The sequence below is a fragment of the Caballeronia grimmiae genome, from assembly GCF_000698555.1.
In the GTDB taxonomy this organism is placed as follows: Bacteria; Pseudomonadota; Gammaproteobacteria; order Burkholderiales; family Burkholderiaceae; genus Caballeronia; species Caballeronia grimmiae.
This window is the reverse complement of the sequence record NZ_JFHE01000008.1, coordinates 57,672-173,014: the sequence shown is the minus strand read 5'-3', so window position 1 is coordinate 173,014 and position 115,343 is coordinate 57,672. Positions and strand designations below refer to the sequence as shown.

Below are 115,343 nucleotides of genomic sequence, written 5' to 3'. Positions count from 1 at the left end.
GTCCTGCCGCAGATGCTCGCCAAGGGCAAGGGAAGCATCGTCTGCACGTCGTCGATATCGGCGGTGTACGCGACGCCCGGCGAAGTGCTCTACGACGCGACCAAGGGCGCATGTCATATGTTCGCGCGCGCGATCGCGGTCGAATACCGTGACAAGGGCATCCGATGCAATGCGGTCGCACCGGGCTTCATCAGGACCCCGCACGGCATGCGGGAGCTGCGCGACCTTCAGGCGATGGGTGTCGATGCTACTGAGGAGGCCATCGCGCTTCAGCAAGGCCGCTTGTGCGAGCCGGCCGAAGTCGCATCGGCGGCGCTGTTCCTCGCATCAGACGAATCGAGCTTCGTCAATGGCACGCACCTGTTCGTCGATAACTGCTTTTCCGCGACCTGAGCGGCCGCTTCGCGAATTGTTTTTCGGCGTAACGGCTAGGTAGAATCGGTCATCGACCGTCACCCACGACGACTATGACCGCCCCTTTACAGCCGAGCACTTGCGAAGTCAGCGGCACGTCTTTCGAGGCGCAGGGCGTGTCGTTCAGCGTGTACACGAGCGTCGATGAACAGGCGAGCGCGTTCGACGGCTGGGACGCGCGTTACACGCAGATTTCGAGCGGCCCGTTCAGCGGGTCGCTGTCGATGGTCTCGCTAGGCGGCATCCGCCTGCTCGTCGAACGGCTCGACAAGGTGATCTTTCAGCAAGGCGCGATTGCATCCGACCGGATCGTGATCGGCGTTCCGCTGGAACTCGAAGGTCACGCGCGGCTGTGCGGCGAACGCAGCGAGCGCGACAGTCTGCATGTCTTTTCCAGTCTGCCGCGTTTCGAGTTCTATTCGCCGGACCGGCATATGCTCGTGAACATTGAAATATCGTTTGAGCGCATGTCGTCATCGCAGACCAGCGAGCTCGCTCAATCGCTTCGGGCGCAACGTCTTGCTCCGCTGCTGCCGATGACATCGGCCAAAGCCGAGAACCTGCGCATGCTGTTGCGTCATGCGTTATCGGCGTCGGTATCGCACGCAGCGGACGATGATGCCGCCGGCAAGGAGCGCATCGTCGAACGGGCGGTGATGTACGCGGTATCGGAAGTGCTCCTCGCACCCTCGGACGCGCCGCCCCGAGCGCGCGAGGCGTCGGCGCGGCACTGGAGCGTCGTGACCGCCGTTAACGAACGGCTGCAGGAGCCGTCCACGTGCCCGCTGTCGGTAGCCGAACTTTGTGTCGAACTGGACATCAGCCGCCGGACGCTGCAATACGCGTTTCATCAGGCGCTCGATCTGAATCCCGTGGCTTACCTGCGCGCAGTTCGGCTCAATCATGTGCGTCGCGAGTTGCAGTCGGGGCAGCGCGTCACCGGCGCGGCCACGAAGTGGGGCTTCCTGCACTTTGGCAGCTTCGCGAACGACTATCGCCGCATGTTCGGCGAATTGCCGTCCGCGACTGCGAGGCGCGTTGCGTCGAAACACACCTTTGGGTCCGTTTGAGTGCCTGACATGGTGTACAGCAAGGCAAGATCGAGCGTGCGCAAGCGTATAGCGGCTGTCGAGCGCACGCCGCCGTTACAAGCTGCGGGCCGGAACAAAGTGAATCGGCCATGGCCGACGCTCAGACGTTGCTTTTTGTAAGGCAGGTTCCGTGGCCCGTTCAGCCGTTCGATGCTCCGCCTCATCGAACGCGCGACCTAACGTCATTGAACGGCTTTTCCAGCCTTCATGCGACGGGGGCGCCGCTGTTGCTCTAGCGGCGGCTTGTCTCGTTCTGTCGGCCACTCGTCGTTACTACGGCAGGCCGCGTGTCTGGCTCGCTAGTCTCAGTCACTCATTGGACCAAGCTCAACGCTTCAACTAGCTCCATGAGCGGCACCGGTTTCACAAAATGAAGTTCGAATCCAGCGTCGGCAGAGCGCTTTCGGTCTTCTGCCTGGCCATAACCCGTCAGTGCAAAAAGCCGAGGGGGTGTAACCTCGTGCTGCCGCTGCAGTGCCTTGGCCAACTCGTAGCCGTCCATGCCCGGCAATCCGATGTCGAGCACTGCAAACTGCGGCTGAAAATCCGCAGCGACCGCCAGTGCTGTCTCCGGGCTACTCGCCGTTGCGACATGGAATCCGACTTCAGTGAGAAACGCTTCCATCGACAGAAGACCGTCCTCGTTGTCGTCAACCAAGAGGACCCGAATGCCGTTGCCCTGTGGAAGCGATTGCGCTGGCACCGTTGCATCGGCCGCCGCCAACGCGTGCGACGCGAGTGGCAGCGTGACAACGAAGGTAGAACCCTTTCCGGGCCCGTCGCTGCTCGCGGCGACCGTGCCGCCATGCAGTTCGACAAGATTCTTCACCAGCGCAAGGCCGATCCCTAGTCCGCCTTTAGACCGGTCGATGGTGGTTCGCCCCTGTTCAAAAATCTTGAAAAGGCGGGGCATCAAGTCATCATCGATGCCCGCGCCATTATCTGACACGGAAACGATGATCTCCGTCGCACGGGCTACCGCGTCAACGCCAATGTGCCCGCCGGCATCCGTGTACTTGGCCGCGTTATTGAGTAGATTGGCGAACACCTGCGTGAGCCGTGTCAGATCGGCCGAGATCATCGCCCCGTCGTCGACCACGCTTAGAGACAAGGTTTGGCCTCGTTGCTCAACCAATGGACTCGCGGCCTCGATGGCCCGCGTCAACACTGATCCAATCCGCAGGGGTTCGACATGTAGCTCTATCGAGCCGCGCGTAATGCGGCTAACATCGAGCAAATCCTCGACAAGGCGCGACAGGTGCGAAACCTGCCGTTCAATGATGTCGTGATACTTGTCTGCTGTCCCCCCACGATGCTTGCGGATAAGCCCCAGCGCTGTCGTAATGGGGGCCAGTGGATTGCGAAGCTCATGTCCGAGCATAGCCAAGAATTCGTCTTTTGCCCTGCTCGCCGTCTCCCGCTCGTGTGCGGCTCGAGCGGCCTGTAGCCCGGCCGCTGCTAACGAGGTCGCCGCGCGTAGAAATGCTATGTCGGTCACCGAGGGGAACGACGGGTCTGCAGACCCGAACCACACGCTGCCTTGACCAGCGGTGTAGCCCATGCTCATCCGTACCATTCGCTGCTCGCCGCTTGGGGTCGCGTTGAGCACCGGGCGCGGGCCGATCGGCATGCGCCGCCACGCTTCGACCGCAGGCTCCCACGCCTGACGTGCATCCGCAGTCGCTTCCGCTCCCCGCAAGCGCAAGATATCGAATGCTGCAGCGTCGGGCAGCAACGGCACGTGCGCATAGCATATGTCGAGACGGACAATTCGCTCGACGGCTTGCGTCATGAGCTCGATTATCGTCCGGCCGTCGCGTCCGGCCCATAATGCCGGCAGGGCCAGCAGGCCCATAAGATCTCGCAGGCTGCGCTCGGCGGCATCTGGCGATAGGGCCACCCGGACTGCGTCAGCGGCCATTGCCTGCCACGAATTCACTCCAATTGCCGCGTGGTTCGTCGATCCGGCTTCCTTCAAGCGATCGACGCCGGTTAAGTTCACCGATCATGTCCGACGGCGGAGTGAAGAACGGATTTTCCTGCACGACACCATTAATAAGCGTCAATGGGTGCGTCCGCAATAAATCCATCAACATGGCGCCCGATAGCTTGGCCATGTCATATACGCAGATGGCGGGCTGACGGTTGCGCTCGAGCACCTCATTGACCTCAGCTTCGTATTCGATCAGGTTGAGTGCCGCCTGTGGGTCGTCGAAGACCCAATCCATATTTCCCATGATCCGCAGACGCGAAAAGCCCGCATCGCGCCCCGTCCCCGTTAGACGGTCAACAGCGCTCAACATGCGGTCTTTGTTGAATGCGCCTTCTTCGTCCAGATATGCGTCGCCCCAGGAGACGAGCGCGAGTTGGCCGCAGGCCTCACAGTGGGCGGCATTGATTCCAGAAGCGGTCAACCGGGCGCGGTGATCCGCCATAAGGGCGGGATTTATGATGTGCATATTCTTCTCGCCGTTGTCTACCGCCTCTTTGAAGAAGGGGTTCAACGTCTAGTACTCTTCGTCACGGCTGTTGAAAAATGCGCAGACGTGGTAAGCGTTGAGCGGGGTACCGGCGAGTGTCGGCGGATGCATAAGACGGTTCTCGATGAAAATGTCGGGTGGGACTAATGATACGCTACGGGTCGCCCACCGTTCTATGCGACGTGCATCTCTTGTCGGCATAACGTGATCAGCCGTAGCACGCGCGTCGTGCCGCTGACGGGCAGCGACCCCGTCGTTTGCGCTTCCTTTCCAGCCGTATGGCTTGGGGGACAAGTGCGTATCGTTGGGTCGATCGGTGGTGGGTTAATCGTCCTTACTTCTTCTCGCATCCGCTAACATAAAAGGTCGGCGCGATCGAAGTGCAACCCTCGATTCTCCAAAGCAGAAACAGTCAGCCATCTAAACTGCAAGCGCGGGAGTAACGGCACTCTGATGCTTCGAGGGTAGCGTTGAGAAATGAGTGATGCGTGCTTGATCGCATGCTTAAGGTTGCGAATGGCCAATGCTGTTCTCGGATACCTCACGCTTAACCAGCGCTCGATGTCGAATGACGCTGCAATTCCTCTTCGCGACCTTCCTTTCAACGCGAAATACCGTGCTCGACACCCCTGTGCCGCACCCAACGAGAAAAGAACATGCGACGTGCCTTGGAAGTCGGATTCGTCGGCTTTGCGCTGACGTACATGTTTTTCGTCGACGCGTATGGCACGCCGAGCGGAGCTAACTTCTGGCCGAATCTAGCCCATTGGTCGATGCCTCAAGTGTTGGCGCTGGGCACCGCCTTACTGTTCAAATCGCCCATCGAGTTGCTCGGTGGAATGGCTCTCGCGTACGCTACATTCACCGCGTTCGCCTATGTCTGGAGCGCATTTACCCTAGGTTGGCTTGGTTATTTGATTTGTGTGTTTGGCGCCTGCACAGGCGTTGTCATTGCCGCATTCAGGTCCCTCATGCGCGTTGAACCACGTGCCGGAATTGCTGCTATCGAGGGCTTCTGTTTCGTGGGCTCAGGCATTGCAATCAATGTGTTGGTTCTGCACCTCGTGCTTTAGTGGTCGCGCAGTGCCCGGGCAGCCGGCGCCGAGTTACCGGCTGGGCGCCACACTGCCCATCCGGCGAACAAGGGCCCGTACAAGTAAGAACTCAGTGGCCTAGGAAACTATGCGTCTTCATGGCGGTGCATGACCTCATTTACGGGCATAGCGCCGGTACCCGCGTCGCACCAGTGCATAGAAAGCTGGTTGGTGCACAGATCTCCCCATAAATGGGCATGCAACCGCAAAGCTGTCGCACGAAGCGGCGAATTTCGGTTGGCACGGTTTACGCATAGTTAGCCATGCAAGGAGCCGGCGCGTCATCCGGTTCATCGAACAATCTGCAAATGGACGGCTAGGGTTCCGGTCTGCTTCACGCGGATGCTGGTCCGAGAGCTGTCGACCTCAGGCGAGGTTACACGGCGGGATAAAAGCCCGGGAGAGAACGCGATGTGTCGCGCTGCTCCCTGCCGTCGCCAACCGTCTCCTCGAGGTCAACCTCATGCGCAAGCTCGCTCGCTTTCTTGGCATCGCCGCAATTTCCGTCGCCGCTATCGCGTCCAGCGCCGCATTCGCCGCGCCGCGCAACGACTTCAAGGTCTGCTGGACCATCTACGCGGGCTGGATGCCGTGGGGCCAGGCCAAGACGCAAGGCATCGTCTCCAAGTGGGCGAAGAAGTACGGTATCAATGTCGATGTCGTCCAGCTGAACGACTACGTCGAGTCCATCAATCAATACACGGCCGGCAAGTTCGACGGCTGCGCGATGACCAACATGGACGCGCTCACGATCCCGGCTTCGGGCGGCGTGGACTCGACGGCGCTGATCGTCAGCGATTTCTCGAACGGCAACGACGGCGTGCTCATGAAGGGCAAGGGCAAGCAGATCGCCGATCTCAAAGGCCAGCAGATCAACCTCGTCCAGTTCTCGGTCTCGCACTATCTGCTCGCACGCGCACTCGAAAGCGCGCACATGAGCGAGCGCGATCTCAAGGTGGTCAATACATCCGACGCCGATATCTCCGGCGCTTTCGCCACGCCCACGGTGCATAACACGGTCACATGGAATCCGATGCTCGCCGACCTGAAGGCGCAGCCCAACGTCACCGAAGTCTTCGACTCCAGCAAGATTCCCGGCGAGATCATGGACATGATGGTCGTCAACACGAAGACGCTGAAGGACAACCCGGCGCTCGGCAAGGCATTGACCGGCGCATGGTTCGAGATGGTCGCACTAATGCACGGCGATTCCCCCGAAACGACGAGCGCGCTGACCTCTATGGCCAAGGCGTCCGGCACCGATCTCGCCAACTTCAAGGGGCAGCTCTCGACCACCGCCCTCTTCTACACGCCAAAGGCCGCGCTCGAATTCGTGACCAGCCCCGACATGCCGAAAATCATGACGCGCGTCGCGAAGTTCTCGTTCGATCACGGCCTGCTCGGACAGGCCGCGAAGAGCGCGGATGCCGTCGGCATGGCGTTCGACAAGGGCGTCGTCGTCGGCAACAAGAACAACGTGAAGCTGCGCTTCGATCCGGCCTACGTCGAGATGGCGGCGGCGGGCAAGCTCTGAGCGCTTGAGGGTCTACTACAAGGCGGTCAACATGCGACTCATCAATCGACATCCGAGCAGGACCGGCGCGCTGATGCTGCTACTGCTGCCGTTCGTCGTGCTGCTCGCGGTGTATTTCACCGGCTCTTCGATGCGGCTCGCCGACAATCCCGACGACAAGCTGCTGCCGAGCGCGACGCAGATGAGCGATGCGATGAAGTCCGCCGCCTTCATCGAAGACAGGCGCACAGGCGAGTATCTGCTGTGGACCGATACGGCGTCGAGCTTGCGAAGGCTCGGCATCGGGCTCGTCGTGAGTGCGGCGATCGCGCTCGTTGCGGCCATCGCGACGGGATCGTTTCCGCTCGTCAGCGCGACGCTTTCGCCGTTCATCACCGTCATATCGATGGTGCCGCCGCTCGCCGTACTGCCGATTCTCTTCATCGTCTTCGGTCTCGACGAACTGTCGAAGGTCGTGCTGATCGTCGTCGGCATCACGCCGATGATCATTCGCGATCTCCATGCGCGCGCCGCCGAAATTCCGGCCGAGATGTGGATCAAGGCGCAAACGCTCGGCGCGAACAGCTGGACACTTGTTTTGCGGCTCGTTCTGCCGCAGCTCCTGCCGCGTCTGCTCGTCGCGATCCGGCTTTCGCTCGGCGCAGCGTGGCTCTTTCTCATTGCAGCGGAAGCGATCGCCTCGACCGACGGGCTCGGCTATCGCATCTTTCTCGTGCGGCGCTATCTGTCGATGGATCTCATTCTTCCCTACGTCGCGTGGATCACGCTGCTCGCGTGGCTCACCGACGAACTGCTGCGTCGCCTCACGCAATGGTGCTTTCCGTGGTACGGCGGAGGCGCGCGATGATCGTCGTTCGCAACGTATGGAAAAACTACGGCGATCAGGTCGTGCTGGAACGGCTGAATCTTACCGTGAAGGAAGGCGAATTCTGTTCGATGGTCGGCGCGTCCGGCTGCGGCAAGTCCACGTTCCTGCGCCTGCTGCTCGGACAGGAACGGGCGACGCGCGGCGAGATCCTGCTCGACGGCGAGCCGCTTCCCGCTGAACCGGACGCGCATCGCAGCGTCGTGTTTCAGCGCTACTCGGTCTTCAATCATCTGAGCGTGCTGCGCAACGTGATGCTCGGTCTCGAACTGCCGCGCGCGAAATTCACGGGACGCCTGTTCGGCGCACAGCGACGCGCCGCACGCGACGAAGCCGCCGCGATGCTCGAACGCGTGGGCCTGGGCGCGGCGATCGACAAGTATCCGCAGCAGCTTTCAGGCGGCATGCAGCAACGGCTTGCCATCGCGCAGGCGCTGATGATGAAGCCGCGCGTGCTGCTGCTCGACGAACCCTTCGGCGCGCTCGATCCCGGCATCCGTAAGGACATGCATGTGCTGTTGTCGGAGTTGTGGCGCGAATCGAAGCTGACGATTTTCATGGTCACGCACGACCTCAAGGAAGGCTTCACGCTCGGCAGCCGCGTGCTCGTCTTCGACAAGGTGCGCGTCGATCCGCAAGCGCCCGGCGCGTACGGCGCGCGCATCACCTACGACATTCCGCTCGACCGCACGCGCGCCCCGGCATCGGCGGTGCATATGGCGCAGGCCGCGGTGCAGGGCGCATCCAGCATCGAACTCGTCTCCGACTAAAGGAAGCTCTACGCCATGACAGTGTTACTCGAAGAAACGATCCCCGGCGGCGGTCATACGTCGCTGATCGTCAAGCGCGGACAGTCGCTGCGCCTCACCGATATTCGTGGCGGCGCGAACGTCAGCGCGATGATGGTGAACGCGAGCGAAAAGAGCGAGCGGCTCAATCTGCCGGATTCGCTGAAGTGCCAGCACACCGCGAAGCTCACCGCGGGCCATTGCCTCTACTCCGACATGGGGCGCGTGCTGGCCGCCATCGTCGCCGATACATGCGGCTGGCACGACAGCATCGGCGGGGTATCGAATGCGCAGGAAGTCTTCGAACGATACGGCGCGGGCCGCTATCAGGAGCTTCGCAACGGCTTCTATCGCAACGGCACGGACAACCTTCTCGTCGAGATGAGCAAGTGGGGCCTCGACGTCTCCGACCTGCTGATGACGCTCAATCTCTTCAGCCGCATCGACGTGACGAGCGATGGCGCGCTCGCCTTCGTGCCCGGCAATTCGAAGGCGGGCGATTACATCGAACTGTATGCGCCGATGAACACGCTCGTCGTGCTGACCGCGATCCAGCATCCACTCGATCCTCATCCCGAATATTCGCCGAAGCCCGTCAAGCTGGAACTGAAGGAATCGCATCCCGAAGTGGCGGAAATATGCCGTACCGCATGCGAAGAGAACGTGCGCGGCTTCATCAACACCGAACGCTTTTTCCTTTGAGCGAACCTGAGAGATGAGCAACATGACCCAAGCGCTTACCGTCAGCGAAAAACATCCAGAAAGCGCGGTGTATCGCGAAACGCTCTCCGCGGGCGAACCGTGGCTGCATGAAGTGAGAGCGGGGCAGACGCTGCGCATCGTCGATCTGGAGGGCAATCAGGCCGTCGATACGCTCTTCTACAGCCTTCACGATCCGCGCGAACGCTTCGATCCGCAACGCACATTGCGTCGGCAACAAAGCCTCTATCTGACGTCCGGTTCGGTGCTGTATTCGAATCTCGGCAATCCGATGCTGACGATCGTCGCCGATACCTGCGGCCGTCACGACACGCTCGGCGGCGCATGTGCGCAGGAGAGCAACACGGTGCGTTATGCGCTGGAAAAGCGCTACATGCATAGCTGCCGCGACAACTTCCTGCGTGCATGTGCGCACGACGGAAGGCTCGCGAAGCGCGATATCGGCGCGAACGTCAACTTCTTCATGAACGTGCCGGTGACGGCCGAAGGCGGCCTGACCTTCGAAGACGGCATCTCGGCGCCAGGCAAGTATGTCGAGCTGCGCGCGGAGATGGACGTCATCGTGCTGATTTCCAACTGTCCGCAACTGAACAATCCGTGCAACGCCTATAACCCGACGCCCGCGGAGCTGATCATATGGAACTGAAGCGCATCCGCGGCTGGATTTATCACGTCATGCTCGTTCGCTCGGGACGCTGCTGCACGACAACGCGGGAACAACTGAACCGAAGCTATCGCTGATGCGATCGCGGCCGCGGACGACCGCGGCTCGCCATGCTCACGGCGGGACGGCCCGCCTCCGAACGACCCTTCCCTTTCCATGTTCGAGAAGATCCTGATTGCGAATCGCGGGGCGATTGCCTGCCGCATTCTCAGAACCTTGCGCGCTCTCGATGTCACCGGCGTCGCCGTGTATGCCGAAGCGGATCGCGCGAGCCGCCACGTGAGCGAAGCATCGATTGCGCATTCGCTAGGCGACGGTCCCGCCGCGACGACCTATCTCGACACGGCGAAGATGCTCGACATCGCGCGTGCCGAAGGCGTGCAGGCGATTCATCCGGGCTACGGCTTTTTGTCGGAGAACGCGGCGTTCGGCGAAGCGTGCGAAGCGGCGGGCATCGCGTTCATCGGACCGACCTCTGCGCACTTGCGCGCGTTCGGCCTCAAGCACACCGCGCGCGAAATCGCCGCGAAGGAAGGCGTGCCGATGCTCGAAGGCACGGGCCTCCTCGACGACTTGCCGGCCGCCCTCGACGCGGCAGAGCGCATCGGCTATCCGGTGATGCTGAAGAGCACGGCGGGCGGCGGCGGCATCGGCATGCGCGTGTGCTGGACCGCGGGCGAACTCGGCGCGCATTTCGACGCCGTGCGACGTCTCGGCGAAAACAACTTCAGCGATGCGGGCGTGTTCCTCGAGAAGTACATCGAGCGGGCGCGGCATCTCGAAGTGCAGGTCTTCGGCGACGGCAAAGGCGACGCCATCGCATTGGGCGTGCGCGACTGCTCGGTGCAGCGGCGCAATCAGAAGGTGCTCGAAGAGACGCCCGCGCCATCGTTGCCCGAAGGCGTATCGGCCGCGCTCTGCGATGCCGCGATCCGCCTCGCGAAAGCCGTCGATTACCGGTCGGCCGGCACGGTCGAATTCGTCTACGACAGCGCGGCGGAACGGTTCTATTTCCTCGAAGTGAACACGCGTTTGCAGGTCGAGCATGGCGTCACCGAGCAGGTCTGGGGCGTCGATCTCGTCCGCTGGATGATCGAGCTCGCCGCAGGAACGCTCGCGCCGCTTGCTTCGCTGATGGCGGGCCTGAAGCCGCGCGGCCACGCGATCCAGGCGCGCCTGTACGCGGAAGATCCGGGCCGCGACTTCAAGCCGAGCCCCGGCATCGTGACCGATGTCGCCTTCCCAGAAACCGATGGCCGCGCGTTGCGCATCGATACGTGGATCGAAGCCGGATGCGAAGTGCCGCCCTACTTCGATCCGATGCTCGCGAAAATCATCGCGTGGTCGCCGACGCGCGATGAAGCGCGCCATGCGCTTGACGATGCCCTCGCGAACACGCGGCTTTACGGCGTCGAGACGAATCGCGACTATCTGCGGCAGATCATCGGCGACGCGCCGTTCGCATCGGGCGAGCCGTGGACGCGCTGTCTCGAAGCGCTGAAGTATCGCGCGAGCACGATCGACGTCCTCAGCGGCGGCACGCAGACGACGGTGCAAGACTATCCGGGCCGGCTCGGCTATTGGGCGGTCGGCATTCCGCCGTCGGGACCGATGGACGATCGCTCGATGCGCCTCGGCAATCGTCTCATCGGCAACGCCGCCGACGCCGCCGCGCTCGAAGTGACGATGAGCGGTCCCACGCTGCGCTTCAATACCGACGCCGTTATCGCGGTCACGGGCGCTAACATTCCCGTCACGCTCGACGATATCGCGCAACCGATGCACACCAGCATCCATGTCGCGGCGGGCTCGACGCTCGCGCTCGGCACGATTCGCGGCGCTGGCGCGCGTGCCTATCTGTGCGCGCGTGGCGGCTTCGATGTCGCGTCGTATCTCGGCAGCCGCAGCACCTTCACGCTCGGCCAGTTCGGCGGACACGGCGGACGCGCAATCCGCGCTGGCGATGTGCTGCACGTTTATCCGCTCGAGGACGCGCAAGCAGGCGCAACGCTCGACGATGCGCTGCGCTTCGAACCTGTTCGCGCGATCCGCGTCATCTATGGCCCGCACGGTGCGCCGGAATATTTCAGCGCAGCGTATATCGAACGCTTCATCGATACCGAATGGGAAGTGCACTTCAATTCGAGCCGCACCGGCGTGCGCCTGATCGGCCCGAAGCCGGAATGGGCGCGCGAAGACGGCGGCGAAGCGGGTCTGCATCCGTCGAATATTCACGACAACCCGTACGCGGTCGGCGCGATCGACTTCACCGGCGACATGCCCGTGATCCTCGGCCCCGACGGCCCGAGTCTCGGCGGCTTCGTATGTCCGGTGACGATCATCGAAGCGGACCTCTGGCACATCGGCCAGCTGAAGGCGGGCGACAAGGTGCGCTTCGTTCCCGTCGAGATCGGTAAAGCGCGCGAGGCCGCGCGGCGGCGGCGTCGTGAAATCGAAACGCTCGAAATCGAACGCGGCGAACTGACCGAACGACGTGCGGCGCTGACTTCGCCCATCGTGCTCGATAGCGGATCGGGCCGCGAGAGACTTGTCGCGCGCGTGTCGGGCGATACGCATCTGCTGCTCGAAATCGGCCCGGCGGAACTCGATCTCGTATCGCGCTTTCGCGGTCATGCGCTGATGCAGTCCCTCCAATCGCAGGCGCTTCCGGGCGTGATCGATCTGACGCCCGGCATCCGCTCGCTACAGATTCATTACCGTCCTGACGACTTGCCGCTCCCGCGTCTGCTTGCGAACGTCGAAGGAGCGTGGGCGCAAGTGCTGCTGCAAAGCGATCTGCGCGTGCCGTCGCGTGTTGTGCATCTGCCGCTTTCGTGGGACGACCCCGCGTGCCGCCTCGCGATCGACAAGTACATGACGACGGTGCGCAAGGATGCGCCGTGGTGCCCGAGCAATCTCGAGTTCATCCGGCGCATCAACGATCTCGATTCCATCGATGCCGTCAGAAAGATCGTCTTCGATGCGAGCTATCTCGTGATGGGTCTCGGCGACGTGTATCTCGGCGCGCCGGTCGCGACGCCGCTCGATCCGCGTCATCGACTGGTGACGACGAAGTACAACCCGGCGCGAACGTGGACGGCGGAGAACTCGGTCGGCATCGGCGGCGCATACCTGTGCGTGTATGGCATGGAAGGTCCGGGCGGATATCAGTTCGTCGGACGCACGTTGCAGATGTGGAACCACTACGCGCAGACCGCGGATTTCTGCGGTCAGCACTATTTGCTGCGCTTCTTCGATCAAATCCGCTTCTACGAAGTGTCCGCCGACGAACTCATGCGCATTCGCGCGGATTTTCCGCTCGGGCGCTATCCGCTACGCATCGAGGAAACGGAGCTGTCGTTGCCGGACTATCAGGCGTTTCTCGCAGACGAAGCATCGGGCATCGATGCGTTCCGCAGGCGTCAGCAGGCGGCGTTTCAGGCCGAACGCGAGCGCTGGCGCGAAGCGGGCGCATCGGGAGACGCGGACGATGCGCCACTCGTCGAGGGCACCGAACTCGCACCGCTCAAGGATGGCGAAGTCGCCATCGACTGCGAGATCGCGGGCAGCCTGTGGCAAGTGAAAGCGGCCGCTGGCGATGAAGTTGCAGCGGGCGACGTACTGTTCGTCATCGAATCGATGAAGATGGAGATTTCCGTCTGCGCCCCGTGCGCGGGCACCGTCGCCGCGATCCATGTCGCGCCGGGTTCGCCGCTGCGCGCGGGACAGCGCATCGCGGTCATCGAACGTCACTGAGTCTATGTGATGCATCGCTCGATACGCTCGACTTCGTGCTCACGCCGACATATCCGCGCCCGGTGACGCTCGCCGAACTGGAGCGCGATGCCATCGGTCCGAATTCGCTCCTCGGCTACTACACGAACTTCATCTACCTGCTGGACTATGCGGCGGTGGCTGCGCCCGCCGGCTTCATGAGCAACGGACTACCGTGGGGCGTGGCGTCCTTGGCCGCGCGTTCACGGATCAATGTCTGCTCGGCGTCGCCGACCTGCTTGAACGCGTGAGCGGCAACGCGTGCGGAGGAGGCGTCGAGTTCGATGACGACGCGCCGCGCCGCGCCGCGCGAGTCACGATCGCATGCGCATCGTAGTGTACGGCCCGCATATGCAAGGTCTGCCGCTTAATCGCGACCTGGTTGCTCGCGGCGTCCGTCTCCTTCAGGCGACGAACACCGCGCCTCCCTACCGACTCTCCGCCTTGCCGGAATCGGCTGACGGCACGCGGCGGCCGGCCATGAGGCGGGATACGAGCGATGGCGTAGCTGGTGAGCGTTCGGCGTCGCGCCCGACAGCGCGCCTTATCCTCTTCATCCCGTGACCCGCGGGACCGCCCACGAAAGTCCTTGTGCCAGAAGCGCAGATCTCCGCAGACAAACAGACGCTAAGCTTTGTCCTTGAGTGGCGCGGGCAGACCGTGACCTGTGTCGTGCCGCGCAAGTGCTTGGAGGTGTTCTTCTGGCTACCGCCCATTGCGGACGATGCCCGAACGGTGAGCGTGTTCGGGGATGCGTTCGGCCGCATCGAAGCGGTCGCCCGGCGCAAGTTGCTCGCACGGCCGACGAATACCATCCGACCTGCGAACGCTGACTTTTCGAAGACCTAAGCGGCCAGCCGTGAAAGAAGCACGACGGGGCGACCGCTGCCCCAGTCCTTGAAAAGGATTTGCATGCCGTCGTCTGTAGAGGTCGTGCTCATGGATATTTCAAGTTAAATCAAACTATGTAAGTTCAGTATCCTTCCGGCACGATCTTTCCCTTTGCCCGGCATTTTCGCTGTCTCTGCCAATGGCGGCGCTCGGTTGAGCTTTACGCGCTCAGCGTTGCGCTCGCGCTCCACAGGAGTGGTCGATGCTCTGCGCGCGATAGTCCTCCGCACACGTCGCATCGTCCGGCCGACCTTAGTCGCAGGGCCGGGATCAAAGCGAATCCACGCACCGATGAACTCGCCGCTGCTCGTGCCGCCGCATGTAGCAACTCGGTGCGCTCATGCACGATGAAGAGGCCGCCTCAACATCCGTGGTGCACCACGCATTCCGGGGTGTTGGTGCGAGCACCGCGTGGAACGTTGGTTCTGCGCACATCGCGCCGCTCCATATCGTTGGCATACCACTTGCATATTTGAAGACGATTCTCCCCCGAACGAATCGTCTTCTCTCACGATCGCCAACCAGCAACCGCGCATCCATTGAACGTTGTGCGCGTCACACAAACACCAGAGGGGCACTTATGCTAGTCCGTTTCACTCGTCGCGATGCTGGTCGGTCCAAACAGCGCACCGCCGTCACGCTTCTTCGCTCTTGCGTGCTCATTCTCGTGTCGACGTTCGGCCTGAGCCAGCAGGCGGCTCATGCGGCCGGCGCGGAGGACATCAAGGCACGGGGCTATCTAAGCGTCGCGACCGAGGACGATTACAACCCGTTCGAATTCGTCGAAAACGGCAAGAACACGGGCTACGACAACGACCTGCTCGCGCTGATGCGCAAGAAGCTCGGCGTCGACGTCAAACAACAGGTGATGCCATGGTCCGGCATCCTGCCCGGCGTCACGACGGGCAAATACGACATGGCTTTGAGCGCGGTGCTCGTCACCGAAGAGCGCAAGAAGATTTTCGACTTCGCGTCGCCGACCTGCGAGGCCGTCACCGTGTATGCGACCAAGAAGGGTTCGCCGATCAAAACCGCGGACGATCTCGTCGGCAAGGTCGTAGGCGCAGAAACAGGCAGCGCCATGCTGACGGACCTGAAGTCCTTCAACGAAGAGCTTAAGAAGAAGCACGGCGGCAACGGTCTCAAGCAGATCGTCGAATATCAGTCTTATCCGGAGGCGTATCAGGATCTCGGACTCGGTCGCGTCGATGCGGTCGCGAATAACAGATCAGCCTGAATTCGCTCGTGAGGACGCGCCCGGACGTCTTCGTCGTCGGCCAGGCGATTGGCAAGCCGACCTACATCGCGTGGGCCGTTAAGAAGGGCAATACCGACGTCCTGAAGATGGTCGACGCCGCGCTGCTTGAATTGCGCAAGAGCGGCGAGATGTACCAGCTTCAGCAGAAGTGGCTCGGCGCGAGCTACAAGGACATGCCGCAGTCGGTCAACTGATCTTTACGCCTCTACCATCCCGCATCGATGAACGCCTTCGATTACTGGAGCATCACGCAGGGTGCGCTGGCGACCGTGTTACTCTCGGTCGCCAGCATCGTGCTCGGCGTGCCGCTGGGACTCGGCCTCGCGTTGATCCGCTGGGCGCGCGTGCCCTATCTGAACCGCATCGTGCTTGCGTACGTGAGCCTCATCCGCTCGTGTCCCGCCGTGACGCTGACGCTGCTGATCTTCTTCGCACTGCCGCAGTTCGGCATCTCGCTGGACCCGACGCCCGCCGCGATTCTTGCGCTCACCATCAGCACCGCAGCGTTCAACTGCGAAATCTGGCGCGCCGCGCTTATCAACTTCCCGCGCGACCAATACGATGCCGCCCTCGCCTTCGCAATGCCGCGCAGCATGCGATTCCGGCGCATTGTGATGCCGCAGATCTGGCGCGCGAGCCTTCCGGGTCTCGTCAACGAAATGACCCTGCAGATCAAGTCGACGCCCGCCGTCGCGGTCATCGGCATCGTCGAAATCACGCGCGCAGCCTTGCGTGTCGGCGCGCGCACCTATGACCCGCTGCCGCCCTTCGTGTTCGCGCTGGTGCTCTACGGACTGATCGTGTTCGTACTGATCCGGACGCAGCGTGTAATCGAGCGTCGCCAGCCCGCGGAGGCACGCGCATGACAGAGCACTTTCTGATCGTCTGGCAGCAGCGCGCAGACGTGCTTTCCGGCTTGCTCGACACGCTCGGGCTGCTCGCGGTCGCCGCGCTCGCGTCGCTCTCGCTGGGCGCGCTGCTCACACCCGCGCTCATGTCAAAACGCCCGGCCATCGCGCGGTTCGCCGTGCTTTATGTCGATACAATGCGCTGCGCGCCCTTCCTTCTCTTCGTGTATCTGATCTATTTCGCGCTGCCGAGCACCGGCATTCGTCTGTCGAACTGGTGGGCCGGCGCCATCGCGCTTATTCTCTACAACACCGCCTACATGGCCGAGCTGCTGCGCGGCGCGTGGGCAGGCCTGCCCACGCCGATGATCGAGGCCGCGCGGGCCTACGGCTTTCACGGCTTCGGCCTGCTTCGCCGCATCATCCTGCCTCAGGTCTTCACCGTCGCGTTGCCGATGATCGGCAATCAGCTCGTGCAGATCGTGAAGGACAGCGCATTTCTCACGGTAATCGCCGTCGGTGAGCTGACGCATCAGATGAACGGCATTCAGGCTACCTATTTCATTCCGTTCGCCGCGTTCGTCACGGCCGTGCTGCTGTACTGGGCCATCTGCCTCGTGATCGAAGGCGCCAGCGGATTACTGTCCCGATTCGCCGAGGAACGCAGAGCATGAACATTTCGAACGACGCCCCGCTCACCGTCATGGGCGCGACCGACGCCGCCAAAGCGTCGTCCGCCCCCGCGAGCGGCACGGCGAGCCCGGCGGCGCTCACGGTCCTGCAACTCAACGGCATATCGAAGTCGTTCGGCGAGAATCATGTGCTGCGCGATGTCTCGCTCACCGTGCACAAGGGCGAGACCGTCTGCCTGCTGGGTCCGTCGGGTTGTGGCAAGTCCACGCTCCTGCGCTGCGTGAACTGGCTGGAAATTCCCGATGCCGGCACGATCCACGTATCCGGCCGGCGCATGGGCGTGCGCGAAGGCTCGTCGATCAAGATGAACGATGCCGAACTCGCGCGTTCGCGCGCGCGCATCGGCATGGTGTTTCAGCATTTCGCGCTCTGGCCGCATCTGACGGTGCTGCAAAACGTGATGGAAGCGCCGCTGCACGTCCTCGGACGTCCGCGCGACGAGGTACGCGCGGGAGCCGAGCGCCTGCTGGATCGCGTCGGCCTCGCAGCCAAGATGGATGCGTATCCGTCACGGTTGTCGGGCGGGCAGAAGCAGCGCGTGGGGATCGCGCGTGCACTGGCGATGAAGCCGGACATCCTGCTCTTCGACGAACCCACGAGCGCGCTCGACCCGATGCTCGTCGGCGAAGTGCTGACCGTGATGCGCTCGCTCGCGCAGGAAGGCGCGACCATGGTCATCGTCACGCACGAAATGGAATTCGCGCGGCAGGTGGCGAGCCGCGTCGTGTTCATGGATGCGGGACAGGTCATCGAAAGCGCGCCGCCCGAGCAGTTCTTCGACGCACCCCAAACGCGCCGCGCGCGGCAGTTTCTCGCGCGCTTTCGCTCGCCGCACCGCGCGGCCGGCGACTGGAGCGAGTCTTCCGAACGCCCGTGACGTTCGGGCCCGTCGCGGGCCTGCATGCGCCGCGACGAGCCCGAGCGAATTCATTGCGGAGCATCCATGTCCGCAGCCTGCCTGACTTCGCCGTCCTTGTACTTGCCCCATGTTTGCGCCAGTTCGCTCATCGAGCGCGGATCGCAGTCGTATTCCGGCAAGGTGTCGGCATCCCAGTGACCGAAGCGATCGACGCCGCGCACGAGGGTCGCCCGGCGTCGGCCGGTGACGGATCGCACATGCGCGGGCACATAGAAGAACGCAAAGCCGATGCGCCGGTCATCCGAGCGATTCGGCAACGAGCTGTGCGCGGTGCGTTCGTGATGCATCGAAAACTCCCCCGGCTCGAGCGGCATTTCGACCGCCAGGTTTTCGTCAATGCCGACGAGCGTCTGCCCCTTGGCGAGCATGTTGTCCTTCGCGTACGTCTCGACGTGCTTGAGGTCCGGCCCGCTGTGCGAGCCAGGCAGCACGCGCAGTACGCCGTTGACCGAATTCGCCGGCGTGAGCGCGACCCACACGGTCACTTCCTCGTGCGGCGTGAGCCCGAAATACGTCGAGTCCTGATGCCAGGACACATAGCGCGGATCGCGACCGTTTTTCGCGAAGACCGACGCGCCGAACAGCATGATGTCCGGCCCGATGAGATCTTCGACCGCATCGAGAATTGCCGGACGACGGCCGAGTTCGACGATCGCCGGCAAGGCCAGATGACCCTTGATCTTGAGCGTCCTGTTGACGTCCTCGCCAGAGGACGCCTCATACCGCTCGATGATGCGGCGATACTCCGCCGCCTCGTGCGCGTCGATCGCACGCATCGGATAGACATAGCCGTGCCGCTTGAAGTGCGCGACCTGCGCTTCGGTGAGATGCTTGGTCATGGACGTTCCTGTCAGGTGCTTCAATTGGAAGAGACGCTTGCTCGTCCGGCAACGGGTCGCGCCCGCGCGGACGCCTACCGCATGAGTTCGTGCACCGCGCGCGCGACGCGTAGCACGCCTTCGTCTGCGCCGCGCGCGCCGATCAGGGACACGCCGACCGGCGCACTGCCTTAGCGCGTCCATGGCATGCTCACTTGCGGCAGGCCTGCAAGACCCGCGACGCACAGCATCTGCTGTGCACGCGCGCGGGTGTGATCGACCATTTCAGCCGATGCATCGGTGCGCGGCGCGGCGCCCGGCACGGTCGGAACCAGCCAGTAGGTGCCTTTCGGCAGGGCTTCGGCCATGGCGTGGATCGCTTCGATGCGCACCCGCTGCGCCTGCGCAATCTGCTCACGCGTGATGGTCAGGCTCATCGCGAAGCGCGTGCCGATGTCCGCACCGAAGCTCGCCGAATGCTCGCGTGCCCACGCTCCGTATCGCTGGGCGATCTCGCCCGCCTGCAACACGCGGAACGCCTGCGCCCAGTCCGGGAGCGATGCCTTCGGCTCGACGGAGCTCACGCGCTCGCCGAGCGCCTCGAGCGACGCTTCGAAGCGCGCCGCGACGGGCGCATCGACGGAAGCAAGCAGGTTGCGCGGCACGTGAATGGCGCATGCATCGTCATCCGGTCCGACGACGCTTTGCGCCAGTACCTCGAACATGAGCGCGAGCGTCTGCGGATCGCGCGCGAACCAGCCGACCGTGTCGAAGCTGTGCGCGAGCGTGAGACATCCGTCCGTCGCGATGCGGCCGTGGGTGGGCCGCATGCCCCATACGCCGCAATAGCTCGCGGGCAGGCGCACCGAGCCGCCGCAATCGGTGCCGAGCGCGACGTCCGCATGACCCGCCGCGACTGCGACGACCGACCCCGACGACGATCCGCCCGGCAGGCGCGCCGGGTCTGCCGGGTTAACGGGCGTGCCATAGTGCGCATTGACGCCGCCGAGGCTGTAGGTGAGCTCGTCGGTGACGGTCTTGCCGACCCACTGCGCGCCTTCTGCGAGCAGCGCGCGCACGGCGAGCGCGGTGCGTGCGGCGACCGGCTGCTGATCGCGCCAGACCGGATTGCCGCCGCCGGTGCGCAATCCGCCGATATCGAATACATCCTTCACCGCGACGCGCAGCGTCGAGAGCCGGTCGCCGGTGCGCGGCGGCAGCGCGGCGGGTGGCAGCGCGCGGAAGCCATCGGCGACGAATGCACCATGAAGCCCTTCTTGCAGCAAAACGTTCCGCGTCATGACGGGTCCATCCAGCTGACGTGAGCGGCGACGACGCGCCATTGACCGTCGATACGCGCCCACGTTTGCGACTGGCGCCCAATGCGCGGCTCGCCTGCGCGCGAGAACGTGATGTTCGCGACGGCTAAGTCCGCGCCGAAGCTCGTCACCGATTTGTCGATGATCGTGCGCATCAGCCCTTTGCCCGGACGCTGCGCGCGAAACTCGCGGATGGCGTCATAGCCCTGCAGATTCTCGGTGGCGCCGTAGCGGAACGTGTGCGGACTCTGCCAGAAGAGCGTGTCGAGCATGGCGACGTCATTGGTCGTGAGCGCGCGCTCGTACTCGTCGAAGGCGGCTTCGATCGCGGCGAGCGTAGCCGGATGGTTGATCGGTTCGGCGCTCATGCGGTGTCGCCGGAAAGGTGTTCGACCGCGCGCCCGAAGAGCTCGGGCGGCGCCGCATAGAGACCGCGCCCGAGCAGGCCCGCGCGTCCGTCGGCGCCGATCATCGCGATGGCGGCGAGCGGCGCGATGCCTTCGCGCGCGACGCGAGCGGCATCGAGCACGCCGGGAAGCGGCGCGAACGCAGGGTGCGATTCCGTGCGAACGCGCGCCTGCCGCTCGCGCCAGCCGGCGGGTAGAAACGCCTCGAACGCCTGCGCCGGCTCCGGCGCGCAGGCAAGCGCCTGCGCGCCGAAACCGGCCGCGTCGATCATGCCGCTGTCGCCGGTCAATGGCGCTGCCTTCGCCTGCTGCTGCGGATCGATGCGCGGTCCTTCCGGCGCATGCGCCTCAGCGGTGATCCACTGTGAGGGCGCGCCCGCCAGCCGGATACCGACTCGCTCGCCGTTGCCCGCCAGCGCCACCACGAGCGTCGATGACGCATCGCCCGCGCGCGCCGCCGCAGCAAGCATCAGCGCGCAAGCGGCCATCCACGGGGTGAGGAAGAAAAGCGGCGTCTGGGCGAGCATCGCGTCGATCCCGGCGGATGCATCGGTGAGGCGCGGCGCGAGCAGTGCGCGGAGTGCGGCGGTGGCAGCCGTGGTGCGCGCGTGCAGATCGTCGCCATCAGCGAGACCGGCTCGCGCGAGCGCGAGCAGATCGAGCGGGCCGCGAGCGAGCGCTGCTTCGAGCGCGGGCGCGAGCACTTTATCGCGCCACTGCATGCGATCGAGAACGCGCATGTCGCGGCCGCCGAAGCGCATTTGCGGACCCGCGCCGCTGCCCAGCAAGGACCACGCGCGCGCGGCGGAATCGTTCGCGTCGTCCACTTCGACGAGCGTCGTGCGCGGCGAGATGACGGCTGCAAGCGGGGTCACCACGCCATACGACTGCGCGCTTTCGAGCCGCACGTCTCCCTGCACGATGAGGCGTTCGGCGTGCGCTTCGTCCTTCGCCCAGCCTTCGTACAGACAGCACAGGACCGCCGACGAACGCACCGGCGCGGACGGCTCGCGCGGATCGCCGAACGGCGGCCCCGCATGCAGCAGCGTGTAGTCCGGCAGACCCACCGCGTCGCGCGCCGCCACGACGGTGCGCCATTGCGGACGCACCGCGTGAATGCGGCTCAGCGCGCGTGCGTTGGCATTGTCGATGCGCATGGTCAGCGCGCGGCGAAACTGAACAGTCCGCGCAGGCGCGACCACAGCATCTTCCAGAACAGATTGCCGACATCGAGCGGCGCGTTGGCCGGGTCCGGCGATGCCGCTCGCACCGCCGGACGCGGTTCCACGCGCGTCTGCGGTGCGGGCGTTTCGGGTTCTTGCACGACGGGCTGCGCTGCGGCTTGCGCTCCCCCGCTGCCCGGTGCGGCACCCACGACTTCGAGCTTCGCCTTGAGATTCTCCGCGAACGCTTCGGTCATGCGCGTCGCCAGTTCCTTGACGATTCCGCCGCGCGAGAACTGCGCGAGACTGCCGCCGATCGTGTAGTCCACCTTCACATCGACACGCGTTTCGCTCGCCGCCGTAGCTTCCAGCGCGAACGACGCCACGCCCTTCACGCGCGACGCACTCTTGCGGTCGACACCCGTTCCCGCGATGCTGCCGCGATACTGACAATCGTCGAGCTGCATCTCGCCGTCGCCCGCGAACGACGCGACGATCGGCCCGAGCTTCACGGTCATCGCGAGCTTGAGCATACCGTTGTCGACCGGCGCCGCGAGCGACGCGCCCGGCAGACACGCGACGATGTCGGGCGTGTCGTGGAAGCGCGCCCACACGGCATCGCGTGGATAAGGGACGGTGAAGCTTTGTTCGATTTCCATGCGTGCGGATTCCCGATAAGAGTGTCAGGCGGTCACGGCCGCGACGGCCGGAAGCGGGGCTGCCGCGCGGGCGCGACGCGCATCGAGCACGCGGCGGATTGCGCGGACGATGCCCACGTAGCCCGTGCAGCGGCACAGATTGCCGGAAAGTTCGAGGCGCACGCGCGCGTCGTCGGCATCGGGCAGGCGCGTGACGATGTCGCGCGCGGTCATCAGCATGCCGGGCGTGCAGTAGCCGCATTGCAGCGCGTGTTCGGCGCTGAAGGCCGCGCGCAGTTCGTTCATGATCGCGTCGTTGTCGAAGCCTTCGATGGTGCGCACGGCGCTCCCCGCGCAACTGATCGCGGACGTGATGCACGAGCGGGTCGGCACGCCGTCCACGTCGATCGTGCATGCGCCGCATACGCCCTGCTCGCAGCCGATATTGGTGCCGCACAACATGCGTTGCTCGCGCAGGAAATCCGCGAGGCTTGTGCGCGGCTCGACGCGATCCGCGACTGGCGCATGGTTGACGACGAGTTCGATCGTCTTGATGAATGCGTCGCTCATGATGCTTTCCCGTCCCGGTTGCGAATGCCCGCCGCCGCGCGCACGAGCGCGACGCGATGCACTTCATGTTCATAGCTTCCCGCTTGGATGCCCACCGCCGCGAGGTGCGCATCGAAGCACGAGGTTTGCGGATCGGCGTCACGCAGCAGATCGCGCGCATCGTCAATGGCTAAGGGCGGTGCGTCGATCGCGCCGATCACCGCACGGCACACGCCGCGCGCCGAATCGTCGATGAAAACCGCGATGGCTTCCGCGAACTCGCCCGGCTTGCGGTTGAACTTGTAGTAGCTCCAGCGCGCCGTCGGCGAAAGACGCGCGAAGCGCACGCCGGTCAGAATCTCGTCGGCTTCGAGCGCGGTCGTGAATGCGCCGGCCATCCAGTCGCGGCCGTCGATCACGCGCGGGCCGCGCGGTCCCGCGACGAGAAATTGCGCATCGAGCGCGCACATCGTGCTGATCCAGTCCGCGGCGGGATCGGCGTGGGCGAGACTGCCGCCCAGCGTGCCGCGATTGCGCACCGCCCGATACGCGATGCCACGCGCCACGTATTCCATGAGCCCGCGCGTGCCCGTCTCGACTTTGCCGTCCTCGATCTCCGCATGCGTGACACATGCGCCGAGCGTGACCGTCTCGCCTTCGATGCCGCATGCACGCAGCGCCGCGATGCCGCGCAGCTCGACCAGCATGTCCGGCTGCGCGAGACGCAGGTTCATCATCGGTCCGAGCGACTGGCTGCCGGACACGAACTTGCCCATGCCTTCGGTCTGGCCGATGAGCGCAATCGCCTCGTCGCACGCGAGCGGCTTTGCATAATCGTAGGTCGCGGCTTTCATGCGGGCATTCCTTTTGTCGCGTGGGCCTGGCGTTCGCGCTCCTTCGCAAGCGCTTCGACGACGACGCGCGGCGTGATCGGCAACTGGTCGATGCGCACGCCGAGTCCGCGCAACGCATCGTTGACGGCATTGGCTAGCGCCGCGGGCGGACCGATCGCCCCGCTCTCGCCGATGCCCTTCTGCCCGAATTCGGTGTACGGCGCGGGCGTTTCCATGTGTTCGATGCGAATGGCGGGCACTTCGGTCGCCCCGGGCAAAAGGTAGTCGGCGAGTGTCGAGGCGAGCGGCTGGCCTTCGTCGCTATATGGCATCGCCTCGTAGAGCGCCGTGCCGATGCCCTGCGCCGCGCCGCCGTAGACCTGTCCGTCGACGACCATCGGATTGATGAGCACGCCGCCATCTTCCACGATCACGTAATCGAGGATCTCCGTCTGGCCGAGCGCCGGATCGACTGCGACGACCACCGCGTGACACGCGTAGCTGAACGTGCCCGAATCGCGCTTCGCCTGATAGGACGTCGAGACTTCGAGGCCGCGCGGATCAACATCGGGCGGTAGCAGTTGCGGCGCGAGATACCAGGTCCGCGCAATCTCCCGCAGGCTGCGCGAGGCCTGTCTGCCGACCGCGGCGCCCTTCTCCCACCGCACCTCGCTCAAGGGTTCGCCAAGCAGATGCGCGCCGATCTTCAGAAGCCGCTCCTTCAGTTCCTTTGATGCGCGGCCCACCGCGCCGCCCGCCATCACGATCGAGCGCGAGCCCCAAGTGCCGGTGGAATAAGGCGTGACGCCGGTGTCGCCGAGCACGATGCGCACGCGGTCCGTGTCGATGCCGAGCACTTCATGCGCGATCTGCGCGAGCGTCGTCTCCATGCTTTGCCCGTGCGAATGCACGCCCGCGCGCACTTCGAGCACGCCGTCGGGCGTGAGGCGGATGACCGCCGGCTCGTAGCCCGGCACCATCGGGATGCCCCAGCCGTGATACACCGAGGTGCCGTGTGCGCCCTGCTCGCAGAACACCGCCATCCCGAAGCCGATGCACCTGCCGTCCGGCTCGCCGCGACGCTGCCGCGCGCGAACCGCGTGCAGATCGATCGCGGCCATCGCGCGGCGCACCGCCTCGGGATAATCGCCGCTGTCGAAGTGCTTCTTCGTGATGTTGTCGTAGGGCATCTCGTGCGGCTCGACGAGATTACGCAGACGCACCTCATACGGCTCGATGCCCGCTTCGAGCGCGATCGCATCCATGACGGTCTCGATCGCGTAACACACACCCGTGCGCGCGACGCCGCGATACGGCAGGATCGGCGGCTTGTTGGTCGCGACCGACCACGTGCGGCACCGGAAGCGCTCCATCTTGTACGGCCCCGGCAGGATGCTGCCGACCTGCGCCGCTTCCAGGCATGCAGAGAACGGATACGACGAATACGCGCCGGAATCCACATGCGCCTCGCAATCGACCGCGAGGAGGCGGCCGTCGCCATCGGCGTAGGCAGTAATGTCGTAGTCGTGCTCGCGGCAGTTCGCATTCGCCGTGAGTTGTTCCCGGCGATCCTCAATCCAGCGCACCGGCTTATCCAGTTGCATGGCGAGCCAGCCGCAGCAGACTTCCTCCGGCAGCAAAATGCCTTTGTAGCCGAAGCCGCCGCCCACGTCGGGCGCAATCACGCGCACCTGCCCTTCGTCGAGGCCGAGACATTCCGCAAGCCCCGTCCGCGTGATGTGCGGCATCTGCGCGGACGTGTGCAGGATCAGTTGCGACAGCCGCCGGTCCCAGTGCGCCACGCAGCCGCGCCCTTCCATCGGCGCCATGCTCTTGCGCGCCGTACGCAGCTTGCGATGCACGCGGATTGGCGCGTCGCGGCGGATCGCGTCCAGATCGACGCCGGGGTTCGCATCGACGAAAGTTTCGAGGAAGACGTTGTCGCCCCAGTGTTCGTGCACGAGCGCGGAATCGTCGCGGCGCGCGTCAAGCATGTCGACGACGGCGGGCAGCTCCTCGAAATCGACGAAAACCTGCGCGGCGATGTCCTCGGCCTGCGCGCGCGTCGCGGCGACGCACATGGCTATGGTCTCGCCGACTTGCCGCACCTTGCCGCTCGCGAGCACCGGCTGCTCGGAAGACTTGAAGCCCGGCAAACCCGAATTCGCGACGATAGGCTTCACGCCTTCCATGTCGCGGAGCGTATAGATCGCATGTTCGAAGCCTTCCGGCTTCTCGATGCCGACGATATGACCATGCGCGACCGGGCTGCGCACGAACGCCACGTCGACCATGCCGACCATGCGGATATTGGGCACGTACTCGCCGCGCCCGTGCATGAAGCGCTCGTCTTCCTTGCGCGTGAGCGATGCGCCGATGCCTTGCGGGCGATCGCCGCCGCCCTGTCCATGCGAACGTTTGATCATCGTGGAGCCTCGCATCCTCAGGCGGCCCGCGCGAGCGGCAGGGTCGGGGAAACGGCGTCGTGGCGCACGCCGTCGCGCAGGCAGAAGAGCGGCGACAGCATGCGGTCGGTGATGACCTGCGTGCCTTCGTTGTCCTCCAGCACCCAGCGCCCGCGCCGGTCGTCGAGCACGCTGATGTCCGCGGCGCGTCCCACCTCGAGCGTGCCGATCTCCTGCTCCATGCCGACCATCTTCGCGGCGTTGCAGGTCGCCATCGCGACGACGTGATCGAGCGGCAGGCCGAGCGCGAGCATGCTGGTCATCGCGCTGACAAGGCTGAACTGCGTGCGGCCAAGGAACGAATGCTCTTCGTCGGGATGGCTGTCCGGCGTGCCGGCCGGCGCGGGCACATGGGTGTTGTAGCCGTGCATGTCTGCGCCTAGCGTGTCGGGCACGACACCCGCATCGAGCACGACGCGCGCCGTCTTGAAGCTGAAGTGCGAGCCGTGGCCGACATCGATCTTGAGGCCACGTGCGACCGCTTCATGCACGAGCGGATGCAATTGTCCGTTCTCTTCGACGAAGCCGCCCGGATGACGGCTGAACGGATGCGCGAGGATATCGCCGGGCTTGAGCGTCTCGACCACCTGATTGAAGATGCAGTCCGGCTGGACCGGCAGTCCGCCGCTCCGTGGCTTCGGCCACAACTGGCCGAAGTGGATGTACAGAGGCAGCTGCGCGCCACGGCCGATCTGCGCGGCGATCTTCATCACGTCGAGGCCCCAGCGCGCGAAGCCGCCGATTTCCGCATGCGCCTTGATGCCCTTCACCAGATCGGGATTGGCCTTGATGGACTTGACGGTCGCATCGGCATCCAGACAGTCGGGGCGATACAGGTCCGGATAATAGTGGCCTTCGAGGCCGCCGACGAGATAAGCAGAAATGAACGCGAGCACGCGCGTCGCCGCACGTTCCGCTACGTAGTGACGAAAGCCCGGAATCGTGATGCTGCTCGGACCACCCTGATCGACGATCGTCGTAACGCCCGACTGCACGCCGCACTGATCCGCATTCAGGCCGAAGCGGCCCGTCACGTATTGATAGACGTGGCCGTGCGTGTCGATGAGACCGGGCAGCACGAGCTTGCCGCCGCAATCGATGAGTTTCGCTTGCCGCGCCTGGCTCACGGCAGCGGCGCCGATGGCCGCAATAACGCCATCTTCCACCAGTACGTCGAGCGTGGCGTCGATTTTCTGGGCCGGGTCGATAACGCGCCCTCCCTTGAGCAGAACTTGTGACATGGACTAAGCGCTTGGCCGAGTGAAAAGATGCGTGGTGTACCGCAAGTTGTATGCCGGTTTTTAAGCGTCGATTTATGCAGGGCGCCTCCTTAATCGAATCAGCGACTTAACCGCTTATCTCGATGTCGATACGTGCCCTGCCACGGACTCATATAAACCGCCTCGCACCAATTCAGATAGCACCGGCGCCTTCGCGCACCATGCCCATGCGCGATGCCTTGTTATGGTGATTAGTAGGTGTACCCCTCATTTGCGGCGTGCGACGTTTTCGGCCTAGAATGCGGCATCGGAGCGTCCAACGCTCATTCCCTTCTCTAGAGAAGTCGCTGACATGCGAAACACAGTCACCGAGCACATCGACATCGAAAGCGTCCGCGCGGAGCTTGCGCAACGGCAGGCGCGCTCGCCGCTGTTTGCGCGGCCCGGATTTTTGATTCGCCGCCTGCATCAGATCCATACCTTCCTGTTCGTGCAGGAAACGAGCGAGTTCAACATCACGCCGGTGCAATACAGCTTGCTCACGGCGCTCGAATCGCTTGGCGAGATGGATCAGAACTCGCTCGCCATCGAAGTGGGACTAGAGCGTTCCAGCGTCGCGGAAGTCATTCCGCGACTGAACGCGCGCGGCCTTGTAAGCCGGACGCAGGCCGAACATGACAAGCGGCTTCGGCTCGTCAAGCTGACGCCGGCGGGCAAACGCCTGGTCAGGAAGATGGCGGCTGCGGTTCGGCGCGCGCACGAGCGCACGATCGAACATCTGTCGCCCGTCGAGCGCGATGTTTTCATGCTCCAGATGATCCGACTTGTGGAAGCCAACAACGCGGACAACCTCGTGCCCTTCCGGTTGCCCGATAGCCAGTTGCTCGCACAGGAGGAAAGCGAAGCCGACGCGACGGGAACATAACGCCCGACCAGCGCCCTGCGATAACGGCACACGCCACGCTCTCGTGAGCGCGTCGGCCCAGGTGCGTCAACTCAACCGTCGAATCATTAAGGATAACTATCTCGTTTAACAGAACGTAGCCCACCCAGAAGGCTACGAGGATCTTCTGTCCGTCGATGATCACAACCCAGGGTCTTTCGTCGGCAGCACCTCGCATTGAGCGCGCTGCCGTCACCCAGCGAAGATACCCCGCTCGTTCTGTCGATCGGCGCCGCGGCGTCGACCGAACGCATTGAGAACTGCGCGCCGCTTACCCGCGCAGCGCTCCATGCCATCGTGAAGGATGTGCTCGCCCGCGCCGCAGCGCGCCTTCGCGAGCACGACACTGCTAAGAGCCCACGAGCCGATTTGCTCAAGAAGGCTTCCACGCACTGGCTCAGGCACAGCGCCGGTTTGCAACTGGCCGACCGCAAGGTCGACCTGCGCACGGTCCGTGACAACCTCGGACACGGTTCCTTGACCACGACCCGCATTTACCTGCACGTCGATGACGATCGACGCCACCAAGAGACCGACAAAAAGCACCGGGTAGACTGGTGAGCTATCCCGTCAGCTCAGCGACTTGCGGGTAGCGGTATTAAAAGACGGACGGTCGATCATCAGTTGTGTGAAAAGAAATTTGCGACGCTTTCGCAATTGACCGTTCTTGGCCGCTTGCTGCCTGTCGCTGGCGACCGGCCGAACGCGACCCATTGTCGACCATGAGTTGAGCGGATTCGGGCACCTATTGTCGAAGCGTCAACGGCACTTCGACGTCTCGGTCAACGCGGATCATCGCCGACTCGATGGTGGCGGTCGGCATCATCTGGCGCAAGCCCTCGGTCAACTGCTCCGTCGCCCCTTGAAGCCCTTCTGGCGGCATCGCGGGCATACACTCGCAGATAAGGCCAACTCGATGGATGTCACCGTGACTGCCGAACGCAACGTGCACGCGTATGGGCTATCACGTTCTCGCCCGCCGCTGACCGCGAGGTACACGCCCTGACGCGCGACGCCCGCGCCGAAGTTCAGCCGACCTGAACTCTGTCGAGAATCTCGTCTGAACCGACCTCGAGCGGAGCGAAATTTGTCGAACGCACATAATCCGGTCGCGGCTGCTCGACTTCTTCAGGCTTGTTTTTCACCCGGTTGTAGACGACATAGACCTGCCACCGATCGTCACCGGACAGGTTGTGACCCGAAGAATGCACGATGTTGGCGTCGAAGAACACAACGGTTCCCGCGCGGCCGACGATAGGCACGGCCTTGCGATGGCTGGACAAAATCTCAAGCATGGTCGGCTTAGGCACCACGTAGAAGCGGTAACCGGTTGCCTCATCGAACACCGGATCGAGCGAGCCCAGTTTGTGGCTTCCCGGAATGAAGTAGAGACATCCGCCCATTTCGGTCGGCTCGTCGAGCATGACCAACGCGGTCGTCATCTGCGGCTCTTTCACGCCGTCGATATGCCAGGTGCCGAAGTCCTGATGCCATTGCCAGACAGAACCGTCGATTGCCGTCTTCAAATTGCACTTCGTGTGATAGACGTAAAGCTGGGTATCGTCGATCAGTTGTTGTGCCGGCTCAAGCAATCTGGGAGAGCGCACTGCGGAGTGAAAAACCGCCGATGCCGTCGGACTCTCGGTTTCGTGAACCTTGTAGATCGTTTTTGCGATGCCGCCGTTCTTTTCACGGACAAGATGGTCGGTGTCGATCTTCTGGATGCGGTGCAACTCGCTCTTCATATGTCGAACTTCTTCTTCCGTGAAAAGCTCCGGCAGAACAACGAACCCATCGCGCTTGTACTCTTCCAACTGTGACGCGGTAAGTTTCATGAAGGGTCTCCTGACATGTTGGCCTGATGTCAGAATCCTAAGACCGGCCGCATCCGATGTAAAAGATATAATAAGTTGCGTATCGATACTTAAAAGGTACCCAATGGAGCTGCGTCATCTTCGCTACTTCGTAACGGTGGCACGCACACTCAACTTCACCAAGGCGGCAAATGAGCTGCACATGGCGCAGCCGCCGTTGAGCCGGCAGATACGGGAACTGGAAGAGGAACTCGGCGTCTCGCTTCTTGAGCGCAGGGGCAAACGAGTGTTTCTGTCATCGGCGGGGCAGGTTTTCGAAGAACGGGCCAGGCGCATTCTGGCGGAAACGAACTCCGCGATCGTGGATTCGCAACGCGCAGCGAGAGGGGAAATCGGCCGTGTGGCGGTCGGGTTCTTCGAGCACATTGCTTACACACTGCTGCCCCCGCTCTTGCGTGAATTCCAGCAGCGTTACCCTGCGGTGACAGTCGAACTTCGATGGTTTTCCTCTGCGGAACAGATCAATGCCCTGAACCGAGGCGACGTCGATCTGGCATTCGTTCGCTCTGTGCCGCCGGATACGCAACTGAACAGCGTCTTGTTGCTTCAGGAGCCGTTTTACGTTGCCATCGCGAAGGACAACCCTCTCGCAGCCAAACGGCATATTTCCATCAAGGACTGTGCGCAGTTGCGCGTCATCAATTACCGGAAAGACGTCGCGCCTGACTATCACGCCACCATCAACCAGTTGTGCGCACTCGCCGGATTTTCTCCGTCCACGAGCTTTGAAATGGGGCAGATCTACGCTTCCCTTGGCCTCGTCAGCGCCGGGTTTGGTGTGACACTCGTACCAGCGTCAGTCCAACGAACGCATATGGACAACGTCGTCTATCGTCCCCTGCGCGAACAGCACGCTAAAAGCGAGCTCTACCTCGCGTGGAAGGAGCCCAATCCGCCCGCTGCGCTAGGCGCGTTTGTTCAACTCGCCTGCGAGATTGCCGCACACGCACCGCGAAAAGCGAAGGGCGAGTAAGGGACAAGCGGTGCCTATCGAGCAGCTTGTCAAGGCTGGCGTCGGTTACTCGATGCTTACATCGATCGCTATCTTCTACGAAGCAGTTAAAGACATTGGTAGCATAGCTAATCAATCGAACCTAAATACGCACGACGATGGCCGTACCAACGCTGCGGGCGCTGCTTTATCCCGCTTCGTCACCGTGTGGACCGGACGCTGCGAGAAAAGCGGGGATGGCCTTATGGAGCGCATTCGATCCGTCTAACTTTTCTTACAGCGGTATCGGCAATGGATCGGCCAACTACTGCAGTCGAGAGTCCGCAACGCAGCCGACAAGAGACGACATGCGCACGCGCCCACTCTGCGGCAAAGCGCGTGGAAGCCAGTCTCCTCATGGTTTTCCCAGCATGGAGCCGGGTCGCGGGCGCGTATAATTTCTCGTATCAGGCAGGCAGGGGCAGCGACCGCGGACCGCGCCCTCATTCTGGATCGTGCCTAGTCAAATATCAGTAACACCGACGGAATAGCTTATGCCCATCAAGGCAATCGAACCCCAGCGACTTTACCGGAAGATCAGCGATCAATTGCGCGCGCTCATCATGAGCGGCGAATTCCCGGTTGGGACTCGGCTGCCGACGGAACGTGATCTGGCAGTTCAACTGGGCGTCAGTCGGCCTTCGTTGCGAGAAGCCCTGATTGCGCTCGAAGTGGAAGGTCTGATTGAAGTACGCGTCAGTTCCGGCATCTACGTGCGTGCAACGCGCCAACAGCGCAACAACGATGTCCTGGACCTGTCGAGCGAAGAAGGCCCTCTAGAACTCATCCGGGCCCGCAAGCTGGTCGAGGGTGAAGTCGCAGCGACTGCGGCGAAAACAGGGCGGGCGGCCCAATTCAAGGCCATAGAAGAAGCCATCGACGCGATGGAAACCCAAATCGCGGCGGGCATCGATCCCCTCGAGGCTGACCGCTTGTTTCACGTATCACTCGCCGAAGCCACGGGCAACAGCGTGCTGGTCGGACTGGTCACGCGTCTGTTCGATGCCCGCATGGGACCGCTCTTCGACTTGTTGAACAGTCATTTCGATACGACTGCGGTATGGGCCCAGGCAGTCGCAGAGCACAGGGCTATCCTGGCCGCGCTCCGCGCGAAGAACGCCACTGCTGCGCGTGCGGCCATGCACAAGCATATGGATTCGTCATTCAAACGGCTCACGTCCAGCTTGACGCAGGACGCCGCCCCGGATGATGTAACGGCGCCCGCTCGCCCCGCTCGTCGCCCTTCTAAACGGCCTGCTTAGACGCACGAAGCGGTTTCGGCCTTCGGTAAACGCGTCGTGCGCTGTCGAGGCGAATTCCTCGACAGCGCACGGTGGCATAACCGTTGATCTCGCCGCGCCACGAGTTCGCAGTGGCGTTTGCCGCTTCTTTCCTTAGCGTCGTTCCGTAGCCGTGTACCGCCCCAAAGCGTCCCGGGAAAGACTTCCCATACTATCGATCAGCTTGCTTGCGAGAAAATGAAAGTGCGCCGTTAGATAGCTTTAAGGCCTTTGTGCGCCGGCAACTCCGACGTACACCGCATAGATCGAACTGGTCGCTGCAATGAAAAGCCGATTGCGCTTCGGTCCACCAAAGGTCACGTTCGCGACAACTTCTGGAATCTTGATCTTGCCGAGCAGCTTCCCTGCAGGGGAATAGCAATGCACGCCGTCGCCGGCCGACGTCCAGACGTTGCCCTGCACATCGAGGCGAAACCCATCAGCGAGTCCCGGATCGATTTCCGCGAATACCCGCCCATTAGCCAGCGTCACGCCATCCACGACGTCGAATACGCGGATGTGGTGCGGGCCGTTTTCCGTGTGCGTAGCGCCTGTATCGGCAATGTAAAGCTGGCTTTCATCCGGAGAGAATGCAAGCCCGTTGGGCTTCAGGAAATCGTCCGCGACGACAGTCAACTCGCGGCTATGCGCGTCCCATCTGTAGACATAGCAGGCGCCTATTTCACTTTGCGCCTTATAACCTTCGTAGTCGCTATGAATGCCGTAGGTTGGATCGGTGAACCAGATGCTGTCGTCGGATGCGACCACGACATCGTTAGGCGAATTGAGCCGCTTGCCCTGATACTGGTCGGCAATCACCTCGATCGTGCCGTCCGGCTGGGTTCGCGTGACGCGCCGCCCGCCCTGCTCGCACGACACGAGCCGGCCTTGCCGGTCGCGCGTGTTGCCGTTGCTGTAATTCGAGAACTGGCGAAACACCGACACACCCAGATCCGGAACCCAGCGCATCATCCGGTTATTAGGGATGTCGCTCCATACGAGAAAGTCGCCGTCCGTGAAATACACCGGTCCCTCGGCCCAGCGGCAGCCGCCATAGAGTTTCTCGACCCATGCGTTGGGAAGAATGAGTTCCCGGAATGCCGGGTCGATGATCTCGTAACCGCACCCTTCTGCTGACATTCGCCCTCCTTTTCAGTTCTTTGGTTTACTTGCGAAGATGATGATGCCGATGATGAGTACACCGGTAATGACAAGTCGAAGCCCCGCGCCGACGCCTAGCGCGTTGAGCATGGCCACCATCAGGAACAGGAACAGCGCGGCACCCCAAATCCCCGGGACACTGGCGCGGCCACCCGCGACGGCGGTGCCGCCTATGACCGTCACCGCAATCGACGACAGCATGTAGTCGTCACCCATGTCGAGCGTCGCGCCGCCCGAGAAGGCAGCGAGCAGATACCCGGTAAGGGCCGCCAGCACGGCGCAGACAGCGTAGGTGAAGTAGCGCGTGCGCTCGACCCTGACGCCGGCCAGGCGCGCGGCGCCCGCGTTTTGGCCAATGGCTGACAGCGAGCGGCCATACACGGTGCGAGTCGTCACGTAGCCGAGCGCAACAGCCAGCGCAACGACACCGATAGCCGTGTAGGGCACGCCCATCACGCGGCCGTTCGCGAAAGCGACGAGCGTGGACGGCGGTGCCGCGCGTGCGCCTTCGTTGTAGCTGATCGCCATGGACTGAATCAGAAAGCTCGACGACATGGTCGCGATGATCGGCGGAATCCGCAGCAACCGTATCAGGCCGTAATTGAAAGTCCCTACCACGATACCGACAGCGACGGCGGCGAGCGCGCCGGCCACGATCATCTGGCTTTCCCCGCCCATCAACTGCATCGAGACAACGCCCGCAAGGGTAATCGTCGAAGGCACGGACAGGTCAATGTTGCCCGGGCCCGAAGTGATGACGAGCATCTGCCCCAGGCCGACCAGAACCAGGAACACCGAGAACGCCAATGCCGCAGCGACGATGCCGCCGGCGCCCTGCCCCCGGACGCCACCGATGGTAATCAGCCACACCATCAAGGCGCCGGCATACGACCACAGCCAGGGTTTGCTCAGGGTCGTCCGAACCGCCAGGAACGGGCTCATGCTCGCGTCCGTCCGATCACTGCCCGCAGGGACAACACTATGATGAGAATCACGCCTTGCGCTCCGATTTGCCATGTTGGTGAGATTTCCAGGAATGAAAGCAGCGATGCTGCAAGCGTTAGCGTCAGTGCTCCGATGACCGCGCCACACGGAGAGATTCTTCCGCCGACGAATTCACCGCCGCCGAGAATGACCGCTGCGATAGAAATCATCGTGTAGCGCAATGCGATGTTTGCATCCGCCGAGGTCGTGAATCCAACCAGCGTCAGTCCCGACAGCACGCCGAAAATGCCCGCGAGTGCGTACATCAGGCCACGCGCCCACAGCAGCGACCAGCCGGCGCGAGCCAGCGCGCGACCGTTACCGCCGGCGCCGCGCAAGAGCGTGCCCCACGCTGAGCGCATGAGGAAAAAGTGCGTCGCCACAGCAATGACCACGGCAGCCACTAAAGGAAACGGGATCACCGGCATATGCCACTGAACCAGCTGCTGCAGCCACTCGGGCGTGCTGCCGCCGGGAGTCGGCATCAGCAGGAGCGCCAGTCCGAGCCAGACAAACGACATCCCGAGCGTGACGACGATAGAGGGCAGGTTGCGCCACTCGATCAGCATCCCGATCACGCAATACACCAGCACGCACCCGACGAGCACCGCAATGCCCAACACAGTGCTCTGTTGCAGGATCGAGGCACCGACGCACGCTACGAAGCTGACGAAGCTTCCGATAGAAAGATCGAGGTCATTCACGGTGATGACGCACATCTGGGCCATCGTCGCGAGCACGATTGGAACGGCCAGGCTAATCAGCGTGTTGATGCCGAAATAGCTGAAAGTCTGCGGTTGCAGGTAGAACATCGGCAACACCACGATCAGCAGCGAGAGCACCGGCAATGCTGCGCGCAGCCGCGCGGGCTGAAGCAATGCGTTCACAGCGCCACCTCCTCGAATGAAGCCTTGATCACCTTGTCCTCCGAAAACTCGTCAGCAGAAAAACAGCCTGTCACCTGCCCGCTGCGAAATACATAAACGCGGTCGCAATAGACCAGTTCGTCGAGCTCGGTCGAGTACCAGAGAAAAGTCCGCCCTTGCTCCGCTTCGCTCTGGATCAACCGATAGACCTCGAGTTTGGTGCCGATATCGACGCCCCGCAGTGGATCATCCATCAGCACGATATCGGCGTCGGCCGCGAGGGCCCGTGCGAATAGAACCTTCTGCTGGTTGCCCCCGGATAGCGACAATATCGGTTGATTCATGTCCATGGTCTTGATGCGCACGCGTTCCCGCCACGCTTGTCCAAGCGCAGCTTCGGACTCCAGCGAAATAAACCCTGCGCGCGACAGCCGCGGGGTTGCGCTAATCGACAGATTGGCGCCGATCGACCAGGACGGGAACACACCGTCTCTAACGCGATCTCCCGCGACGAAAGCAGCCGTGCCGTTTGCAATCGACGACCCTCGCCGGGCTTGCTCGAACACCTCGAGCAGCACTTCCGTCTGACCATGACCAGCAAGTCCTGCAAGGCCGATGATCTCGCCCTTGCGCGCGGTAACGCGTTCCCCTTTGACCGCAAGATCCACGCGTAGCTCGCCTGTGTTGCTCGTGCGTGCAGGAGCGCTACCGTGAGTCTCGGTAGCCACGTTGCCCATCGCGGCGACCAGTTCGTTCTTGGTCGCCCCTCGATTGAACGTCGCGACGACACGTCCGTCGCGCATCACGACGCTGCGATCAGCGGCGCGCACGATTTCACCCAGCATGTGCGAAATCAGAATGACCGCCTGCTGCCGCGCAGTTGCGGTCTGCACGTAGTTCAGCAACTGGTCAGCCGTTGTCGAGTCGAGGCTCGAGGTTGGTTCATCGAGCAGCACGAGCTTGACCGGTACGTCTACTTCCGTGAACGCCCGCGCGATTTCGACCATCTGAAGCTGCGTAAGCGTCAGGTCGCTCGTCACCGCGTCCGATCGAATGCCATGGTCCGGAAAAATCTCGTCGAGCTTCTCCGTGATGAGGCGCGCGGCGCGCTTGCGCCAGCCCCACCCCGACAGCCCATGGTGCAGTACGCGCACGTTCTCGGCTACGGTCAGATTGGGACACAGCGATAGCTCCTGAAACACACAACGAATACCCGACAAATGAGCATCATTGACCGAATGCGCAGCGACCTTCCGATCGCCGATTCGCATCTCTCCGCTGTCGATCGGGAGCGTGCCCGCAAGAATGTTCATCAGCGTGGATTTGCCGGCGCCGTTGTGCCCGAGCAGTCCGACGCATTCGCCGCTCTCGACGGCGAAATTGAGACCATCGAGCACATGGTTGCTGCCGAAGTGCTTATGAATGTCGGTGAGTGAAACGATCGTGCTGGACATGCTTATCTCTCGAATCGTCGAAGAATGCGCGCGGGGCATTCACTCCGCGCGCGGTGAGGAGGCCGGCGACCTCGTCACTCAATGCTTCGGCATGCTGTCGACCAGCTTCACCACATCGTCCTGTGTGTACTCGACGTTCGTTACGCCGCCCGGCTGGGTTTTCTTGAGCATGTCATCGAGGTTGCTCTGCTCGACCATGACCAGGGGCACGATGACGTCGTGCGGCATCTTCTTTCCAGCAAGCACTTGCTGCGCAACCCAGAATGCGAAGGTCGAGATGCCCGGCGCGATGGAAACGGACATCGTCTGGTAGCCTTCTTTCGATTGCTGCTTCCACCAGTCGAGCTCCTCATAGCGATTGCCCATGATGATGACCGGCACAGGTCGCCCGGCTGCCTTGAACGCCTGCGCTGCACCGTAACCGTCGCCCCCCTGAGTGACGATGGCATCGATCTTCGGAAGCGTCGGCAGGATACCCGTCACCTCTTTTTGCGCCACGGTCTGAGTCCAGTTGCCATAGACCGTACCAACGGTCTTGAACCCGCTGTGTTTCTGCAGCCCGCTCGCGATGCCCCCGTGGATCTGTTCGTCGATCGACGAACCGGCGATGCCTCGAATCTCGAGCAGATTGCCGGACTTGACCCTCTCGCTGAGGTAGTCCAGCTGCATCTCGCCCATCTTCTTGTAGTCGACGACCACCCGGTATGCGCACGGCTCGGTGACGATTCCGTCGAAGGACACGACTACGATGCCCGCGTTGCATGCCTGTTTGATGACGCCGTTGAGCGCAGTCGGCGACGCAGCGTCGATTGCGATGGCTTTGTATCCCTGCAGGATAAGGTTTTGAACCTGCTGCGCCTGTTCGGTAATCTGGTTTCCCGAAGTCGTGAAAGCAGATGCGCCTGCAATGATCCCCGCCTTGGTCGCCGCCGTGGAAGCGTTGTTCCAGCTTTTGAGCATCGCTTGACGCCAGGAGTTGCCAGCGTAATTGTTGGACAACGCGATTTTGGCTTGCGACGTGTTGCCGGTAGCGACTTGCGCATGGACCGTCGACGTCGCGGCGCCCAGTGCAAGCGCGGCGACAACCCGCGCGACACGCTTGAATTTATCGTTATGCATCCGATTCCCCTTGATTGAATGATGTAGCGTAATGAGCTGCCCTTCCCGGCGCGGCTATGCTGCGGCTGCTTTTATCTACCTTCCACGACCACGTACGAAGGACGTCCGTTGCGCGCCCAATCGACTAAATTCTGTGCCGCCTTGCGCCGCAATTCGGCGCCGGCGACAACCGAATAGAACGCCGCATGCGGCGAGATCAGCACACGGGGATGCTGCACCACGCGTGAGTGCGTTTCTGGCGGCTCGACGGGGAGAACGTCGAGTGCTGCGCCGTCGAGCTTTCCGCTGTCGAGCGCCGTCAGCACGTCGTCGATATTCACGACTCCACCGCGTGCGGTGTTGACGAGATAGCTCCCAGGCTTCATCAAGTCCAGCAGCGCGGCATTCACCAAGCCTGTGGTCTCTCGAGTGAGCGGCACGTGCAACGACACGGCGTCGGCTCGTTCAAAGAGCGTCCGCAGGTCCACACGTTCTATATACGGCGGGAAATCGCCGTCGATCAGATGGGGGTCGAAGGCTACGACATGAGCGAAACTGTCACGGGCAATGTGTGCCATCCGCTTGCCGATACGACCGAGCCCGACGATGCCGAGCGTCATGTCGGAGGCCCGCTTCAGTCGCCCGGAACTGGCGTAGTGCCAGTTCCCCGCCTTGACATCGCGGTCGTAAAGGGCCACGTGACGCACCAGTGCCAATGTCATCGCGAACGCATGCGTTGCAACTTCGCCCACGCCGTAGTCGGGCGAATTTGCTACCCATACGCCGTGTCGGCTGGCATCGACGGTGTTCACCGTATCGAAGCCTGCGCCAAACCTGCTAACAATCCGGACCTCCGGCCTTGCAGCGAAAACCCGCTCGTTGATTGGCGCGTATTGAACGAGAAGACCTTGGCAGCCTTCGGCGGCAGCAATGACATCTTCCTCAGTACGACATTGGGCGACGACTACCTCGATTCCCGCTTTCTCAAAGAGTGACTTCTCGATTTCCAAGTCCGGGAAGTCGTAGTCGGTAATTAACACTCGCATTTTTTCTTTTCGGTCTATGGACGAGGGAGCAGTGTAGGGATCGGCCGCCGATTGGCAAATTGGTAAAACCACTTAGCCAATTCTGCCACATGACGGTTTCTTTGCCCGACCTTTCCAACGCTCCCGGCTGACCACCCGCCCGGGATGACTTGCGCTGGTCGACCGGTTCGCGCGACGCCTCGTGCAAACCGACAATCGCACCGCGCAGATGCCACCGAAAGGGAAAGTTACGGAGAGGGGCGATCCAACGCCGGGCTATCTGCCGACCGAAAGTGATGCGCCGCTAAGGGCGCTGTGCGATTTGCAGGAGGGAGCTTCGTGCAGGAACTGCGGAGTCCGGCCAACGTGGCGCGCCTGCGACTCGCGTAGCGTGCAGTGGTCAGGGCATTCCGCTGATGGCGCAGATGGATTCGCGTTTGCTCGCCGATGGAGTCGACGACGTTTTACGCGCAACGCCTCCCGCGCCACTATGTGGACGAAGCCCACGCGCGGGACGAAGCGGGTGTCTCGATACACGTTAATGCACGGGCGCTAAACAGCACGGACGGCATGCGCGTAATCGCACGTTTTAGTTAGGAGTATGAATGTCGTCCGTTCGCTACTAAACTCGAATCGCTCGTGAGCGCACATACAGCCGGCCAAAGACCGATGGATGAATTGGCTCAATGCAATGCCATCCTGTCTGACGCATAAGGAACTTCGCCTAACTAACGATTCATTGCCCGAGCGAGGCACGAATGATTTCTCCGCACCCCTCAGCCGACGAACGGCAGCTTCCGCTCACGAGCCTCTGTCAGCATCGATACGGTGATCTTCCGCACCTCTAGCTTGCTCTGCGTGATATGCGCGCGTAACAGCATGGCCGCCTCGCCGCACTTGCCGCGATCAATGAAGCGCAGCATCTTCGCATGCTCGTCATAAGTGGCGGTGGTGCGATGCGGCTTCAGAAAATCCAGCCGCCGCACGATGCGAATGCGCTCCGTCACTTCGTTATGCACGCGCAGCACTTCCCCGTTGCCGCTCGCGCGCACGAGTCCGCGATGAAAGTTCTCGTCCATGCTGAAAAGGGCGACAGGATCGCTTTCGCGCGCTTCGACCGGCACACACCAGATGGACTTCAGCGCTTCGATTTCCGCATGCGGCGGCACGGCGGCGGCGAGCTTTTCGATAGATGCGGTCTCCAGCACGATCCGCAAGTCGTAAAGCTGATCGAGCTGCGCGAAGTTGATCTCCGAGACTTTCCAGCCGCGCCTGAAGCCGACTTCGAGATAGCCCTCGCGCAACAGCCGAAACAGCGCATCGCGCATCGGCGTACGCGACACGCCGTAATACTGCGCGATGTCGGTCTCCGAAAAACGATCGCCCGGAAACAGGCGAAAGCTGAAGATGTCCTGCTTCAACTGCTGGTAGACCTGTTCGGCAAGCGGATTCGCGCTCTGAATGGCGCGCACGGCACTGGTGTCCGTGAGTTTGGGCGAGTTGATTCGGTGTCTCCGGCAGTGCCTCTTCAGGGCTTTTCGATAAGGCTCACATGCGCCGCAACGATGATCCATCCCGCGAACGCGTTCGATGCATCGCCCACGCGCGCCCAGGTCTGCATCTGGCGTCCAAGCAAGGGTGTGGCGTCGCTCGTGAATTCGGTGCTGACGGTGGCATAGTCCGCGCCGAACGTGGTCACCACCGTGCGATGCAAACGGCGCGAACGCGGCACCGGCGCGCACGTTTCGCGCCAGCGGCGGATTGCGTCTCCGCCATGCTGGACTTCGGCAATGCCGTATCGTACCGTTTCCGGCGCGTGCCAGAACAGCGCGTTCATGGTTTCGACGTCGTTATCGACGAGCGCCTTCTCATAGGCGACGAATGCTCGCTCGACTTCGGTCACCGTTTCTGGATCACTCAATTTCATCAGTTCTCCGATAGATCAGCGAACGTTGCCGTCCATCCGACGATGCCGCCTTGGGAGCGAATCATCTCGATGGTCGCGGTCTTGAAAGCGGGGATGTAGCTCGCGGTCGCGTCTTCGATCAGCACGCATTCGTAGCCGCGATCGTTCGCTTCGCGCATGCTCGTCTGCACGCACACCTCGGTCGTGACGCCCGCGAACACGAGATGCGTGATGCCGCGTTGCGCCAGTTCTTCGCCGAGACGCGTCGCGTAGAACGCGCCTTTGCCCGGCTTGTCGATGAGAATCTCGCCCCCAACCGGCGCGACTGCATCGACGATGGCATTGCCCGGCTCGCCGCGCACGAGAATCCGGCCCATCGGTCCCATATCGCCGATCCGCGCCTGCGGTGCGCCGCGCAGCCGCTTCGCATCCGGACAATCCGACAGATCTGGCGCATGCGACTCGCGCGTATGCACGACGAGCCAGCCGCGATCGCGCGCATGGTCGAGCAGCCGGGCGACGGCCGGCACGATCGACTCAAGCAGCGATACATCGTTGCCGAGGGCTTCGCCGAAGCCGCCCGGCTCGATGAAGTCGCGCTGCATGTCGATGACGATCAGCGCCGTATGCGATGCATCGAACGAGAATGGAGACGGTCGGGCGCGCGTGAGTACAGGCATCGAGTCAGCCCTCGTAGCGGCGTTCGGGCTTCGGATATCCGCATGACGTCCCGTCTTTTACGGCCACTTCGTCTTCCCACGGCAGACGAAATTCGCCACGCACCATGTCCTGCATGAACGTGTACGGACAGTCCTGCGCGCCGCCCTTCACGGCGACATAGCCGCGATGCCCAAACTGATAGATGTTGTTCTCTACGCCCCAGTGAACGCGCGCTTCGCGCACGAGGTCGGGGCGCATCTCACACGTGATGATTTCATCGGGACGATGACTGCCTTCGACCATCACGGTACCGTCGAAATCGCAGAACATGCCTTCGCCCATCGAGTCGAACGTGCCGTCGCTGCCGCACAGACACACGCTCGCGGTCTGCGCCAGGTTCTGGAATGCGTTCGACTGATTGGTGATCTTCCATGCGTGACGGATGGGCGCGGTATAGCCTGCAGTGCGCAGAATGATTTCCGCGCCCTTGTAAGCGGCCTCGCGCGCCATCTCGGGAAACATGCCGTCATGGCAGATGATCAGCGACAGCCTGGCGCCCTTCGGCCCGATGCAGACAGGCACGCCCACGTTACCCGGCTCCCACGGCTCGACCGGGACCCACGGATGCATCTTGCGATAGTAAAGCTGAACCTCGCCGCGATCGTCGATGACGATGCCGCTGTTATAAGGGTTGCCGCCCGGATTGCGCTCCATGATCGAGAAGCATCCCCAGATGCGATGCTCGATGCACGCGGCCTTTAGCGCAGCAATCTCGGGACCGTCGAGCGAACACATGATGGCATCGTCGGTGGACATCGACAGGCCGTGCAGCATGTATTCCGGGAACACGACGAGATCCATCGCCGGATTGTTGCGGCGCGCTTTTCCGACCAGTTCGACGATGCGCCGCGTCTGTGCGGCCAGTTGCTCCGGTGTCGCGACATCGGGATTCTGCAACTGCACGAGACCCACGACGATGCCTTGCGGCGACTTGTTCAATCCACCCAGACCGCTCGAACTCATTCTTCCTTGCTCCTTATGCGTGGACGGTGACGGGTTCGGCCGCATCGCGCGTGGCGCTTTCGACGTGGCCCGCCATGTGTCTTCCCAACGCGACGCGATCCGCGCCGCTTGCAGCCGTTTCGTGCACCAGCCGCCCTTCCGCGATTACGGCGATACGGTCGGCCAGTTCCAGCAGTTCATCCAGGTCTTCGCTGACGAGCAGCACCGCAGCGCCGGCATCGCGTGCGGCGAGAATGCGCGCATGAATGTCCGCCACCGATGCGAAGTCGAGTCCGAACACCGGGTTCGCGACGATCAGCACATCGACCGCTTGCCCAAGCTCGCGAGCGAGCACGGCGCGCTGCACGTTGCCGCCGGACAGCGTACCGATGGCGCGCGCAGGCACCGGCGGCCTCACGTTGAATTCGGCGATTCGACGTTCGGCGCGTTCTCGCATCGCGCGGCGATCGAGACGCCAGCCGTGGCGCTTCATCGGTGCGCGGTCGAAATCGCGTAGAGCAAGGTTCTCCGCGATGCTCATGTTCGCGACGCAAGCGTTGCGCAGCGGTTCTTCGGGCAACGCAAACACGCGCAGCCGGGTCATCTCTTCACGCGTCGCGCGATACGGCTCTCCGAGCATGCGCATCTCGCCGCTCTGCACGCGGCGCTGGCCGACGAGTGCTTCGATCAGTTCCTTTTGCCCATTACCCGATACGCCTGCGATGCCGAGTATTTCGCCCGACCTCACGCTCAGCGATACGTCGCGCACCGCCATATGTCCGCGATCGTCGATGACGTTGAGCTTCGAAAGCGCCAGGCGCACTGGCGAATCCGCCTTGAGCGGCCTGCGTTCAGACGGCGTCCGGGCGAGTTCGGGATCGTCAACGTTCCCAGTTTCACCGCTCATCATCCACGCGGCCAGCTCGTCGCGGCTCGTATCCGCCACCGCGCTCGTACCGACGAGTTTGCCCTTGCGCAACACCGTGACATCGTCCGCGTACGCCATCACTTCGCGAAACTTGTGCGTGATCATCAGCACCGTCAGCTCGCCGCGCGTGGCGAGATCGCGCATCAGGCCGAGCACTTCGTCGGCTTCCTGCGGCGTGAGAACGGACGTGGGTTCGTCGAGAATCAGAAAACGCTGCTGCAGATAAAGCTGTTTCAGGATTTCGAGTTTCTGCTTTTCTCCCGCGGCAAGGCTGGAAACGGGCGCATCGAGCGGCAGGCGAAACGGCATCGAGTGCATGAACGCAGCGAGCGCGCCGCGCTCCTTCGCCCAGTCGATCTTCCACGGCAACCGTCCGCGCGCGAGCAGCAAGTTCTCCTCGACCGACAAGCCCGCTGCCAGCGTGAAGTGCTGATACACCATGCCGATGCCGAGCGCCTGCGCATCGCGCGGCGACGCGATACGCACTTGCCGCGCATCCGCGATGATCTCGCCCTCGTCGAGCACGCCATAGCCGACAAGCCCCTTCACGAGCGTGCTCTTGCCCGCGCCGTTCTCGCCGAGCAGCGCGTGCACGGTGCCGGCTCGCACCTTGAGCGTCACGTCGTCGAGCGCGGTGAACGCGCCGAAACGCTTCGTCGCGCCGAGCACTTCCACGCCCATCGCTTTGATCGGAGCGTTCATGGTCAGCGTCCCAGCGCAGCGAGCAGCGCGTTCGAGTCCGATACCGTGCCGAATACGCCGCCCTGCATCAACACCATGTTGAGCGCTGCGTCGTGATTGCCCTGATCGGTCGCGCCGCAGCAGTCCGCGAGAATCGTGCATTCGAAGCCGCGGTCGTTCGCTTCGCGCATCGTCGTGTGAACGCACACATCGGTGGTGATGCCAGTCAGCACCAGATTGACGATGCCGCGCGTACGCAAGACCATCTCCAGGTCGGTCGCACAGAACGAACCTTTCCCCGGCTTATCGATGACGATCTCGCCTTCAACCGGCTTCAACTCGTCGATGATTTCCCAGCCGGGTTCGCCACGCACGAGAATCTTTCCGCACGGACCGTCGTCGCCGATACCCACGCCATTCGTTCCCGCGCGCCGGCTTCTCCATCGCTTGTTGGCGGGCAGGTCCGACAGATCCGGCCGATGCCCCTCGCGCGTATGAATGATCGTGAAGCCCTGCTCGCGCATGAGCGTGAGCACATTGCGGATGGGCTGGATGGGCGCGCGCGTCATCGACAGGTCATAGCCCATCTTGTCGACGTAACCGCCAATACCGCAAAAATCCGTCTGCATGTCGATGATGACGAGCGCGGTATTGTCCGGCCGCAGATTGCCGTCGTAAGGCCACGGATAGGGACGTGCTTCAATGAAGCGGGTCATGTGTTGGGCTCCGTGATTCATGCTTCAACGTGTGAGACTGAGTTCGCCCGGCGCACCGGCCAGCGTGCGATCGGGGCGGCAATTGACGATCATGATGGCGAGCGTCAGCACATAAGGCGCGGCGTTGAAGAGGTAGTAACCGCTCGTCACGCCGATGGCCTGCAACGCCGGGCCGAGCGCGCCCGCTGCGCCGAAGATCAGCGCGGCCCACAGGCATCGCACAGGCTGCCAGCGCGCGAAAATGACGAGCGCGACGGCCATCAGGCCTTGTCCGCTCGACAAGCCTTCGTTCCAGCTCCCCGGATAAACGAGCGACAAATACGCACCGCCGACGCCCGCGAAGAAACCGCCGACCGTCGTCGCCAGAATGCGCACCCGCGTGATCGGATAGCCCATTGCGCGGGCGCTTTCCACGTTCTCGCCGACGAGCCGCAACGCCATGCCCCAGCGCGTATGACGCAAGCCCCATTGCAACGCGAACGCCAGCGCCACGCCGACGATGAACAGCGGATTGACGTGCAACGCGTTATGCAATTGCGGCGACGATGCCCACGCGCCGAGATCGATCGACGGCAGCATCGGTGCTTGCGGCTCGATGAACGGCTTGCCGAGATAGAATGCGAGGCCGGTGCCGACCAGCATCAACGCGATGCCGAACGCAATGTCCGACACGCGCGGCAACGAGCAGACGAGACCGTGCAGACAGCCGAGCAGCAGTCCGACGCTACCGGCCGCGAGCACGCCGAGCCACGGCGAGCCTGAGAGATACGCGCCGGCGTAACCGGTCATCGCACCTGAAACGAGGATGCCCTCGAGGCCGAGATTGACGCGCCCGCCCTTCTCCGTCAGACATTCGCCGATGCTCACGAACAGATAAGGCGTGCTCACACGAATGGCGCCGGCGAACAGCGACAACAACAACACCGCGATGGGTGAATGTGCATCAGACATGCGTACCCTCCAGTCGAACCGATGCACGCGCGACCGACATCGCCTGCAATCTGATGCGCCATGCGGCGAGGCGGCCACCCATCGCTTCCCAAGCGAGCAAGTGGGCGAACAGCAAGCCTTGCAGGACGAGCGTGGTCGCATCGGGCAAGCCCAGGCGGCGCTGCAGCAGCGAACCGCTCGCTTCGATGCCGCCGACGAGCACGGCGCACAACACGATCGCGAGCGGGTTCTGACGCGCCGCGAACGCGACGAGAATGCCCGCATACCCATAACCTGCCAGCAGCGACGCGTTCGCACTTCCCTGCACCGCCGCGACTTCGAACATGCCCGCGAGACCCGCTGCCGCGCCGCCCATTGCGCATGCTGCGATGGCGAGCCTGTTCACCGGCAAGCCGACGAGCTTCGCCGCATGATTGTTGCCGCCTGCAATGCGCATCGCGAAGCCTTTGGTGCTGTGACGCACGAACACCCATGCCGCGACGCATGCGAGCGCGCCCCAGAACAGGCCCCAGTGCACATCTAGACCCGGCAATGAGCCGATGGCGAACGCATCGGGAACGGGCGGCGTCGAAGGCTTGTTGAGGCTCGCGGGATCGCGCAACGGGCCTTCGACGAGATGCTTGAACAATGCAATCGCGATATAGGACATCAACAGACTGCTGATGGTCTCGTTCACGCCGCGCAGTTGCCGCATTGCGCCGACCGCGCCGATCCACACGCTGCCCGCGACCATGCCCGCGAGCGCAATCAACGGTGCAGCGACGAGCCACGGCATCCCGGCGGGCACGAGCGTCGCGACGACCGCGGATGCCAGTCCGCCCAACGCAAGCGCCCCCTCGCCACCGATCACGATAAGCCCGACCTGCGCAGGCAACGCGACGCACAACGCGGTGAGCATCAACGGCGCCGCACGCAGCAATGTGCTTTGCCACGCGAACGACGAGCCGAATGCGCCTTGCGCGATCAGCACGAGCGCATCATCGGCAGGTTGGCCCTGCACGAGCAGGAACAGCGAAAACATCACCAGTGTGCCGATGAGCGCGCACAACGTCGGCAACGCAGGCAACGCGCTCAGCGCCACACGCGGTAACAGAGGATAGGAACGCATACCGGCTCCGCAAACGAAAGAATCAGATCTGCCCGACGACGCCAGCGACGAGATAGTTCATGCTTTCCAGCTTGATGTCCGTCTGTGCGTATGCCGTGCCCGACGCAATGGCGCTGTCGCCTTTGTTGTCCTTCATCGGGCCTTTGAAGATCACGTAATCGCCCGCGACCATCTTCGATTTGATGGCGTCGGCTTTGCTCTTCGCATCGGCGGTGACCTTCGCGCCGTATGGCGACATCTTCACGAAGCCTTCCTTCAGGCCGCCGCGCAGGATATTCGGCTGCGGCTTGCCGGCTTGCGCATCGGTGACGAGTGCCTTGTACGGCGTCGCCCAGTCCCACTCCGCGCCCGTGAGATAACCCTTCGGCGCGAGCGCAGCCTGACTCGCGTGATAGCCGCAACTCATCGCGCCGCGCTTCTCCGCCGTTTCGATGACGACCTTCGGGCCATCGACGTGACAGGTCAGCACATCGCATCCCTGATCGACGAGACTGTTGGCCGCTTCGGCTTCCTTGACCGGCATCGACCAGTCGCCGGTGAAAATGACGTGGGTGGTGATCGACGGATCGACCGATTGCGCGCCGAGCGTGAACGCGTTGATGTTGCGCAGCACTTGCGGAATCGGCTTTGCGGCGACGAAGCCGAGCTTCTTGCTCTTGCTCGCGTGGCCCGCGACGACGCCGTTAAGGTACTGGCATTCGTCGATATAGCCGAAGTAGCTCCCGATATTCGGCGGATTGCCCTGCTTCCACAAACCGCCGCAATGCGCGAAGCGGACCTTCGGATACTTCGCGGCCATCTTGAGCACGTGCGGGTCGAAATAGCCGAACGACGTCGCGAAGATGAGCGTCGCGCCGTCCTGCTCGATCATCGCTTCCATCGTCTTTTGCACGGCGACGGTTTCAGGCACGTTCTCTTCCTCGACCACTTTCACGCCCGGCATCTTCTTGATGATCGCCGTCGCCTGCGCCTGTGCCTGGTTATAGCCGTAATCGCCTTTCGCGCCGACATAGATCACGCCGACAGTGAGATTGCTTGCGCCGAAGGCGAGATCGAACGGCAACGCGCTGCCGAGGGCGAGCGCGCCCGCACCTTTGATGAAGTGGCGGCGATTGGTCATGATGTGGCTTCCTGTGTGGGTTGATCGTTGGATGCGGAGACAAGCCTGTGCCGATACGCACGCCAGCCGCCGAATGAAGTGATATCGAGCGCGCCGCTCTCGGGCGCGACGGCCGCCGGTTCGCAGATGAAGCCCTTGACGACGCGGCCATCGCCAGTCGTGACGGTGCCGATGCCGAGCGGCGCCGGGATCGCTGCGACGAATGCGCCGAAGGTGCGCACGGGCATGTCCCACAGTTCGATGACGATCGAGCGTCCTTCTGCCGGATTGCGCACGAGGCCGGGCTTGGGCGGCTCGGTATCGGCGAGTGCGTAGAGCGCATAGTGCGGCGACGTCACGGTCTCTTCGACGAACCGCGCGCCCGCCTGCTTCATCTGCCATTCGAGCGGCATGCCGCGCAGATGTGCGCCGACGACGGCGAGCGTGACGCTCGGTTCCTGAAGCGGCAGCGGATCGATGCTGACATCCGCAAGCGCCTGGATCTGCGCGCCGAGCACGGCAAGCCGCCAGTCCGCGCCCGCTGGACCAATCAACGTGATGCCCGCGGGCAAACCGTCGGCGCGTGGCAGACACGGCACGGCGAGCGCGCAGAGATCGAGCAGATTGACGAAGTTCGTGTAGATTCCAAGCCGGCTGTTCACTTCGACCGGATTCGCCTGCACGTCTGCGATGGTCGGATGCGTCGGCGTGGTCGGAACAATAAGGATATCGAAACGTTCGAACAGGGCATCCGCTTCGCGCTTCAGCAGCGTAAGTTCGTACTGGCCGTTGAAGGCGTCGGCGGCGGAGACCGCATCCGCCTTGCTTATGACCTTGGCTACGGTCGGATCGATGTCTTCGCGATTCGTCACGAAGAACTCGCCCAGCGCAGCGCGCCTTTCCGCGACCCACGGGCCGTCGTAGAGCAGCGCGGCGGTGCGCTGCATCGGCGCGAAAGGGAACGTTGCAGGTTCGAGCTTCAGATGATCGAGCGTCGCGGCGAAGGCATCGGCGGCTTGCGTGTCGCCGAAGAATTCGAGCGTGTCGGGGATCGCGACGCGCGGTGCATCGCGCAACAGTCCGAGCGATGCGACGCGGCGCGAAAATCCGTCGCGCGCATCGAATGCGGCCATCTGTTGCAGCACGAGCCATGCATCGGCGACGTCATGCGCGAAGATCGACAGCGTATCCAGACTTCTGCACGCGGGCACGACGCCGCGCTTGCTGACGAGTCCCAGCGTCGGCTTTAGTCCGACGATGCCGTTGAAGCCCGCAGGCACGCGGCCGGAGCCGGCGGTATCGGTGCCGAGCGAGAACGCGACGATGCCTTGCGCCACGGTCACCGCCGAACCTGAACTGGAACCGCCCGATACATACTCTTGATGATTCACCTGCCGCACCGCACCGAACGGCGAACGCGTGCCGACGAGCCCGGTCGCGAACTGATCGAGGTTGGTCTTGCCGATGAGGATCGCGCCTGCATCGATCAGACGCTGCACGGCGAATGCGGTCTCGTTCGGCGTATAAGCGAACGCGGGACATGCGGCGGACGTCGGCAAACCCGCGAAATCGATGTTGTCCTTCACCGCAAACGGCACGCCGAGCAACGGCTTGCGCTCGAAGATCGCAGCGCCCTGTTCGACGAGGTCGCGTGTGAGCGCGCTCGCTGTGGCGTGAAGGTCCGATGCCGGAACGACGAGTGTCCACGCTTCGGGCCGCTTGCTGGCTTCGATACGTGCGAGCGTCATGGCGATGACTTGCAGCGGATCGGTATCGCCGCGTGCGTAAGCATCGACGAGTGAGCGAACGGTGAAAGGAAGGTCGGCTGCGGTTGCTTTCATGAGTTCAAACTTGAATACAAGATGAAACTCGCAACGCAGTCTTTATGCCAGTGCTTACTTTCGTTTAAAAAACAAGAGCTTGGCGTTGTGTCGCCGCCTTGAGGGCAATCGGCGTACGCCATTCGAGGTCACGACTCACTCGCGCGTGGTGCGCACGATCCCGTTTGCGGTGCAAGCTGATAACGAAGGCTGTCAGTAACATGCTCCTTCTTGTCGTCCAGCGACAAGGGACAGTCGCCATCGTGAGACCGGGAGCAATCGGCGCGACCATCGCCGCGGCACTTGACGAGCTGGCCGCGCGCCGGCGATCTTTGGCTGCACCGCGCGTGAGTTTCTGGGACTGCCCTTCGATGGCGGCAACATCGTGGTTCCTAGCGCGGTGCACGTCCATCCTGCTGCCATCGGGAAACACGTTCGGCTTGGTCTTCGACGCTGTCTACTCCTCGCAGACGAAGCCGCCGCGCCATGGCTGTCCGCCCTGTGCAGCGCAGAGACGGTCGTCCGCGTACTGCAAAGCGGCGTCTAGCAGAAGCGCACGGACTTCGGTCAACGCATTGGACTTATGGCGTTAGTGCGCCGTCGTGATAGAGGCTTTCCCTTCTTGGATCAGCGCGTTCGCAGGACGCGTGCGAATGCGTGTCGCCAGTTGCGACCTTGCATCGTTATTTGGCCGCCGGGTGCAGTTGTCTCCTCCCTACGCATGTCCCCAGAAGCCCGAATCTTCGACAGTGCACCGGCAGGCGTTTCACTCCCTCCAGTGAACAAAACTCGATGCGCGCCGGCGCACATAAGGAGCTTGAACGCGGCCGACGCACCGCCTACAGTTAGCTTCGGACTTCTAGCGGAATCAAGCACCCCTTTAAATTAGGTATATCAAAAGAAGGATGCGATATGGAGAGCGCGCCAGCGTCCGAGTTCAGTCATGCCCCGTCTCCTGAAAGGCTGCTGCAGATAGGCATGGGCTTCTGGGCATCGAAGACACTCCTGTCCGCGGTTGAGCTCGGTGTTTTTACAGAACTCGCGAACCGTCCCCGCGAAGCGTCCGAACTTGCGGGTGCACTCGGCCTGCATCCGCGTGCGGCGCACGACTTCCTGGATGCCCTGGTCGCGCTTCATTTGCTGGACCGTGAAGGAGCCGTGTATCACAACACGCCTGAGACCGGCCTCTTTCTCGATAAGGGAAAGTCCAGCTATATTGGCGGCCTGCTGGAGATGGCGAATGCACGGCTTTATCCGTTCTGGGGCTCGCTGACCGAAGCACTCGTCACCGGACTTCCGCAAAACGAGGCCAAGCGCGGCGGCAATCCATTCGACGCGATCTACCGCGACGAACCGTCGTTGCGCGGCTTCCTCCAGGCAATGACCGGCGTGAGCCTAGGCGCGGCGCGCGCGATCGCACAACAGTTCCCGTGGGCCGATTACGGCACGTTCATCGATATCGGCGCAGCTCAAGGCGCCTTGCCAGTGCAGGTTGCCCTCGCGCATGAGCACCTGACAGGCGGCGGTTTCGACTTGCCGGCCGTCGAGCCGGTATTCAACGAGTATGTCGCCGAACACGGCCTGACAGAGCGGCTGCGCTTCTATCCGGGAGACTTCTTCAGGGACGAATGTCCGTCGGCCGATGTGCTGGTCATGGGCCACATCCTGCATGACTGGGCGTTGCCGCAGAAGCTTGAACTGCTGAGCAAGTGCTACGCCGCCTTGCCGACGGGCGGGGCGCTCATCGTGTACGACGCGGTAATCGACGACGAACGTCGCAAGAACGTCTTCGGCTTGTTGATGAGTCTGAACATGCTCATCGAGACACCGGGCGGGTTCGACTACACGGGTGCCCAGTGTCGGCAATGGATGGAGGAAACGGGGTTCAAAGCAGTGCGCATTGAGCCACTCGTCGGACCGGATTCAATGGTCATTGGTTTCAAGTGACCGGCGCCCACCGTTGCGCTTTACCCTCGACGCGACGCAAGCGCGCGAGCGACGATGGTGAGAGAGAGTTTCTAGCCAGACATGTCGGTCTCGATGGTTGCACGCCAGCACGGCGTCCATCCAAACTAGCTGTTTCGATTGAAGACATCCTGCGACGGTGTCTCCTCCCCATGCCTGGATCGGCGACCCGACCGGCACGGGTGAAGTCACGGGCGAATGCCAGCTTTCGTCTTCACCAGCGCGTCCCACGGAGTCGGGTCTGGAAATATCTCTCGCAGGAAGCCCACGAACGCCTTGACGGCCGGATTGCCCCGTCGACTCTCCGGCCATAACGCATGCAAGTGGAACCGATCATGCGCAAACTGGGAAAGCACTGGCATCAATTCCCCTCGCGCAACATATGGCGCGGCGATATAGGTTGCAGAGATACCGATGCCCGCGCCTGCGACAAGCGCTGCAGCAATCGCGTCACTGGCATCGATGATTAGGCCCGAGGGCGGCGTGAACTCCAGCACCCTGTCACCCATGTCGAACGGCCACGCAGCCTCCTGGCCCGATGACTGATACCTAAAGTTGATGCAGTCGTGCTTCACGAGATCGTTCGGATGTGTTGGCAAGCCTCGCTCCTGGATATAGGCGGGCGAGGCAAACGCGCATATGCGGTGCGGCGCGAGCCGACGCACGATCAGGCGTGCGTCTCCAGGGTCGCCCACTCGAATGGCGACGTCCACGCCTTCGTCGATCAGGTCGACGTAGCGGTCGTTCAGCCGAAGGTCGACGCTCACCTTCGGATAGCGCCTTCGAAAGCTCGGCATGGCTGCTGCCAGGATATGCACGCCCACCGGCAATGGCGCTGCGACCTTGATGATGCCCGCAGGCTCGGCGCGTGCCGCTGCCACGCCCTGCTCGATGCCATCCGCCTCGCGAAGCAGACGCTGAGTGCGCTCCAGTAGGTCGCGTCCCTCGGGTGTAAGCGTTAGTGAGCGTGTGGTTCGACTAAAGAGTCGAAGACCGAAATGCTGTTCCAAACGCTGCACGCTCTTGCTAACCGCAGACGGCGAGACCCCGAGCAACCTGGCGGCGGCCGTATAGCTCCCAAGCGACGCAGCGCGGGCGAACGCAATCAAGCCTGTCAGCCTTTCTATCGCTATTTGTTCCATCATGGCACTATTAAAGCGAAAGCAGGGCTCATTATCAAGCGCGTTATCGCGAATTAATCTTCTTCCATCGACGCAGACCTGCGTCAGCCAACAGGAGAAGAGTCATGAGTGACGCAGCGCAGCGACAGCAATCAGTCCTCGCGGGGAAGAACGTACTTGTCTTTGGCGCCACATCCGGGATCGGACTGGAAGCCGCCCTTCAGGCCAAGGACGCCGGCGCGCATGTCATCGTTGTTGGTCGGACAGCGGCTTCCGCAGAACAGGCAGCAGCACACCACGGTTTCGCCGGGTGGCGAGCCGCTGACGTGACAGACCCAAACGCCCTTCAACTAGCGGTGCAAGACATACCTACGATCGACCACCTCGTCCTACTGGCGGGAACTTTCGTCTCTGGCAAGGTCCGCGACACCAACGTGGACTATCTGCGGCAGGCATTCGATGAGCGCATCTGGGCAGCTGTACACGTGATCCGCGCGCTGGGCGATCGACTGAGCAGCGATGGCTCGATCACGTTTATCTCAGGAAGTCTCGCGGATCGTCCCAACGCCTATGGAACCGCTATCCTTGCCGCAGCATCGGCGGCCATGGAAGCCTTTGCGCGAGGCCTTGCGCTAGAGCTTGCGCCGATTCGCGTCAACACCTTGTCACCCGGCCCGATCGATACGCCCATTCTCCATAAGGCACTGGGTAATGCTCGCGACTCTGTCGTCGACCGGCTCAAGCAAACGCTTCCTTTGCGCCGCCTCGGCACGTCGGACGAAGCCGGTGCGGGTGTCGTCTTCCTGATGTCGAATGGGTTTATGAACGGCGCGACGCTCAACGTTGACGGTGGTGCGCGTCTCGTCTGATCGTTGAACGTCAGCGCAAGAGCTTAGGATGCCGATATGATTGGCCGTCGATCGTCGTGCTCAGATCCGACTCTTTACCATGGCGGTCACTGGTGGCCTTTTGCACGGCTCATCTCTGGACCGCATCGGCTCAATAACGTACTAGATCGATCGCCGGCGAGCTCTCGGCCAAGCTCGTCACTGTCCAGTGCTTGCAAGCGCCACTGAACAGAGAGTTCAATTCCCTGCCGGAGGCCTCGATCCCACGCCAGTCCGGCAGCCGTCGCCATAAAAACGTCGTCAACCGAAACGTGAACGCCGCCTTTGCCATAGCGACTCAGTGCACCGCATGGGCCTGATCGATCAGTTCACGCTCTGGATCGATCGAAAGGAATGGCGGACAAACCGGCCAAAAAAGATATCGCGTGAAGCGGGGCCGCTATCTCAGCAATTCTGCAACTGACCACAAAGTGTTATGTGGCGGCTAAATGTTCAATGCGTCGCTATTGGCATGGCCAAAGGTGGAGCCTGTCTCCGCCTGATCTTCAACGGCTTCACGGATGCACCTTCCTTCAGCCGCGAGATCGAATGGCTCGCGGCTGGAAACGCATTCGGTTGGAGGCGAACGTGCGATTCCCGCACCCGCCGTGACTGCTGACGAGCGCTAAACCGGAGCGGGACCGGCATCCGCCGGCTTCGTCCCGTTGCCTCCGTTACGCTGCGGCCAACGCGCGGTGCGGTGCGGCATGCGCATCTTCCCTCAGCCTGAACACCGCCACCGCGTCCCGCAGCGAGCCGGCCTGCTCCGCGAGCGCGTGAGCCGCCGCGGATGCCTGCTCGACCAGCGCCGCGTTCTGCTGTGTGACCTGGTCCATCTGAGTCACCGCGAGATTGACCTGCTCGATGCCGATGCGCTGCTCTTGGGAAGCCGACGTGATCTCGCCGACGACCCCTGTCACGCGCTGCACCGAAGTCACGATGTCCGCAATGATGGTTCCCGCATCGCGCACGAGCGCCGAGCCCGTCTCGACACGCTCGCTGGAGTGTTCGATGAGTGACTTGATCTCTCGCGCTGCCGCCGCGCTGCGCTGCGCGAGTGCCCGTACTTCACTGGCGACGACCGCGAAACCGCGCCCTTCCTCGCCCGCTCGCGCGGCTTCCACAGCCGCGTTCAACGCGAGAATGTTGGTCTGAAACGCGATCGTGTCGATGACCGAGATGATCTCGCTCACTTTCGCCGAACTTTCGGAGATGCCGTTCATCGTTTCGACGACACGCTCCATCATCTGCCCGCCGCTTGCCGCGGTTTCGCACGCGGACCCTGCCAGCGACGATGCCGCCGCCGCATGGTCGGCGTTCTGGCGTACTGCCGTGGTGATCTCTTCCATGCTGGCCGCAGTCTGCTGCAGCGATGCTGCCTGTTCTTCGGTGCGCGACGAAAGATCGAGATTGCCGGAGGCGATTTCCGCGCTTGCTGTTGCGACGCTGTGCGCGTTCAGGCGCACCTTGCTCACGACGCTCGCCAGGCTCGACTGCATGTGCTTGAGCGCGACCAGTAACGCCGCGATCTCGTCCTTGCCGTCTGAGTGAAAATCAAGCGAGAGGTCGCCTGCTGCGACGGCCTGTGCACATCCAAGTGCACGCGCCAGCGGACGCGACACCGACCGGCTAAAGAGATAGCCGCCGATCGATGCAAGCACGAGAACCGCCAGCATCAGGGTGATGCTGATGACGGTGGCCTGTTCACCGGCCCGGTCTGCCGCCAGGGACACTTCGGCGCTGTCTGCGGCGATCTTCTTTGCCGATTGCTCCAGCAACGCCGCCGGTTCACGATCGACGCCAGCAACGGCGTTGTCGCCGGCCGACGGTTCGTAGCCCTGCGCCTTGAACGCCTCGAAGCCGCGGCGATAACCTTCACCCATCGCGCGATGTGCTGTTGCGAACCGCTCGATCAATTCGCGACTCTCGCCAGCGGGCAACGTCCGTTTGAGTTCATCGGCCAGCTTATTCACCGTCGCTTCGCGCGATTGAAAGGCCGTCCAGTACTTGTCGAGCTTGGCCGGGTCCTTTCCGCGAAGCAGCGTGTCTTTCCATTCCTGCACTTGCAGCTTGAACGCGACGAGCGTTGCAGACACCATGCGTTCCTGTGCGACGTTGCGCGCGACTACTGTCCTGTAAGCGTCGATCGACTGATCGAGGGCGAAAACGCCGTAGAGTGCGGCGGCGAACATGAAAAGCAGCGCGGCTGCAAAAGCTAACGGGATTTTGAGGCTGAGTTTCATGGAAGGTCCGACGACAACGGTTTACGCGGGTTCACAGGAGTCTTATCGGCTGCCTTTCAAGAAACTGAAGCCAGGAGGGCGATCTGTCGAAAGTAGCGTGTTGGGCTTGCTGCTCGCATCGTGCGTTCGTCAGGTTTCAGAGGAAGGAATAACCATCGAGACTTGGCGGAGAGATGACGCATCCATACAGCGCGTGCTCGGCGCAGCAGAGTGCCAGCGAGCGTTCTTTCCGATATCTCGACGCGAACAGGAATCCGCCGACGAGCGTCATCGCAGACGCAAGCCAGTGCGGAAAGATGACATGCATGAACTCAACCGCGGCGATGTAGTGGCGCTCGTGATCGCCATGAGCGCTTGTCAGGATGCTGGGCGAGATCGCCTCTGCTCCATTACGTCCGACGGCTTCGGCTGAGTCCAGCCGTCTCGCAGCGCCCGTCCGCGCGGACGGAGTTCAGTCGAAGTCACGTGCTGAGAACGACACCCGCCGCCTGGAGGAGCATCTCTTCGATAGACAGCACGAATGATGATGACCGCTAGACCCGTTTGCTGCTCGCCTTGGCCGCCCGCATCGAGTTGCTCACAGACAGCATCGTACGACGGTAGAAGAGACGCCGCGCAGTGCGAGCCATCACTTCCTGTCGATCGAGTACTTCCCAGGGCCGGTTACGCACAGAAGCAGCAGTCCGCCCATGATGCTGACGTTCTTGTAGAAGTTGATCATGTTCGCGGCTCGTTCTGCGCCGGCCATCGTCCAGAAATGATGACCGATGAGCGCTGTGCCTAGCGTGTACAACGCAAACAGAAACGCGAGCGGACGAGTATAGAATCCGACGACAATTGCAAGTCCGACGAACAACTCCATGACGACCGCAATCACGGCCGAGAGCGCGGGAAACGGCGCGCCTGCCTTCGCCATGTAACCAATCGTGCCTGAAAAGCCCGTCAGCTTGCTCCAGCCGAAGATAAGAAACAGGACCATCAGAAGCACACGCGCAACCAGGATAAGTTCGTCTTTGCGTCGCTCGAAGAGGGTATATCGCATGATCGTTCCCGTTTGAAACGGGGTGCCGCCGCTGACGCGGAGATAGCCCCAGGTTTAGAGAATGGGAGCGTTTGTTTCGCCGCTCCCCTCATGCTAGCGGCTATCCAGCGATTTTTGCAGCGAGTTCGGCGACATGCTTGCCCTGATAGCGCGCGATCTCCAGTTCGTTCTGTGACGGCTGCCGGCTGCCATCAGCGCCGGCCAGCGTGGTTGCGCCGTAGGGCGTACCGCCGGTGATTTCATTCATGTTGGTAAGACCCGCACAGGCGTACGGCACTCCCACGATCACCATGCCCTGATGCAGCAGGGTCGTATGGAACGAAGTGATGGTGGTTTCCTGGCCGCCGTGTTGAGTCCCTGTCGATGCAAAAACGCTGCCGATCTTGCCGATAAGGGCGCCTTTCATCCACAGCCCGCCGGTCTGGTCGAGGAATGTGCGCATTTGCCCGGCCATATTGCCGAAGCGCGTTGGGGTGCCGAATATGATGGCGTCGTAATCGGCCAGTTCATCGGGTGTCGCGACCGGCGCCTTCTGGTCGAGTTTGACTCCGTAAGCAGCAGCCTGTTCGGCGGGAATCGTTTCGGGTACGCGCTTGATCGTCACCTCGGTGCCGGGAACGGCGCGCGCGCCCTCGGCCACCGCGTCGGCCATCGTTTCGATATGACCGTACATCGAATAATAAAGAACGAGTACTCTCGTCATGATGGCTCCTGGAATGTGGGTCGTCCGAGGGATCGAACGGCTAAGACATATCATGCAACTCCGCGTCAGTCCCCGCCACATTGCGCGGGATACACAGACGAAGCCGCGGTTTCATCAATCAGTTCGGTGACACATCGACGGCACGCGGGTTGAATCTGGTACCTGAGCGACCCAACCTCTCGCCCGTCGCAGGAACGTACCGAGGCATCGTCGCCTTGCAAAGCCGGCAACGCTTCATCGCCACACGGCCGTTGTACATAGGATACTAAGTGAAACTTCATGCGCAGTTTTTCTTGTTCTCATCATCCGAGCCCCCTCCTTCGTCGATGAAAATGTTGTTGTCGTGAATAGTTATTGCAACCGGTGTGAGACGCGCACCACTGCATGGACCGTCGACGCACAGTCCGTCCTCGAAACGAAACATTGCGCTATGGTGTGCACACATCAAGACTCGGCTCTCGTAAGTGCAGAAAGTGTCCGGTTCATAATTAAGCGGCACAGAAAAATGCGGACATACATTGCGATACGCCCACGCGTCGTGTCCCCGACGCAGGATGAGCAATCCTTCACGAACTTCTTTGGCACCTCCATCGGGAACAGAGGTCAGCCCGCCCAAGAACGTGCGATTTGTAGTCACTGGTTTCATAAGTGAGCCTTCCGATGGAAGCCGCACGTGGGTCGAGCCCGCAAGCGACCTGGAACGCGCTCGCGGAATCTGTTGATGCCAGGAGGCAGTGGGCTACTTGACGACTTACCATCAGATTGTGCGTCTTGCAGCGAAGCACCAGCGCGGCAGACTCCTTCTCAGACGCGGTGCTCCGGATTGCCGAAGCTCCAGTCCCAAGGTCTCACCTCGACGCGGTCGAACAAACCTGCTTGCATATAAGGATCGTTTCGAATAAACGCCATGACGTCGTTGATTCCGTCTGCCTCGACCACCAATAGCGTTCCGTTCATCGCATCGCATTGAGGGACAAGCGTCGGACCCCCGAGTCGCACAAAGACGCCATGCTCGGGAGCAGCGTTTCTCAGGTACGTTCTGTGAAGCGGTCTCACACGCTCGCGAACGTCACGCATTCCTGATTTATCGGTAGCGAAAACCGCGAAATAGCGTCTCATTCTTTTAAGCCCCGGTCGAGGACGAAGTCGTAGCGCGCTTCGCGAAAGGCGCCGTCAAAGCTGAATTGACGCGCGAGCGCATCGCTCGCCGGTCTCTCGCGGTACGCCACCATGAGCGACGGCTTGACCCCAAAGACCGCGTCCGAGCCCAGATACGGGTCGCCTTCGTCGAATAGATGGGTGACCAGGGTGCGAAAGCCTGGTGCGTCGATCATGAAGTGCATATGGGCCGGACGCCACGGATGCCGTCCCGTCGCTTCGAGCATCTTCCCAACCGGACCGTCCGTGGGTATCGGATAGCTGACCGGCACGATCGTCGAGATCGCGTAGCAGCCGCTGGCGTCAGTGCGATATCGTCCGCGCAGATTGCCGTGCTGTTGCGCCGTGTCCTGGCCCGAGTACATGCCATTCTCGGCGGTTTGCCATACATCGAGCACCGCGCCCGCTATGGGCTCGCCATCCGTCGTCAGAACACGGCCATGCACCAGCGCAGGTGTCCCGGGCGTGAGCGCCATAGTTTCTCCAAACTCGCGCTCGGGCATGCCGTCAATGTAGAACGGGCCGAACACGGTACTGTCGGTCGCGCCTGTCGCGTAGCGATGGTTGATCGCATCGACCAGCATGGACACGCCCAGTGTATCCGACAGCAGGATGAACTCCTGTCGCACCACGTCATCGCACATCTTGCCCGTCGCGGTCAGAAACCGGACCGCCGCCATCCATTCAGCCTCGGTCAACTCGACTTCGTTGACAAACGCGTGAAGGTGCCGCACGAGGCTCTGCATCACCGTGCGCAGACGCTCGTCGGGTGTAGCTGCGAAGCTCGCCACGACCTGATCGGTCAGACTCGGTCCCAGTCCTTCCTTGTCAGCAAGCATATCGACCTCCGTCATCGTCCTCATGGCGCTCAGACCGGTTCCGCGCCGCTCCAGGCACGTTGCAAGAGTGCTCGGATTGCTTCGCGCTCGATCGGGCGTGGATTCGCATACGGGTTCTTGCAAGCGAGATCGGCCGCTTCGTCAAGGCCCGGCTCAGGCATGCCGAGCGCCTCGAGTGCGCCCGCAATACCGAGCTTGCGGTTCAGCGCGAACAGCAGGGGTCCCGCCTGCTCGGCATGAGATCCCCCGAGTGCGCGGGCGACCCGCCCGAGCGCTTCGGGGGCGGCCGCATGGTTGTAATGGGCCGTGTGAGGAAGCATTGCAGCGTGGGTTTGCGCATGAGGCAGGTTGAACGTGCCGCCCAAGGTGTGGCAAAGCTTGTGATGCAGCGCCATGCCTACCGAGCCGAGGCACGTGCCCGCAAGCCATGCGCCATACAACGCGCGACTGCGCATCGTGGCGTCGTCGGGCCGCTGCACGATGACCGGAAGCGCCTCACCTAAGGCGCGGATCGATTCCTCCGCCATCAAGCTGATTACCGGGTTGGCGTCTTCCGCGTAAAGCGCTTCCATCGCGTGCGCGAGGGCATTGACGCCAGAGGCCGCCGAGATCGCCGCGGGCAGCGAAAGCGTGAGCGACGGATCGTAGATCACCGTACGGGGCAGCACGCGTGGATCGCGCCCGGTGCGTTTGAGACGCCCTTCAGTGACTCCGAAGATCGGCGTCATCTCCGAGCCCGCATAGGTCGTCGGCACCGCGACAATCGGCAGCGGCGATTCGAGGGCAATCGCCTTGCCCAGCCCGATGGTCGAGCCGCCGCCGACCGCCACGCAGCAATCTGCATCGAGCGCGGCGGCCGCATCGCGTGCGGCACGCGCCACCTCCACGGGCACATGCATGACGGCTTGTGCGTGCACGCCCGCCGCACGCGTGCCGAGCTCCTGAGCGACGCGGTCAGCCAGTCCCTGTTGCTCCGGCGTCGCAAGAATCAACGCGCGCCTCGCGCCGAGACGCTCGATTTCCTCGGGCAACCGTGCGAGCGCGCCCCACTCGAACACCACGCGCGAAGGCATGCCCTGATAGACGAACCGCTCCATGACGGCCTCAGCGCTTGAAGTGCGGCGGCACGTTGCCGTCGACGTTGACCCACACCGAGCGGGCTTCCGTATAGTCGTGCATTGCTTCGAAGCCCATCTCGCGGCCATAGCCCGACTGCCCCACGCCACCGAACGGGCTACCTGGATTGACACGCTTGTAGCAGTTGATCCAGCACATACCCGCATTGATGTTTGCCGCCATGCGATGCGCACGTGAAAGGTCACGTGTCCACAGGCCGCTGCCCAGCCCGTACTCGGTGCTATTGGCGATCGCCAGCGCCTCGTTGTCGTCCTTGAAGCGCAGCACCGTTACAAACGGGCCAAATACTTCTTCCTGCGCGACCCGATCCTGCGGCGTCCTGGCCTCGATCACCGTGGGCCGCACGTAATACCCCGCTGCCAGCGACGCGTCCTGCGGTGCGGTGCCGCCAGTCAGCACGCGCCCGCCCTGCTCGCGCGCCACATCGACGAACGTCTTGACCCGCTCGAGGTGCTCGCGCGAAGTCAGTGGCCCCATCTCCGTTTCGGGATCGAGCGGATTGCCCACCCGGACCGATGCGGCCAGCGCGACGAAGCGTTCGAGAAATTCATCGGCGATGCGCTCGTTGAGAATAAGGCGCGAGCCCGCGATACAAGCCTGGCCCTGGTTGTGAAAGATGGCCCACGCGGCGCCGTTGATGGCGGCGTCGAGATCTGCATCTTCGAAGACGATGTTGGCGCCTTTGCCGCCCAGTTCCAGTTGCACGCGCTTGAGGTTGCCCTGCGACGCCTTGACGATGCGCCGGCCAGTTGCAGTCGACCCGGTGAAGGCGATCTTGCCGACGCCCGGGTGCTCCGCTAACTGCTGGCCGGCCGTATGGCCATAGCCCGTCACGACATTGACGACGCCGGCCGGAAAACCCACCTCCGCCATAAGTTCGGCGATGCGCAGCGTGGAGAGCGGCGTGATTTCGGACGGCTTGATCACGACGGTGTTGCCGGCTGCGAGCGCGGGACCCATCTTCCAGCTCGTGAACATCAGCGGGAAATTCCACGGCACGATCTGGCCGACGACACCGATCGGCGCGCGCTGCACGTAGTTCAGGAAGCCGGTTTCGACGGGAATCACCGAGCCCTGCAGCTTGTCGGCCATGCCGCCGAAGTAGCGAAAGCAGGCCGCGGTGCGCGGCACATCCAGTGCCCGCGAATCGCGTATCGGGTGGCCCGTGTCCAGCGATTCGAGTTGAGCGAGTTCTTCGGCATTCGCCTCGATGGCATCGGCGAGACGCAGCAGCAGGCGGCCGCGCTCCGCAGCGGAGGTGGCGGCCCACTGCGGAAAGGCGCGCGTAGCGGCAGCAACGGCGAGATCGACGTCAGCGGCCGTGGCGGCGGCGATCTTCGTGATAAGCGACCCGTCGTGCGGGTTGAGCACGTCGATGGTGCCGCCTTCCACTGCATCGGTGAAGCGGCCGTCGATGAAAAGCTGGGTTTGCATGGAGAAATCCTCGGTGGTAACAGAAGCCGGCGGCTCAGAAATCAACCGGATAGGGCTTGAGTTCCCCGGTTTCATAACGCTTCGGCAGATTGGGTGTCGCGTTCTCCCAGACGAGCAGCATCGAGCGCTTCGTTGAATAGCCCTGGTGGCGGATATCTGCCGGCATCGCGCAAATGTCGCCTGCCCGCATCGTGATGCGTGCGCGCGGCGCGCCGGTGTTCTTGTCACCGATATCCCAGACGATCTCGTCCGACAGTTGAAGGAACCATTCGACCCGATCATTGCCATGAAACACCGGCAGGATGTATTCCTCGGTGGTCGGGCAAAAGAGACTCGGGCCGCACACCGACGTCACAGACGGATTCCACGTCACGTCCGAACGCGACAGGTATTTGAAGAGACTGAATGCGTGCAACTGCCCCTCGAAGCCCGGTTCGACGTGAACCTCCGGCTCGTCCTGTGGCACGTCCGCGAACGCGCGATTCACCGGCAGATCGTCGCGCAACGGCGAGTCGCCTTCGAGTCCCGGCATGCGACGCGTAGCGATGCGCGTGCGCTCGATGGCGGCGTCGTTGTCGCCGTGCTTGCGGCCAAACGCGGTTCCGGTTTCTTCGGGAGCGGCGAAGGGATCGAAACCTTCGTTGGTCCAGTCGTGCAGGATCGCCTTGAACGTCGCCATGATGGTCGGCGTCTCGAACGTTTCGCTGTAGTCGACACCCGCGTCTTTCATGATGCCGTTGAAGGACCCGGCGTACACGTCGACCTTGCCGTAGTGATTGCGCGTGCCGAATACATGATCGAAGTTGACCCAGCCGTAGAAGAAGCCCCAGGCAACGTCGCGCATCATCGCGCGCAGGAACGCATCGGCGGGCACAGCGTGCGTGCGCGTTTGGCCTTTCGCGGGCCAGTTGATTTTGACGAAGTACTCGTCGCGCATAAATTCGAACGCGCCAAGCGTGAAGCGCCGATAGCCGGTCACCGCGTCCGGTTCGCTCGCGCGCACCGTGTGGGCGGCGAAATCAACCGGCTGATCGAAGGTCTCAAGGCTAGCCATGTGAAGTCTCCTGATGATGTTCTGATGGGCGGCTCTAACGAATGCCAATGCGCCGTCCAGTGACGGCGTGTCAGTGCAGGCAGATGTCGGCCCACTTCTCTACGGACAGCTCGCCCAGCATCGTTTGGACGAGCGCGACGCCCGGCCTGGAAGCGCTGAAGCGATATGCACAGCCGGCCGGCAGCAGTGCCTGATGGCCCCGGCGCAACACGATGTGACCCATCGCGCGGCCGGCCGGCTGCTCGCCCGACGCGGCTGCGAGCACGGTGCCATTGCCGTTCTGCGGCGGTTCAGCGAGCTTGATGAAATCGATGCGGACTTCACCGTCCATCAGAATGGCGAACTCGTCGTGTGTACAGGCGAACCACGGCGACTCTCCTTCCGTGCGCAATGCCTCGATGACATAGTCGAGGTTCTTGCCGACCACGACTTTTTCGTAAGCGGCGGAGTGCGCTGCGACTTCGAAGATGTTGGAAAAAACGTAGTGGCGTGCGGAGCCACTGGTGATTTCGATGTCGCCCTTGCGGTAGTTGTCGAGCGAGCCAAGGACGGTGTGAAATGACGTCTCGGTCATCGTTGTCTCCTGTTTGGAAAAGTTGTTAGATCCAACTTTATGAGCACAACAGGATGACAACAAGCGGACCGTGCGCGATTACGGCGTTTGCGATTCGCGAATAATCCCCGGCATAGGCTGTATCAGCTGACCCAGCCGCGCTCGATCAGCGGTAGATCCCAAGCCGGCTCAGGGCCGAGCCGGTCGGCCAGGAATTCAACGAGGGCTTTTACCTTCAAAGCCTGCCGCTGAGTCGCCGGGTAGACCGCCGCGAAGTTCAGCGGCGATAGCGCATAGTCAGTCAGAATGGGCACGAGCGATCCATCCAGCAGCGCAGCACTCGCCACCAGCGTTGGCAGACAGACCACTCCGCCACCCGTGAGCGCATAGTCGCGCAGCAGATGCACGGAGTTCGAACGGATCATGCCGGGCAACTCCATTTCGAAGACTTCTTCGCCGCGCTTCATTGTCCAGCGATTGCGCGATGGATAGCCCGAGTAGAGCGCCGTTGTATGGTCGAGTAGTTCGCGAGGATGTTGCGGTGCGCCATGCTCGTCCAGGTAGGAGGGCGCAGCGCAAAACAGCCGTCGCACGGTAAAAAGACGCCGCTCAATGAGTGATTCGGAGATCGGTGGAAAGATTTGGAAGGCGACATCGAAACCCTCTTCGATAGGGTCGACGACCCGGTCATTGACGATTACATCGAGTTGTATCGCCGGATAGCGCCGATTGAATTCAGCCAGTGATGCGCCAAAATGACCTAGCGCAAAACCGGGCAACATCTGGATTCGCAAGCGTCCAGTGGGCGTCGCACGCAGTTCGCGCATTTGATCTGTCAACTCGTTGACGCGTCCCACGACTTCCGCGCACTCGCGATAGAACGTTTCACCAACTTCCGAGAGTCGCACGTGGCGCGTACTGCGGTGAAACAGCGGCGCGTTGAGAAACTTCTCCAGTTGCTGGATTCGGTTCGTGACGACGGAGCTCGTTACGCCGAGTTGGCGCGCCGCCTCCGCGAAGCTCGTGGTTTCAGCCACCCGCACAAAAGCCTCGATGCTGAGAAAACGATCCATGTTGTCCCTTCCGCCCGTGTCGTGCAGCCAGTGTAGCTCTGGCGACGCGCGGATTTGCATCGGTTATTGCGATCTGCACGGGCGCGAACGCGGCGTGCACCCGCCGTCAGTCAGTTACGGTAAGTGATAAAAAGGCACAGGGTGCCTCGCCCCTTGAGAAGCGTCGGCACCCCTAGGCGATGAATAGGAACAAATTAGTCGGGCTGCCCAGCCGCAGGAAGTTTCATCGCAGTCCCATGATGGCGACGCAGTTTGGCGGGTGCGGTTTCCGTGAGCAGCAAGCTTACGCCGATGCCGAGCACAACCGCACAGATAGGCAACCAGAGAATGTTCTGGATGCCGAACCGCGTTGCCACAAAACCGGCGAGCGCGGGCGCTATGCCACCGCCGAAGATCTCGCCGGCACCGACCACGATGCCGATAGCAGTCGATACCATGCCGACAGGCGCTGCCTCCGTGGCAACCGGTCCAGACAGCAACGAAACGAGTCCCAGCGTGAAAAACGACGCGACGAACAACACGGCGAACAACGCAACGGGCTGCGCGCCGAGTTCGCGAAACACATACAGCATCGCCGCGGTGCCCGCAAAGCCGACGATGCTGGCAAGGCGACGTCCGACCAGATCGGAGAGTCCCGGCAGACAAAATTGACCGACGAATCCGCCGAAGCCGATTGCCGACAACACAACGCCCATTCGCTGCGTATCCAGCCTGAGGTAGTCAGTCAGATAGAGCGGCAGCATGGCGCCGAGCACGAAGACGCCCGTCATCGCGCAGAACAGAGCGGTCATGGCGATGGGAATGTTGCGGCTCTTGAATACGTCGCGCCAATTGCCTCGTGGCGGCTGCGCACTGGCTTGGAACTGCGGTGCGAAAGTCACGCGCGTTTCCTGAGGTTCGCGAATGACGCGGTACATCAGCAGGCCAAGGATCAGCCCGGGAATCGAAACCAGTGCAAACACCCAGCGCCACGTCATCACGCCTAGCAACTGCGTAGCAATGATCGGCGCGAGGGCAAGCCCGAACAGCGCGAAGCCACTTTGCTGAATGCCGAGGTTGAAGCCACGACGTTTAGGATGCGAGGCGTCGGCTGTAGCGGCAAAGCTTGTCGGGCAAAACGAGCCTTCGGCGACACCCATCAGCGCGCGGACAGCGAGCAGGCTCGCAAGGCCACCTGCCACACCGGAAAAGCCCGACAGTAAGGAAAAGATGATGATCGCCGGAATGAGCACCTTGCGGCGTCCCACCTTGTCGGAGATGCCGCCCATCAAAGCAGCGAAGACACCCCACGACAGGCCCAGGATGCCGATGCAGTTGCCCACGTCCTGCGCTGTCAAATGCAGGTCTCTCATCATGGAAGGGAAAAGCGGTGCGATAAGCCACCGGTCCAGGCCTACTAAGCCGAAGCCCAACGCAAGCAGCGTCACGGCTTTCCATTCGTAGGAGGTATCCCACTGTTTCGCATTCATCGATGTCTCCTGTTTAAACCGGCGGCGGCCGTGCGCGGAAGTGTCCGGTCGGCGTTAAGTGCGCAGCAATGTCCAAGCGCGGGTCATTAAGTGCTGGTTGCTCGCGATCCGGCGATGATGACGTCCTGCAGCTTGTCGTCGCCGACACAGTAAGAGTGGCTCAAGCGCCCTTCGCATAAAACGTGGGGATCGACGAATGGCTCATTCGCGAATCACGAAGAATCGCGACGACCGAGCGCGATGGCGCTTGGAATCGCCATGCGGATACCGCCGAGCGGCGGTTGAGAGGCTCTTTGTGAGCCACTTGGGGGTTCTACGGATAGACGCGCGAATAGTGGTGCGAGCGCCCTAAGCGGCCCGAAGCCAACTGGCACTACGAGTTACAACGACACCCTGTCTGACAAAAGACAGTACGAGCGCGAATCTTCGCCGGCCCCTGTGCCACAGAACTGAATTGCAGTTCAGGACTTCATCGCAGTTAGTTCATCGTCCTAATTACTTTTCGGGAGGCCTGCGCCCGCACGGCTCGATAGCAGGTTCAAGCGGTGCAATCCTCGAAAACTCTATCGACTTCCAGGAGCAGCGACCGCGTTATGAAGGCGACCACGTATGCGCGGGCAGCAAACTACACCTCTTCGACAGGTTCAATGCGTTAGCTGGCACTGGCCGGCCGATGAAGTATCCTTGCGCCGCATCGCATCCGAGCTTCTGTATCAGCGCGAGTTGCTCCGCACTCTCAACGCCTTCGGCGACCGTTTGCATGCCAAGCGCGCGCGCGAGCGCCACCATCGCTTCGATCATCACGCGAGCCTGCCGACGGGTCTCAGTAACGGTGAGCTGCTGCACGAACGATTTATCAATCTTGATGCGGTCGACGGGCAATCTCGTAAGATACGAGAGGCTTGAATAACCGGTGCCAAAATCGTCGAGTGAGACAGTCGCGCCGAGCTTCCGGACCGCCGCAAGCGATCGCGAAGCGGCTTCGAAGTCGCTTACGATGACCGCCTCTGTCACTTCAATGTCCAGAACCGAAGCGGATACGCCCGCGGCCCCGGCTGCTTCCCGGACCAACGCAGCAAGATCGCAGTCTTGAGCCATCGTGGCCGAGAGGTTGACGGCGACCTTATACGGCATGCGGTCCGCCACCTGCCATTGCGCCGCCTCGCGTAACGCAAGGTGGATCAGCCACTTTCCCGTCGCCTCGTAGGCTGAAGACTCGAGCAGGACATCGAGGAAATCGCCTGGCGCAAGGAGTCCTAGTTCCGGATGGTTCCATCGCACGAGTGCTTCCGCCCCATACATGGAGCCCGTGACCAGGTTCAGTTGTGGCTGGTAATACAGTTGGAACTGGCCGGTCGCGCTCGCACCCTCGAGGTCTGCGCGTAGCCGAAGACGATTCGAGAGACGCCTCGCGTCTTCCTTGCCGAACGTCCACACATGTGAGCCGCCCATGCGCTTCGCGTGATACATCGCAGTGTCAGCGTTGCGTAGCAGCTCGTCGGCGTTCGCCGCCGACACCGGGTAGCGCGCCAAGCCGATGCTCACACTGATCGACGCCCGCACGGACGGCGTCTCGATGCGCTCTCGCATGCGTACGATGAAGTCGCTCGCGACGCGCTCCGCTTCGCCTTCGGGCGCATCTACGAGAAACACCACGAACTCGTCACCACCTATGCGCGAGGCGTGACCGCGCTCGCCGATCGAGCCGGAAAGACGCTCGCCGATCACGCACAGCACCTCATCTCCCGCCGCATGGCCAAACGAATCGTTGATTTCCTTGAAGCGGTCCAGGTCGATGAACAGTAGATCGACCGAAGCGGCGGCGCCCTCATCGACGAGTTCGCCGAGACGCGTCAGCAGTTCGCGCCGGTTGATCAGGCCGGTGAGCGCATCGTGCGCGGCCTGGTCCGACAGGCGCTCCGACATCGCGCGCGCCTCGGTGACATCGCGGACCAGCACGGTGATGCCGCACTCGCAGGGAAATACCCGCGCTTCGAACCAGGTATCGAGCGGCGCGTAGAACTCGGTCACGGTGCAGGGCAAGCCGGTCTCGGCCGCCTCGCGATACGCTTTTTCGTACCCCGACCCGATCAGGTCGGGATATTCCGCCCAGATGTCGCGACCGATCAAGTCCGTCGGAGAACGCTGCAGCAGTCGCGCAGCGGTGCGGTTGACGTTGCGAAACATCCACTGCCGGTCGAGCAACATCACTCCGTCTGTAATGTGATCGAGCACTTGAAAGTCGCCCTCGCCTTTGCCTCTGTGGACATGTTCGCCAGTGAAGCGAAACACGTCCCGCCGGCGCACGGATTGCTTTTTGTTATGCTTCATCGTGCCTTCTTGATGTGATTTGGCCCGAGGTCGAGCGTCAAGGAAGTTTTGTCTTCGCATCTCGGGGTCAGTTGGACGTTGACTCTTCGAGACTAGGTTAAATGGCGGACCAGTCGCCCGCGAGCGACAGCTCGACCCGTTCCGTACGGTTTCATCGTTGATTTTCCGTTTTGCGTTATCGCACGCGCTGCTGCCTTAGTCTGCGGCTCCTCGTCCACTAGCTGCTCGTTTTCGATTCAGATAGCGGACTGATCTGCGTTGCCGGTCTTTTGTTTCCAAGGACTTGAATACGAACATCGCGCTTCGCAGGTGCGCCGCTTATTTCTGCATCGACGTGGCCGCGCCGGAACCTGCTAGTCAAGCGCAACATTCCGCTGCGTGGCTTCGCCCATCGGGTTAATGACTTCCGTGGCTCGTTCAATTCCGTCGTTTTGCTTGCCGTGCGTGATTATTCTCCCGCCGTAGTCGAATTTCGCCAAATAGCCGCTATAGCCATAGCGGACTTGGCGAATGCTTTGAAGCGCTTTGGCTTTCACCGAGTGCTGGGCCATGGAATTCGCTGACATACCACTCACTCGCCTTGACGATGCTGTCGATCATATGCGAGGCATGTTTTTATGTCCAAATGGCGGTCGTCCACCCGTAAGTTACGCGTGTGATCGCGTCAGGGACTGAAAGGCCAAACATGGAGAGCAAACGGGAGATCAGTGAAAGGCAGCGTTTCTTCACAACGAGGTCCTCGGCATTACATTCCGTCAGTGTTTCTTTATTGCGGTGCGGCTAACGGAATAACGGCCCCTGCCCCGAAAACTGAACCGCGCGCTGCTAAAGGATAAAGGTTGCGTCCATCGGGCGGGGTCTCATCTGGCAACTGGGTAAGCAGTGTGTTGAGCCTAAGCGGATGGCAGAAGCACCTTATCCGCCTCGCGAAAGTGCCGGCAGACGCGCCCGGCGCCTTGATTCCGCGCAACACGGCGCGCGCAATGCCGAAAATCAACCCGATCATGTAAGGTAGATGTAATAGATGATAACCCTGATATAAGAAAAAATGATTCCTCATATCAAAAGTCGGTATTAGAAGCGTTGGCGCCGTGAACCTAAAATTACGTCTCTCAGGTTCGTCACGGCATTCGGATTGAGACGAACTTTCAGCGCCGCTCCTGGACTGGAGTCGGCGCTTTTTTTCGCCGGTCACATGGCCCGGGGGCGTATCCAGCGAGTGCATTAACATTGCGACGCCATGAACTCCGCGCACTCTGGACCAAACAGGCAGACGAACAGGCCAATCGGCGAGCTCGGCGGTTCAAAGCGACGGCAGTACGTAAAGACGTAAAGCGCGGTCAGGCCGCTACTGCAGAGAGATTAAACGCGTCGCATCACACGCAACGGTTCGTCATCGCCAATGGCGATTCCGATTACATGCGCATCCACTCTTGTCAATGCAAACCACTGGGCGGCCACGAGTAGACATGCGCGAGGAACGGCATAATGCGAAGCAAAGCAATTAGACGAGTCGAGACGAAGCCATGATCGTTCGCATCGCGCAATATCCACCCAGACAGCGCCTATTGCTGGGTATCGCATCTACAGCCATGGTATTGGTGGCTCAGCAGGCGTTGACATTGCTTGCCCACGGACGGCTCACATTTCTGTTTTTCAGTGCGACCCTTCCGTTGATCACGGTGCTATTTGGCGGGTGGTCGGGATCGCTGCTTCTCTTAAGCGGCATCGCATTCGGCGCGCTTTGGATGCCGCCTATCGGCAGTTTTGAAGTTCCCCAGCGGGACGACCAAATCGTGCTGCTGGCGTACGCGATCGTCGGCACACTCCTCGTCGCGGCTGGGCAGCAGCTCGCCAAGGTGGCGCGGCGCGCAGGAAGAGCCGAAGCGGCTACGCAGCATGCCGCAGATCGCCTCCTGCAAGTCGAACGCGACGCCCGGCACCGGTTCGACGTAGCCCTGAACAGCGCCGGCGTGCCGTTCTTCATCCTCACGCCGGTCGTGTGCGACGGCCGCATCGCAGAACTTCGATGGGACTATCTGAACGAGGCCGCCGCCCAGTTGTTCAACCAGACCGCCGGCGTCGTGGTCGGCAGTTCCACCTCGTATGTGCGTCCGACCGGCTGGGACGCAAACGTTTTGCTCGAGCGACTCGCCCCGCTCGCTGAGCGCCCCGGACGCCAGGCCTTCGACGTACAGGTTCAAGGCGAAAGCGGCGAGCAGTGGTTCCACGTCGTCGCAGCGTCGCTGGGAGGTTCGGTCGTGGCCTGGTTCGTTGACCTGACGCCCCGCGTGCGCGCCGAACAGGCTCTTTCGGAGGCCGACCGCCGCAAAGACGAGTTTCTCGCGACGCTCGCGCACGAACTGCGCAATCCGTTGGCGCCAATCAGACAGGTCGCCGAGATACTGGAACAGCCGGGATTAAAGGAAGAACGCAGGAGCTGGTGCATCAACGTGCTGCGCCGGCAGTCGGCTGCGATGGCGCTGCTTCTTGACGACTTGCTAGACGTGTCGCGCATCACGCGTGGGGCGCTGAACCTGCGTAAAGAGGCCGTTGCGCTTCGAGAGGTTGTCGAAGAAGCCGTCGAGGTAGCGAGGCCGATCCTCGCAAGCAAAGGCCAGGAGCTTGTCATCAAGCCGCCTGCCCGGCCATTGCATATCGAGGCAGACCGGCTCCGGCTGGCGCAGGTGCTGGCTAACCTGCTGATGAACGCTGCGAAGTACACGCCACCGGGTGGGCACATTGAACTCACGGCGACAGCAGACGACGGCGAAATCGTCCTGTCGGTCGCCGACGATGGGATCGGCATCGAGCCTGACAAGTTGTCGGCCATCTTCGCGATGTTTTCGCAAGTGAATCGCGACCAGCACCGGCAAGGTGGTCTCGGTATCGGACTCGCGCTGTCCAAATCGCTGATCGAGTTGCATGGAGGCCGCCTGACCGCCGCAAGCGCCGGGAAAAACCGTGGGAGCTGCTTTTCGATTCATCTCCCGGCAACGTCCCGGGTGTTGCAACCGCCCGTTCCGGCGCGCGCTGCGCCTGCCAATCGTTCGTCGGTTCCGAAGCATCGCATCCTGGTCGTTGATGACAATGTCGATGCAGCTGACGCAATGACGACATTCCTCGAAATGGAAGGGCACGAAGTACGGACAGTCTATTCCGGCGAAGAGGCGGTCGACCTCCTGAACGATTACAGCGCGGACGTCATCTTGCTCGATCTCGGTTTGCCCGGCATCAGCGGAATCGACGTCGCTCGCCGGATCCGGGCAACGCCCTCGACAAGCGACGCGACGCTCATTGCCATCACCGGATGGGGTCAGCCGCAGGACCGGGCGAGCACAGCAGACGCCGGGTTCGACTTTCACTTCACGAAGCCGGTCGATGTGGGGCAGCTCAGTCAGGCTATCGAGACTGCGGATGCGGCGTCCTGATTTAACGAGGCAGGTTGTGGCGGCTTGCTCTTCGGTGAATCGCGCTTCGCTGCTCTGGAAGCGCTAGAAGCGTTGATGGACGGATGTTGAAAGGCGTGGATGTTACGGAGATCCGGAGCAGACGCTGGCAGCCTGATCCGGTTCGCGCCGGCCTGCGCTTCGTCGTCCAGCCATCCAGACAGCGCGCGTTGTTGCCAGTCAATCGACGACGCGGCGAGCCGCATATTGCAACTCGCCGGCCGCACGACGGTGAAACAAGAAACAATGTCGGCAAAATAACTGACCGGTAAAGCAGGTCGCGAATGCTCCCCACGACATTCGATGCACGCCTTCGCTCAAGTCGGCGATTCCTCCAATCGAGGAAGCCGTGCACTAGTGCCGCGACCTGTCACGCTCCCAGAGACAGGCCGAATGGACGTGGCAACGACCAGGCATCGACACGTGGCGGCTCTTCCTTCGGCTAAGGCTTCAGCACAACCTTGATGCAGCCATCTTCCTTATCGCGGAATGTCTTGTACATCTCGGGTCCCTGATAAAGCGGGACCGTGTGCGTGATCACAAACGATGGATCGATCTGCCCATCCTGAATGCGCCGCAGCAGGTCGTCCGTCCACCGGTTGACGTGAGTCTGGCCCATGCGCCACGTTAAGCCCTTGTTCATCGAGGCGCCGAACGGAATCTTGTCGATAAGACCGCCGTACACGCCCGGTACCGACAGCGTGCCCGCCGGACGGCAGACGTAAATCATTTCTCGCAGTACGTGCGGCCGGTCCGTTTCCAGCATCACCGCCTGCTTGGCACGGTCGTACATGGCGTCGACCGAACTCGTCGCATGCGACTCCATGCCGACCGCGTCGATGCATTTCTCGGGTCCTTTGCCTTGCGTCAGCTCGTTGAGGCGTTCCACGACGCTCTCTTCTTCGAAGTTGATGACGGTCGCACCGCCCGCGCGCGCCATCGCGATCCGCTCGGGCACACGGTCAATTGCGATTACCTGCTTCGCACCGAGTAGAACGGCGCTGCGTATCGCCATCTGGCCGACAGGGCCGGCGCCCCAGATGGCGACCGTATCCGTCGGCTCGATGTCGCATTGCACCGCGGCCTGCCAGCCGGTCGGGAAAATATCACCGAGGAAAAGCACCTGCTCGTCGGTGAGGCCGTCGGGAATCTTCACGTGCGTCCTGTCTGCGAACGGCACTCGCACGTATTCGGCCTGTCCGCCCGGATAGCCACCCGTGAGATGCGTATAACCGAATAGACCCGCTGTCGTATGGCCGAAGACTTTGTCCGCGGTCTCCTTATTCCGGTTGGTCCGTTCGCAGACCGAGAAATTGCCACGCTTGCACTGGTCACATTCGCCGCAGATGATCGTGAATGGAACAACGATCCGGTCACCGATACTGAGCGCGCTGTTCCCATTGCCGACTTCGACCACCTCGCCCATGAATTCGTGGCCCATGATGTCGCCCGACTCCATGCCCGGCATGAACCCATCGAACAGATGGAGGTCGGAGCCGCAAATCGCACAGGTCGTTACCTTGATGATTGCATCGCGGGGATGTTCTATGACGGGATCCGGCACCGACTCGCACCGGATGTCCTTCTTGCCTGCCCAGATGAGCGCTCTCATTGCTACCCTCCAAGGTTAGTAAGCGGTTGTAGCGCACGCGGTCATCATCTTCGCAAGGCTGCGACGCGGCAACCTCAAGGCACGTAGCATTGCCCATACCGTTCAGGCGCACGTGCTTTGCAGTAGGTCTTCAACGCAGGCATCGGCGGTTAGGCGGCGTTCCGGCAGACGGTGGATTTGCATCGATGTCCATGTCGGTAAGACGGCTTCAAGCGGCTGCTCGACGTACGCCGGTGTTATCTCCGATAAAGCACGAAATAGACAACCCGTGACTCAGTACGCGGCCTACGAGCGCGCTTGCCACTGTGGACAAAGATCGCTCCGCGAGGGCTGGCATCGCTGCGCTTCGTTGTCCTCGACAAGCTTCCTCCTCATCCGCCGATGCGGGCTATGTAAGCAGGCAATGAAGCCGAAGGATGGTGCGCAGCGTCTTCGTCATCGGCTAGTAGATCCGGCAAGCCGTTTTGAAGTATCTCCAGGCGGCTTCACATTCATGCGTTGGCGAACGGTCACCAATTCAGTGCAAGCAACAGCCCGATGTCTAAGCGGGCATGGCGATGGCTGTACGCCGCCTCACCATCGTAGGCATCCTTTAGATACCCTAAATGAATTGCATTGCGACCGCTCCGGTTATGCCGCTGTCGGCAGATGCGGACCGCACCACGCTACGCGTGTAGTCGTCCACATCTGCATCGGCATGACAGATCCCGACACCGGAGCGTACGTATGCAACGTCAGTGTTGCAACGTGGTGAACGCGCGTCGTCGTCCCAAAGAACCGCCCCGAGCAGTTGAATAGTCCCGATGGCCCGTAAGGCGGCGCTAACAATGCGGTCAGCACTGTCACAGCCACGTTCGGTGTTCTAGCGTGTGCGTCGGGCATGCGTACCATAGTGGCGGCGATGTCGTCCGCACGGCGACGTCGCTTGATGAACTGGCGTTCGAGCACCATGCGTTCGTAGGCCGGCAGCGCGATCAGCGCGTGACTGCGGCCGGTCGACCGGCGTAGCATCGTGACGTGATGCGTAAGATCCAGTTTTCCTAGACAAGGCGGTCTGACTCATTGCAGAAAAGAGTCCCTGCAATGGCACGCGGCATGCTGAAGGTGTTCTCTGATCATCTCCCTCTCAGTGACGCACGCCCCCTAGATGGACGCCAGAAACAAGACACTGCACAGTAAACGGTCGTCCACGGGCGACGATGCCCGGAGCACATCGCGAGCGGGCTTCGTGCGCGTTCGCGGTGCGCGCGAGCATAACCTCAAGAATGTCGATGTCGATGTTCCCCGCGATGCGCTCGTTGTATTCACCGGCGTATCCGGCTCCGGCAAGTCGTCCCTGGCGTTCGGAACCTTGTACGCCGAGGCGCAACGCCGTTACTTCGAATCCGTCGCCCCGTATGCGCGACGTCTGATCGAGCAAGTCGGCGTGCCGCAAGTCGGTTCGATCGAGGGTCTGCCGCCCGCCGTTGCGCTCCAGCAGCAGCGCGGCGCGCCCAATGCGCGTTCCTCGGTAGGCAGCATAACGACGCTGTCGAGTCTCGTGCGCATGCTCTACTCTCGCACGGGCAGCTATCCGCCTGGGCAGCCGATGCTCTTCGCCGAGGACTTTTCGCCGAATACCGTACAGGGCGCGTGCCCGGTGTGTCACGGCCTGGGACGCGTCTACGAGGTCACGGAAAAATCGATGGTGCCCGACGATAGCCTGACTATCCGCGAGCGCGCCATTGCCGCGTGGCCACCGGCGTGGCACGGTCAGAACTTGCGCGACATCCTCGTGACGCTGGGCTACGACGTGGACAAGCCGTGGCGTGATCTGCCGAAGAAGGATCGCGACTGGATACTCTTCACCGACGAACAGCCGACCGTACCGGTTTATGCGGGCCTCACACCGAAGGAGACGAAAGCGGCGCTCAAACGCGGCGCTGAGCCGAGCTACCAGGGAACGTTCACCGGAGCGCGACGTTACGTCCTGCACACATTCGCGCATACGCAAAGCGCACTGATGAAGAAGCGGGTTTCGCGTTTCATGGTCGGCAGCGATTGCCCTGCATGTAAAGGCAAGCGGCTCAAGCAAGAGGCGCTGCTGGTGACGTTCGCCGGACTCGATATCGCGGAGTTCTCGCGGCTGCCGCTTACCCGGCTGACCGAGCTTCTCGAACCCATCGCACGCGGCGTGTGGCCCGAAACCGATACCGATACCGACAGCCACGTGCTGAACGAGAAAGCGCGGCGTGCGGCGACGGCGAAACGGGTGGCTGCCGGCGGCTCGGCGCACAAGGCGGCACCCGATGTGCGGCGAACGCCCAACCTGTCGGGCGAGAAACGCGCAGCCGCGGAGCGCATCGCCGCTGATTTGCTGGAGCGCCTCGTCACGCTGACCGATCTCGGACTCGGCTATCTCTCGCTCGATCGGGCGACGCCCACGCTCTCATCGGGCGAGTTGCAGCGCTTGCGGCTTGCGACTCAGCTTGCTTCGCAGCTTTTCGGTGTCGTCTATGTGCTGGACGAGCCTTCCGCCGGTCTGCATCCGGCCGACAGCGAAGCGCTCTTCGTCGCCTTGCAGCGGCTGAAATCGGCGGGCAATTCGCTCTTCGTCATCGAACATGATCTGCATATGATGCGGCGCGCGGACTGGCTCGTGGATGTCGGCCCCGCAGCCGGCGAAGCGGGCGGCGAAGTCCTCTATAGCGGGCCGCCGGAAGGACTCGCCGCGATCGAGGCATCGCAGACACGGAGGCATCTGTTCGCCACGCGTGCGCGCTCGCGGCGCCGGCCGCGTGTGGCGCGCGACTGGTTGCGTCTCGCGGGCATCACGCGGAACAATCTGCATGGCATCGATGTCGCGTTCCCCCTTGGCTGCTTTACGACCGTGACCGGCATCTCCGGCTCCGGCAAGTCGAGCCTCGTGAGTCAGGCGCTGCCCGAACTCGTCGCCGCGCGGCTGGGCCGGTTGTTCGACGATGGCGGCGATGAAGATCAGGACCCGCTGCTCGCGCGCGTGGAGACGCCTGCGGGCGGACATATCGTTGCAGGCATGGAGACCGTGAAACGCCTCGTGCGTGTCGATCAGAAGCCGATCGGCCGTACGCCGCGCTCCAATCTCGCGACCTACACAGGTCTGTTCGATCATGTGCGCAAACTCTTCGCCGATACACCGGCGGCGCGCAAGCGCCGCTACGGCGCGGGCCGCTTCTCGTTCAACGTCGCACAGGGCCGTTGCCCGACGTGCGAGGGCGAGGGCTTCGTGAGCGTCGAGCTTCTCTTCCTGCCGAGCGTCTTTACCTCATGCTCGACGTGTCACGGATCGCGCTACAACCCGCAAACGCTCGAGATCGAATGGCACGGCAAGAACATCGCGGACGTGCTTGCCATGAGCGTCGATACCGCGTGCGCGTTCTTCGCCGCCGAGCCCGCCGTGATGCGCGCACTGACCGTGTTGCGAGATATCGGACTTGGCTATCTGCGTCTCGGTCAGCCCGCGACGGAGTTATCGGGCGGCGAGGCGCAGCGCATCAAGCTCGCGACCGAACTGCAGCGTGCGCATCACGCCGACACGCTTTATATCCTCGATGAACCGACTACCGGCCTTCACCCCGCCGATGTCGATCGTTTGATGACGCAGTTGCAAGGACTCGTCGATGCGGGCAATACCGTGGTCGTCGTCGAGCATGACATGCGGGTCGCGGCTGACAGCGACTGGGTCATCGACATTGGTCCGGGGGCGGGAGAGGACGGCGGCAGGATCGTGGTGGCGGGCGAGCCGCACGTCGTTGCGCGTCATGCGGACAGCCGCACAGCGCATTATCTTCGCGAGGCTGTGTGAGGTGAGCGCCGGGTGAGTTGACGCCCGTTTCGACGGGTACGGCGATCCGGGCAGATGGCCGACCCAACGCGCAACAGACGGGTCGCAATGATCATTGTTGGAAGCAGGCGGCCCCCTGCGTTTCAGCGCCCTTTCGGACCGGTTTTGGATGCACGACCGTTCGAGTTCGCGCGACTCACCGCGAACTATGCAATGGCTTCATGTGATAGGCGGCGCTCACACTTACCGGGCACACGTTCGTTTGCACGCTGCATATTCCAGATAAGTTAATGCTAATCGGAGCAAGCTCGGCGAGGTCAGTCTGAGCGTGAAATCGGAGACCGGGAAATTAGCTAAGGATACCGAAGTTGTATTCTGGATTACAGATATCTTTCACGGCGCCAAGCCTGTTCGAAACAAATCAAAACCGCTGCCTATCTGCGCTAGTCCGTGCATACGCGAGACATTGCGACGATCACCTGCCTTGGCGCAGCGGCATCTTATCCTAATGTCACACGCAGGTGACGAGTAGCTTGCGACGTCCACGGCTATCAATATCACTGGCGGCGACGAACTACATGTCGTCTTTGAACTCAGCGCCACTACCGAATCGCATTACAAACCGATAGGCGCAGGCGACCAGACAAACGTCGAAATCGAACCAACACAGCCCCGAGAACTGCTGCTTCTCGTGTCACCGGCTTGTCACATCAGAGCGATCGAAGCAATCCCTGCAGAAGGACCATAACTTACGCTCGAGGTTTGACGCGCACACGAGTGGTGCTGAGCGAAGTGCCCGCCGGAACCCGACCGAGGGTGCCGGTGGGCGCTTGTTCTGATAGCAATACCCAGCAGTCGCTGCGCTGCGACCATGGATCACCGTCATCGCTGGACACGGTGTCATTACATCGTCCGTCGAAGGTTACAGGTTGTTCAAGCAGTTCGTATATAAGCACTCGTGTGCCGTAGTCGGCTTTGCATAATTTGCATCCGTTACGGACATCTCTTGCCCGTGGACGCGATGCTTACGATGACTTGTTCACCGGCCAGGCCTGGACGAGCGACGCCACAGTCAGTATCGGCTGCGCCGCATTCAACGATGCGCAATTACGCCGGGTGCTCGATGCAACTATGCAGCGGGCACGCGGATGGCTGCAAAGCCCTCGTGCAAGCATCGTCGACAAACAAACAGTGCTGCATCATCAAATTAGGATCACTATAGGTGCGCTGATCTTAGCCATTGGTTATCGGCCGCTTGTTTTGATGTACCGGACCGGAAGCAAGACGAAAGAACAACACAGGACGTTAGCGTCAGAAACGAAGCGCTGATAGATCGGGAGACCAGCCGTCCCGCAGGTATGCCTGCGGGTTTGTCGACGCCGTCAGCCGCCGAGCGGTCTGTACGGCTCAGGCTTTTGCAGTCGCCTTCTGAGGAGCACAATATGAAAGCGGTTGTATATCGCGGTCCTTGCCAGGTCGCCGTAGAAGATGTACCGGATCCCAAGATCGAGCGCCCGACCGACGCCATCGTCAGAATTACCACGACCAACATTTGCGGGTCCGACCTACACATGTACGAGGGTCGAACCGACTTCGAGCAAGGGCGCATCTTTGGTCACGAAAACTTGGGTGTGGTTCAAGAGGTAGGACCGGCGGTCGAGCGGATCAAGCCCGGAGACTGGGTGTGCCTGCCGTTCAATGTAAGCTGCGGCCATTGCAAGAATTGTGATCGCGGCCTTACTGCGTTTTGCCTGAGCGCCAACCAGCCAGGCATTGCGGGCGGTGCCTTCGGCTTTGCGGACATGGGCCCATGGCCGGGCGGACAGGCTGAGTATCTTCGGGTGCCCTGGGCGGACTTCATGTCCTTGAAGCTGCCGCCGGACGCGGAACAGAAACAGACCGACTACGTGATGTGCGCCGACATCTTCCCGACTGGCTGGCACGCCACCGAACTAGCCGGCATGCGGCCCGGCGACGCAGTGGTCATCTACGGCTCGGGCCCGGTGGGTCTGATGGCCGCACACTCGGCCATGATCAAGGGGGCCCGCAGCGTCATGGTGGTCGACTGCCATCCCGATCGGCTCAAACTTGCCGAGTCGATCGGCGCCACCGCGATCGACTATTCGAAGGAAGACCCGGTGCAGCGGGTCATGGACCTGACCCACGGCCTTGGCGCGGACGTGGGTTGCGAATGCGTCGGCTATCAATGCCACGATCCGGCTCCACAACGCCATGAAAACCCCAATCTAACGATGAACAATCTGGTGTCATCGGTGAAGTTCACCGGCGGAATCGGAGTGGTTGGCGTGTTCGTGCCCGAGGACCCGAACGCACAGGACGAACTGGCAAAGAAGGGCCAGATAGCATTCGATTGGGGTAAGTGCTGGTTCAAAGGCCAGCACATCGCGACCGGCCAGTGCAACGTCAAGGCCTACAACCGGCAGTTGCGCGACCTGATCGCTGTGGGCCGCGCAAAACCATCGTTCGTCGTCTCGCATGAGTTGAAGCTCGGCCAGGCGCCTGAAGCCTATCAACACTTCGACGTGCGCGACCACGGCTGGACCAAGGTGGTCTTGCACCCCGGAGCCTAACGGAGTCGTGAAGCTATCCTAACCAAACGGGGGATCCGAGCAAAGGGTAATCGAGATCCCCCGTTAGAACCCGATCCGGCCAGTCGCATCGGGGCGATGCAGCCTATCGTGCAGTATGGCGACGCATCGGCACGCGTGGGAAGATCGCAATCGTGGCGAACTTATAACAGCGATCCCGCTGCACGCGCCAGTCCGCGTAGCGGGTGTCGTGACCACGCACCGCTTGTTCTGAAACCTGCGTCGGCCCGAGGCTCGAAGCGGTATTCGTTCGGGCGGTCGTCAACTACGGTTATCGACGCATGTCATCGGGTGTGTCCTTTCTCACGCCTCGTCAATGCTGTGCCGCGGGTGCCATCTGCTGAACGCGCGCACACGCCCGCGTCTTTCCAACCGCCCCTGCGGTAAGTCCCTGCTCGGCACAATCACGCACATGAACGTACGACCCCGCACCAACGCGCTATAGCATTTCCTCGTAACGGCAGTTGACGAGCAGTTCCGCCACGCTCGTCGTATTCGGCAACTCGATCGTATTAACGACGAGAACCGCCAGGTCTCGCGGCTGAGTCATTTCCATCGGATCGATATCGGCGATGCCGGCGGCCATGTCCGTATTGACGAAGCCGGGACACACGGCGGTCGCGCGCACGCCATCGTCCCAGCCGGCGCGGCGCACCGCATGCGTAAGCGCGACCATCGCGTGCTTCGACATCTGATAGCCGACGTTCAGGTTCTTCACCCGTTTGCCGGAGAGCGACGCCAACTGCACGAAGCGTCCCGCACCCGCGCGGCGCAAATGCGGCAGCGCCGCCTGCACGAGCCGGAAAGGCGCGTTGACGTTAATGTCGAAAGTCTCGGTCAGCAGCGCACCGGTGCCGGTGTCGAAGTCGATCATGCGGCAGATGCCCGCGTTGCTCACCAGCACGTCGATGCGGTCGAAGCGCGCGAGCGTCGCATCCACCCAGGCGCGGGCGGCGTCCGGGTCGCGTGCCTCGTACGGATGCAGAAACGCATCCGGGACACCATCATAGGGGCCCGTGTCGCGCACCCCGAGCGACAGCCGATAACCGCGCCGCGCGAGTTCCAGCGCGATCTCGCGCCCGATGCCGCGGCTTGCGCCCGACACCATCGCCACCTTGTCCATGTGCAACTCCAAGTGCTGTGTGTCCTCGTGCATCAGAAGCCTGCATCGATCGTGATCTTCGTGCCGTCGCTAAAGCGCTCGAGACGAAAAGCGTGCGGATCGACGAGCGGTGCGTCGCCGTTCACGAGATCCGCCATCAGCCGGCCCGCGCCCGGCCCGATGCCGAATCCGTGCCCCGAAAAACCCGTTCCGATGAACATGCCCGGCACGCGCGCCACGCCGGAGATGACGGGAATCGCATCCGGCGTCACATCGATATAGCCCGCCCACCGCTGCGCGATGCGCGCTCCGGACAGGTGCGGAAACGCCTCGGTGAAGGCCTTCAGACCCTTGTCGACATACGGCACCACCGGGTCCGGGTCGAGCGTGCGAACGTGTTCGAACACCGTGGATTCGTTGAGTGGCCAGCGGCTCGGCCGCCTGAGTTCATCGAAGAAGCGCTTGCCGACGTGAATCTGCAGCGCGCCCATCTGGCTCTTCAGCGCCTCGATGTATTTGAAGAACAGGCGGAAGGAATCGGGCGTCAGGTCCGCGTGCGTCCGCAGGCCGTAAGCGACCGTATAGCCGCCGTCCGCGCGCTTGCGAAACGCGAATTCCTCGTTGTTCGCGCTGCACGTGGGTCCGCCTTCCAGTGGTTCGGTGCGCAGCACGGACGCACGCGTGAGCAGTTGCGGCAAGTCCACGCCGAGATTGCCGCAGAAGTAGCGCGTCCATGCGCCGCCTGCCACGACCACCGCATCGCAGCGGATGGTCCCGTGTTCGGTGACGACCGCGCTGACGCGTCCGCCGCTCGTCTCGATGCCGCGCACCGCGCACGGCGTGAGAATGCTCACGCCCTTGCGCCGCAACGCGTTGCCGATGGCCGGCGCGGCCTTCTGCGGTTCGGCGCGGGCGTCGCCCGGCGTGAAAATGCCGCCCTTGAAGGTCTGCGTCGCGCCTGGCAGCAACTCGGCGATCTCGCGCGTGGCGACTTCGCGCGTGTCGAACGCGCCGTCGCCGGCGATCTCGCGTGCGCGCCTGAGCCAGTCACGGTGACGCTCGAGAACGCTATCATCGTTCGATACATACAGAATCCCGCACTGATCGAAGCCGGTGTCGATGCCGAGTGTTTTGTCGAGCGTGCGCCAGATCCTGAGGCTCTCGATGCTCAGCAGAAACTCGCGGGGATCGCGTCGGGTCACGCGCACCCAGCCCCAGTTGCGGCTCGACTGCTCGCCCGCGAGGTGCCCCTTCTCGCATAGCGCCACGGACAGCCCTTTCTCGTGCAGCGCAAGCGCCGTTGACACGCCGATGATGCCGCCGCCGATCACGACCACATCGGCGCGTTCCGGCAGCGCGATATCGTCGGCGACGGTGTCGACTTTAGGACCCATGTTTTTCTCTCGTCGAAATGAGCGTTACGGACGGCGCTCGGCCACGGCCGCCGTCTGCGATTGAAGCGCTTCCTCGTTTCGCACGTTGCGCGCGGCGCGGGAAGCTTTCTGCCGGCGCGCGGCAGGATGGAGGAAGCGGTTGGTCCAGCGGTCCAGGTGATTGATGGCGTGCGTGAGCGGCACGGTGATGAGCAAGTACACCGCGCCAGCCGCCACCAGCGGCGACAGGTTGGCCGTATTGACCGCCGCATTCTGTCCGATGGTGAAGAGATCGCGCTGCGAAGTCAGCAGCCCGAGGAAGTACACGAGGCTCGAATCCTTGACGATGGAGATGAACTGATTGGCGAGCGCGGGGAGGATGCGCCGCACGCCCTGCGGCACGATCACGTGACGCATGCCGCTCCAGTACGTCATGCCGAGGGCCTGACACGCCGACATCTGCCCGCGTCCGACGCTCTGGATGCCCGAGCGGAAAATCTCCGCGATATACGCCGACGACACCAGCGCCAGCGCGACGATGGCGAGCGGATACGGATTCGGCCCGAACAGTGAAAGTCCGACCGGCGCCAGTCCTTGTCCGACCACGAGGATGACGAGCGCGGCGGGCAAGCCGCGGAACACATCAACGAAGACACGCACCGGCCAGGTGAGCCAGCGCGTGTGCGACACGGCGCAAAGCGCCAGCGCCATCCCTGCGACGATCCCGAGCGCCGTCGAGATCACCGACAGGATCAGCGTGTTGACGAGACCCGTGCCGATCAGCGACGGCAGGGAATCGACGAGCAGCGGCCAATCCAGGAAGTTCTGCAGGAATGCATTCATGAGGCTCTCTCCTTGGTCTGACGAAGCGTGACGGCCGGCGGTTACTTCATCGCATACGGCGGCATCGGATCAGGCTTCGGATAGCCGGGGTTGAACTGCTGGTAGAGCTTCAGCCACGTGCCGTCCGCCACCAGTTCGCCGATGGCCTTGTTGACCGCCGCTTCGAGCTTCGCATTGCCCTTGCGGATAGGAAAGCCGGCGGGCAGATTCGACGCAGAGATGTCGAGCTTGTCGGCGAGTTTCAGGTCCGGATACTTGCCTTGCAGACCTTCCAGCAGCGTCTTGTCGATGAAGTAGCCGTCGATGTACTTGTTACGCAACGCCAGAAAGCCGGCGTTGATGTTCGGAAACCGAACGATCTGCGCGCCCGGCAGATAGCTCTGCGAATACGTGTCCTCGATGGTCCCCTGCACCACCCCGATGCGCTTGTCCTTCACGGTGGCCACGTCCGCGCCGATACTGCTGCCCGGCAGCGTGCCGACGCTCAGCAGACCCGTCAGGTAGCCTTCCGAGAAATCGACCATCTTGAGCCGTTCCCTGGTGATCGAAATGGAGCCGGCGGCAAGATCGATCTGCTGGTTCGCCACGCTCGGCAGTAGCCCCGCGAAGTCCTGCGCGCGGAAGTCGGCCGTCAGTCCGAGCTTCGCGGCAATGGCGCGCACCAGTTCGACATCGAAGCCTGTCATCTTGCCGTTGTCGATGTACGAGTACGGCTTGTTGTTGGCATCGACACCGGCGACGATCTTGCCCGGCGTCAGCGTGCCGACATCATCGGCGGCATGGGCGGCGGTCGCGGCGCCGACCAGAAACGATGCGGCCACCGCGAGATGGCGGGCAAGACGAAGTAATCGCATGATGAGGCTCCCTTGAATTGGACAGCGGTGGGTTCAATGCAGGATGCGCGAGAGAAAGTCTCTCGCGCGTTCGGAGCGCGGACGCTCGAAGAAGGCTTCGCGCGTATCGTCTTCCACGATGACGCTTCGGTCCATGAACAACACGCGGTCGGCCACGCGCTTCGCGAAGCCCATCTCGTGGGTGACGCACAACATCGTCATGCCGTCCTGCGCGAGCGTGATCATTACGTCGAGCACTTCGTTGACCATCTCGGGGTCGAGCGCGGAAGTCGGCTCGTCGAACAGCATGGCGACCGGGTCCATCGACAGCGCGCGGGCGATCGCCACGCGCTGCTGCTGACCGCCCGACAATTGCGCCGGATACTTGTCCTCGTGGCCGCCGAGCCCCACACGGCGCAGCAGCGCGTGGGCGCGCCTGGCGGCTTCGTCGCGGGCGCGGCCGAGCACGTTCATCTGCGCGAGCATCAGATTGCGCTGCACCGAGATGCGGGAACAGCTCGAAATGCTGGAACACCATGCCGACGCGCGCACGCAGCCGCGCGAGGTTGACCCGTTTCGCCGTCACGTCGACGCCGTCCACCACGATCTGCCCGCTCTGCACCGCTTCGAGGCCGTTGACGGACTTGATCAGCGTGGACTTGCCGGACCCGGACGGCCCGCAAATCACGACGACCTCTCCGCGCGCGATGCTCGCCGTGCAGTCGTGCAGCACGCGATGCCCGCCATACCACTTCGAAACGTTGTTCATCTGAATCATTGCCGCTCCTTGCGGGTACTTAGTCATCCCTATGAACGTGCCTGACTTGCTGCCTACGAAAGCGCCCCGCGCACCCGCCCGTGCCACATATCGCCGATACGGTACAGCGCGCTGCCGACGGGCACGGCCAGCGTGCCGGCCATTCCCGCACGCGAGAGAGGAAACGCCCCTTCCCCGAACGCACCGACATCCTGGTCGACGCCGGCCATGTGTCTGCCGATGCGATGCCCCAAATAACTCATCAGCGCGACGCCGTTGCCATTGCAGCCGAGCGCGTAGTGCACGCCATCGTGCTGACCGATGTGCGCAAGCTTGTCGCCGGTCATCGCGACGAAGCCCTTCCAGGCATGCGTGACGCGCACGTCACGCAGGGCGGGCCACAACTGCACGAGCCTTGCATACAGCCGCCGCGCGGCCTCTCGTTCGTCGATCTCGCGGATAGCAGGCCGCGACCCGAAGATCATGCGCGTCCCGTCCGGCGACGGACGCGTGTAGAAAAGATTGCGCTTCGAATCGCTGATCATGCGGCGGCCCGGGTTGAGCACGTCCATCAGGCCTTCGGGCAGCGGCTCGGTGGCGATCTGATAACTCGCGACCGGCAACACGCGGCGCGAAAAGAACGGCATCAGCGGACCGGTATAGCCGTTGGTGGCGACCAGCACCTGCCGCGCATCCACCACGCCGCGCGCCGTGTGGACGCGAAAGCCGGTATTGCCGCTTCGCGCGATGCGCTGCACCGCCGCGTGCGAATGCAGCGTCGCGCCGCGGCGGCGCGCGAGATCACGCAGCGCACGATGATATTTGGCGGTGTGCAGCCCGCCGTATTCATCGACGAGTATGCCGCCGTAGTAATAGTCCGAGCCGATGATGCCCCGCTGCGCATCGCGCTCGATCACATGCACCGTGACGCCGGTCTTGTCGCGCAACAACTGCCCCTGACGGCGCAGCACGTCGAAATGCGCGGGCGTGTAAGCGCCGAAGAAGCGGCCGGTGATGCGCAGGTCGGCATCGAGCGATTCCTCGGCGACGGTGCGCTTGAGATAGTCGAAGCTCGCCATCGACTCCTGCATCAGCCGTGTGAGACGTTCCGCCGAGACGCCGCGAATCGCGTTGGTCAGCGCGAGCTTCTGACCGCTCGACACCATGCCGCCGCTGCGCGTGCTGCCGCCCGCGCCGATTTCGGCGGCATCGAGCACCGCGACGCGCGCGCCGTGCTGCGCCGCTTCTGCCGCCGCCGACAGTCCGCAATATCCGCTGCCGACGATGACCACGTCCACGTTTTCCGGCACCGGTTCGGGCGCGGCTTCCGGCGGCGCGGCATCCCACCAGTACGGAGTACAGCGGAACGTCTCATGGAACAGCAAGGCATCGGCACGCATCAACTCAACCTTGTTCGCTTGATTCGGGTTCAGTGTCGCCCTGGCAAATCATCCGGTCAAATAGCGCCAAAAACGACTTCCATTCATTTCTGATATGGCAATCTGTCGACTCCGGCCGATCTTGCGCGGCCAAAAGCCCGGGGGGAGACGATGAATCTCAGGCAGGTCGAGGCGTTCCGGCTCGTCATGCTGCGCGGTTCGATGACGGCCGCCGCCGAAGAACTCGGCACGTCGCAGCCGAGCATCAGCCGGCTCATTGCCGAACTGGAAGCCGCCACGGGATTGACGCTGTTCGTGCGCAATGGCGGGCGCATCCATGCCACCGATGCGGGTAGCGCGTTTTATCGCGAGGTGGATCGCAGCTTCGTCGGGCTGGAGAAGTTGCAGCATTCGGCGCGGGAGATTCTTCAGCTTGGCAGCGGGCGCTTGCGCATCGTGGCCGCGCCGGTCCTCGCGCTGTCGTTTCTGCCTGCCGTGATCGGGCGCTTCGTGGATGCACACCCGCGCGTCGCCGTGTCGCTCGAAATGCGCAGCGAGAGCACGATCCAGCGCTGGGTGTCGTCCGGACATTGCGACGTGGGTTTCGCGACCACCACGCCCGATGCGTTCGGCGTGACGAGCGTCGAGCTTTACACGCTCGCGGGGCTATGCGCGTTGCCGGCGCGGCATGCGCTTGCGGCGCGCGAGCGGATCGGGGCGGCCGACTTGCGCGGTGAGCGGCTAATCCTGCCTTCCTATGCCGACGATGCCCGCACCGCGCTCGATCGCGCGCTGCGCCAGGCCGGAGCGGATCAGGTGCCCGCCATCGAGACGCCGTATGGAGCGACCATCTGCGCGCTCGTCACGCGCGGCACGGGCGTGGGCATCGTCAATCCACTCGCGACCGTGGATGCCGATCCGGCCCGCATCGTGTTCCGGCCGTTCGCGCCGGAGATATGGTTTCGCGGCTTCACGCTTTATCCGCAGACGCCGCAGGCCAATCCCGTGGTCGAGGCCTTTCTCGAACTCGTGCACGAGGATATGGCGGAATTCAAGGTCGACGAGCAGCAACAGACCGCTCCTTGCCGCGAACGGCAAAGAGGCGACGGAGCCCGCTAGCGCGACGGTCGCAAGTTTGACTCGCTTTGCCTATTCCACGCGTCTGCGCGTCGAAATGGCCGATGCCGTCGAGATGACCAGATCGGCGACGCGACGTTCATCGCGATCCGCCTTCCATCGCGAGCGCGCCACCGCGATGTTCACCGCGCCGATGCCGCGCCCGCGCGCATTGGTGATCGCAGCAGCCGTCGAGATGTCGCTGACGAAGTATTCATCCTCCGTATGCGCGTAACCCTGCTTGCGTATCTGCGCGATGCGCTCCTTGATCTTGCGCGGCTGATAAACCGTCGATGCAGTGTAAGGCACGAGATTCGAGCGCGAGAGAATGTCGTCGATGTCGCCATCGTCGAACGTCGCGAGAATGGCAAGACCGGGCGCGGTGCAATACGCCGGCAAGCGCGAGCCGGTGATGACATGCGCATTGAAAACGTTGCGGCTCACGATACGGAGCACGAAGACGATGTCCGTGTCGTCGAGTACCGTGAGATTGGTCGCCTCTTCTGTCTCCGAGCCGAGTTGCTGAAGATACGGTGTCGCCCGGCTGACGAGGTCGTTGGACGTCAGATAGTGGTACGTGAAGTCCAGCAGGCGCGGCGACAGTTCGTACTTGCGGCTGTCCGCATCCTTCAAGAGATAGCCGAGCGCGCTGAGCGTATAGGTGAAGCGCTGCGTCGCGCTCATGTCGAAGCCCGTCAGCGACGCGATCTCCGACAGCGACAGTTGCCGCTTGGTGCCGTCGAAGGCGGTCAACACCTTCATCGCCTTTTCCACCGACTGCACGTACAGTGAAGATGCACTCGGGTCCGCCGAATCACCGCCCGCTTGTCTTGCGGGCACTCGGCGCCTGCGCGTGGCTGTGTTCTTGAACTCGTCGCTCATTGCTGTCATGTCGTTCCGGTGCGGATGGACAATTATCACATAGCGCCAACCGGCCATTTAAATGCGATAGTCATGAGCGCACGGCCGCGAGCCGGTCCCATGCGCCCTCGACGTTGCGCGGCAACAGATGCTTGCGGATGCGTTCGCTCGCCGTCAGTTCGAAGCCCGGCACGGCGCGGTAGTAACGCGGCAACTGAAAACTTGCGAGCCGCTCGCGCGCCCACGCGTGCAGGCTTTCCCATTCGACCGGGGCGTCGTTGAACTGCACGTTGAGCAGAATGTCCTGCTCGCCGATGCTCGACGCCACGCCGATCGCCGCGCTCGCGCGCACTGCCGGATGTGCCGCGAAGACGCGCTCGATTTCCCACGCCGATACATTCTCGCCGCGCACGCGCATGCTGTCCGTCTGCCGGCCGATGAAGAAGAGGTCGCCATCGGCGTCGCGACGCGCGCGGTCGCCGGTGTGCAGCTTGCCGTTGCGCAAGGCGGCCCGGGTCGCATCGGGGTTCTTCAGGTAGGCGGGCAGGAACGTGCCTTCCACCTTGCTCGACAGCACGATTTCACCGGCTTCGCCCGCTTTCGCCGGAAGGCCGTTCTCGTCGAGCAATTCGACTTCGATCCACGGCAGCGCGCGGCCGATCGAACCGGGCTTGCCCGACACGTTCATGGTCGCGAAGCTGGAGCATTCGGTCATGCCGTAGCACTCGCGCAGACGCACTTTCAGGCGCGCCTGCACCGCTTCCCACGCTGCGGCGCTGACACCCGCGCCCCACGCGACGCGCAAGTTATGCGCCTCGGGCTGCGCGGATTCGGGCAACTGCATGAGGATGTCGAGCACGCCGCCAAGATAATGCAGTTGCGTCGCGCCCGCGCGCTCGACTTGCGGCCAGAAGCGCGAAGCCGAAAAGCGCGGCACCGCATGCAGCGTGACCGCTTCGAGGAACGGCAGCAGCAGCATTTGCGCGCCGCCGATATGACACAGCGGCTCCCACAGGAACAGCCGGTCGCCCGCGCGCACATCGGCGACGCGCAACGCGGCCTCGCTTGCAATGCGCATCATGCGATGCGTGAACACCACGCCTTTCGGTGCGCCCGTCGTGCCCGACGTATAGATGATGCACAGCGGATCGTCCACGGCGATGGCGGGCGTCGCGAAGGCATCGTTCGTATCGCTCGCATCGAACGCAGGCAGCCGCATGCGGCGCGCCTCGCCGCAATCGATACCGGCGGTCACGTCATCGAATTCATCGTCGATGACGAGCAGCTTCGGCTCCGCGTGTTGCAGCAGATATTCGAGGCCGGCCGCGCGCAGTTTCGTGTTGACCGGCACCCAGACCAGGCCGCTCAGCACGAGCGCGTAGATCAGGTGGATATGCTCGACGCTGTTGCCGAGCATCACCGCGACGCGGTCGCCCGCAACGAGACCGGCATCGGCGAACCAGCGCTGCAATTGCGCGATATGCCGCGACGCTTCCTCGCAGGTGATCGCGTGTTCGTCGAAGTGAACGACGGTGCGCCCGGGCGCGGCGCGCAAGCCTGCGGCCAGCAGCGGCGCGCAATCGAGTTCGTCGTCGGCATGGCGATGGGCGAAGTATTCGGAGTATCGATGCATGTCTGAAGCAAGTCAGCGCGCGCGGCGCTTGAGCCAGGAGGAAACGGCGACCACCAGCGCGATCAGGACGATGAGCGTGGTCGACACCGCCGCGAGCGTCGGCGTGACCGCGAGCTGGATGTCGTCCCACATCTGCTTGGGCAGCGTCGAATTGATGCCGCCGCTCACGAAGATGGCGATGGTGAGATCGTCGAACGAGACGAGGAACGCGAACAGGAATGCAGCGGTGACGCTCGCCATCAATAGCGGCAGCACGATCGACGTGATGCGCCGCAAGGGCGATGCGCCCATCACGCGGGCGGCATCGTCGAGCCGCCAGTCGAACCGCTGGAAACCCGCCGCGAGCGTGACGACTACATAGGGAATCGCGAGCACCGTATGACCGATCACGAGGCCGAGGTTGGTGCCCGTAAGCCCGAACCGTCCGAACAGATAGAGAAGCCCGACCGCCACGACGATGCGCGGCACGATCAACGGCGCAACCAGCAGCGCGAAGACCGGCTTGCTGACGCGGCGCGACATGCGCGTCATTGCGAGCGTCGCGCCGAAGCCGAGCAGAAGCGACAGCAACGCCGTGCCGAGACCCACCTCGAACGAACGCACGACGGCGCTGTGCCACACGGGCGATTCGAGAAAGGCGCCGAACCATCGGGTGCTGAAGAGCTTCGGCGGAAAGGCGATGTAGTCGGTCTTCGTGAACGCATAGGGAATGACCGACAGCACCGGCATCACCAGCATCGCCATGATGACGCACGTGTAAAGCCCGAGCGGACTCGCGGCGCGGGCGGTCGTATCGACGTGTACCTTGCGACGCATCATGAAAGGCGCGAACAGGCGCCCTGCCCCGATGAGCACGGCAAGCCTCAACCCGGCGGCGCGCGAGCCGCGTGAACGCTCGGTGACTTCGCCCGTCAGCGACGTGAGCCCCACCATGCGGTCATAAACGAAAAAGATGACGATGGAACAGACCAGCAGCACGGTCGAGAGCGCGCCGGCGAATCTCATGTCGAACAGTTCGAGCACCGACGAAATCACGAGCTGCGCGACCATGGTTTCTTTCGGCGATCCGAGTAGCGCCGGCACGATGAAGAAGCCGAGGCTCGAGATGAACACCAGCAAGCCCGCCGCCGCCACGCCCGGCGACGACAGCGGCAGAAACACCGTGAAGAAGCTCGTGCTGCGATCCGCACCGAGCGTTTCGGCGGCCTGCGCGAAGCGCTCGTCGATGCCGCGCATCACCGGAAGCATGGTCATCACCGCGAGCGGCAGCATCGAATGCACCATGCCGATAAGCACGCCCGTCAGCGATGGAATCGTGCCGTTGGTTTCGTGCACGAGGCCAAGCGATAGCGCGATTGTCGAGAGCACGCCGGTCTTCGACAGCAGCAGCATCCACGCATAGGTCTTGACGAGATAGCTGGTCCAGAACGGCAGCATGATCCACAGCAGCCAGCGTTCGCGCACGCGCTCCGACAGACGGCTCAACATGTAGGCGACCGGATAGCCGAGCAGGATCGACAGCGCGGCTGTCATGAACGAGATGCCGAAGGTGATGCCCAGCACCTTCGCATAGACCGGCGTGCGCGCGATGCGCTCGAACTGCGCCAGACCGATGTGCCCTTCGGCGCTGACGAGCCCGCCTTGCAGAATCTCGCCCACCGGCACGATAAAGAACACCAGCAGGAAGAGGAGCGTCGGCACGATCGGCAGGATGCGCAGCGTGCGCGCGATCCACACCGAGCGGCCGCGCCGCGACGCGTTGCTCTCGCGGTGCGCATGCAGTGCAATGGTCATGGCGTGTCCTCAGGCGTGCAGCAGCGTCGTACGATACGGATCCCACACGAGACCCACCCGATCGCCGATACGCGGGCTCACGCTGCGTTCGCAACGCACGGTGAGCGCGCTGCCATCGCTCATTGCGAGTTGCACGCGCGTGTCGCTGCCGATGAACACGACCTCGGAGATGGTGCCATCGACGAAACCGCTTTGCGGTTCGACCAGACGCGGCGCCTCGGGACGCACCAGCAGCGTATGGCGCGCGGCGGGCTTGATCGACGCGCCGAGCGGCAACGGAATGCGGCCGCCTGCCGCGAGCAGGATCGGCTCGCCGCTCGCGCCGCGCGTCTCGTCGAGCGCGCCTTCCAGCAGATTCGAGTGTCCGATGAAACCCGCCGCGAAACGCGAGGCGGGACGGTCGTAGAGATCGGCGGGCGTGCCCACCTGTTCGACGCGCGCCTGGTTCATCAGGCAGATGCGGTCCGAGAGCGTGAGCGCTTCGTCCTGATCGTGCGTCACGTAGACGAAGGTCGCGCCGAGTTCCTTGTGCAGGCGGCGAATCTCGGCCTGCATGTGCTCGCGCAGTTTTTTGTCGAGTGCGCCGAGCGGCTCGTCGAGCAGAATCACCGACGGGCGATACGCGAAGCAGCGCGCCAGCGCGATCCGTTGCTGCTGTCCGCCGGACAGCTCCTTCGGAAAGCGCCTGGCGAATTCCGTCATGCGCACCATCCCGAGCGATTCGTCGACGGCCGTGCGCACTTCCTCGCGTGTCTTGCGGCGCATGCGCAAGCCATACGCGACGTTGTCCCACACGCTCATGTGCGGAAACAGCGCATAGCTCTGAAACACCATGCCGATGCCGCGCTTGCCTGGCTCCATGTGCGTCACGTCGCGGCCGTCGATTTCGATGCGTCCCGCGCTCGGTGCGACGAGGCCGGAGATCATCTGCAGCAGCGTGGTCTTGCCCGAACCGGAGGGACCGAGCAGCGTCAGAAACTCGCCCGCCTGCACGGTGAGGTCCGTCGGTTCCAGTGCCGTCGTGTCGCCATAGCGCTTGGCGATGCCGATCGCCTCGAGTTTCGAGCTCATGAGCCGCTCCTCAGGAAATGATCCACGAGTTGAATCGTTCGGTCACCGTCTGACGATTCGCTTCCCACCATTGCGGACTCGGCAGCTTCATCTCCTTGATGTTGTCCGGCGCGGTCGGCAAAAGCGGCGCGCGCTCCTTGCTGATGGTGTCGAACGCGCGCTTGTTGGTCGGGCCGTAGGCGAGCGTGCGCGTGAGCAACGCCTGACGTTTCGCATCGGCGCAGAAGCGCACGAACTGCTTGGCGGCATCGGCGCGCGGCGTGCCCTTCGGAATGCCCCATCCTTCGATCGAATACAGGCCCTGGTTCCACACGATCGTCACGGGCGCGCCCGCATCCTTCGCAGCCTGAGCGCGGCCGTTCCAGGTCGATATCAGGTCGACGTCGCCGCTCTGGATCGCCTGCATCGCCTGCGCGCCGGAGGTCCACCAGATGCTGATGTGCGGCTTGATCTTGTCGAGGCTCTTGAAGGCGCGGTCCACGTCGAGCGGATAAAGCTTGTCGAGCGGCACGCCATCGGCGAGCAGCGCCTGCTCCAGCGTGTCGAGCGGACTGCGGCGCAAGCTGCGGCGGCCGGGAAACTTCTTCACGTCCCAGAAGTCCGCCCAGGATTTCGGGCCGTTGTCCTTGAACTTGTCCGCACGATAGGCCAGCACCGTCGAATACACGTCGACGCCGAGCCAGTTCGGCGTGATCGCTTCCGGCATGACGTCCGGGAACTCGGTCGGCTTCAGGCCGATCGGTTCGAGCAAACCTTTCGACTCGAGATACGGGATGTCGGCGGACAGCGTGAGGGTGGTCACGTCCCAGACGTAGTTTTTGGTTTGCACCATCGCGGCGAACTGCGCGACCGGCTGCGACTCGCGCGCGACGCTGACCACCTTGATGCCGGTGGCTCTCTCGAACGGATCGTAGAACGCCTCGCGATAAGCCGTCGTGTACGGGCCGCCCGGGTCCGACACCACGATCTGCTTGCTTTGCGCACGCGCGACGATCGGCATTGCGCTGGCTACGGCGAGCGCGCCCGCACCGTGCAGGATGCGGCGGCGCGTCGGGTTGAAGTCTTGCGTCATGTTCACGTCTCCCGCACTGCGATTAAGAGGACCGGCTCGGCTTCCGCCCGATTTACTTGGCGCGCTTTTTGAAGAACGCTTCCATCATGCGTGCCGGCTCGCCCGAGTCGTACGCTTCGCGCTGGATGCGCATGCCCGCCTCGATGCAGTCGACGAAACCGGGCTCCGTCATTTCGCGGAAACGCTGCTTGTCGAGCCGCATCGCGACCGGCGGCTTGTCGGCGAGTTCGGTGGCGATTTCGAGCGCCTTCTCGAACACCTTTTCCTCCGGCACGAGGTGATGCATCAGACCGATGCGATGGCATTCCTCCGCGTCCATCAGGCGTCCGGTAAGCGTGAGTTCGATCGTGCGCGACATGCCGAGCATCGAGTTCATGATCCAGGGACCGGTCGTGCTGGCAATGCCTGCATTGATTTCCGGCTGGCCCATGCGCACGCCCGGATGACCGACGCGGATATCGCCGAGCAGCGCGACCTGGAACGCCGAGCCTGCGGCCGTGCCGTTGAGCGCCATGACCAGCGGTTTCTTCAGGCCACGCAGCGCGGCGTAATAGCGCTGCCATTCCTTGACCCATTCCACCGCGCGCTCGCCGTCGAAATCGTGCGCTTCGGACAGGTCCTGTCCTGCCGAGAACGCGCGATTGCCCGCGCCCGTCATGATGATCGCGGCGACTTCATCGTCGTCGTTGTAGCGGTCGAGCGCGTCGATGATGTTGTTGCGCATCGGCGTCGTCCAGGCATTGAGGCGCTCCGGGCGATTCAGCGTGATGACCGCCACGCGGCCGTGACTCGAGAACAGAACGTCGTCATCCATGTTTATCGCATCGCAATAGTTGATGGTGTATAGCAATATAGACTCATCAAAAATCCGATGCAACCGGGTTTACGAGATTGCTTGCGAGGGTCGTGAATGGTGCGGCGCGCAATGGTTGTCTGGTTTGGCGGAGACGTGGCGTGTGGAGTTCTCAAGCGACGAGCAGTCGCCGATGCGTCGGCCGATACGGGTGCTCGAAGCTTGCTGGGTTCTGCGTAGATCGAGGGCCGGGCAGTGCGGAAAGGTGACGTCTGGCGGTTGCGATGTTTATCGGTCGATGGTCGCCGTGGCTTGCGGCGGAGCTTGAGCGTTATTGAGGAGCCAAGGCGTCAATGATGTTTTGACGATGGCGCTGCCCGCAACTGCCATGCAGCAATGGAGGATGCAGAGATATCTTCCTGACGCTGGATTCGATGACCCTCGGTCCGAACGCAAGTCCTACAAGATAACGGCGCGCTTATCGGCGACAGTACCGCGGAGGCGCCTGTCGTTGATCAACACTATTACCAGCACTGCCAGCATGATTCCCGCCGCCACGTCGCAAAGATAGTGGCCGCCGTTCGTCGGGGTGGAAATCACCATCAAGCTATTGAGCGCGATCGCAGCGCCAGCAAGGAAACGCACACGCCGCAGTGCATAGGCCAACAGAATGGCTGTCGTTGTATGCATCGATGGCAACGACACCAGACCTTGCGAATGGGTTAAATCGATTGTGCGAAGAAGGCCTTCCCGGATAGGAAAGAACGTCGAGACCGTCTCGGAGGTGCCCGGATCTGTGACGTGAAAGTGAAGAAAGGCGCTCGCAGCCGGGAATGGCGTCGCGATTGCGAGGCAGATCAACGTCGCGATCATCAATCGCGCCATATGATGAACGAGTTCGGTCCTGCGTCCCAATAGTCCGAGAATCATCGGGACGGCGATCATCTGAACCAGTCCACTCGCATACGCCGTATTGAGCACGAAGACCAGCACGGGATGCTGTCGTACCCACTGATAATAGGCGAGCCAGTCGAATCCGACTGCCTGATCGATTTCGACCAATCGGTCGTCGATTAAAGGCGGCGCGACGGCCACCGAAAGATGGCTCAGGATGCTGGTCGCCGAGCAGAAGGTCAGGAGAGCGACCATCCATCGACCAGTGAACGCGAGATCCAGCAGGCGCGCCCTCCACTTCGCATTGCCGTTGCAAATGGCTTTGGCGCGATAGTCCGTCCAGCACGCGACGAGCACGATCGCCACGATTGCGACGAACGTACGTGACGAAGCACCGAATACAACACGGAAGCCTGATTTGGACAGCCAGTAGATATCGGCGAGCGCAATCACGCCGATCAGCGACCAGGCTATCGCATACGACGTCAGCTCCGCGAGCGGACTCTTCGAATAGCTGCTGATGGCCGCGTTTTGTGATGTATCCACTTTTCGCCCGGGAAGATGACACAGAGACTCGTGCAGAGAGTGCTACTCCTCGGTTTATCGGCAGGTCTGTGCAAGTCTTTAGGTTTCGGTGGCGTCGAAGATTGAATCCCGGAAGAAGTGTCATGAGTATCTCCGACACGTAGACCAACGTTTGAATCGAGCAACCGTAGTTGGCTGCGCACTCGACTCTCGCGTTTATGCAGGCGCTATTGAAATACGTCGTTTCCTGGTCGAACGTGCTCAATGCGCAGAACCACGCGCGTGCCAATTGACCCGCTGCAATCAAAGGCGGCGCTTGGCCGGAATCGCTCTCGTCCGTCGACAAGGCGACGCAGTGTCAGCTTGCTTCAATCGATCTCCGGTCCTGCATTCAAGACACTGCCGCAATCGGCCGATAACGCACTCACGCGTTAATTGGACGATCACGATGAGTCACGAAGACAAGACTTCGGCCGGCAGTCCGCTCCGGGCCGCCTTCCTGCGCCACGAGGACAGCCTTGCACCACCCGGGCACACGCTCGGCGAGGACGATCACGCCGTGTATCGCACGTTGCTCGAATCCACCCGGGCGATCCCGTGGAAGATCGACTGGGCGACGATGCAGTTCGCTTACATCGGCCCGCAGATCGAAGCACTGCTCGGCTATGCGCCGTCCACCTGGAAAACGGTCGAGGACTGGGCCGCACGCATGCATCCGGACGACCGCGAGGCCGTGGTGAATTTTTGCGTCGCGCAATCGCAGGCGGGCACCGATCACGAAGCGGACTATCGCGCACTGACCGCCGACGGCGGCTACGTGTGGATTCGCGACGTCGTCCATGTCGTGCGCAAGGACAATGGCGAGATCGACGCGCTGATCGGTTTCATGTTCGACATCAGCGAGCGCAAGCGCACGGAGGAACGGCTTGCCGAAATGCAGCGCGAACTGGAACGCCTGTCGTTGTCCGACAGCCTGACGGGCGTCGGCAACCGTCGCATGTTCGACACCGTGATGGCGCGTGAATGGGCGAGCGCGGCAGCATCGGGCAAGCCGCTTTCGCTCGTGATGGTCGACATCGATTTCTTCAAGTCTTACAACGACTATTACGGTCACCTGCAAGGCGACGAGTGCCTGAAACGCATCGCACGCGTGCTCGGCGATGCTGCCGGGCCGAACGCGTTCCTGAGCCGCTTTGGCGGCGAGGAGTTCGTGCTCGTGCTTCCCGAAACCGACGCCGATGCCGCCGTGCGCGTCGCCGAACGTTGCCGCATGCTGATCGCGGACGAAGCCATCGCACATTTGCGCTCGCCGCACGGTCAGCTCGTCACGGCGAGTTTCGGCGTGGGCACCGTTGTACCGAACGAAGGCATCGACATCACTGCGTTCATCAATCTGACCGACGCGCAGCTTTATCAGGCAAAGGAACAGGGACGCAACCGCATTGCTGCGGTAGACCGCGCTGGTATTCGCGGCGAAGGGTTCAAGTTGCAGTCGCGTTGATCGTCGCGGGCGCGCGGGCGCGGCTTCGACGCCTTGAGTTACTCAGGCCGGCCAAAGCGACGCGCTTGTGACGCACTGCGCTGGGGTATCTCGGCGTTTGCGATCCTTGAGGTGACGAATCGCAGCAGGCTGCATCGCGACATTCATAAGGTTTCCGAATCATATTGATTCACTGCAACGCCAGAAACGACAGCACGGTCTGATCGAATCGGTGGCATGCTCCCACTGCGCCTAATCTCCGCAGCGGCCCAACACGAGCAAGTCGGCATTCGCCATGCCCAAGACGAGACGCAAGCCGACATCCATCGGCGTGAAGCGGTCGTCGCGTCCCTAAATGAAGAGCGCAAGCGCCTTGATTTCGTTCAGCCGATGCCCGTCTTTCTCGGCCTGCTGCGAACGATCGTATCGGCGAGCTTCAACGCGATCATCGGGGCAATTCTAGACGTGCCGCGCTCCCTCCCTGCTCATACAGATCGTGTTAGCCGACTTCTTCAAGTCAGTGCTCAGGCGAAATATGGGCATCGTCTCCCAGTAATGGAATTCGTTCCCTCATCTCACGGCCGTCGAGAACGTCATGCTGGCTTCGAGAGAGGTGCCGGGCAAGAGCAAAGACGAGGCGCGCGTCGTAGCGCTAAGTCACGTAAGCCTGGGACCCAAGCTCGACGTTTCTCCGTCAAAGCGTTCGGGCGGCCAGCAACGCCGCATGGCAGTTGACTGTCCCCTCACCATGTCGACGGAGTACATTCTGCTTGACGAGTGACGTCCGCACTCGACACCATGCTTGTCTGCGAGGTGCTCGACACGCTCCGCACCTCTCGATGAAATGAATGTCGATGATTTGCGTCACTCGTGAAATCCGCTTCCCTCGCGATGTCTCCGACCGGGCCGCGTTGTTCAAAGACGAGCTAATCCATAAGATCGGCTCGCAGGACCAGGTCATCGGCAATCCACAGCGAGCGCAGACCGCATCGTTCCGTGCATCGGTAGGCTGATGCATTCAACCGCAACCAGGCAAGATAAATGAAAATCGCAAAGATTGATGTGTTCAACTTCGACCTGACGTACATCCACGGAACGTACACGATGTCCGGCGGCCGAGACATCACTTCTCTTCCCTCGACGATGGTCCGTGTGACCAGTGACTCCGGTCACGATGGGTGGGGAGAAGTCTGCCCGCTCGGCTCTGCATACTTGCCGCAACACGCGTCGGGCGCGAGAGCCGCGCTAGAACTGCTCGCCCCTGCGCTCATTGGCCTCGATCCGACGAATATCTCGAAGGTGTACGACACCATGGACTCCGTACTCATGGGCCATTCATACGCCAAGAGCCCCATTGACGTAGCCTGCTGGGATCTGACCGGAAAGGCGTGGGGTGCGAGCGTCGCTGACATGCTCGGCGGCGTACGGCAGGAGCGCTTCCCTCTGTATTTCGCCGTGCCGCTCGGCTCGCCCGAAGAGATGGTGAACTACGTGCTCGCGCGACGCGAAGAAGGCATTCACCGGTTCCAGCTCAAGATCGGAGGGGATCCGACGCTCGATGACATCCGCGCGAAGCACATCATCGATGCGACCGGCCCTGAAGATCTGATCATCGGTGACGCAAACGGCGGCTGGCGCGTCAACGACGCGATCATCGCCGCACGGGCGATGGAGAATCTACCGCGCTTCTACTTCGAGCAGCCCTGCCCGACGATGGAGGAATGCATCGAGGTGCGCAAGCACACGACGCTTCCGATGGTCTACGACGAAGTCGTCAACGACCCGGCCACGCTCATTCGGGCAGTGCGCGAAGGCGGCGCTGGAGCGTTTAACCTCAAGGTCTCGAAAGTCGGTGGTCTCACGAAGGCCAAGTTGATGCGTGACCTGGGGCAAGAGCTTGGACTTCAGATGACCATCGAAGATACGTGGGGCGGCGACGTGGTGTCTGCTGCCTCGGCGCATTTGGCTGCGTCCACGAAGGAGCGCGCATTGCTGAGCGTGTCATTCATGAACGACTGGACCAACGAGCACGTCGCTGGTTATCAACCGCGCAGCAAGGACGGCTTCGGCTCGGCACCGTCGGCGCCTGGTCTTGGCATCGAGATCGATGCGAAGGCGCTGGGTCAGCCAATTTATTCGTTTAGCTAAGTAATCGACACAAGGAGGACGCGGCGGATCACTTGCTACCTCCTTCGAGCACTTTTAGGTCGTCCGGACTCAAAGTCGAGCGAAATCGAAAAACGGCCGCATAAACCCATTCCATGTTCAATGCACCCGCGTTCACGAAGTGGCGGAGCGCGGCCCGGCGGCGAAGCACGTTGAGGGTGGCACTCTAAGCGTCTGACCAATGCGGAGAAAACGCTTATTCGATGTGGATTGTATAAAATATTCATTACGGCTAGTATTTCGCCGAGGCGGTCGATCAGAAGGTCTGTGCCGTCCTCAAGCGCCTCTGCGGCCAGCGTGCAGGCATTTTCCGACTATCCGACAACCTTCTTGAAGGAATCGTAATGAGCGACAACATCTTCACCGGTACCATCCCGGCCCTCATGACGCCATGCACGACCGACCGCACCCCTGACTTCGACGCACTCGTGCGCAAAGGTAAGGAGTTGGTCGAGGCGGGCATGAGCGCGGTGGTCTACTGCGGCTCGATGGGAGACTGGCCTCTGCTGTCCGAAGCTCAGCGTCAGGAAGGTGTGGCTCGCCTGGTTGCGGCTGGCATCCCGACCATCGTCGGCACGGGTGCTGTCAATTCGAAGGAAGCCGTGTCACATGCCGCGCATGCTGCCAAGGTAGGCGCCCAGGGCTTGATGGTGATCCCCCGTGTGCTGTCGCGCGGCTCCTCGCCCGCTGCCCAAAAGGCCCATTTCGCAGCTATTCTCGAAGCCGCTCCCAAGCTACCCGCCGTTATCTACAACAGTCCGTATTACGGCTTCGCGACCCGCGCTGACCTGTTCTTCGAACTGCGTCGCCAGTACCCGAACCTCGTCGGATTCAAGGAATTCGGCGGCGCTGCAGATATGCGCTATGCGGCTGAGCACATCACGTCGCAGGATGAAAACGTCACGCTGATGGCGGGCGTGGACACCCATGTGTTCCACGGCTTTGTCAATTGCGGTGCGACGGGCGCGATCACCGGCATCGGCAATGCGCTGCCGAAGGAAGTCCTTCATCTCGTGGCGCTCTGCAACAAGGCGCGCAAGGGCGACGTGACCGCTCGTCGGCAGGCAAAGGAACTGGAATCGGCTCTCGGCGTACTTTCGTCGTTCGACGAAGGCACCGACCTCGTCCTGTACTACAAATACCTGATGGTGCTTAACGGCGACAAGGAGTACACGCTGCATTTCAACGAGACCGACGTGTTGAGCGACTCGCAGCGCCGTTACGCGGAAGAACAGTACAAGCTGTTCCGCACATGGTACGCGGCCTGGTCGAAAGAGAATCAGGCTTAAGTGATGGCCGCTTGCGAGCTGCCCAAGTGGGCCGCCTTGGGGTCGGCCACTCAGTATCGTGTCGCCACCGAGTTCGCGATGTCGAAGCGTGGCGCGATGTCCGCCGCAAGCGAGCCGAACTTCGCATTCTCGCAGCGGTGTCAGCACCGAGGCGGACTGGCTATGTGTGGTCTAACTAGACGCGAACCCGACTTGGTCAGTGGTCCGCCCATCGGCTGCGTCTGCTGACAAGAGTGCAATCCGGCACGCCTGACAAATGAATGCCTCGTCGTGTCAGAGCATCCGTTTGGCCGGAACGCTCATGTTCATCGTGGGCCCAGATCCGCATAACGATCAGTTTGACACCGGCGAGACAGCCCTCTTTTGTCGCGCCCCCCGCGATGAACGCTGCGGCTCAAAGTTGAGACTACGCCCTTATGGCAAATGATCTGCAAGCCGAGCCGAACTCCTGACGATACCGTCGAGCAAACTCACTCGATATAGTAGTTCTCAGTGATATACTTTATACGATCACACGTCCACCCGACGCCGGAAGTTTCTTGCCATGAGTATCTCAGCGCCCAGCTCCCGGCTTCAAGCCATTACCGTCGCAGAACAGGCAGCCGACGCGCTTCGCCGAAAGATCATCTCGGGTGAGTTGCCGGAGGGCTATCAACTTCGCCAAGACGCGCTTGCTGCAGAATTCGGCGTCAGCCGGATTCCAGTGCGGGAAGCACTCGTCCAACTGGAAGGCGAAGGGCTGGTCCGCATCGTTCCTCATAAGGGCGCCGTCGTCTCTGAGCTTTCTGTCGCTGAAATCAGCGAACTCTTCATGCTCCGCGGACTGCTCGAACCCCTCCTTCTGAAGAAGTCAGCGCCCAAGCTCACCCAAGCTGACTTCGCTGAACTCGATGCCATTCTGGCCGAATACAAACAAGAATTGCATGCACAGCACCTATCGCGATGGGGTGAACTCAATACGCGGCTGCACGACTTGCTGATGTCCCGAGCGGAACAGCCTCGCACCCTCGCTATCGTAACCAGCCTTCTTCAGCAGACTGACCGCTACACCCGCTTGCAACTTTCGCTCAGCGCGGAAAGCTGCCGCCGTGCGGAAGAAGAACACGGCGAGCTGGTGCGTCTGTGCAAGACCGGCGACTTCCGAGGCGCCGCTGCGCTGTTGAAGCGGCACATCGAGCACGCCTGCAGCGAGCTAGAGCAATTCATCCTGTCACGACGCCGCCTTTGAGCACGTGCTGCACGACGCTCACGCTTCTTCTGTGCGCAGCCGAGCGGCCCTCAACTGCTCTCGCCGCTTCTCAATGATCGTGTTGTAATCCACGTCGCAGTTCTAGCTGCTGATGTGGTGCATCCACGTCTTTTATTGACGCACGGTAGCCCAATCGACGACAGGGACACCGCAGTGCTAATCGCACGTCCGGTCTTGGCAGCCAGCCTTCAATGCGGAAACAATCACCGCATTGCCGAAATCGATACGAACGATCCGGCAAACACTCGTGTTACCGTCCGTCAAGGTAGTGCCTAGCTGCATGTCCGTCCCGAGTCGCCCACACCAGAACCACGCTCAACATCCACGACAAAAACCCACACCACCATGGACCAGCCCTCATGAAGGATGAAAGACTTCTGGAGATGCGAGTATTCAAAACCGTCGTGGAAACGGGCGGTTTCACCGCGGCCGCGAACGTCCTCAACGTCAGCCAGCCTTTCGTGAGTCAAAGCATTAGCAATCTGGAGCGACGGCTCGGCGTGCAGTTGCTTCATCGTTCGACACGCACGATGCGTCTCACGAACGAGGGCGAACGATTCCTTCGATCGTGCAGCGAGATTCTCGAGAGCCTCGAAGAAGCGGAAGCGCAAGTTCGATCGAGCGAACCTACCGGCAATCTGCGAGTGAGCGCGCCGCATGCTTTCGGCATGGATCAACTGGTGCCTCAATTGCCCGGCTTTCTCGCGGCTTATCCGAAGGTGTGCGTGCACTTTTCTTTGTCGGATTCCAACGTCAATCTGATCGAAGACAATTTCGACATCGCCGTGCGCATGGGCCGATTACAGGATTCATCGCTGCGCAGCCGGAAGTTGTGCGACCTGCAACGCATCGTCGTCGCCTCGCCCGCCTATCTCGCCGCGCACGGCCAGCCCGTCACGCCGCAGGGCCTTACCAAGCACGCATGTTTGACGTGGGAATCGCCACGCGAGCATCTCAATCAGTGGCCGTTCATCATCAACGGCAAGCTCGAACGCGTGGCGGTGCGCGGCGGTTTCCGCAGCACGGACGGCACCACGCTATTCCAATTGTGCGTGGCAGGCGTGGGCATCATGCGGCTCGCCGAGCATCTCGCGTTACCGGCCATCCGCCGGGGTGAACTCGTGCGGCTTTTGAGCGAATACGAAGCGAAGGACGATACCGCGATTCATATCGTCTATCTACCCGAGCGGCAGGTGGTGCCGCGCATCCGCGCCTTCATCGACTATTTCGTCGAGGCCTTCAGAACGCCACCTTGGCAGGCGGTGTAATCCCGCATTCATATGGCGTCGTGATAATTCTTATTGTCCGGCGCCCGTAGATGGTCGAGGCGGGTTTCCTTATCTTAGCGGGCATGCCAACAGCCCCGATCCGGAAACAACCATGACCGTTACCGTCGAAGAACAGCAGACCGGCGCGAAACAAACTGAACTGCGCCGCACCATCTCCCATCCGTCTAACAATTCGATCTATCGGCCGAAACAGCCGGGACTGAAATTCCCCGAGCTGCCCGATTTCAATTCATTCGCGGAAGAGCGCCAGCATCGCAAGGAGCGTCTGGTCGCAGCGTGCCGCGCGTTTGCGATGCATAACTTCGACTATGGTTTCGCCGGCCATCTGACGGTGCGCGACCCCGAGTTTCCCGAGTTGTACTGGACCAACCCGATGGCCGTGCATTTCTCGCAGGTCAAGATTTCGAATCTGATTCTCGCGAATCACGCGGGCAAGGTGGTGGAAGGCGAGTATGCGTTGAACCGCGCGGGCTTCGTGCTGCACGCCGCGGTGCATGAAGCGAATCCGGATATCGTCGCGATGTGCCACGCGCATACCGTCTACGGCACTGCGTTCGCGGCGCTCGGCCGCCCGCTCGACCCGATCACGCAGGACGCCGCCGCGTTCTTCGAGGACCACGTCGTCATCAAGGACGAAGCTGGCGCAGTCGCGGTCGAAGAGAAGGCGGGCCTGTCCGTTGCCGATTACTTCAAAAACGTCAAGGCCGCCATTCACCAGAATCACGGCCTCCTGACCGCGAGCCGTCACAGCATCGAAGCGGCGGCGTTCTGGTTCATCGCATTGGAGCGATGCTGCCAGCAGCAGTTGCTCGTCGAGGCGACCGGCATCAAGCCCGTCATGGTGCCGGAACACAGCTCGCGCTATAGCCGCGAGAACGTCGGTAGCGAATACATCGGCTGGCTGCATTTTCAGCCGATCTACGAGCAGCTCGTGCAGACGAACCCCGACATGTTCCACTGAGCGGCGGCGCGCAGGCCGCCAACCATCAGGACCACAAGCCGGCGTGACCATGTAGCACGCCGGTGACGATTCACGGAGACAATCATGTTGAAAACCACTTACGGCGATGTCGTCGCGCATACCGATGCCGAGGATCGAACGTATGCCAAGGTGACCTGGCGGCTCATCCCCTTTCTGTTTTTATGCTATGTCTTTGCTTATCTCGATCGCGTGAACGTCGGGTTCGCAAAGCTGCAAATGCTGGCCGATCTCAAGTTCAGCGAGACCGTTTACGGCCTGGGCGCGGGCATCTTCTTCATCGGCTATTTCATCTTCGAAGTGCCGAGCAACATCGCTTTGCATCGCTTCGGCGCACGCAAGTGGATCGCGCGCATCATGCTGAGCTGGGGCCTGCTGTCCGGCATGATGATCTTCGTGAAAACGCCGGCCGCGTTCTATGCGCTGCGCTTCTTTCTCGGCGTTGCAGAAGCGGGCTTCTTCCCGGGCATCATTCTTTATCTTACGTATTGGTATCCGTCGTCGCGGCGCGCGAAGATCACGGCGTTGTTCATGACGGGCATCCCCATTGCGGGCGTCATCGGCGGTCCGCTGTCGGGCTGGATTCTGAACAACTTCGGCGGCGTCGGCGGGATGGCTGGTTGGCGATGGCTGTTCCTGCTGGAGGCGTTGCCTTCGATCATCGGCGGCTTCGTCGTGCTGATGTATCTCGACGACAAGATCAGCTCCGCGAAGTGGCTCAGCGCCGATGAGAAGACGCTCCTCGAGAAAGGGCTCGCAAACGAGTCGGAGCACATCGAGGTGCATAGCGCGAGCGGCGCGTTCACCAACCGCCGCGTGTGGGTGCTGTGCCTGTGCTACTTCGGCATCATCATGGGGCTGTACGGTATCGGCTTCTGGCTGCCGACGCTCATCAAGGCATCGGGCGTGTCGGATGCGCTCAACGTCGGCCTCCTGACGATGATTCCCTACGGCGCGGCCGCGGTCGCGATGGTGCTGCTGGGACGCAGCTCGGACCGCAGCAAGGAACGGCGCTGGCACGTCGCGCTGCCGGCGATCGTCGGCGCGGTGGGTCTCGTGGCAAGTACGCTGGTGCCGCACAACGTCGCGCTGGCGGTGGCGTCACTGACCGTCGCGACCATCGGCATTCTCGGCGCGCTGTGTCAGTTCTGGGCGATTCCTCCCGCGTTCCTCGGCGGCGTGGCGGCAGCGGCGGGCATCGCGCTGATCAATTCGGTCGGCAATCTCGCAGGTTTCGTCAGTCCTTATCTGGTCGGCTGGATCAAGGACATGACGCACAGCACCGATGTGGGGCTGTATTGCGTGGCCGGCTCGTTGATCGTTGCAGCGGCCGTCGTTCTGACGATGCCGAAACAGGTTGTGAATCGCTGACGCCGACGTCAATCGCTTCCATGTCTCACTGAGATGCCCCCGACTCACACCCGGGGGCATCGCGTCTTTTTAGGCGAAGGCCGCATAGTGCTGAATGCCTTCCGCCAGACCTCAGTCACGTTGCCGCATTTGGCTAGAGAAGATATCTGTTCAGCTACCGGGATGCTCGATGCTGCCCTGTACTGTGGCGGCAAGAACGCTCAACAGAACGACTTGCGAACGCAGCCGTATGCAAAGTGGCCTGTGCGTAATGTGATGAACCGTGCCTGTTCGCGAGCTAGTTGCTCCTTGATACTCGAGCAAAGCTATCGAAACCGAGACAAACCACCGTGACAGCACACGCCTTCTTCAACGCCAACGTTCTGCTCGCCTGGTCGGCTTACTTCGTCGGGACGGCGAGCCCTGGTCCGAGCAATCTGGCGATCATGTCTATCGCGAGCACTTCGGGAAGGCGCGCGGCGTTAGCCTTCGCGGCCGGCGTGATGTCTGGCTCCTTCTTCTGGGCGATGCTTGCCGCGCTTGGCCTTTCCGCCGCGTTGACGGCGTACTCGGGCTTTCTCGTCGCAGTGAAGATTTTCGGTGGCGTCTATCTCTTGTGGCTCGCGTTCAAGTCGGGCCGCTCGGCGTGGCGTCCGCCGGTGCGCGCAGCGTCGGACAATGCTGCAGAACCAGACGCGCGACGGCTTTATGCACGCGGTGCGCTGCTGCATCTAACCAATCCGAAAGCGATTCTCGTATGGATGTCAGTCGCCGCGCTCGGCTCATCCGCTGGTCAGGGACCCTCGCACATGTTGACCGTCGTCGCGGGTTGCCTGTGCATTGGGTTGAGCGTGTTCGGCGGCTATGCGGCGCTGTTCTCAATGGCGCCAGCCCGCCGCATCTATGCGCGCATTCAACGTTATCTCGATGCATGCCTCGCGCTCGTGTTCGGCGCAGCTGGCATTCGGTTGCTGGCATCGCGTGTATGAATGCGCGTTGCATGCGCGAGGCCCTCGCCGCCCGGCTCACATGCAGCAACTTTGTAGCGACATAGTCCAACGCCCGCCTGCATCAGTGGACGGGTATTACAGCGTTAAAAATGAGCACCATAATCAGACCGACGACTGCGACGATCGACTGAACCACCGAAATGGTTTTCGTCGCTTCGCCCATGGTCATTCCGAACGATTCTTTGACCATCCAGAAGCCGGCGTGATTCGCGTAGTTGAAGAAAAGGGAACCACAGCCAATCGACAATGCCAGCAATGGCAGATTCAAGGCGGGATCGGCGCCCGCCAGCGGCGCGAGCAAACCCGCCGCACCCACGATTCCTACCGTGGCAGACCCCGTCGAGACCGACAACAGCATCGCGATCAACCAGCCCAGGATCAGCGGGGGAAATGCGAAGTAATGCGTTAGATGGACGATGGCATCGCCCACCTTGGCACTGGTGAGCATCTCCTGGAAGGCGCCGCCCCCTGCGATGATCATGATGATCGACGCAATGGGTTTCAGGCTGTTGCCAAGTGAACTGCGCAGCTTTTCGGTGTCACCGCCTCGGACAACGACCAGGGCCATGATCGCGAACAGCACGCCCAGCAGCATCGCAATCAGTGGATTGCCGAGAAAGCTGGCCAAACGGAGTGCCGGGCTACCCTTCGCCAGCACCATTTCAGCGACAGCGTGAATCAGCATGAGAATGGCTGGAAGCAGAGCCGCCAGCACGCCCAAACCAACGCCGGCGCGCTGCTCCTTGTCGATGGCTTGGCCAACGGTGAACTGGTCCAGCAGAGCTTGATCGGGTCTGGTGTTCATCCGCGGCGAAATGAATGCGCCATAGAGCGGGCCGCCTAGAATCATCGCTGGAATGGCCGCCAGAAAACCATACAACATCGTGGGGCCGACCGAAGTTTTGAGCGTAGCAATCGCGGTTAAAGGGCCCGGATGAGGCGGCACCATGCCATGCATGGCGGCGAGCGCCGAGATAACAGGAACCCCCAGATAAACATACGCCGAGCCTTTGAATCGTGCGTGGCCTTCCAGTTTTCGCGCTACGCTGAAAATCAGGGGCAGCATGACCACGAGGCCCACTTCGAAGAACATCGGAATGCCCACGACAAACGCGACGAGCGTCATGGCCCAGGGAATCATCCGGTCGGAGGAGCGTCTGAGAATAGCCTCGGCGATCTGCTCCGTGATGCCCGCATCAGCCAGAATCTTGCCGAGCATCGCACCCAGAGCGATGACGACTCCCACCGCTCCCAATGTCTTCCCTGCACCGTTGACCAGATGCTTGACGATGTTTCCGGGCTCCATGCCGGTTGCGAAGCCTACGCCGATGGATACCACGAGCAAGGCGAGAAGCGGGTGCATCTTGATGCGCGACACGATGAGCGCGACAAGCACCGACACGCTGATGAGCGCGGTCAGTAACAGATCGATATCTAGACTAGTCATGGAATGAGTTCGGTTGAGTTGCCTTGATTGCGCGCGGCTCGAGGACCACGCTACTGCAGTGCTGTCGCTGAGTTCGCGCTTAGTCGTCGAACATGTAGATGCTCGCTGGTGTGCTCGCGAGGACGACGTTGCGCTCTTCCTCGTCCGGAATGAGCGTGCGCAACAATTCCAGCGATCGGGTGAATTGTTCGGATGCCTCGAACTGCGTATGCGGCCAGTCGCTTCCCCACATCATGCGATGCACACCGAAGGCTTCCTTTAGCATACCGAACGCTTTGCGCGTCTCATCGCCGAACTGGCTACGGTCCGACTCAATCCGATACGCACCTGATACTTTTACCCAGACACGCTGCGTTTGAGACCACTCAAGAAGACGGCGAAAACCTGGATCGCTTGCACCGAGTCGGGGATCGGGCCTGCCGAAGTGATCGATGACGACATTGACTTCCGCATTCAGAAGCGGCTCGATGATGCCGTCCAGCCGTGCTGCTTCCGCATGAATCTCGACGTGCCATCCGAGTGTTCGAACATGGGCCAGCGTTTGCGCGCTCAACCAGTGTTCGAGCGGCTCATCCACATGACCGATCAGGTTCAGCCGAATTCCCGCGATTCCCGCTTCGCGCATTTCAGTCAGCGTAACCAGTTCGCACTCGCGTGCGATCACCGCAACGCCACGTAACCTATCAGGCGCGCGACGCAGCGCATCGAGCAGATAGCCGCAATCAGTGCCGAGAAAACTCGGCTGCACCAGCACGCCGCGCCCTATTCCGTGCGCATCGAGTTGCGCCAGATACGCGTCCAGCGGCGCGTCGTAATCCGGCGCATAACGGCGATGCTCAGCGAGCGGAAGGCCGCGTCTGAAAACATGGGCATGCGTATCGATCGATGCGATGCCGGCCTCATGGCTCACGTCTGCCCCCGACTCAACGAGCATGAATATTTCTCCATCAATGGGTCGACGCGCTCCGTCAATGCCTTTGCGCGTGAGTGAGAAGGCTTGCGTCCTCGCTATCGGGAGCAGCGTCACCCAGCACGCGGCCTCGCGTCTCCGGCAGCATCAGCACGGACACCACGACGATCGCGTAAGCCAGACCAGCATCGATGCCGATCGCCGTTCCAAGAGACATGTTCGCGGACATATGACCGACTAACACTGGAAATCCGGCGGATACGACGCGGCCGAAGTTGTAGCAAAACCCGACGCCGGTGCCACGCATTCCGCGCGGATACAGTTCGTTGAACAGCGCACCCATGCTCGCAGGAATGCCGGCTGCAAAGAATCCCAGCGGAAAGCCGAAGAAGAGCATCGCAGTATCGCCGAGCGGAAGAAACAAATAGGCGACCACCGTGATGACGCAGCAGATCGCGAAGCTGAGAATGGTTTTTCGACGTCCGATGCGATCCAGCAGTTGCGCACTGACGATGCACCCGCAAAAGAACGCGACGATCACGACGGCAAGATAGCCGCCGGTGCTGAGCACGGACAGATGGCGCTCGGTCTTCAGAAACGTCGGCAGCCAGGTCATCAGCGCGTAGTAACCGCCATGCGCGCCGACGCCGAGCAGCGCACCGATCAACGTCATGCGCAGCATGGCTGGCGAGAAGATGCCGAAGACCATGTCGCGTGTGCGCTCGTCGCCATCCGCGCGCGCGTCGCGCGCCGATTGCGCCGGCGCGGCCGGCTCCTGCACGCCACGTCGAACGTACAGGATCAGGAGCGCGGGAACGATGCCGATCGCGAACATCACACGCCATGCGGTGTGTGCGGGCAGCAACGAGAACATGAGCGCATAGAGCAGCACCGCTGCGCCCCAGCCGACGGCCCATGCGCTCTGCACGCTGCCCATCGCCTTGCCGCGATGCTCGTTGCGGATGGTTTCGGCCATCAGCACCGCGCCTGCCGCCCATTCCCCGCCGAAGCCGAAGCCCTGTAGCGTTTTCAGCACGAGAAACTGCGGATAGTTTTGCGCGAACGCGCACAGGAACGTGAACACGGAGAAGAACGCCACCGTCCATTGCAGCGTCTTGACGCGCCCGAACCGGTCCGACAGCATGCCCGCGATCCATCCGCCCAGCGCAGACGCGACCAGCGTGACGCCGCTCACGAGTCCCGCCTGCGTGCGGCTGATCGACCACTCGGCGATGATCGCCGGAATCACGAGGCTGAACATCTGCACGTCCAGCGAGTCGAGCGCCCATCCGCCGAAACACGCCCAGAACGTCCGGCGTTCGTTGCCTGAAATCTCACTGAACCACTTGAACATGCCGTCTCCTCGTCGCCGTTCTTCGTCGAGAACAACGTGTTTCCGATCGCCCGCGATTGCTAGCGGATCTCAGCCTGGTAGATGAAAGCGCTGGCCGGACCGCGTGAGCGGCGCCATTCGAGCGGCTGTCGATCGTAGCCATACGCGAGACGCTCGATGACGACGGCCGGCGTACCGGGTTCGATCCGCAGAAGCCTCGCGTGCAGCGCGCCGATGGCTTCCACGGTCAGGGTTTCCGTCGCGGACGCCACGATCTGGTTGCATTGCGCCTCGTACACGGGGTACAGGAGATCGCCGACTTCGCTCAGGTCCATCTGCGCGAACGCCGCAAAACGCTTGTACGGCAACCAGATTTCTTCGGCGAGCATGGGCTCGCCGTCGATCAGCCGCAGACGCGACATCCGGATTACGCGCGCAGTGCTCGCTATCTGCAACGTCGCGGCCACCGCCGACGGTGCATCGACGACCTCGCGACGCAGGATGCGGCTCTCCGGAATGCGGCGTTCGCCTTCCCGGGTCTGGAAGCGGAAGAAGCGAAACAGAGAGCCGTCGAAGTTCGCGCGGCGCACGAACGTCCCTCTGCCCTGAAAGCGCTCGAGCAACCCCTCCGCGACGAGCAGATCGACGGCCTTTCTAACGGTTCCCACCGCAAGGCCATAGCTTTGAGCGAGCGCTTGTTCGGTAGGAATCGCCTCTCCCGGACGCCATTTGCGGGCCGCGATAAGAGCCACCATTTCGTCGCGCAAGCGCTGATAACGGGGTAATCGGCTATCCGTCTGCATCTGTCGCCTCCCAAGCAATTCATATATATGATTGCATGTTTGCGCGTGGAGACGGATCGGGGATAACCCTGCTGGGGGGTTTGTCTGGAGGGCCTTACGGGAGAAAGGGGCTTGAACGGACGTGGCGTCCGGATAGCCAATTACTGGAGTGAGCGAACTGGCGCGGTTTCGTGGCTTGGCGCGATGACGCGTGGTGTGCGTGGCCTATCCGTTTTCACCTGCGCAGCACGCGGTGATAAAGAGTCGGCGCATCGCTCAATGACTGAGCTCGCGAACGCTCAGCTAGAGAGCGCGCCGGTCCTTGCGCACATGATTGATTGCGTTGCTGGCGAATCAATTACTATTGGCAGAGAACGAGGGCTTGCTTTTGTTCTTAGCAAGAGTCGGTGCTTGGCAGCGAGGCGCTGTGTGCGCTGACTAAAGGCTCTGTTTCTGCGATGCCTTGCCATTGCGAACGGAGGCGGCCCCACGTTCACCGCAGCGCACGAGCCGGCGCAAGCGCACAGCCAGGGCGGCGGCAATGTCCGCCCGGCCGTTCGACACTACTCATCCAACATCAGCAAATCCACATCTTCTCAAAGCGCAGGCGTTTTCAAAGCAGAGCCAATGACTTCGTTAGCGACCACATCGACAGCCTCCTTGACGACGCCGACGATCTCATCGACTTCAGCGCGCGTCGTGACCAGCGGCGGCGCGAAGCCAAGGATATCGCCGTGCGGCATCGCGCGTGCGATCACACCGCGCTCGAGCGCCGCAGCGGATACCTTCGGACCGACCTTCAACGCTGCATCGAACGGCTTACGGCCTTGCTTGTCCGCCATGAATTCAAGCGCCGCCAGCATGCCCGCGCCACGCACTTCGCCGACGAGCGGATGCGAATCGAACGCTGCATGCAATTGCTGCTGGAGATAAGCGCCGACATCCGCGGCATTCTGCGCGAGATTCTCGCGCTCGAGGATATCGAGGTTCGCAAGCGCCGCGGCAGCGCAAATCGGATGGCCCGAATACGTCCAGCCATGACCCATCGGACCGAACTCTTGCGAGCCCTTGTCGATGACGTCCCACACTTTCTCGCCGACGATCACACCTGACAGCGGCGCATACGCGCTCGTCAGCCCTTTCGCCACCGTGATGAGGTCCGGCTTGATGCCGAAGTGCTGTGCGCCCATCTTCGAGCCGAGACGGCCAAAGCCGCACACGACTTCATCGGAGATCAACAGAATGTCGTGCTTGCGCAGCACTTGTTGAATCGCATCCCAGTAGCCTTGCGGCGGCGTGATGATGCCGCCCGTGCCCATCACCGGTTCCGCGATGAACGCAGCGATCGTATCCGCGCCTTCCTTCGCGATCAGTTTTTCCAGCTCGTCCACGCAATGCGCCGTGAATTGCGCCTCGCTCATGCCGGCCGGCGCTTTGCGATACCAATGCGGACAAACGGTGTGCTTCACGCGATCGACCGGCAAATCGAAATGCTGGTGAAAGCTCGGCAGGCCCGTCAAACTACCGGTCACGATGCCCGAGCCGTGATAGCCGCGCTCGCGCGAAATGATCTTCTTCTTGTTGGGACGGCCGAGTACGTTGTTGTAATACCAGACGATCTTGATCTGCGTTTCATTGGCATCCGATCCCGACATGCCGTAGTACACCTTCTTCATGCCTTCCGACGACCAGTCGATGATGCGCGCCGACAGTTCGATGATGGCCTCCGTCGAATGGCCCACGTACGTGTGGTAATAAGCGAGCTTCTTCGCCTGCTCATAGATGGCTTCCGCCACCTCGGTACGGCCATAACCGATGTTCACGCAATACAGGCCCGCGAATGCATCGATGTAACTCTTTCCCTGATGGTCTTCAATGCGAATGCCCTTCGCGCCGGTAATGATCTTGCCTTGCAGCGCGCCGCTTGCGTGATCGTGCGCGTGCGTCGACGGGTGCATGAAATGCGCGCGGTCGTCCGCAAACAGTTGATCGAGTGATTGGTGTTGTTGGCTCATGTGCTTCTCCTTGAATCTCGATACGAGTCTTTGATAAGAGTCTCTTCAGGCTGCGCTCGTAAGCGGCAGTCCCAGGTTGCCGAGGCAGAAGTATTTGGTTTCGACGAACGGCTCGAAGCCTTCTGCGCCTCCCTCGCGTCCAAGTCCTGACGCTTTCATGCCGCCGAAGGGAATCGGCGCGCCGGTGAACTTGACGCCGTTGACCGAGATCATCGCGAAGTCGAGCCGGCGCACCAACTGGAAGATCGTGTCGATGCGCGTCGCGCAGACGTACGCAGCGAGGCCATGCTCGGTGTCGTTCGCGCGGGTCACGACTTCATCGAGCGTGTCGAACGCACAAACAGCCGAAATCGGCGCGAAATTTTCTTCGTCGTAAATACGCATGCCCGGCTCCGCGTCGGCGACGACGGTCGGCTCATAGAACCATCCGCCGCGCTCGTGCGGCTTTCCGCCAGCGACGATGCGCGCGCCGCGCGATCTCGCATCGTCGATACGTGCAACAGTCGCATCGAAAGCGGCCTGATGCATGAGCGGCCCTACATCGACATTCGCTTCGAATGCGCTGCCGACCTTCAATGCCTTCACCGCTTCGCCGTAGCGTTCAACGAAGCGCTCATAGGCCGGACGTGCAACGAAAATGCGATTGGCCGCGCAGCAATCCTGTCCCGACGTTTGAAACTTCGCGCCAACCGCAATGCGTACGGCCTCTTCCACATCAGCGTCTTCCGTCACGATGAACGGCGCATTGCCGCCCAACTCGAGCGCGAGTTTCTTGATGCCTGCCTGGGCCGCAGTCCGCGCAACGAGGCCACCCACGCGCGTGGAACCGGTGAAGCTGACGGCACGCACGCGCATGTCGCTAACGAGCGTTTCCATCGCCATTTGAGGCTCGCCGATGACGACGTTGAACACGCCCGCGGGGAATCCTGCTTCTTCCGCAAGTTGCGCCAGCGCGATGGCGGAGAACGGCGTCTCGTGCGCGGGCTTGACAACGACTGTGCAGCCCGCCGCGATCGCCGCGGCGGCTTTGCGCGTGATCATCGCGACGGGGAAGTTCCAGGGCGTAATGAGCGCGGCCACGCCGACCGGCTCCATGACGGTGCCGAGATGCGCACGATCGATATGCGTCGGAATGGTGCGGCCCGAGAGCCGCTTCGCTTCGTTTGCGAACCATTCGACGAAGCTCCCTGCATAGGCGATCTCGCCTTTCGATTCGGCAAGCGGCTTGCCTTGTTCCAGCGACAGAATGTCGGCGAGATCCGCCTGATGCCGCATGATGAGTTCATGCCAGCGCAATAGCAGTGCGCTGCGCTTGTGTTGCGGCACCCAGCGCCAGGATTGGAATGCGCGATCCGCGGCATCGACGGCACTGACGATCTGCGGCCGGTCGAGCATCGGGACATGACCGATCACTTTCTGATCCGCCGGATTCGTGACCGCGATGGATGCGGCGCTGTCGCTATGAACCCAACGGCCATCGATATAGCAGTGTGATTTGAAGAGTACGGGATGTCCGAGCAACATG

General features: G+C 62.1%; 95 protein-coding genes, 6 pseudogenes and 1 riboswitch (1 of these 102 only partly in view). Of the genes and pseudogenes, 36 read left to right on the top strand and 65 right to left on the bottom strand.

What is annotated here, in order from left to right; genetic code table 11:
• On the top strand, positions 1-393 hold the 3' portion of the coding sequence (locus BG57_RS11955; RefSeq protein ID WP_035963248.1) for an SDR family NAD(P)-dependent oxidoreductase. Its footprint begins 390 nt before the window's first position; only the last 393 of its 783 coding nucleotides appear in the window; its start codon lies off the left edge, out of view; the stop codon is at positions 391-393.
• 74 nt (positions 394-467) lie between these two features.
• Positions 468-1,484 carry a helix-turn-helix domain-containing protein gene (locus tag BG57_RS11950; RefSeq protein ID WP_035963246.1) on the top strand — a complete coding sequence of 339 codons (1,017 nt, stop codon included), beginning with the start codon at positions 468-470 and terminating at the stop codon, positions 1,482-1,484.
• Positions 1,485-1,818: 334 nt separating this feature from the next.
• Here the strand turns inward: BG57_RS11950 and BG57_RS11945 are convergent, their stop codons facing one another.
• Positions 1,819-3,426 carry a hybrid sensor histidine kinase/response regulator gene (locus BG57_RS11945; protein WP_052005744.1) on the bottom strand — a complete coding sequence of 536 codons (1,608 nt, stop codon included), beginning with the start codon at positions 3,424-3,426 and terminating at the stop codon, positions 1,819-1,821.
• Positions 3,416-4,009 (bottom strand): MEDS domain-containing protein, encoded by a 594-nt coding sequence (locus BG57_RS11940; protein WP_075583119.1) that lies wholly within the window; start codon positions 4,007-4,009, stop codon positions 3,416-3,418. Before BG57_RS11940 ends, BG57_RS11945 begins: the two co-directional genes overlap by 11 nt.
• A gap of 632 nt (positions 4,010-4,641) precedes the next feature.
• Between BG57_RS11940 and BG57_RS11935 the strand changes: the two genes are divergently transcribed.
• The 9 genes and pseudogenes from BG57_RS11935 (at position 4,642) to BG57_RS11895 (ending at position 14,273) form a co-directional block, all read left to right on the top strand.
• Positions 4,642-5,058, top strand: coding sequence for a hypothetical protein (locus BG57_RS11935; RefSeq protein WP_035963244.1), 417 nt, complete (start codon positions 4,642-4,644; stop codon positions 5,056-5,058).
• Between the two features lie 326 nt (positions 5,059-5,384).
• A riboswitch (guanidine-I (ykkC/yxkD leader) is annotated at positions 5,385-5,484 on the top strand.
• Positions 5,485-5,542: 58 nt separating this feature from the next.
• Positions 5,543-6,613, top strand: coding sequence for a putative urea ABC transporter substrate-binding protein (locus BG57_RS11930; protein WP_035963243.1), 1,071 nt, complete (start codon positions 5,543-5,545; stop codon positions 6,611-6,613).
• Positions 6,614-6,644: 31 nt separating this feature from the next.
• Entirely contained in the window at positions 6,645-7,460 is an 816-nt protein-coding gene (locus BG57_RS11925) for an ABC transporter permease (RefSeq protein ID WP_035963319.1), read from the top strand.
• Entirely contained in the window at positions 7,457-8,248 is a 792-nt protein-coding gene (locus BG57_RS11920; RefSeq protein ID WP_035963242.1) for an ABC transporter ATP-binding protein, read from the top strand. The genes BG57_RS11925 and BG57_RS11920 overlap by 4 nt, the downstream gene beginning before the upstream one ends.
• A gap of 15 nt (positions 8,249-8,263) precedes the next feature.
• Positions 8,264-8,968 (top strand): urea amidolyase associated protein UAAP1, encoded by a 705-nt coding sequence (locus BG57_RS11915; RefSeq protein ID WP_035963240.1) that lies wholly within the window; start codon positions 8,264-8,266, stop codon positions 8,966-8,968.
• Between the two features lie 22 nt (positions 8,969-8,990).
• Positions 8,991-9,632 carry an urea amidolyase associated protein UAAP2 gene (locus tag BG57_RS11910; protein ID WP_035963316.1) on the top strand — a complete coding sequence of 214 codons (642 nt, stop codon included), beginning with the start codon at positions 8,991-8,993 and terminating at the stop codon, positions 9,630-9,632.
• 174 nt (positions 9,633-9,806) lie between these two features.
• Positions 9,807-13,406, top strand: a complete 3,600-nt coding sequence (gene uca / locus BG57_RS11905) for an urea carboxylase (protein ID WP_035963238.1) — start codon at positions 9,807-9,809, stop codon at positions 13,404-13,406.
• Positions 13,406-13,931: pseudogene (locus BG57_RS31510) on the top strand (allophanate hydrolase-related protein); the annotation flags it as partial. The gene uca and the pseudogene BG57_RS31510, both read left to right, overlap by 1 nt.
• An 84-nt stretch (positions 13,932-14,015) precedes the next feature.
• A complete protein-coding gene (locus BG57_RS11895; RefSeq protein WP_035963235.1) occupies positions 14,016-14,273 on the top strand; it encodes a DUF1488 family protein in 258 nt (85 codons plus the stop codon).
• On the opposite strand, the pseudogene BG57_RS33735 reads toward BG57_RS11895, so the two are convergent.
• Positions 14,272-14,365: pseudogene (locus BG57_RS33735) on the bottom strand (alpha/beta fold hydrolase); the annotation flags it as partial. The gene BG57_RS11895 and the pseudogene BG57_RS33735 overlap by 2 nt on opposite strands.
• Before the next feature lie 290 nt (positions 14,366-14,655).
• Between BG57_RS33735 and BG57_RS11890 the strand changes: the two are divergent.
• Genes BG57_RS11890 through BG57_RS11875 form a run of 5 tightly spaced genes read left to right on the top strand, consistent with a single transcriptional unit; the run spans position 14,656 to position 17,991 of the window.
• Entirely contained in the window at positions 14,656-15,552 is an 897-nt protein-coding gene (locus tag BG57_RS11890; RefSeq protein ID WP_308743636.1) for a transporter substrate-binding domain-containing protein, read from the top strand.
• Positions 15,553-15,560: 8 nt separating this feature from the next.
• The gene (locus tag BG57_RS34225) at positions 15,561-15,767 is read left to right on the top strand and encodes a transporter substrate-binding domain-containing protein (RefSeq protein WP_308743635.1); all 207 of its coding nucleotides are present in this window, start codon (positions 15,561-15,563) and stop codon (positions 15,765-15,767) included.
• A gap of 27 nt (positions 15,768-15,794) precedes the next feature.
• Complete coding sequence (locus tag BG57_RS11885; protein WP_035963234.1) at positions 15,795-16,439, top strand: amino acid ABC transporter permease; 645 nt, start codon at positions 15,795-15,797, stop codon at positions 16,437-16,439.
• Positions 16,436-17,095 (top strand): amino acid ABC transporter permease, encoded by a 660-nt coding sequence (locus tag BG57_RS11880; RefSeq protein ID WP_035963233.1) that lies wholly within the window; start codon positions 16,436-16,438, stop codon positions 17,093-17,095. Before BG57_RS11885 ends, BG57_RS11880 begins: the two co-directional genes overlap by 4 nt.
• Positions 17,092-17,991, top strand: a complete 900-nt coding sequence (locus BG57_RS11875) for an amino acid ABC transporter ATP-binding protein (protein ID WP_035963232.1) — start codon at positions 17,092-17,094, stop codon at positions 17,989-17,991. The genes BG57_RS11880 and BG57_RS11875 overlap by 4 nt, the downstream gene beginning before the upstream one ends.
• Before the next feature lie 50 nt (positions 17,992-18,041).
• On the opposite strand, the gene BG57_RS11870 is transcribed toward BG57_RS11875, so the two are convergent.
• The 9 genes and pseudogenes from BG57_RS11870 to BG57_RS11830 form a co-directional block, all read right to left on the bottom strand.
• Positions 18,042-18,872, bottom strand: a complete 831-nt coding sequence (locus BG57_RS11870) for a phytanoyl-CoA dioxygenase family protein (protein WP_035963231.1) — start codon at positions 18,870-18,872, stop codon at positions 18,042-18,044.
• Positions 18,873-18,946: 74 nt separating this feature from the next.
• Positions 18,947-20,152, bottom strand: a pseudogene (locus BG57_RS11865) (amidase).
• Positions 20,149-20,538, bottom strand: coding sequence for an oxalurate catabolism protein HpxZ (gene hpxZ / locus BG57_RS11860; RefSeq protein WP_035963229.1), 390 nt, complete (start codon positions 20,536-20,538; stop codon positions 20,149-20,151). Before hpxZ (BG57_RS11860) ends, BG57_RS11865 begins: the two are co-directional and overlap by 4 nt.
• Positions 20,535-21,734, bottom strand: coding sequence for an oxamate carbamoyltransferase subunit AllG family protein (locus tag BG57_RS11855; RefSeq protein WP_035963228.1), 1,200 nt, complete (start codon positions 21,732-21,734; stop codon positions 20,535-20,537). The genes hpxZ (BG57_RS11860) and BG57_RS11855 overlap by 4 nt, the downstream gene beginning before the upstream one ends.
• A 2-nt stretch (positions 21,735-21,736) precedes the next feature.
• On the bottom strand, positions 21,737-22,399 hold the full coding sequence (locus BG57_RS11850) for an SRPBCC family protein (RefSeq protein WP_035963227.1): 663 nt from the start codon (positions 22,397-22,399) through the stop codon (positions 21,737-21,739).
• Positions 22,400-22,423: 24 nt separating this feature from the next.
• A complete protein-coding gene (locus tag BG57_RS11845) occupies positions 22,424-22,948 on the bottom strand; it encodes a (2Fe-2S)-binding protein (RefSeq protein WP_035963226.1) in 525 nt (174 codons plus the stop codon).
• Positions 22,945-23,781 carry an FAD binding domain-containing protein gene (locus tag BG57_RS11840; protein ID WP_035963225.1) on the bottom strand — a complete coding sequence of 279 codons (837 nt, stop codon included), beginning with the start codon at positions 23,779-23,781 and terminating at the stop codon, positions 22,945-22,947. Before BG57_RS11840 ends, BG57_RS11845 begins: the two co-directional genes overlap by 4 nt.
• Positions 23,778-26,186 carry a xanthine dehydrogenase family protein molybdopterin-binding subunit gene (locus BG57_RS11835; RefSeq protein ID WP_035963315.1) on the bottom strand — a complete coding sequence of 803 codons (2,409 nt, stop codon included), beginning with the start codon at positions 26,184-26,186 and terminating at the stop codon, positions 23,778-23,780. The genes BG57_RS11840 and BG57_RS11835 overlap by 4 nt, the downstream gene beginning before the upstream one ends.
• A 17-nt stretch (positions 26,187-26,203) precedes the next feature.
• A complete protein-coding gene (locus BG57_RS11830) occupies positions 26,204-27,466 on the bottom strand; it encodes an amidohydrolase/deacetylase family metallohydrolase (RefSeq protein WP_035963224.1) in 1,263 nt (420 codons plus the stop codon).
• A gap of 331 nt (positions 27,467-27,797) precedes the next feature.
• On the opposite strand from BG57_RS11830, the gene BG57_RS11825 reads away from it, so the two are divergent.
• Together BG57_RS11825 and BG57_RS11820 are read left to right on the top strand one after the other, a co-directional pair.
• Positions 27,798-28,370: a MarR family winged helix-turn-helix transcriptional regulator gene (locus BG57_RS11825; RefSeq protein ID WP_035963223.1), complete on the top strand. Its 573-nt coding sequence runs from the start codon at positions 27,798-27,800 to the stop codon at positions 28,368-28,370.
• A gap of 180 nt (positions 28,371-28,550) precedes the next feature.
• Positions 28,551-28,949: pseudogene (locus tag BG57_RS11820) on the top strand (tyrosine-type recombinase/integrase); the annotation flags it as partial.
• 467 nt (positions 28,950-29,416) lie between these two features.
• Here the strand turns inward: BG57_RS11820 and BG57_RS11815 are convergent.
• Positions 29,417-30,223: a phytanoyl-CoA dioxygenase family protein gene (locus tag BG57_RS11815; protein ID WP_035963220.1), complete on the bottom strand. Its 807-nt coding sequence runs from the start codon at positions 30,221-30,223 to the stop codon at positions 29,417-29,419.
• Between the two features lie 103 nt (positions 30,224-30,326).
• Here BG57_RS11815 and BG57_RS11810 point away from each other — a divergent pair, with 103 nt between their 5' ends.
• Both BG57_RS11810 and BG57_RS11800 read left to right on the top strand, forming a co-directional pair.
• The gene (locus BG57_RS11810; protein ID WP_035963219.1) at positions 30,327-31,235 is read left to right on the top strand and encodes a LysR family transcriptional regulator; all 909 of its coding nucleotides are present in this window, start codon (positions 30,327-30,329) and stop codon (positions 31,233-31,235) included.
• 512 nt (positions 31,236-31,747) lie between these two features.
• Positions 31,748-32,515, top strand: a complete 768-nt coding sequence (locus BG57_RS11800; protein WP_035963217.1) for a FadR/GntR family transcriptional regulator — start codon at positions 31,748-31,750, stop codon at positions 32,513-32,515.
• Between the two features lie 240 nt (positions 32,516-32,755).
• On the opposite strand, the gene BG57_RS11795 is transcribed toward BG57_RS11800, so the two are convergent.
• The 16 genes from BG57_RS11795 to atzF form a co-directional block, all read right to left on the bottom strand.
• Complete coding sequence (locus BG57_RS11795; protein WP_035963215.1) at positions 32,756-33,673, bottom strand: SMP-30/gluconolactonase/LRE family protein; 918 nt, start codon at positions 33,671-33,673, stop codon at positions 32,756-32,758.
• 12 nt (positions 33,674-33,685) lie between these two features.
• The gene (locus BG57_RS11790) at positions 33,686-34,636 is read right to left on the bottom strand and encodes an ABC transporter permease (RefSeq protein WP_035963214.1); all 951 of its coding nucleotides are present in this window, start codon (positions 34,634-34,636) and stop codon (positions 33,686-33,688) included.
• Positions 34,633-35,490, bottom strand: a complete 858-nt coding sequence (locus BG57_RS11785; RefSeq protein WP_081850883.1) for an ABC transporter permease — start codon at positions 35,488-35,490, stop codon at positions 34,633-34,635. The genes BG57_RS11790 and BG57_RS11785 overlap by 4 nt, the downstream gene beginning before the upstream one ends.
• Positions 35,491-35,561: 71 nt before the next feature.
• The gene (locus BG57_RS11780) at positions 35,562-36,998 is read right to left on the bottom strand and encodes a sugar ABC transporter ATP-binding protein (protein WP_052005743.1); all 1,437 of its coding nucleotides are present in this window, start codon (positions 36,996-36,998) and stop codon (positions 35,562-35,564) included.
• A gap of 78 nt (positions 36,999-37,076) precedes the next feature.
• Entirely contained in the window at positions 37,077-38,117 is a 1,041-nt protein-coding gene (locus BG57_RS11775; RefSeq protein WP_035963212.1) for an ABC transporter substrate-binding protein, read from the bottom strand.
• A 71-nt stretch (positions 38,118-38,188) separates the two neighbouring features.
• The gene (locus BG57_RS11770; RefSeq protein ID WP_035963211.1) at positions 38,189-39,142 is read right to left on the bottom strand and encodes a C-terminal binding protein; all 954 of its coding nucleotides are present in this window, start codon (positions 39,140-39,142) and stop codon (positions 38,189-38,191) included.
• A gap of 755 nt (positions 39,143-39,897) precedes the next feature.
• Positions 39,898-40,593 (bottom strand): GntR family transcriptional regulator, encoded by a 696-nt coding sequence (locus tag BG57_RS11765; RefSeq protein WP_152562570.1) that lies wholly within the window; start codon positions 40,591-40,593, stop codon positions 39,898-39,900.
• Positions 40,594-40,649: 56 nt separating this feature from the next.
• Positions 40,650-41,048 carry an oxalurate catabolism protein HpxZ gene (gene hpxZ, locus BG57_RS11760; protein WP_035963312.1) on the bottom strand — a complete coding sequence of 133 codons (399 nt, stop codon included), beginning with the start codon at positions 41,046-41,048 and terminating at the stop codon, positions 40,650-40,652.
• On the bottom strand, positions 41,048-41,707 hold the full coding sequence (locus tag BG57_RS11755) for a cysteine hydrolase family protein (RefSeq protein ID WP_035963210.1): 660 nt from the start codon (positions 41,705-41,707) through the stop codon (positions 41,048-41,050). The genes hpxZ (BG57_RS11760) and BG57_RS11755 overlap by 1 nt, the downstream gene beginning before the upstream one ends.
• Before the next feature lie 4 nt (positions 41,708-41,711).
• Entirely contained in the window at positions 41,712-42,710 is a 999-nt protein-coding gene (locus tag BG57_RS11750; protein WP_035963209.1) for a formamidase, read from the bottom strand.
• A 13-nt stretch (positions 42,711-42,723) separates the two neighbouring features.
• On the bottom strand, positions 42,724-44,319 hold the full coding sequence (locus tag BG57_RS11745) for an ABC transporter ATP-binding protein (RefSeq protein ID WP_174447212.1): 1,596 nt from the start codon (positions 44,317-44,319) through the stop codon (positions 42,724-42,726).
• Between the two features lie 2 nt (positions 44,320-44,321).
• Entirely contained in the window at positions 44,322-45,014 is a 693-nt protein-coding gene (gene biuH / locus BG57_RS11740) for a biuret amidohydrolase (RefSeq protein ID WP_035963207.1), read from the bottom strand.
• 24 nt (positions 45,015-45,038) lie between these two features.
• The gene (locus BG57_RS11735) at positions 45,039-45,965 is read right to left on the bottom strand and encodes an ABC transporter permease (RefSeq protein WP_035963206.1); all 927 of its coding nucleotides are present in this window, start codon (positions 45,963-45,965) and stop codon (positions 45,039-45,041) included.
• A complete protein-coding gene (locus BG57_RS11730) occupies positions 45,958-47,073 on the bottom strand; it encodes an ABC transporter permease (RefSeq protein ID WP_035963205.1) in 1,116 nt (371 codons plus the stop codon). Before BG57_RS11730 ends, BG57_RS11735 begins: the two co-directional genes overlap by 8 nt.
• 22 nt (positions 47,074-47,095) lie before the next feature.
• Positions 47,096-48,193 carry a BMP family ABC transporter substrate-binding protein gene (locus BG57_RS11725; RefSeq protein ID WP_035963203.1) on the bottom strand — a complete coding sequence of 366 codons (1,098 nt, stop codon included), beginning with the start codon at positions 48,191-48,193 and terminating at the stop codon, positions 47,096-47,098.
• Entirely contained in the window at positions 48,190-50,013 is a 1,824-nt protein-coding gene (atzF, locus tag BG57_RS11720) for an allophanate hydrolase (protein WP_035963202.1), read from the bottom strand. The genes BG57_RS11725 and atzF overlap by 4 nt, the downstream gene beginning before the upstream one ends.
• 891 nt (positions 50,014-50,904) lie before the next feature.
• Between atzF and BG57_RS11715 the strand changes: the two genes are divergently transcribed.
• Complete coding sequence (locus tag BG57_RS11715; RefSeq protein ID WP_035963201.1) at positions 50,905-51,939, top strand: methyltransferase; 1,035 nt, start codon at positions 50,905-50,907, stop codon at positions 51,937-51,939.
• A 206-nt stretch (positions 51,940-52,145) separates the two neighbouring features.
• On the opposite strand, the gene BG57_RS11710 is transcribed toward BG57_RS11715, so the two are convergent.
• The gene (locus tag BG57_RS11710) at positions 52,146-53,066 is read right to left on the bottom strand and encodes a LysR family transcriptional regulator (protein WP_229753932.1); all 921 of its coding nucleotides are present in this window, start codon (positions 53,064-53,066) and stop codon (positions 52,146-52,148) included.
• 137 nt (positions 53,067-53,203) lie between these two features.
• On the opposite strand from BG57_RS11710, the gene BG57_RS11705 reads away from it, so the two are divergent.
• Positions 53,204-53,947 carry an SDR family oxidoreductase gene (locus tag BG57_RS11705; RefSeq protein WP_035963199.1) on the top strand — a complete coding sequence of 248 codons (744 nt, stop codon included), beginning with the start codon at positions 53,204-53,206 and terminating at the stop codon, positions 53,945-53,947.
• A gap of 692 nt (positions 53,948-54,639) precedes the next feature.
• Here BG57_RS11705 and BG57_RS11695 read toward each other — a convergent pair.
• Positions 54,640-56,208, bottom strand: a complete 1,569-nt coding sequence (locus BG57_RS11695; RefSeq protein WP_052005742.1) for a methyl-accepting chemotaxis protein — start codon at positions 56,206-56,208, stop codon at positions 54,640-54,642.
• Between BG57_RS11695 and BG57_RS32505 the strand changes: the two genes are divergently transcribed.
• Entirely contained in the window at positions 56,207-56,620 is a 414-nt protein-coding gene (locus BG57_RS32505) for a hypothetical protein (RefSeq protein WP_152562569.1), read from the top strand. The two genes, BG57_RS11695 and BG57_RS32505, sit on opposite strands and share 2 nt — an antisense overlap.
• 216 nt (positions 56,621-56,836) lie before the next feature.
• On the opposite strand, the gene BG57_RS11690 is transcribed toward BG57_RS32505, so the two are convergent.
• The 13 genes from BG57_RS11690 to BG57_RS11635 all read right to left on the bottom strand — a co-directional run bounded on the left by BG57_RS11690 (position 56,837) and on the right by BG57_RS11635 (position 69,567).
• Positions 56,837-57,250, bottom strand: a complete 414-nt coding sequence (locus tag BG57_RS11690; protein WP_035963196.1) for a DoxX family protein — start codon at positions 57,248-57,250, stop codon at positions 56,837-56,839.
• A gap of 100 nt (positions 57,251-57,350) precedes the next feature.
• The gene (wrbA, locus tag BG57_RS11685; RefSeq protein ID WP_035963195.1) at positions 57,351-57,953 is read right to left on the bottom strand and encodes an NAD(P)H:quinone oxidoreductase; all 603 of its coding nucleotides are present in this window, start codon (positions 57,951-57,953) and stop codon (positions 57,351-57,353) included.
• A gap of 277 nt (positions 57,954-58,230) precedes the next feature.
• Complete coding sequence (locus BG57_RS31505; protein ID WP_075583118.1) at positions 58,231-58,599, bottom strand: Rieske (2Fe-2S) protein; 369 nt, start codon at positions 58,597-58,599, stop codon at positions 58,231-58,233.
• A 158-nt stretch (positions 58,600-58,757) separates the two neighbouring features.
• Positions 58,758-59,072, bottom strand: a complete 315-nt coding sequence (locus tag BG57_RS11680) for a YciI family protein (protein WP_035963194.1) — start codon at positions 59,070-59,072, stop codon at positions 58,758-58,760.
• On the bottom strand, positions 59,069-59,950 hold the full coding sequence (locus tag BG57_RS11675; protein ID WP_035963307.1) for an intradiol ring-cleavage dioxygenase: 882 nt from the start codon (positions 59,948-59,950) through the stop codon (positions 59,069-59,071). The genes BG57_RS11680 and BG57_RS11675 overlap by 4 nt, the downstream gene beginning before the upstream one ends.
• Positions 59,951-59,979: 29 nt before the next feature.
• Positions 59,980-61,047 (bottom strand): maleylacetate reductase, encoded by a 1,068-nt coding sequence (locus tag BG57_RS11670; RefSeq protein WP_035963193.1) that lies wholly within the window; start codon positions 61,045-61,047, stop codon positions 59,980-59,982.
• A 7-nt stretch (positions 61,048-61,054) separates the two neighbouring features.
• Entirely contained in the window at positions 61,055-62,521 is a 1,467-nt protein-coding gene (locus tag BG57_RS11665; protein ID WP_035963192.1) for an aldehyde dehydrogenase family protein, read from the bottom strand.
• A 34-nt stretch (positions 62,522-62,555) separates the two neighbouring features.
• Positions 62,556-63,575, bottom strand: coding sequence for a hydroxyquinol 1,2-dioxygenase (locus BG57_RS11660; protein ID WP_035963190.1), 1,020 nt, complete (start codon positions 63,573-63,575; stop codon positions 62,556-62,558).
• A gap of 70 nt (positions 63,576-63,645) precedes the next feature.
• Positions 63,646-64,149 carry a cupin domain-containing protein gene (locus BG57_RS11655; protein WP_035963189.1) on the bottom strand — a complete coding sequence of 168 codons (504 nt, stop codon included), beginning with the start codon at positions 64,147-64,149 and terminating at the stop codon, positions 63,646-63,648.
• 122 nt (positions 64,150-64,271) lie between these two features.
• The gene (locus BG57_RS11650; RefSeq protein ID WP_035963305.1) at positions 64,272-65,201 is read right to left on the bottom strand and encodes a LysR family transcriptional regulator; all 930 of its coding nucleotides are present in this window, start codon (positions 65,199-65,201) and stop codon (positions 64,272-64,274) included.
• A gap of 194 nt (positions 65,202-65,395) precedes the next feature.
• Positions 65,396-66,670: an MFS transporter gene (locus BG57_RS11645; protein ID WP_035963188.1), complete on the bottom strand. Its 1,275-nt coding sequence runs from the start codon at positions 66,668-66,670 to the stop codon at positions 65,396-65,398.
• Between the two features lie 591 nt (positions 66,671-67,261).
• Positions 67,262-69,001 carry a putative bifunctional diguanylate cyclase/phosphodiesterase gene (locus BG57_RS11640; protein WP_052005741.1) on the bottom strand — a complete coding sequence of 580 codons (1,740 nt, stop codon included), beginning with the start codon at positions 68,999-69,001 and terminating at the stop codon, positions 67,262-67,264.
• Positions 69,002-69,354: 353 nt separating this feature from the next.
• Positions 69,355-69,567 (bottom strand): hypothetical protein, encoded by a 213-nt coding sequence (locus BG57_RS11635; RefSeq protein ID WP_035963186.1) that lies wholly within the window; start codon positions 69,565-69,567, stop codon positions 69,355-69,357.
• A gap of 960 nt (positions 69,568-70,527) precedes the next feature.
• Here BG57_RS11635 and BG57_RS31170 point away from each other — a divergent pair.
• Entirely contained in the window at positions 70,528-72,432 is a 1,905-nt protein-coding gene (locus BG57_RS31170) for a hybrid sensor histidine kinase/response regulator (RefSeq protein ID WP_081850877.1), read from the top strand.
• A gap of 460 nt (positions 72,433-72,892) precedes the next feature.
• On the opposite strand, the gene BG57_RS11625 is transcribed toward BG57_RS31170, so the two are convergent.
• Entirely contained in the window at positions 72,893-74,062 is a 1,170-nt protein-coding gene (locus tag BG57_RS11625; RefSeq protein ID WP_035963184.1) for a zinc-dependent alcohol dehydrogenase, read from the bottom strand.
• A gap of 1,147 nt (positions 74,063-75,209) precedes the next feature.
• On the opposite strand from BG57_RS11625, the gene BG57_RS11620 reads away from it, so the two are divergent.
• The 3 genes from BG57_RS11620 (at position 75,210) to BG57_RS11615 (ending at position 80,455) form a co-directional block, all read left to right on the top strand.
• A complete protein-coding gene (locus tag BG57_RS11620; protein WP_035963182.1) occupies positions 75,210-77,885 on the top strand; it encodes an excinuclease ABC subunit UvrA in 2,676 nt (891 codons plus the stop codon).
• Positions 77,886-78,899: 1,014 nt separating this feature from the next.
• Positions 78,900-79,193 (top strand): hypothetical protein, encoded by a 294-nt coding sequence (locus BG57_RS32500; RefSeq protein ID WP_152562568.1) that lies wholly within the window; start codon positions 78,900-78,902, stop codon positions 79,191-79,193.
• Between the two features lie 113 nt (positions 79,194-79,306).
• Positions 79,307-80,455: a glutathione-independent formaldehyde dehydrogenase gene (locus BG57_RS11615; protein WP_035963180.1), complete on the top strand. Its 1,149-nt coding sequence runs from the start codon at positions 79,307-79,309 to the stop codon at positions 80,453-80,455.
• 457 nt (positions 80,456-80,912) lie between these two features.
• Here the strand turns inward: BG57_RS11615 and BG57_RS11610 are convergent, their stop codons facing one another.
• The 6 genes and pseudogenes from BG57_RS11610 to BG57_RS11585 form a co-directional block, all read right to left on the bottom strand.
• Positions 80,913-81,596 (bottom strand): SDR family NAD(P)-dependent oxidoreductase, encoded by a 684-nt coding sequence (locus BG57_RS11610; RefSeq protein ID WP_035963300.1) that lies wholly within the window; start codon positions 81,594-81,596, stop codon positions 80,913-80,915.
• Between the two features lie 32 nt (positions 81,597-81,628).
• Positions 81,629-82,969, bottom strand: a complete 1,341-nt coding sequence (locus tag BG57_RS11605; protein WP_035963178.1) for an NAD(P)/FAD-dependent oxidoreductase — start codon at positions 82,967-82,969, stop codon at positions 81,629-81,631.
• A 24-nt stretch (positions 82,970-82,993) separates the two neighbouring features.
• A complete protein-coding gene (locus BG57_RS11600; protein ID WP_035963177.1) occupies positions 82,994-83,791 on the bottom strand; it encodes an amino acid ABC transporter permease in 798 nt (265 codons plus the stop codon).
• Positions 83,792-83,832: 41 nt separating this feature from the next.
• The gene (locus tag BG57_RS11595; RefSeq protein ID WP_035963176.1) at positions 83,833-84,645 is read right to left on the bottom strand and encodes a substrate-binding periplasmic protein; all 813 of its coding nucleotides are present in this window, start codon (positions 84,643-84,645) and stop codon (positions 83,833-83,835) included.
• A 33-nt stretch (positions 84,646-84,678) separates the two neighbouring features.
• Positions 84,679-85,402 (bottom strand): annotated as a pseudogene (locus BG57_RS11590) (amino acid ABC transporter ATP-binding protein).
• Between the two features lie 53 nt (positions 85,403-85,455).
• On the bottom strand, positions 85,456-86,781 hold the full coding sequence (locus tag BG57_RS11585) for an NAD(P)/FAD-dependent oxidoreductase (RefSeq protein WP_035963175.1): 1,326 nt from the start codon (positions 86,779-86,781) through the stop codon (positions 85,456-85,458).
• A gap of 150 nt (positions 86,782-86,931) precedes the next feature.
• On the opposite strand from BG57_RS11585, the gene BG57_RS11580 reads away from it, so the two are divergent.
• A complete protein-coding gene (locus BG57_RS11580) occupies positions 86,932-87,879 on the top strand; it encodes a LysR substrate-binding domain-containing protein (protein WP_229753931.1) in 948 nt (315 codons plus the stop codon).
• Between the two features lie 30 nt (positions 87,880-87,909).
• Here BG57_RS11580 and BG57_RS11575 read toward each other — a convergent pair whose 3' ends face one another.
• The 7 genes from BG57_RS11575 to BG57_RS11545 form a co-directional block, all read right to left on the bottom strand.
• Positions 87,910-88,758: an IclR family transcriptional regulator gene (locus tag BG57_RS11575; protein ID WP_035963173.1), complete on the bottom strand. Its 849-nt coding sequence runs from the start codon at positions 88,756-88,758 to the stop codon at positions 87,910-87,912.
• Between the two features lie 70 nt (positions 88,759-88,828).
• Positions 88,829-90,370 carry an AMP-binding protein gene (locus BG57_RS11570; RefSeq protein ID WP_035963172.1) on the bottom strand — a complete coding sequence of 514 codons (1,542 nt, stop codon included), beginning with the start codon at positions 90,368-90,370 and terminating at the stop codon, positions 88,829-88,831.
• A gap of 12 nt (positions 90,371-90,382) precedes the next feature.
• Positions 90,383-92,164 (bottom strand): ABC transporter permease subunit, encoded by a 1,782-nt coding sequence (locus BG57_RS11565; RefSeq protein ID WP_035963171.1) that lies wholly within the window; start codon positions 92,162-92,164, stop codon positions 90,383-90,385.
• Between the two features lie 9 nt (positions 92,165-92,173).
• On the bottom strand, positions 92,174-93,235 hold the full coding sequence (locus BG57_RS11560) for an ABC transporter ATP-binding protein (RefSeq protein ID WP_035963170.1): 1,062 nt from the start codon (positions 93,233-93,235) through the stop codon (positions 92,174-92,176).
• Positions 93,236-93,245: 10 nt separating this feature from the next.
• Positions 93,246-94,307, bottom strand: a complete 1,062-nt coding sequence (locus BG57_RS11555; protein WP_035963168.1) for an ABC transporter substrate-binding protein — start codon at positions 94,305-94,307, stop codon at positions 93,246-93,248.
• A 52-nt stretch (positions 94,308-94,359) separates the two neighbouring features.
• Positions 94,360-95,121, bottom strand: a complete 762-nt coding sequence (locus BG57_RS11550) for an enoyl-CoA hydratase/isomerase family protein (RefSeq protein WP_035963167.1) — start codon at positions 95,119-95,121, stop codon at positions 94,360-94,362.
• A gap of 438 nt (positions 95,122-95,559) precedes the next feature.
• Positions 95,560-96,540: a phosphatase PAP2 family protein gene (locus BG57_RS11545; RefSeq protein WP_052005739.1), complete on the bottom strand. Its 981-nt coding sequence runs from the start codon at positions 96,538-96,540 to the stop codon at positions 95,560-95,562.
• Positions 96,541-96,967: 427 nt separating this feature from the next.
• On the opposite strand from BG57_RS11545, the gene BG57_RS11540 reads away from it, so the two are divergent.
• Positions 96,968-98,020, top strand: a complete 1,053-nt coding sequence (locus BG57_RS11540) for a sensor domain-containing diguanylate cyclase (RefSeq protein WP_035963166.1) — start codon at positions 96,968-96,970, stop codon at positions 98,018-98,020.
• A gap of 231 nt (positions 98,021-98,251) precedes the next feature.
• Here BG57_RS11540 and BG57_RS33730 read toward each other — a convergent pair.
• A pseudogene (locus BG57_RS33730) lies at positions 98,252-98,395 on the bottom strand (2-hydroxy-6-oxo-6-phenylhexa-2,4-dienoate hydrolase); the annotation flags it as partial.
• Positions 98,396-99,040: 645 nt separating this feature from the next.
• Here BG57_RS33730 and BG57_RS11530 point away from each other — a divergent pair.
• From BG57_RS11530 to BG57_RS11500, 7 genes are all read left to right on the top strand, one after another.
• Positions 99,041-100,147: a mandelate racemase/muconate lactonizing enzyme family protein gene (locus BG57_RS11530; RefSeq protein ID WP_035963164.1), complete on the top strand. Its 1,107-nt coding sequence runs from the start codon at positions 99,041-99,043 to the stop codon at positions 100,145-100,147.
• A 362-nt stretch (positions 100,148-100,509) separates the two neighbouring features.
• Complete coding sequence (locus tag BG57_RS11525) at positions 100,510-101,454, top strand: dihydrodipicolinate synthase family protein (RefSeq protein WP_035963163.1); 945 nt, start codon at positions 100,510-100,512, stop codon at positions 101,452-101,454.
• Positions 101,455-101,998: 544 nt separating this feature from the next.
• The gene (locus BG57_RS11520; RefSeq protein WP_035963161.1) at positions 101,999-102,682 is read left to right on the top strand and encodes a GntR family transcriptional regulator; all 684 of its coding nucleotides are present in this window, start codon (positions 101,999-102,001) and stop codon (positions 102,680-102,682) included.
• Between the two features lie 380 nt (positions 102,683-103,062).
• On the top strand, positions 103,063-103,971 hold the full coding sequence (locus BG57_RS11515; protein WP_035963160.1) for a LysR family transcriptional regulator: 909 nt from the start codon (positions 103,063-103,065) through the stop codon (positions 103,969-103,971).
• 112 nt (positions 103,972-104,083) lie between these two features.
• On the top strand, positions 104,084-104,953 hold the full coding sequence (locus BG57_RS11510) for a class II aldolase/adducin family protein (RefSeq protein ID WP_174447211.1): 870 nt from the start codon (positions 104,084-104,086) through the stop codon (positions 104,951-104,953).
• A gap of 84 nt (positions 104,954-105,037) precedes the next feature.
• Entirely contained in the window at positions 105,038-106,342 is a 1,305-nt protein-coding gene (locus tag BG57_RS11505; RefSeq protein WP_035963158.1) for an MFS transporter, read from the top strand.
• A gap of 329 nt (positions 106,343-106,671) precedes the next feature.
• The gene (locus BG57_RS11500; protein WP_035963156.1) at positions 106,672-107,310 is read left to right on the top strand and encodes a LysE family translocator; all 639 of its coding nucleotides are present in this window, start codon (positions 106,672-106,674) and stop codon (positions 107,308-107,310) included.
• Between the two features lie 82 nt (positions 107,311-107,392).
• Here the strand turns inward: BG57_RS11500 and BG57_RS11495 are convergent, their stop codons facing one another.
• From BG57_RS11495 to BG57_RS11470, 6 genes are all read right to left on the bottom strand, one after another.
• The gene (locus BG57_RS11495; RefSeq protein ID WP_035963153.1) at positions 107,393-108,778 is read right to left on the bottom strand and encodes a GntT/GntP/DsdX family permease; all 1,386 of its coding nucleotides are present in this window, start codon (positions 108,776-108,778) and stop codon (positions 107,393-107,395) included.
• Positions 108,779-108,857: 79 nt separating this feature from the next.
• Positions 108,858-109,712, bottom strand: coding sequence for an amidohydrolase family protein (locus BG57_RS11490; RefSeq protein WP_035963151.1), 855 nt, complete (start codon positions 109,710-109,712; stop codon positions 108,858-108,860).
• A 34-nt stretch (positions 109,713-109,746) separates the two neighbouring features.
• Complete coding sequence (locus tag BG57_RS11485) at positions 109,747-111,042, bottom strand: MFS transporter (RefSeq protein WP_035963149.1); 1,296 nt, start codon at positions 111,040-111,042, stop codon at positions 109,747-109,749.
• 59 nt (positions 111,043-111,101) lie between these two features.
• A complete protein-coding gene (locus BG57_RS11480) occupies positions 111,102-111,824 on the bottom strand; it encodes a GntR family transcriptional regulator (RefSeq protein WP_035963148.1) in 723 nt (240 codons plus the stop codon).
• Positions 111,825-112,399: 575 nt separating this feature from the next.
• The gene (locus tag BG57_RS11475) at positions 112,400-113,818 is read right to left on the bottom strand and encodes an aspartate aminotransferase family protein (RefSeq protein ID WP_035963145.1); all 1,419 of its coding nucleotides are present in this window, start codon (positions 113,816-113,818) and stop codon (positions 112,400-112,402) included.
• A 45-nt stretch (positions 113,819-113,863) separates the two neighbouring features.
• Positions 113,864-115,342, bottom strand: a complete 1,479-nt coding sequence (locus BG57_RS11470) for an NAD-dependent succinate-semialdehyde dehydrogenase (RefSeq protein WP_035963143.1) — start codon at positions 115,340-115,342, stop codon at positions 113,864-113,866.
• Position 115,343 lies beyond the last annotated feature (1 nt).

Bases quoted from the DNA above. Each gene is read 5' to 3' on its own strand.
- BG57_RS11620 (WP_035963182.1), top strand. From the start codon at position 75,210: ATGGACGCCAGAAACAAGACACTGCACAGTAAACGGTCGTCCACGGGC.
- BG57_RS11950 (WP_035963246.1), top strand. From the start codon at position 468: ATGACCGCCCCTTTACAGCCGAGCACTTGCGAAGTCAGCGGCACGTCT.
- hpxZ (WP_035963229.1), bottom strand. From the start codon at position 20,538: ATGAGCGCCGAACCGATCAACCATCCGGCTACGCTCGCCGCGATCGAA.
- BG57_RS11665 (WP_035963192.1), bottom strand. From the start codon at position 62,521: ATGCAAACCCAGCTTTTCATCGACGGCCGCTTCACCGATGCAGTGGAA.
- BG57_RS31505 (WP_075583118.1), bottom strand. From the start codon at position 58,599: ATGAAACCAGTGACTACAAATCGCACGTTCTTGGGCGGGCTGACCTCT.
- BG57_RS11920 (WP_035963242.1), top strand. From the start codon at position 7,457: ATGATCGTCGTTCGCAACGTATGGAAAAACTACGGCGATCAGGTCGTG.
- BG57_RS11610 (WP_035963300.1), bottom strand. From the start codon at position 81,596: ATGGACAAGGTGGCGATGGTGTCGGGCGCAAGCCGCGGCATCGGGCGC.
- BG57_RS11730 (WP_035963205.1), bottom strand. From the start codon at position 47,073: ATGCGTTCCTATCCTCTGTTACCGCGTGTGGCGCTGAGCGCGTTGCCT.
- BG57_RS11475 (WP_035963145.1), bottom strand. From the start codon at position 113,818: ATGAGCCAACAACACCAATCACTCGATCAACTGTTTGCGGACGACCGC.
- uca (WP_035963238.1), top strand. From the start codon at position 9,807: ATGTTCGAGAAGATCCTGATTGCGAATCGCGGGGCGATTGCCTGCCGC.
- BG57_RS11870 (WP_035963231.1), bottom strand. From the start codon at position 18,872: ATGACCAAGCATCTCACCGAAGCGCAGGTCGCGCACTTCAAGCGGCAC.
- BG57_RS11660 (WP_035963190.1), bottom strand. From the start codon at position 63,575: ATGGCTAGCCTTGAGACCTTCGATCAGCCGGTTGATTTCGCCGCCCAC.
- BG57_RS11485 (WP_035963149.1), bottom strand. From the start codon at position 111,042: ATGTTCAAGTGGTTCAGTGAGATTTCAGGCAACGAACGCCGGACGTTC.
- BG57_RS11650 (WP_035963305.1), bottom strand. From the start codon at position 65,201: ATGGATCGTTTTCTCAGCATCGAGGCTTTTGTGCGGGTGGCTGAAACC.
- BG57_RS11735 (WP_035963206.1), bottom strand. From the start codon at position 45,965: ATGTCTGATGCACATTCACCCATCGCGGTGTTGTTGTTGTCGCTGTTC.
- BG57_RS11595 (WP_035963176.1), bottom strand. From the start codon at position 84,645: ATGCGATTACTTCGTCTTGCCCGCCATCTCGCGGTGGCCGCATCGTTT.
- BG57_RS11825 (WP_035963223.1), top strand. From the start codon at position 27,798: ATGCGAAACACAGTCACCGAGCACATCGACATCGAAAGCGTCCGCGCG.
- BG57_RS11640 (WP_052005741.1), bottom strand. From the start codon at position 69,001: ATGAAGCATAACAAAAAGCAATCCGTGCGCCGGCGGGACGTGTTTCGC.
- BG57_RS11795 (WP_035963215.1), bottom strand. From the start codon at position 33,673: ATGTCAGCAGAAGGGTGCGGTTACGAGATCATCGACCCGGCATTCCGG.
- BG57_RS11680 (WP_035963194.1), bottom strand. From the start codon at position 59,072: ATGAGACGCTATTTCGCGGTTTTCGCTACCGATAAATCAGGAATGCGT.
- BG57_RS11780 (WP_052005743.1), bottom strand. From the start codon at position 36,998: ATGTCCAGCACGATCGTTTCACTCACCGACATTCATAAGCACTTCGGC.
- BG57_RS11625 (WP_035963184.1), bottom strand. From the start codon at position 74,062: ATGAGAGCGCTCATCTGGGCAGGCAAGAAGGACATCCGGTGCGAGTCG.
- BG57_RS11945 (WP_052005744.1), bottom strand. From the start codon at position 3,426: ATGGCCGCTGACGCAGTCCGGGTGGCCCTATCGCCAGATGCCGCCGAG.
- wrbA (WP_035963195.1), bottom strand. From the start codon at position 57,953: ATGACGAGAGTACTCGTTCTTTATTATTCGATGTACGGTCATATCGAA.
- BG57_RS11505 (WP_035963158.1), top strand. From the start codon at position 105,038: ATGTTGAAAACCACTTACGGCGATGTCGTCGCGCATACCGATGCCGAG.
- BG57_RS11565 (WP_035963171.1), bottom strand. From the start codon at position 92,164: ATGACCATTGCACTGCATGCGCACCGCGAGAGCAACGCGTCGCGGCGC.
- BG57_RS11600 (WP_035963177.1), bottom strand. From the start codon at position 83,791: ATGAATGCATTCCTGCAGAACTTCCTGGATTGGCCGCTGCTCGTCGAT.
- BG57_RS11910 (WP_035963316.1), top strand. From the start codon at position 8,991: ATGACCCAAGCGCTTACCGTCAGCGAAAAACATCCAGAAAGCGCGGTG.
- BG57_RS11655 (WP_035963189.1), bottom strand. From the start codon at position 64,149: ATGACCGAGACGTCATTTCACACCGTCCTTGGCTCGCTCGACAACTAC.
- BG57_RS11790 (WP_035963214.1), bottom strand. From the start codon at position 34,636: ATGAGCCCGTTCCTGGCGGTTCGGACGACCCTGAGCAAACCCTGGCTG.
- BG57_RS11840 (WP_035963225.1), bottom strand. From the start codon at position 23,781: ATGAAAGCCGCGACCTACGATTATGCAAAGCCGCTCGCGTGCGACGAG.
- BG57_RS11580 (WP_229753931.1), top strand. From the start codon at position 86,932: ATGAATCTCAGGCAGGTCGAGGCGTTCCGGCTCGTCATGCTGCGCGGT.
- BG57_RS11855 (WP_035963228.1), bottom strand. From the start codon at position 21,734: ATGCGCATCGACAATGCCAACGCACGCGCGCTGAGCCGCATTCACGCG.
- BG57_RS11785 (WP_081850883.1), bottom strand. From the start codon at position 35,490: ATGTTCTACCTGCAACCGCAGACTTTCAGCTATTTCGGCATCAACACG.
- BG57_RS11510 (WP_174447211.1), top strand. From the start codon at position 104,084: ATGACCGTTACCGTCGAAGAACAGCAGACCGGCGCGAAACAAACTGAA.
- BG57_RS11750 (WP_035963209.1), bottom strand. From the start codon at position 42,710: ATGAGTTCGAGCGGTCTGGGTGGATTGAACAAGTCGCCGCAAGGCATC.
- BG57_RS11915 (WP_035963240.1), top strand. From the start codon at position 8,264: ATGACAGTGTTACTCGAAGAAACGATCCCCGGCGGCGGTCATACGTCG.
- BG57_RS11570 (WP_035963172.1), bottom strand. From the start codon at position 90,370: ATGCATCGATACTCCGAATACTTCGCCCATCGCCATGCCGACGACGAA.
- BG57_RS11880 (WP_035963233.1), top strand. From the start codon at position 16,436: ATGACAGAGCACTTTCTGATCGTCTGGCAGCAGCGCGCAGACGTGCTT.
- biuH (WP_035963207.1), bottom strand. From the start codon at position 45,014: ATGACCCGCTTCATTGAAGCACGTCCCTATCCGTGGCCTTACGACGGC.
- BG57_RS11550 (WP_035963167.1), bottom strand. From the start codon at position 95,121: ATGGATGACGACGTTCTGTTCTCGAGTCACGGCCGCGTGGCGGTCATC.
- BG57_RS11930 (WP_035963243.1), top strand. From the start codon at position 5,543: ATGCGCAAGCTCGCTCGCTTTCTTGGCATCGCCGCAATTTCCGTCGCC.
- BG57_RS11745 (WP_174447212.1), bottom strand. From the start codon at position 44,319: ATGAACGCTCCGATCAAAGCGATGGGCGTGGAAGTGCTCGGCGCGACG.
- BG57_RS11635 (WP_035963186.1), bottom strand. From the start codon at position 69,567: ATGTCAGCGAATTCCATGGCCCAGCACTCGGTGAAAGCCAAAGCGCTT.
- BG57_RS11490 (WP_035963151.1), bottom strand. From the start codon at position 109,712: ATGCTCGTTGAGTCGGGGGCAGACGTGAGCCATGAGGCCGGCATCGCA.
- BG57_RS11520 (WP_035963161.1), top strand. From the start codon at position 101,999: ATGAGTATCTCAGCGCCCAGCTCCCGGCTTCAAGCCATTACCGTCGCA.
- BG57_RS11470 (WP_035963143.1), bottom strand. From the start codon at position 115,342: ATGTTGCTCGGACATCCCGTACTCTTCAAATCACACTGCTATATCGAT.
- BG57_RS11645 (WP_035963188.1), bottom strand. From the start codon at position 66,670: ATGAATGCGAAACAGTGGGATACCTCCTACGAATGGAAAGCCGTGACG.
- BG57_RS11885 (WP_035963234.1), top strand. From the start codon at position 15,795: ATGAACGCCTTCGATTACTGGAGCATCACGCAGGGTGCGCTGGCGACC.
- BG57_RS11560 (WP_035963170.1), bottom strand. From the start codon at position 93,235: ATGAGCTCGAAACTCGAGGCGATCGGCATCGCCAAGCGCTATGGCGAC.
- BG57_RS11755 (WP_035963210.1), bottom strand. From the start codon at position 41,707: ATGCCTGTACTCACGCGCGCCCGACCGTCTCCATTCTCGTTCGATGCA.
- BG57_RS11675 (WP_035963307.1), bottom strand. From the start codon at position 59,950: ATGCTTGCTGACAAGGAAGGACTGGGACCGAGTCTGACCGATCAGGTC.
- BG57_RS11890 (WP_308743636.1), top strand. From the start codon at position 14,656: ATGCACGATGAAGAGGCCGCCTCAACATCCGTGGTGCACCACGCATTC.
- BG57_RS11540 (WP_035963166.1), top strand. From the start codon at position 96,968: ATGAGTCACGAAGACAAGACTTCGGCCGGCAGTCCGCTCCGGGCCGCC.
- BG57_RS11845 (WP_035963226.1), bottom strand. From the start codon at position 22,948: ATGAGCGACGCATTCATCAAGACGATCGAACTCGTCGTCAACCATGCG.
- BG57_RS32505 (WP_152562569.1), top strand. From the start codon at position 56,207: ATGGAAGGTCCGACGACAACGGTTTACGCGGGTTCACAGGAGTCTTAT.
- BG57_RS11875 (WP_035963232.1), top strand. From the start codon at position 17,092: ATGAACATTTCGAACGACGCCCCGCTCACCGTCATGGGCGCGACCGAC.
- BG57_RS11770 (WP_035963211.1), bottom strand. From the start codon at position 39,142: ATGCGAGTGTTAATTACCGACTACGACTTCCCGGACTTGGAAATCGAG.
- BG57_RS31170 (WP_081850877.1), top strand. From the start codon at position 70,528: ATGATCGTTCGCATCGCGCAATATCCACCCAGACAGCGCCTATTGCTG.
- BG57_RS11585 (WP_035963175.1), bottom strand. From the start codon at position 86,781: ATGCGTGCCGATGCCTTGCTGTTCCATGAGACGTTCCGCTGTACTCCG.
- BG57_RS11835 (WP_035963315.1), bottom strand. From the start codon at position 26,186: ATGATCAAACGTTCGCATGGACAGGGCGGCGGCGATCGCCCGCAAGGC.
- BG57_RS11775 (WP_035963212.1), bottom strand. From the start codon at position 38,117: ATGCATAACGATAAATTCAAGCGTGTCGCGCGGGTTGTCGCCGCGCTT.
- BG57_RS11575 (WP_035963173.1), bottom strand. From the start codon at position 88,758: ATGAGCGACGAGTTCAAGAACACAGCCACGCGCAGGCGCCGAGTGCCC.
- BG57_RS11525 (WP_035963163.1), top strand. From the start codon at position 100,510: ATGAGCGACAACATCTTCACCGGTACCATCCCGGCCCTCATGACGCCA.
- BG57_RS11815 (WP_035963220.1), bottom strand. From the start codon at position 30,223: ATGAAACTTACCGCGTCACAGTTGGAAGAGTACAAGCGCGATGGGTTC.
- BG57_RS11695 (WP_052005742.1), bottom strand. From the start codon at position 56,208: ATGAAACTCAGCCTCAAAATCCCGTTAGCTTTTGCAGCCGCGCTGCTT.
- BG57_RS11480 (WP_035963148.1), bottom strand. From the start codon at position 111,824: ATGCAGACGGATAGCCGATTACCCCGTTATCAGCGCTTGCGCGACGAA.
- BG57_RS11705 (WP_035963199.1), top strand. From the start codon at position 53,204: ATGAGTGACGCAGCGCAGCGACAGCAATCAGTCCTCGCGGGGAAGAAC.
- BG57_RS11850 (WP_035963227.1), bottom strand. From the start codon at position 22,399: ATGGAAATCGAACAAAGCTTCACCGTCCCTTATCCACGCGATGCCGTG.
- BG57_RS11530 (WP_035963164.1), top strand. From the start codon at position 99,041: ATGAAAATCGCAAAGATTGATGTGTTCAACTTCGACCTGACGTACATC.
- BG57_RS11495 (WP_035963153.1), bottom strand. From the start codon at position 108,778: ATGACTAGTCTAGATATCGATCTGTTACTGACCGCGCTCATCAGCGTG.
- BG57_RS11690 (WP_035963196.1), bottom strand. From the start codon at position 57,250: ATGCGATATACCCTCTTCGAGCGACGCAAAGACGAACTTATCCTGGTT.
- atzF (WP_035963202.1), bottom strand. From the start codon at position 50,013: ATGAAAGCAACCGCAGCCGACCTTCCTTTCACCGTTCGCTCACTCGTC.
- BG57_RS11925 (WP_035963319.1), top strand. From the start codon at position 6,645: ATGCGACTCATCAATCGACATCCGAGCAGGACCGGCGCGCTGATGCTG.
- BG57_RS11615 (WP_035963180.1), top strand. From the start codon at position 79,307: ATGAAAGCGGTTGTATATCGCGGTCCTTGCCAGGTCGCCGTAGAAGAT.
- BG57_RS11555 (WP_035963168.1), bottom strand. From the start codon at position 94,307: ATGACGCAAGACTTCAACCCGACGCGCCGCCGCATCCTGCACGGTGCG.
- BG57_RS11515 (WP_035963160.1), top strand. From the start codon at position 103,063: ATGAAGGATGAAAGACTTCTGGAGATGCGAGTATTCAAAACCGTCGTG.
- BG57_RS11830 (WP_035963224.1), bottom strand. From the start codon at position 27,466: ATGTCACAAGTTCTGCTCAAGGGAGGGCGCGTTATCGACCCGGCCCAG.
- BG57_RS11605 (WP_035963178.1), bottom strand. From the start codon at position 82,969: ATGGGTCCTAAAGTCGACACCGTCGCCGACGATATCGCGCTGCCGGAA.
- BG57_RS11725 (WP_035963203.1), bottom strand. From the start codon at position 48,193: ATGACCAATCGCCGCCACTTCATCAAAGGTGCGGGCGCGCTCGCCCTC.
- BG57_RS11800 (WP_035963217.1), top strand. From the start codon at position 31,748: ATGCCCATCAAGGCAATCGAACCCCAGCGACTTTACCGGAAGATCAGC.
- BG57_RS11715 (WP_035963201.1), top strand. From the start codon at position 50,905: ATGGAGAGCGCGCCAGCGTCCGAGTTCAGTCATGCCCCGTCTCCTGAA.
- BG57_RS11810 (WP_035963219.1), top strand. From the start codon at position 30,327: ATGGAGCTGCGTCATCTTCGCTACTTCGTAACGGTGGCACGCACACTC.
- BG57_RS11670 (WP_035963193.1), bottom strand. From the start codon at position 61,047: ATGGAGCGGTTCGTCTATCAGGGCATGCCTTCGCGCGTGGTGTTCGAG.
- BG57_RS11935 (WP_035963244.1), top strand. From the start codon at position 4,642: ATGCGACGTGCCTTGGAAGTCGGATTCGTCGGCTTTGCGCTGACGTAC.
- hpxZ (WP_035963312.1), bottom strand. From the start codon at position 41,048: ATGAAATTGAGTGATCCAGAAACGGTGACCGAAGTCGAGCGAGCATTC.